The sequence below is a fragment of the Xanthomonas sp. NCPPB 1062 genome (assembly GCF_041481705.2).
Lineage (GTDB): Bacteria > Pseudomonadota > Gammaproteobacteria > Xanthomonadales > Xanthomonadaceae > Xanthomonas > Xanthomonas euvesicatoria.
Window position 1 is genome coordinate 1,827,969 of the sequence record NZ_CM192987.1, and the last position, 111,998, is coordinate 1,939,966.

At 65.4% G+C, this 111,998-nt stretch carries 104 protein-coding genes, 2 tRNA genes, 1 other RNA gene and 2 pseudogenes (1 of these 109 only partly in view); 63 read left to right on the plus strand and 46 right to left on the minus strand.

What is annotated here, in order from left to right; genetic code table 11:
* Window positions 1-87: 87 nt before the first annotated feature.
* From ACCQ16_RS08030 to hutI, 5 genes are all read right to left on the minus strand, one after another.
* Window positions 88-816: a hypothetical protein gene (locus ACCQ16_RS08030; RefSeq protein ID WP_008576266.1), complete on the minus strand. Its 729-nt coding sequence runs from the start codon at window positions 814-816 to the stop codon at window positions 88-90.
* A 269-nt stretch (window positions 817-1,085) separates the two neighbouring features.
* On the minus strand, window positions 1,086-2,753 hold the full coding sequence (gene hutU, locus ACCQ16_RS08035) for a urocanate hydratase (protein ID WP_014089866.1): 1,668 nt from the start codon (window positions 2,751-2,753) through the stop codon (window positions 1,086-1,088).
* A 16-nt stretch (window positions 2,754-2,769) separates the two neighbouring features.
* Window positions 2,770-3,627, minus strand: a complete 858-nt coding sequence (hutG, locus tag ACCQ16_RS08040) for an N-formylglutamate deformylase (RefSeq protein ID WP_136733805.1) — start codon at window positions 3,625-3,627, stop codon at window positions 2,770-2,772.
* 181 nt (window positions 3,628-3,808) lie between these two features.
* Window positions 3,809-5,350 carry a histidine ammonia-lyase gene (gene hutH, locus ACCQ16_RS08045; protein ID WP_218488411.1) on the minus strand — a complete coding sequence of 514 codons (1,542 nt, stop codon included), beginning with the start codon at window positions 5,348-5,350 and terminating at the stop codon, window positions 3,809-3,811.
* A gap of 13 nt (window positions 5,351-5,363) precedes the next feature.
* Window positions 5,364-6,569 (minus strand): imidazolonepropionase, encoded by a 1,206-nt coding sequence (gene hutI / locus ACCQ16_RS08050; protein ID WP_277572904.1) that lies wholly within the window; start codon window positions 6,567-6,569, stop codon window positions 5,364-5,366.
* A gap of 60 nt (window positions 6,570-6,629) precedes the next feature.
* Here hutI and ACCQ16_RS08055 point away from each other — a divergent pair, with 60 nt between their 5' ends.
* From ACCQ16_RS08055 to hutC, 3 genes are read left to right on the plus strand one after another with little or no spacing between them, the layout of a single operon-like run.
* A complete protein-coding gene (locus tag ACCQ16_RS08055) occupies window positions 6,630-8,000 on the plus strand; it encodes a formimidoylglutamate deiminase (RefSeq protein WP_136733804.1) in 1,371 nt (456 codons plus the stop codon).
* Between the two features lie 60 nt (window positions 8,001-8,060).
* Window positions 8,061-8,279, plus strand: coding sequence for a hypothetical protein (locus ACCQ16_RS08060; protein ID WP_041469564.1), 219 nt, complete (start codon window positions 8,061-8,063; stop codon window positions 8,277-8,279).
* A 28-nt stretch (window positions 8,280-8,307) separates the two neighbouring features.
* Window positions 8,308-9,045: a histidine utilization transcriptional repressor HutC gene (gene hutC, locus ACCQ16_RS08065; RefSeq protein ID WP_014089871.1), complete on the plus strand. Its 738-nt coding sequence runs from the start codon at window positions 8,308-8,310 to the stop codon at window positions 9,043-9,045.
* Between the two features lie 182 nt (window positions 9,046-9,227).
* On the opposite strand, the gene ACCQ16_RS08070 is transcribed toward hutC, so the two are convergent.
* From ACCQ16_RS08070 to ACCQ16_RS08080, 3 genes are all read right to left on the minus strand, one after another.
* Window positions 9,228-10,226, minus strand: coding sequence for a restriction endonuclease (locus ACCQ16_RS08070; protein WP_041469566.1), 999 nt, complete (start codon window positions 10,224-10,226; stop codon window positions 9,228-9,230).
* Between the two features lie 540 nt (window positions 10,227-10,766).
* Complete coding sequence (locus ACCQ16_RS08075) at window positions 10,767-11,327, minus strand: phasin family protein (protein WP_029819164.1); 561 nt, start codon at window positions 11,325-11,327, stop codon at window positions 10,767-10,769.
* 162 nt (window positions 11,328-11,489) lie between these two features.
* A complete protein-coding gene (locus tag ACCQ16_RS08080) occupies window positions 11,490-11,765 on the minus strand; it encodes a polyhydroxyalkanoic acid system family protein (RefSeq protein ID WP_008576246.1) in 276 nt (91 codons plus the stop codon).
* Between the two features lie 235 nt (window positions 11,766-12,000).
* Here ACCQ16_RS08080 and ACCQ16_RS08085 point away from each other — a divergent pair, with 235 nt between their 5' ends.
* Window positions 12,001-12,810 (plus strand): FHA domain-containing protein, encoded by an 810-nt coding sequence (locus ACCQ16_RS08085; protein WP_014089873.1) that lies wholly within the window; start codon window positions 12,001-12,003, stop codon window positions 12,808-12,810.
* On the opposite strand, the gene msrQ is transcribed toward ACCQ16_RS08085, so the two are convergent.
* A complete protein-coding gene (gene msrQ, locus ACCQ16_RS08090) occupies window positions 12,752-13,408 on the minus strand; it encodes a protein-methionine-sulfoxide reductase heme-binding subunit MsrQ (RefSeq protein WP_008576242.1) in 657 nt (218 codons plus the stop codon). The genes ACCQ16_RS08085 and msrQ overlap by 59 nt on opposite strands.
* 125 nt (window positions 13,409-13,533) lie before the next feature.
* Entirely contained in the window at window positions 13,534-14,502 is a 969-nt protein-coding gene (gene msrP, locus ACCQ16_RS08095) for a protein-methionine-sulfoxide reductase catalytic subunit MsrP (RefSeq protein ID WP_008576241.1), read from the minus strand.
* Between the two features lie 176 nt (window positions 14,503-14,678).
* Between msrP and serC the strand changes: the two genes are divergently transcribed.
* The 3 genes from serC to aroA all read left to right on the plus strand — a co-directional run bounded on the left by serC (window position 14,679) and on the right by aroA (window position 18,503).
* Window positions 14,679-15,764: a 3-phosphoserine/phosphohydroxythreonine transaminase gene (gene serC / locus ACCQ16_RS08100; protein ID WP_011347046.1), complete on the plus strand. Its 1,086-nt coding sequence runs from the start codon at window positions 14,679-14,681 to the stop codon at window positions 15,762-15,764.
* Between the two features lie 84 nt (window positions 15,765-15,848).
* Complete coding sequence (gene pheA, locus ACCQ16_RS08105; protein ID WP_011347047.1) at window positions 15,849-17,057, plus strand: prephenate dehydratase; 1,209 nt, start codon at window positions 15,849-15,851, stop codon at window positions 17,055-17,057.
* Window positions 17,058-17,180: 123 nt separating this feature from the next.
* Window positions 17,181-18,503, plus strand: a complete 1,323-nt coding sequence (gene aroA, locus ACCQ16_RS08110) for a 3-phosphoshikimate 1-carboxyvinyltransferase (RefSeq protein WP_011347048.1) — start codon at window positions 17,181-17,183, stop codon at window positions 18,501-18,503.
* A gap of 138 nt (window positions 18,504-18,641) precedes the next feature.
* Here aroA and ACCQ16_RS08115 read toward each other — a convergent pair whose 3' ends face one another.
* Window positions 18,642-19,109 (minus strand): energy transducer TonB, encoded by a 468-nt coding sequence (locus tag ACCQ16_RS08115; RefSeq protein WP_122273563.1) that lies wholly within the window; start codon window positions 19,107-19,109, stop codon window positions 18,642-18,644.
* A gap of 358 nt (window positions 19,110-19,467) precedes the next feature.
* On the minus strand, window positions 19,468-20,139 hold the full coding sequence (locus ACCQ16_RS08120; RefSeq protein WP_372380250.1) for an energy transducer TonB: 672 nt from the start codon (window positions 20,137-20,139) through the stop codon (window positions 19,468-19,470).
* Between the two features lie 111 nt (window positions 20,140-20,250).
* Here ACCQ16_RS08120 and serS point away from each other — a divergent pair, with 111 nt between their 5' ends.
* Window positions 20,251-21,531, plus strand: coding sequence for a serine--tRNA ligase (gene serS, locus ACCQ16_RS08125; RefSeq protein WP_209261498.1), 1,281 nt, complete (start codon window positions 20,251-20,253; stop codon window positions 21,529-21,531).
* A 321-nt stretch (window positions 21,532-21,852) separates the two neighbouring features.
* Here the strand turns inward: serS and ACCQ16_RS08130 are convergent, their stop codons facing one another.
* The gene (locus ACCQ16_RS08130; protein ID WP_011347050.1) at window positions 21,853-22,437 is read right to left on the minus strand and encodes an FMN-dependent NADH-azoreductase; all 585 of its coding nucleotides are present in this window, start codon (window positions 22,435-22,437) and stop codon (window positions 21,853-21,855) included.
* Window positions 22,438-22,537: 100 nt separating this feature from the next.
* Between ACCQ16_RS08130 and ACCQ16_RS08135 the strand changes: the two genes are divergently transcribed.
* The gene (locus ACCQ16_RS08135; RefSeq protein WP_136733801.1) at window positions 22,538-23,554 is read left to right on the plus strand and encodes a LysR family transcriptional regulator; all 1,017 of its coding nucleotides are present in this window, start codon (window positions 22,538-22,540) and stop codon (window positions 23,552-23,554) included.
* A gap of 368 nt (window positions 23,555-23,922) precedes the next feature.
* A tRNA-Ser gene (locus ACCQ16_RS08140) sits at window positions 23,923-24,012 on the plus strand.
* Window positions 24,013-24,292: 280 nt separating this feature from the next.
* Here the strand turns inward: ACCQ16_RS08140 and xopG are convergent.
* The gene (gene xopG, locus ACCQ16_RS08145; RefSeq protein ID WP_277572906.1) at window positions 24,293-24,934 is read right to left on the minus strand and encodes a XopG/HopH/AvrPtoH family type III secretion system effector; all 642 of its coding nucleotides are present in this window, start codon (window positions 24,932-24,934) and stop codon (window positions 24,293-24,295) included.
* 387 nt (window positions 24,935-25,321) lie between these two features.
* Between xopG and ACCQ16_RS08150 the strand changes: the two are divergent.
* Window positions 25,322-25,642, plus strand: a pseudogene (locus tag ACCQ16_RS08150) (JAB domain-containing protein); the annotation flags it as partial.
* Between the two features lie 245 nt (window positions 25,643-25,887).
* Here the strand turns inward: ACCQ16_RS08150 and ACCQ16_RS08155 are convergent.
* The 4 genes and pseudogenes from ACCQ16_RS08155 to ACCQ16_RS08170 all read right to left on the minus strand — a co-directional run.
* Window positions 25,888-27,999, minus strand: coding sequence for a methyl-accepting chemotaxis protein (locus ACCQ16_RS08155; RefSeq protein WP_277572907.1), 2,112 nt, complete (start codon window positions 27,997-27,999; stop codon window positions 25,888-25,890).
* Window positions 28,000-28,269: 270 nt separating this feature from the next.
* Window positions 28,270-29,460, minus strand: a complete 1,191-nt coding sequence (locus ACCQ16_RS08160) for an FAD-dependent monooxygenase (protein ID WP_277572908.1) — start codon at window positions 29,458-29,460, stop codon at window positions 28,270-28,272.
* Between the two features lie 35 nt (window positions 29,461-29,495).
* Window positions 29,496-29,960, minus strand: coding sequence for a MarR family winged helix-turn-helix transcriptional regulator (locus ACCQ16_RS08165; protein ID WP_065627621.1), 465 nt, complete (start codon window positions 29,958-29,960; stop codon window positions 29,496-29,498).
* A gap of 42 nt (window positions 29,961-30,002) precedes the next feature.
* Window positions 30,003-30,171: pseudogene (locus tag ACCQ16_RS08170) on the minus strand (MarR family transcriptional regulator); the annotation flags it as partial.
* A 261-nt stretch (window positions 30,172-30,432) separates the two neighbouring features.
* Here ACCQ16_RS08170 and ACCQ16_RS08175 point away from each other — a divergent pair.
* Window positions 30,433-33,288 carry a hybrid sensor histidine kinase/response regulator gene (locus ACCQ16_RS08175; RefSeq protein ID WP_277572909.1) on the plus strand — a complete coding sequence of 952 codons (2,856 nt, stop codon included), beginning with the start codon at window positions 30,433-30,435 and terminating at the stop codon, window positions 33,286-33,288.
* 114 nt (window positions 33,289-33,402) lie between these two features.
* Here the strand turns inward: ACCQ16_RS08175 and ACCQ16_RS08180 are convergent, their stop codons facing one another.
* Complete coding sequence (locus tag ACCQ16_RS08180) at window positions 33,403-33,747, minus strand: response regulator (protein WP_031422223.1); 345 nt, start codon at window positions 33,745-33,747, stop codon at window positions 33,403-33,405.
* Between the two features lie 297 nt (window positions 33,748-34,044).
* On the opposite strand from ACCQ16_RS08180, the gene ACCQ16_RS08185 reads away from it, so the two are divergent.
* Window positions 34,045-35,562: an ATPase domain-containing protein gene (locus ACCQ16_RS08185; RefSeq protein ID WP_277572910.1), complete on the plus strand. Its 1,518-nt coding sequence runs from the start codon at window positions 34,045-34,047 to the stop codon at window positions 35,560-35,562.
* Window positions 35,549-37,621 (plus strand): ATP-binding protein, encoded by a 2,073-nt coding sequence (locus ACCQ16_RS08190; RefSeq protein WP_277572911.1) that lies wholly within the window; start codon window positions 35,549-35,551, stop codon window positions 37,619-37,621. Before ACCQ16_RS08185 ends, ACCQ16_RS08190 begins: the two co-directional genes overlap by 14 nt.
* Before the next feature lie 357 nt (window positions 37,622-37,978).
* On the opposite strand, the gene ACCQ16_RS08195 is transcribed toward ACCQ16_RS08190, so the two are convergent.
* From ACCQ16_RS08195 to ACCQ16_RS08260, 14 genes are all read right to left on the minus strand, one after another.
* Window positions 37,979-38,686, minus strand: coding sequence for a tetratricopeptide repeat protein (locus ACCQ16_RS08195; protein WP_218539600.1), 708 nt, complete (start codon window positions 38,684-38,686; stop codon window positions 37,979-37,981).
* A complete protein-coding gene (locus ACCQ16_RS08200) occupies window positions 38,680-39,177 on the minus strand; it encodes a cytochrome c-type biogenesis protein (RefSeq protein WP_372380251.1) in 498 nt (165 codons plus the stop codon). Before ACCQ16_RS08200 ends, ACCQ16_RS08195 begins: the two co-directional genes overlap by 7 nt.
* A complete protein-coding gene (locus tag ACCQ16_RS08205) occupies window positions 39,174-39,716 on the minus strand; it encodes a DsbE family thiol:disulfide interchange protein (RefSeq protein ID WP_008574944.1) in 543 nt (180 codons plus the stop codon). Before ACCQ16_RS08205 ends, ACCQ16_RS08200 begins: the two co-directional genes overlap by 4 nt.
* Entirely contained in the window at window positions 39,713-41,701 is a 1,989-nt protein-coding gene (locus ACCQ16_RS08210) for a heme lyase CcmF/NrfE family subunit (protein WP_277572912.1), read from the minus strand. Before ACCQ16_RS08210 ends, ACCQ16_RS08205 begins: the two co-directional genes overlap by 4 nt.
* Before the next feature lie 63 nt (window positions 41,702-41,764).
* Window positions 41,765-42,235: a cytochrome c maturation protein CcmE gene (gene ccmE, locus ACCQ16_RS08215; RefSeq protein ID WP_277572913.1), complete on the minus strand. Its 471-nt coding sequence runs from the start codon at window positions 42,233-42,235 to the stop codon at window positions 41,765-41,767.
* On the minus strand, window positions 42,232-42,438 hold the full coding sequence (gene ccmD / locus ACCQ16_RS08220; RefSeq protein WP_008574947.1) for a heme exporter protein CcmD: 207 nt from the start codon (window positions 42,436-42,438) through the stop codon (window positions 42,232-42,234). The genes ccmE and ccmD overlap by 4 nt, the downstream gene beginning before the upstream one ends.
* Window positions 42,435-43,193, minus strand: coding sequence for a heme ABC transporter permease CcmC (gene ccmC, locus ACCQ16_RS08225; protein WP_372380253.1), 759 nt, complete (start codon window positions 43,191-43,193; stop codon window positions 42,435-42,437). The genes ccmD and ccmC overlap by 4 nt, the downstream gene beginning before the upstream one ends.
* Before the next feature lie 10 nt (window positions 43,194-43,203).
* The gene (locus ACCQ16_RS08230) at window positions 43,204-44,529 is read right to left on the minus strand and encodes a S8 family peptidase (RefSeq protein WP_277572914.1); all 1,326 of its coding nucleotides are present in this window, start codon (window positions 44,527-44,529) and stop codon (window positions 43,204-43,206) included.
* Window positions 44,526-45,182 (minus strand): zf-HC2 domain-containing protein, encoded by a 657-nt coding sequence (locus ACCQ16_RS08235; protein ID WP_008574950.1) that lies wholly within the window; start codon window positions 45,180-45,182, stop codon window positions 44,526-44,528. Before ACCQ16_RS08235 ends, ACCQ16_RS08230 begins: the two co-directional genes overlap by 4 nt.
* Complete coding sequence (locus tag ACCQ16_RS08240; protein ID WP_014089942.1) at window positions 45,179-45,772, minus strand: RNA polymerase sigma factor; 594 nt, start codon at window positions 45,770-45,772, stop codon at window positions 45,179-45,181. The genes ACCQ16_RS08235 and ACCQ16_RS08240 overlap by 4 nt, the downstream gene beginning before the upstream one ends.
* 51 nt (window positions 45,773-45,823) lie before the next feature.
* Window positions 45,824-46,546, minus strand: a complete 723-nt coding sequence (locus ACCQ16_RS08245) for a TorF family putative porin (RefSeq protein WP_031422236.1) — start codon at window positions 46,544-46,546, stop codon at window positions 45,824-45,826.
* Between the two features lie 416 nt (window positions 46,547-46,962).
* On the minus strand, window positions 46,963-47,355 hold the full coding sequence (locus tag ACCQ16_RS08250; protein ID WP_011347070.1) for a c-type cytochrome: 393 nt from the start codon (window positions 47,353-47,355) through the stop codon (window positions 46,963-46,965).
* 26 nt (window positions 47,356-47,381) lie between these two features.
* Window positions 47,382-48,725: a hypothetical protein gene (locus ACCQ16_RS08255; protein ID WP_031422239.1), complete on the minus strand. Its 1,344-nt coding sequence runs from the start codon at window positions 48,723-48,725 to the stop codon at window positions 47,382-47,384.
* 83 nt (window positions 48,726-48,808) lie between these two features.
* Window positions 48,809-49,429 (minus strand): cytochrome b, encoded by a 621-nt coding sequence (locus ACCQ16_RS08260; RefSeq protein ID WP_372380254.1) that lies wholly within the window; start codon window positions 49,427-49,429, stop codon window positions 48,809-48,811.
* 304 nt (window positions 49,430-49,733) lie between these two features.
* Here ACCQ16_RS08260 and ACCQ16_RS08265 point away from each other — a divergent pair, with 304 nt between their 5' ends.
* From ACCQ16_RS08265 to ACCQ16_RS08335, 15 genes are all read left to right on the plus strand, one after another.
* On the plus strand, window positions 49,734-50,171 hold the full coding sequence (locus ACCQ16_RS08265; RefSeq protein WP_008574961.1) for a sugar 3,4-ketoisomerase: 438 nt from the start codon (window positions 49,734-49,736) through the stop codon (window positions 50,169-50,171).
* The gene (locus tag ACCQ16_RS08270) at window positions 50,168-50,839 is read left to right on the plus strand and encodes an acetyltransferase (protein ID WP_029819188.1); all 672 of its coding nucleotides are present in this window, start codon (window positions 50,168-50,170) and stop codon (window positions 50,837-50,839) included. Before ACCQ16_RS08265 ends, ACCQ16_RS08270 begins: the two co-directional genes overlap by 4 nt.
* Before the next feature lie 3 nt (window positions 50,840-50,842).
* Window positions 50,843-51,796: a glycoside hydrolase family protein gene (locus ACCQ16_RS08275; protein ID WP_057681533.1), complete on the plus strand. Its 954-nt coding sequence runs from the start codon at window positions 50,843-50,845 to the stop codon at window positions 51,794-51,796.
* Window positions 51,797-51,803: 7 nt separating this feature from the next.
* Window positions 51,804-52,715 carry a GNAT family N-acetyltransferase gene (locus ACCQ16_RS08280; protein WP_057681532.1) on the plus strand — a complete coding sequence of 304 codons (912 nt, stop codon included), beginning with the start codon at window positions 51,804-51,806 and terminating at the stop codon, window positions 52,713-52,715.
* Window positions 52,703-53,827 carry a DegT/DnrJ/EryC1/StrS family aminotransferase gene (locus ACCQ16_RS08285; protein ID WP_372380255.1) on the plus strand — a complete coding sequence of 375 codons (1,125 nt, stop codon included), beginning with the start codon at window positions 52,703-52,705 and terminating at the stop codon, window positions 53,825-53,827. Before ACCQ16_RS08280 ends, ACCQ16_RS08285 begins: the two co-directional genes overlap by 13 nt.
* On the plus strand, window positions 53,824-55,077 hold the full coding sequence (locus ACCQ16_RS08290) for an O-antigen translocase (protein WP_277572916.1): 1,254 nt from the start codon (window positions 53,824-53,826) through the stop codon (window positions 55,075-55,077). Before ACCQ16_RS08285 ends, ACCQ16_RS08290 begins: the two co-directional genes overlap by 4 nt.
* Window positions 55,074-56,024: a glycosyltransferase gene (locus tag ACCQ16_RS08295; protein WP_277572917.1), complete on the plus strand. Its 951-nt coding sequence runs from the start codon at window positions 55,074-55,076 to the stop codon at window positions 56,022-56,024. Before ACCQ16_RS08290 ends, ACCQ16_RS08295 begins: the two co-directional genes overlap by 4 nt.
* Window positions 56,021-57,154, plus strand: a complete 1,134-nt coding sequence (locus ACCQ16_RS08300; protein WP_029819193.1) for a hypothetical protein — start codon at window positions 56,021-56,023, stop codon at window positions 57,152-57,154. Before ACCQ16_RS08295 ends, ACCQ16_RS08300 begins: the two co-directional genes overlap by 4 nt.
* Before the next feature lie 43 nt (window positions 57,155-57,197).
* Window positions 57,198-58,049 (plus strand): Wzz/FepE/Etk N-terminal domain-containing protein, encoded by an 852-nt coding sequence (locus ACCQ16_RS08305; RefSeq protein ID WP_122273038.1) that lies wholly within the window; start codon window positions 57,198-57,200, stop codon window positions 58,047-58,049.
* Window positions 58,050-58,332: 283 nt separating this feature from the next.
* Complete coding sequence (locus tag ACCQ16_RS08310) at window positions 58,333-59,175, plus strand: class I SAM-dependent methyltransferase (protein ID WP_011347079.1); 843 nt, start codon at window positions 58,333-58,335, stop codon at window positions 59,173-59,175.
* Between the two features lie 12 nt (window positions 59,176-59,187).
* Complete coding sequence (locus ACCQ16_RS08315) at window positions 59,188-60,423, plus strand: amidohydrolase family protein (protein WP_277572918.1); 1,236 nt, start codon at window positions 59,188-59,190, stop codon at window positions 60,421-60,423.
* Window positions 60,420-61,118 (plus strand): class I SAM-dependent methyltransferase, encoded by a 699-nt coding sequence (locus tag ACCQ16_RS08320; RefSeq protein ID WP_277572919.1) that lies wholly within the window; start codon window positions 60,420-60,422, stop codon window positions 61,116-61,118. Before ACCQ16_RS08315 ends, ACCQ16_RS08320 begins: the two co-directional genes overlap by 4 nt.
* A 124-nt stretch (window positions 61,119-61,242) precedes the next feature.
* Window positions 61,243-62,373 (plus strand): glycosyltransferase family 4 protein, encoded by a 1,131-nt coding sequence (locus tag ACCQ16_RS08325; RefSeq protein ID WP_065627630.1) that lies wholly within the window; start codon window positions 61,243-61,245, stop codon window positions 62,371-62,373.
* A complete protein-coding gene (locus ACCQ16_RS08330; RefSeq protein ID WP_008574982.1) occupies window positions 62,370-63,491 on the plus strand; it encodes a glycosyltransferase family 4 protein in 1,122 nt (373 codons plus the stop codon). Before ACCQ16_RS08325 ends, ACCQ16_RS08330 begins: the two co-directional genes overlap by 4 nt.
* 131 nt (window positions 63,492-63,622) lie before the next feature.
* A non-coding RNA gene (locus ACCQ16_RS08335) (sX9 sRNA) lies at window positions 63,623-63,699 on the plus strand.
* A 15-nt stretch (window positions 63,700-63,714) separates the two neighbouring features.
* Here the strand turns inward: ACCQ16_RS08335 and ACCQ16_RS08340 are convergent.
* Together ACCQ16_RS08340 and ACCQ16_RS08345 are read right to left on the minus strand one after the other, a co-directional pair.
* Window positions 63,715-64,929: a nucleotidyltransferase family protein gene (locus tag ACCQ16_RS08340; protein ID WP_031422259.1), complete on the minus strand. Its 1,215-nt coding sequence runs from the start codon at window positions 64,927-64,929 to the stop codon at window positions 63,715-63,717.
* A 55-nt stretch (window positions 64,930-64,984) separates the two neighbouring features.
* Window positions 64,985-66,538 carry a B12-binding domain-containing radical SAM protein gene (locus ACCQ16_RS08345; protein WP_031422260.1) on the minus strand — a complete coding sequence of 518 codons (1,554 nt, stop codon included), beginning with the start codon at window positions 66,536-66,538 and terminating at the stop codon, window positions 64,985-64,987.
* Window positions 66,539-66,669: 131 nt separating this feature from the next.
* On the opposite strand from ACCQ16_RS08345, the gene ACCQ16_RS08350 reads away from it, so the two are divergent.
* Together ACCQ16_RS08350 and ACCQ16_RS08355 are read left to right on the plus strand one after the other, a co-directional pair.
* Window positions 66,670-67,728 carry a phosphoenolpyruvate carboxykinase (ATP) gene (locus ACCQ16_RS08350; protein WP_029819201.1) on the plus strand — a complete coding sequence of 353 codons (1,059 nt, stop codon included), beginning with the start codon at window positions 66,670-66,672 and terminating at the stop codon, window positions 67,726-67,728.
* A gap of 93 nt (window positions 67,729-67,821) precedes the next feature.
* Window positions 67,822-69,543 (plus strand): ATP-binding cassette domain-containing protein, encoded by a 1,722-nt coding sequence (locus ACCQ16_RS08355; protein WP_372380349.1) that lies wholly within the window; start codon window positions 67,822-67,824, stop codon window positions 69,541-69,543.
* Between the two features lie 160 nt (window positions 69,544-69,703).
* Here the strand turns inward: ACCQ16_RS08355 and ACCQ16_RS08360 are convergent, their stop codons facing one another.
* A complete protein-coding gene (locus ACCQ16_RS08360) occupies window positions 69,704-71,119 on the minus strand; it encodes an MFS transporter (protein WP_014089966.1) in 1,416 nt (471 codons plus the stop codon).
* A 347-nt stretch (window positions 71,120-71,466) separates the two neighbouring features.
* On the opposite strand from ACCQ16_RS08360, the gene ACCQ16_RS08365 reads away from it, so the two are divergent.
* Together ACCQ16_RS08365 and ACCQ16_RS08370 are read left to right on the plus strand one after the other, a co-directional pair.
* The gene (locus ACCQ16_RS08365) at window positions 71,467-72,468 is read left to right on the plus strand and encodes an LLM class flavin-dependent oxidoreductase (RefSeq protein WP_008574989.1); all 1,002 of its coding nucleotides are present in this window, start codon (window positions 71,467-71,469) and stop codon (window positions 72,466-72,468) included.
* Window positions 72,469-72,528: 60 nt separating this feature from the next.
* Window positions 72,529-73,029, plus strand: coding sequence for a pyridoxamine 5'-phosphate oxidase family protein (locus tag ACCQ16_RS08370; protein WP_218532933.1), 501 nt, complete (start codon window positions 72,529-72,531; stop codon window positions 73,027-73,029).
* Between the two features lie 34 nt (window positions 73,030-73,063).
* Here the strand turns inward: ACCQ16_RS08370 and ACCQ16_RS08375 are convergent, their stop codons facing one another.
* Complete coding sequence (locus ACCQ16_RS08375; RefSeq protein ID WP_014089969.1) at window positions 73,064-73,732, minus strand: exopolysaccharide biosynthesis protein; 669 nt, start codon at window positions 73,730-73,732, stop codon at window positions 73,064-73,066.
* Window positions 73,716-75,056 (minus strand): hemolysin family protein, encoded by a 1,341-nt coding sequence (locus tag ACCQ16_RS08380; RefSeq protein WP_008571220.1) that lies wholly within the window; start codon window positions 75,054-75,056, stop codon window positions 73,716-73,718. Before ACCQ16_RS08380 ends, ACCQ16_RS08375 begins: the two co-directional genes overlap by 17 nt.
* Before the next feature lie 272 nt (window positions 75,057-75,328).
* Here ACCQ16_RS08380 and ACCQ16_RS08385 point away from each other — a divergent pair, with 272 nt between their 5' ends.
* The 3 genes from ACCQ16_RS08385 to ACCQ16_RS08395 all read left to right on the plus strand — a co-directional run bounded on the left by ACCQ16_RS08385 (window position 75,329) and on the right by ACCQ16_RS08395 (window position 77,960).
* The gene (locus ACCQ16_RS08385; RefSeq protein WP_008571222.1) at window positions 75,329-75,955 is read left to right on the plus strand and encodes a DUF47 domain-containing protein; all 627 of its coding nucleotides are present in this window, start codon (window positions 75,329-75,331) and stop codon (window positions 75,953-75,955) included.
* 9 nt (window positions 75,956-75,964) lie between these two features.
* Window positions 75,965-77,092 (plus strand): inorganic phosphate transporter, encoded by a 1,128-nt coding sequence (locus ACCQ16_RS08390; protein ID WP_008571223.1) that lies wholly within the window; start codon window positions 75,965-75,967, stop codon window positions 77,090-77,092.
* Between the two features lie 106 nt (window positions 77,093-77,198).
* Window positions 77,199-77,960 carry a YdcF family protein gene (locus ACCQ16_RS08395; RefSeq protein WP_008571224.1) on the plus strand — a complete coding sequence of 254 codons (762 nt, stop codon included), beginning with the start codon at window positions 77,199-77,201 and terminating at the stop codon, window positions 77,958-77,960.
* Between the two features lie 193 nt (window positions 77,961-78,153).
* Here ACCQ16_RS08395 and ACCQ16_RS08400 read toward each other — a convergent pair whose 3' ends face one another.
* Window positions 78,154-79,659: a S10 family peptidase gene (locus ACCQ16_RS08400; RefSeq protein WP_014089971.1), complete on the minus strand. Its 1,506-nt coding sequence runs from the start codon at window positions 79,657-79,659 to the stop codon at window positions 78,154-78,156.
* A gap of 381 nt (window positions 79,660-80,040) precedes the next feature.
* Window positions 80,041-81,930, minus strand: a complete 1,890-nt coding sequence (gene parE, locus ACCQ16_RS08405; RefSeq protein ID WP_003481816.1) for a DNA topoisomerase IV subunit B — start codon at window positions 81,928-81,930, stop codon at window positions 80,041-80,043.
* 164 nt (window positions 81,931-82,094) lie between these two features.
* Here parE and ACCQ16_RS08410 point away from each other — a divergent pair, with 164 nt between their 5' ends.
* The 9 genes from ACCQ16_RS08410 to truD all read left to right on the plus strand — a co-directional run bounded on the left by ACCQ16_RS08410 (window position 82,095) and on the right by truD (window position 90,032).
* Entirely contained in the window at window positions 82,095-82,337 is a 243-nt protein-coding gene (locus ACCQ16_RS08410; protein WP_008571226.1) for a hypothetical protein, read from the plus strand.
* 313 nt (window positions 82,338-82,650) lie between these two features.
* Window positions 82,651-84,315 carry a CTP synthase gene (gene pyrG, locus ACCQ16_RS08415; protein WP_008571227.1) on the plus strand — a complete coding sequence of 555 codons (1,665 nt, stop codon included), beginning with the start codon at window positions 82,651-82,653 and terminating at the stop codon, window positions 84,313-84,315.
* A gap of 223 nt (window positions 84,316-84,538) precedes the next feature.
* On the plus strand, window positions 84,539-85,369 hold the full coding sequence (gene kdsA, locus ACCQ16_RS08420; RefSeq protein ID WP_003481823.1) for a 3-deoxy-8-phosphooctulonate synthase: 831 nt from the start codon (window positions 84,539-84,541) through the stop codon (window positions 85,367-85,369).
* Window positions 85,370-85,485: 116 nt separating this feature from the next.
* Entirely contained in the window at window positions 85,486-85,728 is a 243-nt protein-coding gene (locus ACCQ16_RS08425) for a hypothetical protein (protein ID WP_041470058.1), read from the plus strand.
* Between the two features lie 124 nt (window positions 85,729-85,852).
* Entirely contained in the window at window positions 85,853-87,145 is a 1,293-nt protein-coding gene (gene eno / locus ACCQ16_RS08430) for a phosphopyruvate hydratase (protein WP_071118464.1), read from the plus strand.
* A gap of 3 nt (window positions 87,146-87,148) precedes the next feature.
* Complete coding sequence (gene ftsB, locus ACCQ16_RS08435) at window positions 87,149-87,514, plus strand: cell division protein FtsB (RefSeq protein WP_008577317.1); 366 nt, start codon at window positions 87,149-87,151, stop codon at window positions 87,512-87,514.
* Window positions 87,511-88,305 carry a 2-C-methyl-D-erythritol 4-phosphate cytidylyltransferase gene (gene ispD / locus ACCQ16_RS08440; RefSeq protein ID WP_011347101.1) on the plus strand — a complete coding sequence of 265 codons (795 nt, stop codon included), beginning with the start codon at window positions 87,511-87,513 and terminating at the stop codon, window positions 88,303-88,305. Before ftsB ends, ispD begins: the two co-directional genes overlap by 4 nt.
* 3 nt (window positions 88,306-88,308) lie before the next feature.
* On the plus strand, window positions 88,309-88,809 hold the full coding sequence (gene ispF / locus ACCQ16_RS08445) for a 2-C-methyl-D-erythritol 2,4-cyclodiphosphate synthase (RefSeq protein WP_277572920.1): 501 nt from the start codon (window positions 88,309-88,311) through the stop codon (window positions 88,807-88,809).
* Window positions 88,810-88,922: 113 nt separating this feature from the next.
* A complete protein-coding gene (gene truD / locus ACCQ16_RS08450; protein WP_277572921.1) occupies window positions 88,923-90,032 on the plus strand; it encodes a tRNA pseudouridine(13) synthase TruD in 1,110 nt (369 codons plus the stop codon).
* A 249-nt stretch (window positions 90,033-90,281) separates the two neighbouring features.
* Here the strand turns inward: truD and ACCQ16_RS08455 are convergent, their stop codons facing one another.
* Window positions 90,282-90,824, minus strand: a complete 543-nt coding sequence (locus ACCQ16_RS08455; RefSeq protein WP_011347103.1) for a Smr/MutS family protein — start codon at window positions 90,822-90,824, stop codon at window positions 90,282-90,284.
* 99 nt (window positions 90,825-90,923) lie between these two features.
* Between ACCQ16_RS08455 and surE the strand changes: the two genes are divergently transcribed.
* Genes surE through ACCQ16_RS08475 form a run of 4 tightly spaced genes read left to right on the plus strand, consistent with a single transcriptional unit; the run spans window position 90,924 to window position 93,786 of the window.
* Window positions 90,924-91,703, plus strand: a complete 780-nt coding sequence (gene surE / locus ACCQ16_RS08460; protein ID WP_011347104.1) for a 5'/3'-nucleotidase SurE — start codon at window positions 90,924-90,926, stop codon at window positions 91,701-91,703.
* A complete protein-coding gene (locus ACCQ16_RS08465) occupies window positions 91,700-92,377 on the plus strand; it encodes a protein-L-isoaspartate(D-aspartate) O-methyltransferase (protein WP_127167516.1) in 678 nt (225 codons plus the stop codon). The genes surE and ACCQ16_RS08465 overlap by 4 nt, the downstream gene beginning before the upstream one ends.
* Before the next feature lie 18 nt (window positions 92,378-92,395).
* Window positions 92,396-93,010, plus strand: coding sequence for a YqaA family protein (locus ACCQ16_RS08470; protein ID WP_003481846.1), 615 nt, complete (start codon window positions 92,396-92,398; stop codon window positions 93,008-93,010).
* Window positions 93,007-93,786, plus strand: a complete 780-nt coding sequence (locus ACCQ16_RS08475; protein ID WP_011347105.1) for a peptidoglycan DD-metalloendopeptidase family protein — start codon at window positions 93,007-93,009, stop codon at window positions 93,784-93,786. Before ACCQ16_RS08470 ends, ACCQ16_RS08475 begins: the two co-directional genes overlap by 4 nt.
* 190 nt (window positions 93,787-93,976) lie before the next feature.
* On the opposite strand, the gene ACCQ16_RS08480 is transcribed toward ACCQ16_RS08475, so the two are convergent.
* Entirely contained in the window at window positions 93,977-94,351 is a 375-nt protein-coding gene (locus ACCQ16_RS08480) for an Mth938-like domain-containing protein (RefSeq protein WP_218561116.1), read from the minus strand.
* Between the two features lie 15 nt (window positions 94,352-94,366).
* Complete coding sequence (gene yhbY, locus ACCQ16_RS08485) at window positions 94,367-94,672, minus strand: ribosome assembly RNA-binding protein YhbY (RefSeq protein WP_005915020.1); 306 nt, start codon at window positions 94,670-94,672, stop codon at window positions 94,367-94,369.
* A 65-nt stretch (window positions 94,673-94,737) separates the two neighbouring features.
* On the opposite strand from yhbY, the gene rlmE reads away from it, so the two are divergent.
* The 14 genes from rlmE to ACCQ16_RS08555 all read left to right on the plus strand — a co-directional run bounded on the left by rlmE (window position 94,738) and on the right by ACCQ16_RS08555 (window position 110,145).
* The gene (rlmE, locus tag ACCQ16_RS08490; RefSeq protein ID WP_005915021.1) at window positions 94,738-95,370 is read left to right on the plus strand and encodes a 23S rRNA (uridine(2552)-2'-O)-methyltransferase RlmE; all 633 of its coding nucleotides are present in this window, start codon (window positions 94,738-94,740) and stop codon (window positions 95,368-95,370) included.
* 60 nt (window positions 95,371-95,430) lie between these two features.
* Window positions 95,431-97,371, plus strand: a complete 1,941-nt coding sequence (ftsH, locus tag ACCQ16_RS08495; RefSeq protein WP_014089977.1) for an ATP-dependent zinc metalloprotease FtsH — start codon at window positions 95,431-95,433, stop codon at window positions 97,369-97,371.
* 126 nt (window positions 97,372-97,497) lie between these two features.
* The gene (gene folP / locus ACCQ16_RS08500; protein WP_277572922.1) at window positions 97,498-98,400 is read left to right on the plus strand and encodes a dihydropteroate synthase; all 903 of its coding nucleotides are present in this window, start codon (window positions 97,498-97,500) and stop codon (window positions 98,398-98,400) included.
* Window positions 98,400-99,383 (plus strand): tRNA (adenosine(37)-N6)-dimethylallyltransferase MiaA, encoded by a 984-nt coding sequence (miaA, locus tag ACCQ16_RS08505; RefSeq protein ID WP_029819215.1) that lies wholly within the window; start codon window positions 98,400-98,402, stop codon window positions 99,381-99,383. The genes folP and miaA overlap by 1 nt, the downstream gene beginning before the upstream one ends.
* Before the next feature lie 77 nt (window positions 99,384-99,460).
* The gene (hfq, locus tag ACCQ16_RS08510; protein ID WP_005915027.1) at window positions 99,461-99,739 is read left to right on the plus strand and encodes an RNA chaperone Hfq; all 279 of its coding nucleotides are present in this window, start codon (window positions 99,461-99,463) and stop codon (window positions 99,737-99,739) included.
* 11 nt (window positions 99,740-99,750) lie between these two features.
* Window positions 99,751-101,070 carry a ribosome rescue GTPase HflX gene (gene hflX / locus ACCQ16_RS08515; RefSeq protein ID WP_014089980.1) on the plus strand — a complete coding sequence of 440 codons (1,320 nt, stop codon included), beginning with the start codon at window positions 99,751-99,753 and terminating at the stop codon, window positions 101,068-101,070.
* 427 nt (window positions 101,071-101,497) lie between these two features.
* On the plus strand, window positions 101,498-101,992 hold the full coding sequence (locus ACCQ16_RS08520; protein WP_008574640.1) for a CinA family protein: 495 nt from the start codon (window positions 101,498-101,500) through the stop codon (window positions 101,990-101,992).
* Window positions 101,993-102,457: 465 nt separating this feature from the next.
* Window positions 102,458-104,134: a 2-polyprenylphenol 6-hydroxylase gene (gene ubiB / locus ACCQ16_RS08525; protein WP_008574639.1), complete on the plus strand. Its 1,677-nt coding sequence runs from the start codon at window positions 102,458-102,460 to the stop codon at window positions 104,132-104,134.
* Window positions 104,135-104,221: 87 nt separating this feature from the next.
* On the plus strand, window positions 104,222-104,863 hold the full coding sequence (gene lexA, locus ACCQ16_RS08530) for a transcriptional repressor LexA (RefSeq protein WP_011347110.1): 642 nt from the start codon (window positions 104,222-104,224) through the stop codon (window positions 104,861-104,863).
* 172 nt (window positions 104,864-105,035) lie between these two features.
* Window positions 105,036-106,070, plus strand: coding sequence for a recombinase RecA (gene recA, locus ACCQ16_RS08535; RefSeq protein WP_008574635.1), 1,035 nt, complete (start codon window positions 105,036-105,038; stop codon window positions 106,068-106,070).
* A 308-nt stretch (window positions 106,071-106,378) separates the two neighbouring features.
* Entirely contained in the window at window positions 106,379-106,867 is a 489-nt protein-coding gene (recX, locus tag ACCQ16_RS08540) for a recombination regulator RecX (protein WP_372380256.1), read from the plus strand.
* Window positions 106,868-106,968: 101 nt separating this feature from the next.
* Window positions 106,969-109,617 carry an alanine--tRNA ligase gene (alaS, locus tag ACCQ16_RS08545; RefSeq protein WP_008574630.1) on the plus strand — a complete coding sequence of 883 codons (2,649 nt, stop codon included), beginning with the start codon at window positions 106,969-106,971 and terminating at the stop codon, window positions 109,615-109,617.
* Window positions 109,618-109,756: 139 nt separating this feature from the next.
* A complete protein-coding gene (gene csrA / locus ACCQ16_RS08550) occupies window positions 109,757-109,969 on the plus strand; it encodes a carbon storage regulator CsrA (protein ID WP_003481884.1) in 213 nt (70 codons plus the stop codon).
* 83 nt (window positions 109,970-110,052) lie between these two features.
* Window positions 110,053-110,145 (plus strand) — tRNA-Ser (locus ACCQ16_RS08555).
* Window positions 110,146-110,189: 44 nt separating this feature from the next.
* On the opposite strand, the gene ACCQ16_RS08560 is transcribed toward ACCQ16_RS08555, so the two are convergent.
* From ACCQ16_RS08560 to ACCQ16_RS08570, 3 genes are all read right to left on the minus strand, one after another.
* Complete coding sequence (locus tag ACCQ16_RS08560; RefSeq protein WP_078562379.1) at window positions 110,190-110,414, minus strand: helix-turn-helix transcriptional regulator; 225 nt, start codon at window positions 110,412-110,414, stop codon at window positions 110,190-110,192.
* On the minus strand, window positions 110,407-110,763 hold the full coding sequence (locus ACCQ16_RS08565; RefSeq protein WP_372380257.1) for a hypothetical protein: 357 nt from the start codon (window positions 110,761-110,763) through the stop codon (window positions 110,407-110,409). The genes ACCQ16_RS08560 and ACCQ16_RS08565 overlap by 8 nt, the downstream gene beginning before the upstream one ends.
* A gap of 373 nt (window positions 110,764-111,136) precedes the next feature.
* Window positions 111,137-111,998: the 3' portion of a recombination-associated protein RdgC gene (locus ACCQ16_RS08570; protein WP_372380259.1), read on the minus strand. 47 nt of this gene lie beyond the right edge of the window; 862 of the gene's 909 nt are visible here — the last part of the coding sequence; its start codon lies off the right edge, out of view; the stop codon is at window positions 111,137-111,139.

The following is a 111,998-nucleotide window of genomic DNA, read 5'->3' on the forward strand; positions in this document are numbered from 1 at the left end:
CTAGTGCTTGCCCACATGATGCATCAGGCCGCACGCTTTCCCGATTCCCGATTCCCGATTCCCGATTCCCGATTCCCGATTCCTGAATCACCCAACGTTCGCCGCCACCTCGTCGTCCTGCACCGCATCGCGCACATCCTGCGCCAGCGTCGCCTTGACGATGATCGAGCGGATCGCATCAGTGGCCTCGGACAGCGGCACATCGTTGCTCAGGCGCTGGAAGGTGTCGCGGCTGTTGTAGCCGGAGCCATCCTTCAGGTAGTGCTCGTACATCGATAGCAGATCCTGGCAGGCGGTGATCAGCGCAGCGACATTGCCACGTACCAGCGCATGACCGATCTGATCGAAGCTGTGCAGACAATCGGCAAGCCAGTGCAGGTCGTAGCGCGCGGTGGCAGGCTCGGGTGCGTTGTGGCCGCGGCTGTAGGCGCTGTAGCGACGCAGGCTGCGCGCCACGCGCGCCACATGCGCGAACAGCGTGCCGATCTCGCTGGCGATATCCAGCCGCTGCACCAGCACCATGGGAATCACCTGGCCGGCAGCGGCTGCCTGCTGCTCGGAGGCGTTCTGCTCATGCTGTTCCAGCGATTGCTTGAGCACGGCATAGCTACGCTGCAGCGATTCCAGTTCCAGCGTGGTGGCCGCCGCTCGCGCCTTCAGTTGCGACAGCGCCGCCTGATAGCGGCCAAGGCTGTCCTGCGTACTGGCAAGCTCGCCGGATTCGGCACGCAGCTGGCGGCCACGCACGAATGCCAGCCCGGTCGCGATCAGCGCCCAGAGTGCGAATGCAGGCACCAGGTAGATCAGGATGCCCATGGGGATTCCTCGAAACGTTGCATATCTTGTCGGCCTGCAACGCGCAGACTTGAGGCTGATCCCCGGCGCATGCCCCGATCCGGGACATCGTGCCCAGACACGGCAACTGCATGGTGCCGGCGCACAGCATCTGATGTGGCCAATGGCAGCCGTAAGAGGCCCGACAGCAGGCCCTTGCGGGGGACCGCGGAAGGCATGAACAAGGCTGCGGGCGGGAGCGGCCCGGATGCTGCAGCGGTGCCCCCAAAGCGTGGCGCTGTTCGGCCGGGTCAGCGAAGAATGCCAGGCAAATCCAGCCCTTTTTCCTTCGCGCAATCGGTTGCAATGGCGTAACCGGCATCGGCGTGGCGCATCACCCCGGTGGCCGGGTCGTTCCAGAGCACGCGTTCGATGCGCTTGTCGGCGGCCTCGCTGCCGTCGCAGACGATGACCATGCCGGCGTGCTGCGAAAAGCCCATGCCGACGCCGCCGCCGTGATGCAGCGACACCCAGGTGGCGCCGCTGGCGGTGTTGAGCAGGGCATTGAGCAGCGGCCAGTCGGAGACCGCGTCCGAGCCGTCGGCCATCGCTTCGGTTTCGCGATTGGGCGAGGCCACGCTGCCCGAATCCAGATGGTCGCGGCCGATCACCACCGGCGCCTTCAGCTCGCCGCTGCGCACCATCGCGTTGAAGGCCAGGCCCAGCCGGTGGCGATCGCCCAGGCCCACCCAGCAGATGCGCGCGGGCAGGCCCTGGAAGGCGATCTTTTCGGCGGCCATGTCGAGCCAGCGATGCAGGTGCGCATCGTCGGGGATGAGCTCCTTGACCTTGGCGTCGGTCTTGGCGATGTCGTCCGGGTCGCCGCTGAGCGCAACCCAGCGGAACGGGCCAATGCCGCGACAGAACAGCGGGCGGATGTAGGCGGGCACGAAGCCGGGGAAATCGAATGCATTGTCGATGCCGGCTTCCAGCGCCATCTGGCGCAGGTTGTTGCCGTAATCCACGGTAGGCACGCCCAGTGCGTGGAAGGTGAGCATGGCGCGGATGTGGTTGGCCATCGACTCGCGCGCAGCGGCTTCCACTTCCTTGGGCGCGCTCACGCGTTTTGCGTCCCACTCTTCCACGCTCCAGCCCTGCGGCAGGTAGCCGTTGACCGGGTCGTGTGCAGAAGTCTGGTCGGTCAACAGATCCGGCTTGATCCCGCGCAGCAGCAGTTCGTCCAGCACGTCGGCGACATTGCCGAGCAGGCCGACCGACAGCGGTTTTTTCGCGGTGCACGACTCCTCGATCAGGCGCAGCGCCTCGTCCAGAGAGTCGGTCCACGTATCCAGATACCCGGTACGCAGGCGCATGTCGATGCTGGAGCGGCGGCACTCCACCGCCAGGCACGAGGCGCCGGCCATCACCGCCGCCAGCGGCTGCGCGCCGCCCATGCCGCCGAGACCGCCGGTAAACAGCCACTTGCCGGCCAGATTGCCGGCGTAGTGCTGGCGGCCCATTTCCACGAAGGTTTCGTAGGTGCCCTGCACGATGCCTTGCGCGCCGATGTAGATCCAGCTGCCGGCGGTCATCTGGCCGTACATGGCCAGGCCCTTTTGATCGAGTTCGTTGAAGTGGTCCCAGTTGGCCCAGCGCGGCACCAGGTTGGAGTTGGCGATCAGCACGCGCGGCGCATCGGCATGGGTGCGGAACACGCCCACCGGTTTGCCGGACTGCACCAGCAAGGTTTGGTCCTCGTCCAGCCGCGTGAGCGCAGCGACGATGGCATCGAAGGATTCCCAGTCGCGCGCGGCGCGGCCGATACCGCCGTAGACCACCAGTTCCTGCGGGCGCTCGGCCACGTCCGGGTCCAGGTTGTTCATCAACATGCGCAGCGGCGCTTCGGTGAGCCAGCTCTTGGCGGTGAGCGTGGTGCCGGTGGCAGCGCGGATGACGCGGGTTGCATCGTGACGGGTCATGCCGGTTTCCTTGCAATCAGCGGTTGGCCGCAGGCGGCGCGGTGTCGGAAGAGGGCGCATTGGCGAAGTGCAGGCAGGCCTGCAGCACGTGGCGCAGTACCGCGCGCAGCACCACGGCATGTACCGGCTGCCACGGCGTTGGCCAGTTTTCGGGAGTGAGGCTGTCGGGCTCGCGCATGTAGCCGCGACAGGCCAGTTCCATCTGCAAGGTGTGCACGCCATGCGCGGGCTGCGCGTAGTGGCGGGTGATCCAGCCGCCCTTGAAGCGGCCGTTGCGCACCGTGCTGGAGCCGCTGCTGCGGCACAGGCGCTCCACCGCATCGACCAGGCGCCGGTCGCAGCTGCGGTCCTCGTTGCTGCCGATATTGAATTGCGGCAATTCGCCATCGAACAGATGCGGGATGAAGGAGCGGATCGAATGTGCGTCGTAGACCACGATCTTCGCGTGCTGCGCGCGCAGGCGCGTAATTTCCCCGGCAAGCGCGGCGTGGTACGGGTCGAACCAGCGCGTGCGACGCAACGCGATCTGCGCCTGATCCGGTGCCGCACCATCGGCATACAGCGGCTGATCGTCGAAGGTGGTGAGCGGGCACAGACCGGTGGTGTTCTGGCCCGGATACAGCGAGGCCCCGCTCGGGTCGCGATTGACGTCGATGACCGAGCGCGAGATGGCAGTCCGCAGCGTGGTGGCGCCCAGCGCCTGTGCGAAGTCGTAAAGATGGTGTACCCACCAATCGGTATCGCGGCGCGCCAGCCACGGCGACACGAACTGGTCGGCCACGTCTTCCGGTAACTCGGTGCCGGTATGCGGAAAACTGACGATCAACGGCGCGTCGCCGCGGTGCAGTTCCAGCCAGTCGGGCAGGGCGTTCATCGCTGCGCTCCATGCACGCGTGCAGCGTGCGTGCGGCATGCGTTGCGCAGCTGGGCGTTGCGGATGCCTCGCGTGCGCGGCACGGCGTCATCGCAAGTGCGTATGCTTGGAGAGATCGCGAAAGACTGCAGTTGCGGCCGCGTCGAGGCAGGTATCGACGCGCTGCACAAGCGCTGCCCACTCATATGTCCTGCTCCACACCCGGCAACGGGATCGCCACTGCCTGCGCCAGCGCGCCCGAGCGCACCAATGCGCTGGCAGCCAGCATGTCCGGATGAAAGTAGCGGTCGTCCTGCAGTGTCGGCACCTGCGCGCGCAACAGGGCACGCGCCGCTTCCAGCGCAGTGCTGGAGCGCAGTGGCGCATGGAAATCGCAGCCCTGCACGGCGGCCAGCAGCTCGATGCCGATGACGTTGGCGGCGTTCTCGGCCATCGCCAGCAAGCGGCGCGCACCGTGCGCAGCCATCGACACGTGATCTTCCTGATTGGCCGAAGTCGGAATCGAGTCGACACTGGCCGGATACGCGCGCTGCTTGTTTTCCGACACCAGCGCGGCGGCGGTCACCTGCGGAATCATGAAGCCGGAGTTCAGGCCCGGGCGCGGGGTGAGAAAGGCGGGCAGGCCGGACAGTGCCGGGTCGACCAGCATCGCGGTGCGGCGTTCGCTGATCGAGCCGATTTCGCAGACCGCCATCGCCAGCATGTCCGCGGCGAAGGCGACCGGCTCGGCGTGGAAGTTGCCGCCAGACAGCGCTTCACCGGTGTCGCTGAAGACCAGTGGGTTATCGGACACGCCATTGGCTTCGATCTGCAGGGTGCGCGCGGCCTGACGCATCACATCCAGCGCCGCCCCCATCACCTGCGGCTGGCAGCGCAGGCAGTACGGGTCCTGCACGCGCACATCGCCCAGCCGATGCGATTCGCGAATGGCCGAATCGGCCATCAGGGCGCGCAATGCCGCCGCGGTGGCGATCTGCCCGGGCTGCCCGCGCAAGGCATGAATGCGCGCATCGAAGGGCGTATCCGAGCCCTTGGCCGCTTCCACCGACAACGCGCCGGTGACCAGCGCGGCCTGCAGGACGGTTTCGATCTCGAACAGACCGGCCAGGGCGCAGGCGGTGGAAAACTGGGTGCCGTTGAGCAGGGCCAACCCTTCCTTTGCGCCCAGCACGCGCGGCTGCAGCTGCGCATGTGCAAGCGCGTCGGCAGCAGGCAGTCGCTGCGCGCCGACGAAGGCTTCGCCAACGCCGATCATCACCGCGGCCAGATGCGACAGCGGTGCCAGGTCGCCGGAAGCGCCCACCGAGCCCTGGCACGGCACCACCGGGGTGATGCCGGCGCGCAGCATCGCTTCCAGCAACGCCAGCGTGCCCGGCTGCACGCCGGACGCGCCCTGGGCCAGGCTGGTGAGCTTGAGCGCCATCATCAGCCGCACCACCGGTACCGGCGTGGGCTCGCCCACACCTGCCGCGTGCGAGAGCACGATATTGCGTTGCAGGGTCTGCAGATCCTCGGGCTCGATACGCACGCTGGCCAGCTTGCCGAAGCCGGTGTTGACGCCATACACCGGCTCGCCACGCGCCACGATGGCCTCCACCGTTTGCGCGCTGCGCAGCACCGCGGCAGCGCATGCATCGTCCAACGCGACGTCGGCACCGCGATACAGCGCACGCCATTGCGCCAGCGTGACCCGGCCGGGTTGCAAGACAACAGAAACACTCATGACGACTCCGGATTCAGCACAGATGCCCGCGCCAGACGCGGGCATGAAGAGGATTGAAGCCCATGCGGTAGACCAGGTCGGCCGGCGCATCGATGTTCCAGATCGCCAGGTCGCAGTCCATGCCGGCGCGCAACTGGCCCAGGCGCTCGCTGCGGCCAAGCGCCCGCGCAGCCTCGCGGGTGAACCCGGCGATGCATTCGTCCACGGTCATGCGGAACAACGTCGCCGCCATGTTCATCGCCAGCAGCGGGCTGGTCAGCGGCGAGGTGCCCGGGTTGCAATCGGTGGCCAACGCCAGCGGCACGCCGGCCGTGCGCAGCGCGGCAATCGGTGGCAGTTGGGTATCGCGGGTGAAGTAGAACGCGCCTGGCAGCAGCACTGCCACGGTGCCGGCAGCGGCCATCGCCGCAATGCCCGCCTGGTCCAGGTACTCGATGTGATCGGCCGACAACGCGCCGTAGCGTGCGGCCAGTTCGGCGCCGTGCTGGTTGCTCAATTGTTCGGCGTGGATCTTGATGCGCAAACCATGCGCTTGCGCCGCAACGAAGACTTGTTCGGCCTGCGCCTGCGAGAACGCCAGATGCTCGCAGAACACGTCCACCGCCTCGGCAAGTCCTTGCGTGGCGATCGCCGGAATCATCTGCGTGCAGACCTGGTCGATGTAGTGCTGCGCCTGCCCGCCAGGCGGCACGGCATGCGCGCCCAGGAAGGTCGGCACCACTTCCACCTTGCGCAGCGCGGCGAGTTGGCGCGCCACGCGCAGCTGCTTGATTTCATCGTCCAGGGTGAGCCCGTAGCCGGATTTGATTTCCAGCGTGGTGACGCCTTCGCCAAGCATCGCATCCAGGCGCGGCAGGCTGGCGGCCAGCAACGCCGCATCGTCGGCGGCGCGGGTGGCGCGCACCGTCGCCACGATGCCGCCGCCGGCTGCGGCGATGTCGGCATAGCTGGCGCCGCGCAGGCGTTGCTCGAATTCATTGGCACGATTGCCGGCGTACACCAGGTGCGTGTGGCAATCGATCAGGCCGGGGCTGATCCAGCGGCGCCGGCAGTCGTGCGCACTGTCGGGCTGCAGCGCTGGGGCCTGTGCGGCCGCGCCGGCGTAGACGATATGGCCGTGCCGGCAGGCGACGATGCCATCGTCCACGATGCCCAGGCCGCCATCGGCCGCATCCAGGGTCATCAGTTGCGCGTTGTGCCACAGAACGTCGCAATGCATGGCGCAGGCTCGTGGTGTCTGATATGTATATACAATAAGTTCGGCGATCGAGGGTGTCCAGTGGCAGACCAACAGACGCAGGTGTTCTGGGCAGCCCGGGCATTGTTGCCCGACGGCTGGGCGAGCAAGGTGCGGGTCGCGGCAGAGCAGGGCCGCATCGTTTCGGTGGAGGCCAATGCGGCTGCTGCGATTACCGACACGCGCTGCGACGTGCTGTTGCCTGGCTTGGGGAATCTGCACAGCCATGCCTTCCAGCGCGGCATGGCGGGGTTGACCGAAGTCGGCGGGCGCAGCGGCGACAGCTTCTGGAGCTGGCGCGAGCTGATGTACCGCTTCGTCGACCGGCTCGACCCGGACAGCCTGCAGGCAATCGCCGAGCAGGCATATGTTGAAATGCTCGAAAGCGGCTTCACCCGGGTCGGCGAATTCCATTACCTGCATCACGCGGCCAGCGGTGCGCCGTATGCGCAGCCCGGCGAAATGTCCGAGCGCATTGCCGCCGCTGCCGCCAACACCGGCATCGGGCTCAGCCTGTTGCCGGTGTTCTATGCGCACTCGGATTTCGGTGGTGCCACCCCCAGCCCGGCGCAACGCCGTCTGATTCACGACATTGACGGCTTCGCGCGCTTGCTGGACGACTGCAGACACAGCCTGAAAGCGCTGCCGGACGCGGTACTCGGGCTGGCGCCGCACAGCCTGCGCGCGGTCACTCCGCAGCAACTGGCAGCGCTGGTGCCGCTTACCGATGGCCCCATCCACATCCATATCGCCGAGCAGCAGCGTGAAGTGGATGCCTGCCTGGCCTGGTCCAAGCAGCGCCCGGTGCAGTGGCTGCTGGCCAACGCGCCGGTGGATGCGCGCTGGTGCCTGGTACACGCCACGCACGTGGATGCACACGAACTGCAGGCAATTGTCGCCAGCGGCGCGGTCGTCGGTCTGTGCCCGATCACCGAGGCGAATCTGGGCGATGGCGTGTTCCCGATGCAGGCCTTCGCTGCTGCGGGCGGGCGTTTCGGCGTGGGCTCGGATTCGAATGTGCTGATCGATGCAGCCGAAGAACTGCGCCTGCTCGAATACGGCCAGCGCCTGACGCTGCAGGCACGCAATGTCGTGGCGCAGGGGCCGGTGTCGAGCGGACGCTGGCTCTACGATCAGGCCGGCATGGGTGCCGCGCAGGCGCTGGGCCTCGCGCAGACCGGCATCCTTGCCGGAGCAGCAGCCGATCTGATCGAACTGGACACCGCGCATCCGGCCCTGCTGGCGCGCAGCGACGACGCCTTGCTGGACAGCTGGCTGTTCGCCGCGCGTGGCACCGCGGTGCGCAACGTCTGGCGCGGCGGGCGCTGGGTGGTGCGCGAGGGGCAGCATGTCGACCGCGCCCGTATCGCCACACGGTTTGCCGCGGTGTTGCGCAGCCTGCTGGGCCAGTGACATTCCTCATCGCACGGTGGCGGGAGCGGTCAGGTGGCTGCCCAACGGCGCGCAGGAGTCGTGGTGTACGCTTTGCACCTGCCGATGACGGGCCCCGGCCGCAACCGCCAGTGGCTGCGCCTGCACCGCTCCAAGCGGATGCGCGCGCAGTGGAGCCACCGCAGACGCAGCTGCGTCGCCGGAGCAGGTGCACGCAGTGCGCTCGTCCATGCAGCGTGCATGGTGCATGCCGCAACCTGCAGCTGGCGCACGCTGCCGACCATGCGGCATGCCGATTGAATAGCCGCTCTTTTCGGAGACCCGCGCTTTGACCGCCACCACCACCATCGTGCCTGGCACCTTGCATCAGCGCATCCGCCAGGATCTGGAACAACGCATCCATAGCGGCGACTGGCCGCCCGGGCACCGCGTGCCGCCCGAGCACGAGTTGATGGCGCAGTACGGTTGCTCGCGCATGACGGTGAACAAGGTGCTCGGCTTGCTGGCCGATGCCGGCATGATCGAACGCCGCCGCCGTACTGGTTCGTTCGTGGCACGGCAGCACCCGCATCTGGAACAGGTGGCGCTCTCGATCCCGGACATCGAAGTGGAAATGACCACGCGCGGCCATGCGTACCGGTTCTCTTTGTTGTCGCGGCAGCTGCGCAACGTGCGGCAGCGCGTGCCGCAGGAACGTGTGCTGGGCAGCACCGGCAAGGTGCTGGAATTGCAGAGCGTGCACCTGGCCGACGGCCGCCCGTTTGCGCTGGAGCACCGCGTGATCGACATCAACACCGTGCCCGACGCATTGGACCAGCCGTTCACGGAGGTGGCGCCGGGCAGCTGGTTATTGCGCAACGTGCCATGGACGCGCGCCGAACACCGCATCAGCGCTGCCAGTGCCGACGCCGCGCAGGCCGAGCAGCTCCAGGCGGACGACGGCGCGGCCTGCCTGGTGATCGACCGCCACACCTGGCGCGGCGAGCTGCCGGTCACCTACGTGCGCCAGATGTTTCTAGGCGGTTCGTACGATCTGGTGGCACGGTTCGCGCCGGGACTGCGCTGAGATGATGTCGGCAGGCGACGGGCGCGGTACCGCAGCGCTCAAGTCGCCAGGGGCTCGCTGAACGGTACCGGCCGTGTTGCAGTCGCTGCACGCCGGGATGCAGGCGACTGCGTGTTCACGATCAGGTGCCCGGCTGGGCAGGCAGGCGACGCGGCACGACGACAGCAGCCAACGCCCCAGTATCAAATCGTGCTGCACTGACGCCAGCGCACCGGCTCGGCGGTGCCCGGGCGCGGGTTGAGCTGCACGCGCACCGTGCGCAGGTACGGGTAGCGTTGCAGCTCTCGGCAAATCAGCGGCCATGCCGCGCTGTCTTCCACCGTCCGATCCACTACCAGGGTTGCCTGGGTCAGCCAGATGCCACGCACCAGCCCCGGTGTCTGCGCCAACGCCTTGGAAACCTCGCGCTGATAGCCCTGGATGGTGGCTGCATCCGGTTCTGCGCCGGCTGCCGGCGCGGCCGGGGCCACTGCAGTAGGTGACGGGCCCGGCTGGGCGGTACTGGCGGAGGGCGTGGGCGGTGCGACCACGCGGGCCGGTGCGGGAATCGGTGCAGACGCCGCAGCGGGCGGTGTGGCCGGCGTCGGAGCCGGCGGGCGCAGCGCCAGCACCGCCATGACGGCCAGCGTCGCCAGCGCGGCGCCGGCGATGATGCTATGGCGGATCGCGCGGCGGCGCGCCGCACCAACCACGCCGGCTTCCACATCGCCAGGCAGATAGGGTTTGAGCAGCGGCCACAGACGCACACCGTCCAGCACTTCGATCGATTGTTTCTCCGCGGCGGCGATACCTTCGCGCTCCATGCGGCCTTCGGTCACCATCACGCCGCCGTTTGCACCAGCCAGCCGTGCCATCGCGCCCAGCTCGTTCACCGCCGCCACGCCGATGCGATAACCGCGCCCGTGCTTGCAGGCCACCAACCGAGTGCCATGCTCGGTCTGCATCATGAAGTCGGCGGTGGGCAGGCCATCCTGCGGCAGCTGGGTGGGCTGCCATCCGCGTTGATCCTGCAGGACGCGCAGCACCACGGCTGAAAAATCGCGCCAGTGCATGATGGCCAGCGCACGGACGCCTTCATGCACTTCATTGGCGCGTCGTCGTACCAGCCACAGGTAGGCAGACACCGCCAGCCAGAGCAGCAGTGCGGCCAAGGGCGCCAGAATCCAGGAAGGCATGAGCATCAAGCAATGGCGCGTATAACGAATCGTGCGTGTAGAAGAATCCTTCGCGAAAGATTCGTCAATGGATCGTGCGCGGTGATATCGCGAGCCGTGATCCAGATAGCGAAAGACCCGCCAGTCCGAAGCCGTGAGGGGAGGGGAGCAAACGGACTTCGTAACGCAGGACTGGCGGGTCGTTCCCGATTGTCCAAAAAATCATGTTGCTTTGCAACATCGGGCCGGAAGAGCTGCGTTTTGGCGCTAAGCCACTGATTCAAAAAGGCTGCGCAGAGCCAAATCGCACGTCAGCGACGCTGCATCCTCACGCCGGTCCATCGCCAACGCGCGGCTGCGGATTAGCCAATACACCACCCACGGTAAGTTGCACGCATCGGCGCGGGTAGCACCAGCCGATGAAACCGCTCGAGGTGGCTGGGGCGCCGCGCTTGGCCGGCGTGCAGAAAACGTGGTGCGCAGCTGCACCTCGGCGATGACTCCCTTCACCATCTCGGGCAACAGCCGCGCCGTCTCATGACAGCGCGGCTGCTTTCACTGTTGCGCTCATTCCGGGTCGAACGCACCGGGGTTGCTGGACGACGATGCCGCCCCGGCACCCGCGCCGCCGGCAGCGGTCGTCTCGCTGGCCGCCTGCGCCGCCTGGTTGGCGGTACGGTTGGCACGCTTGGTGGCCGCGGTATTTGCGCGGACCTGGGCCTTCAGCGATTCGACCTCGCGCCGCAGGTTTTCCAATTCTTCCTGCTCGGGAATGTTGAGCGTGCGCAGCACGCCCTTCACGCGTTCGTCGAAGGCCTTGCCCAGCTTGTCCCAGCCGCGCACCGCGGTATCGCGTGCCTGCTCGAACTGGGTTTCCACCTCTTCGCGCAATTCGTCGACGCTCTCGGCCGCCCTGCGCTGGCCGGTGCGCTCATAGGCGGCGCCCTCGCGCACCAGCGAATCGAACAATTTGCTGCCTTCGTTCTGCACGCGCCCGAGCGCGCCCAGGCCGGCAAGCCATACGGTCTGAGCCGATTCGCCAAGCCGGCGCGAAATCTGTTCCGCCTGCGCCTGGAAGCCCTGGGCCGCGTTACCGCGGTTACCGTTCTGATCGTATCCGGTCGTCATGCGATGCTCCTGTAGGTTGCCAACGTGACATTGCGTTCACCCTAGTGCCGACCCTGCATCGGGCAGGTGAAGCACTGCCCGATCAGGCGTGCCGAAAGCATCTACCCGCAAGCGCCCGAGCAGGTGACTTGACGCTGAAGCAGCGCAGCGCCAATCGCGCGATCAGGCCAGTTTTTCGGCCAGCAAGCGCCGGATTTCCGATTCCACCATCGGCTGCACCGCCGACAGCAAAAAGCCGAGTTCGGCGGTGACGTGCACTTGTTGCGGCAACAGCGCGATTGCTCCGTCCACGCCGGCACGTGCGATGCGCAAGGTGTCGCCTTCCCAATGCGAAGCGACGCCGTAGCGATCGGTCAGCTTGCGCGCCGCCTCGTCGATGGCCGCGCGGGCCTGGGCCGGCGTCAAGGAATGGTCGTGGCGGATATCGATGCTGGACATGGGTGCGATGGGTCATGCGAAAAGTGAGGGCGCATTGTGCGCATGCCAGGCCCCAGCTCCAAGTGCGGCCGTATGTGGCCTTGCTGTCCGTGTCGCAAACACAGGTCTGCAAGCTGCGCTGCCGCCTGCTCAGCCGACGGCAGCGCGATCCTGGCGCGCCCGCGCCAGCGATCCAGCACGGCTCCGATCACCACCGATGGCCGCGCATGGGGGCAAACCTGCTAGGCTGCGGCGGGTGCGCGACCTGCAAGTTCATTTCACCCACCGGCAGCAGCCGGATCATTCCCTCAAGCCCGGCGTCCACCGGATCGTCCGTCATGCCTCCGGCAGCGTGCGGGTGGTCGGCGATGCGCAGGGCGCGTTGCTGTTGGCGCAGTTCTGCCTGGACCAACGCGGCCTGTGGCTGCAGGTAGCCAGCGGCATTCGCGGTATCCACGTCAATGGGCGCCCGGTGCGTCGCATGGCGCTGCTACGGGCGGGCGATGCGATCTATGCCGATGGCGTGGAAATGCTGCTGCGCAGTGCCCCGTCCAGTGCGCCGGCCAACGATATCCACGACGACACGGCCAACCTCGGCGAGGTCTGCCTGTTGTTGCGCGGCATCGGCGGGCGCCATCATGGTCGCAGTTTCACCCTGGATCGCGCGCGTCTGGTCGGCAGCGATGCTGCCGCCGATATCGTCATCGACGACCCGGCATTTGCGGCGCAGCACGCCCGTCTGGAACGACACGGCGACCGTGTGCTGATCCGCGATCTGGGTTCGGAAGAGGGGAGCTGGATCAATGGCGTCCAGGTGCGCGACGGCTGGCTGCAGGCTGGCGACCAGGTCGTCTTCGATGCGCGCCACCGTTTCGTGGTGGAGGTGCCGCGGACGCACCACGGCACCACCTGGGATCTGCCCGATACCGAACCCCCGCCGCCGCCGCGTGCGGTTGCAGAGCCGACGCGCGCACCGGTGAAGGTGGCCCGCTGGCCCTGGTTGCTGCTCAGCGCGGTGTTGCTGGCGGCGGCGTTGAGCGCCTTGCTATGGTTCGGCGCGCGCTGAGTTTTTTCCAGACGCGCCAGCTCAGCAATACCGCAAGAATGCCGGCGTACAGGGCCGGCTCGCGGATATCGGATTTCACCAGCCACCAGAAATGCAGCACCGCCAGCAGGCCGATCGGGTAGATCAGCGTGTGCAGGCGGCCCCAGTTGCGCTTGAGCCGACGCATCCACCCCTGGGTGGAGGTGATCGCCAGCGGCATCAGCAACAACCACGCCGCAAACCCCACCGTGATGTACGGGCGTTTGAGGATCTCCTCGAAAATCTGCGTCCAGAAGCCGCGCAGGTCCAGCGTGAGGTAGGCCGCCAGATGCACGCTGGCGTAGAAGAACGCGTACAGGCCCAGCATGCGGCGGAAGCGGATCACCACGGCCTGCCCGGTGAGTTGGCGCAACGGCGTGATCGCCAGGGTGATCAGCAAGAAACGCAGCGCCCACAGCCCGGTGCGGTGTTCGATCTCGGCCACCGGGTCGGCGCCCAGCGCGTCGCTGCCGCCTTGCCACACCTGCCAGAATTGCCAGCCGAGCAGGGCGATCGGCGCCAGCGCCGCGGCATGCACCAGCGTCTTGGCAGCGATCACGGAAGTGGATGTCTTGGCCATGCGATCTCGAAGAAGGAAACGATGCTAAAGCGTAGGAGCGCACCCGGGCGCGACTGGCTTTGGTGGTCATGCCCGTCGCGCCCGGGTGCGCTCCTACGCCGGGTCGATGCCAGATTGTGTGTTGCCTAGAACCACTTCTTCAGATCCATGCCTGCATACAGCGAAGCGACCTGATCGGCATATCCGTTGAAGGGCTTTGTGGCGATGCGCTCGGCAAACAGCTTGCTGGCGGTGCCGGCGATGCGGCGTTCGGTCTTCTGGCTCCAGCGCGGGTGATCCACTGCCGGATTGACGTTGGAAAAGAAGCCGTATTCGGACGGCTGCAGATCGTGCCAGGCGGTCTCGGGCATCTTTTCGACGAAACGGATTTCCACGATCGATTTGATGCTCTTGAAGCCGTACTTCCACGGCACCACCAGGCGCAACGGCGCGCCGTTCTGCTGCGGCAGCGGCTTGCCGTACAGGCCGGTGGCCAGCAGGGTCAGCGGATGCATCGCCTCGTCGATGCGCAAGCCTTCGCGGTACGGCCAGTTGATCGAGCGGTAGCGTACGCCCGGCATCTGCTGCGGGTCGGCCAGGGTGGTGAATGCCACGTACTTGGCCTTGGAGGTCGGCGCGAAGCGCTTGAGTACCTCGCCCAGCGGCACGCCCGTCCACGGGATCACCATCGACCAGCCTTCCACGCAGCGCAGCCGGTAGATGCGTTCTTCCGGCGCGATGCCCTTGAGCAGCTCATCCAGCGACAGGCTGCCGGGCTTCTCGCATTCACCGCCTACCTTCACCGTCCAAGGCGACAGCTTCAGGGTCTTGGCCGCCTTGGACGGATCGGTCTTGTCGGTCCCGAACTCGTAGAAGTTGTTGTAGCTGGTGACGTCTTCCAGCCGGGTCAGTTCCTCGGCCGTGCGAAATCCGCTGCGCGCCTGCGCCGGCGTCACCACGGTCTTGGGAGGCGGGGGCGGGTCGGCTTCGGCACATCCGGCCACGCCCAGCGCGGGGGTCAACGCAAATAACTGCAGCAGCCGGCGGCGGTCGCGGTAAACGGCCTCATCGGTGATCTCGCTGGACGGCAAGTTGAAAGCATCGCGAAACGACATGGCAGGCTCCGGCAGTGGCTGCAGCGTGAGAGTAACGAACCAAGACAAAAGTTCGCCTGGGCACCTGTCTACGTTACGTCAGGCTCAGTCAAAAGGATGCAGCTGCAACTTTTTTGTCCGCTGCCAAGCCCGATGCGCTGCGGCATACTAGAAGGCTAGCTCGACCAAGGTGTGCCATGACACGCGCGTTCAATTTCAGTGCCGGCCCTGCGACATTGCCGGAATCGGTCCTGCGGCAGGCGCAGGCAGAGATGGTCGAGTGGAACGGCGTCGGCGCCTCGATCGTGGAAATCAGCCACCGCAGCGCCGATTTCATGGCGGTGGCGGCTGCCGCCGAAGCCGATCTGCGCAGTTTGTTGTCGATTCCCGACGACTATGCGGTGCTGTTCACCGCCGGTGGCGCCACCACCATCCAGGCGCTGCTGCCGCTGAATTTTGCCGCGCCCGGCCAGGCGGCCGACTACGTGATCACCGGGCATTGGGGCAAGACCGCGATCAAGCAGGCGGCCACGTCTGTGGATGCGCGCATCGCCGCCGACGCGCAGGCCGATGGCTTTGTCGACATTCCCCCGGCGGCCAGCTGGACCTTGTCGCCGCATTCGGCCTACGTGCACATCACCGCCAACGAAACCATCCATGGCGTCGAATTTCGCGACACGCCGGACGTGGGCACGTTGCCGTTGTTTGCCGACTTCAGTTCGTCGATCGCCTCCGAGCCGCTGGATATCTCGCGCTACGGCCTGATCTACGCCGGCGCACAGAAGAATCTTGGCCCGGTGGGCATTTCGGTGGTGATCGTGCGGCGCGATCTGCTGGAGCGCGCCGGGCAACCGCGTGCGGACATCTTCAATTACGCCTCGCATGCCGCGCGCGATTCGATGCTCAACACGCCGCCGACCTGGAACTGGTACGTGCTCGGGCTGACCGTCAAGTGGATGCTGGAACAGGGCGGAGTGCAGGAGTTCGCGCGCCGCAATGCCGAGAAGGCCGCGCTGGTGTATGGCGCCATCGATGGCTCTGGCGGCTTCTATCGCAACCTGATCAAACCGGCAGTGCGTTCGCGCATGAACATCCCGTTCTTTCTGCCGGACGAGCAGCTGGATGCGCTGTTCGTCAGCGAATCCAAGGCAGCCGGGCTGCTCGCGTTGAAGGGGCACAAGGCAGTCGGTGGCATTCGGGCGTCGCTGTACAACGCGATGCCGGTGGCCGGCGCGCAAGCGCTGGCCGCGTTCATGCACGACTTCCAGCAGCGTCACGGCTGAGTCTTCATCTACCCGCGGCGTCTGCCGCGCAGGCGCATGCGCTGACAGCGCACATGCGCCGCCATTTTTTAGGAATGCCCAGCGATGGCCCCCAAGTCCGACAAGTCCACGGCCGCCACAGGCGGCAAGAAAAAGCCGACCAAGACATCGGTGCGTGCTTCAGACAGCAAACCTGCAAACACGCCGGCTGAAAAGGCCGCGATCAAGACCGCCGCGCCGGTGCTGGCCGATGTGCGTGCCAAGATCGACGAGATCGACCGCAACATCCAGGCGCTGATTGCCGAGCGCGCCAACTTCGCGCATCAGGTCGGCAAGGCCAAGGGCAAGCTTGCGGCGGCGGTGGATTACTATCGCCCCGAGCGCGAGGCGCAGGTGCTTCGCATGGTGGTGGACCGCAACGAAGGCCCGCTCAGCGACGAAGTGCTGGTGCACGTCTACCGCGAAATCATGTCGGCGTGCCTGGCCCAGCAGGAGCCGCTGAAGATCGGTTACCTCGGCCCGGAAGGCACCTTCAGCCAGCAGGCGGTACTCAAGCATTTCGGCCGCTCGGCGGTGGGGTTGCCGATGGCGACCATCGAAGAAGTGTTCCAGGAAGTGGAAGCCGGCAACGCCGATTTCGGCGTGGTGCCGGTGGAAAATTCGGGGCAGGGCACCATCCAGGTCACCCTGGACATGTTCCTGACCTCCAACCTGAAAATCTGCGGCGAAGTCGAGCTGCGCGTGCATCAGTACCTGCTTTCGCGCAACGGCCGGCTGGAAGATATCGAACGCATCTACGCGCATTCGCAATCGTTCGCGCAGACTGCAGGTTGGTTGCGCTCGCATCTGCCCAAGGTGGAAAAGATCGCGGTGTCCAGCAACGCCGAAGGCGCACGCCGCGCACGCAATGCTGAAGATGCCGCGGCCATCGGCGGCGAAAGCGCAGCCCACGTGTATGGCTTGAAGAAGGTCATCATGAAGTCGATCGAGGACGACGACGACAACACCACGCGCTTTTTGGTGATCGGGCGGCAGATCTTTCCTTCGTCCGGGCACGACCGCACGTCGGTGCTGGTGTTCATCCACGACAAGCCAGGTGCGTTGTTCGACGTGCTGAGCCCGTTCGCACGCCACGGCATCAGCATGAATCGCATCGAATCGCGGCCCTCGCATCAGGCCAAGTGGGAATACGGCTTCTTCATCGATCTGATCGGTCATGTCGAAGACGATGCGATGAAGCAGGCGCTGGCCGAACTGAAAGCGCACTCGGCACAGATCAAGGTGCTGGGTTCGTATCCGGTGGCCATTCCCTGAGCATCGAAGCTCGATACGACAATCCATGCCGGAGCGCCGCGACCTTGTATCGACGGCAGCGCCACAACCTTCTTCAAAGCGCATCGTCAGCATTGGCGATGCCGCAGCCATCGGATCACATGCATGAGCAGCAGCACGCACCACTGGATTGCCCGTCGCGGCACCGCACTGCAGGGCAGCCTGGCCATTCCTGGCGATAAATCGGTTTCGCACCGCGCGGTCATGTTCGCCGCGCTCGCCGACGGCGTTTCGCAGATCGATGGGTTTCTCGAAGGCGAAGACACGCGTTCTACCGCTGCCATTTTCGCCAAGCTGGGCGTGCGCATCGAAACGCCGTCGGCGTCGCAGCGCATCGTGCACGGTGTGGGTGTGGATGGTCTGCAGCCGCCGACCGAGGCGCTGGATTGCGGCAATGCCGGCACCGGGATGCGTCTGCTGGCCGGCCTGTTGGCGGCGCAGCGCTTCGACAGCGTGCTGGTGGGAGACGAGTCGTTATCCAAGCGGCCGATGCGGCGCGTGACCGGCCCGCTGGCGCAGATGGGCGCGCGGATCGAAACGCAGGACGATGGCACGCCGCCACTGCACGTGCACGGTGGGCAGGCACTGCACGGCATCGATTTCGTCTCGCCGGTTGCCAGCGCGCAGGTCAAGTCAGCGGTGCTGCTGGCCGGTCTCTATGCGCAGGGCGAGACCTCGGTGACCGAGCCGCATCCCACCCGCGACTACACCGAGCGCATGCTGTCGGCATTCGGCGTGGAGATCGATTTTTCGCCTGGTAAGGCCCGTCTGCGCGGTGGGCAGCGTCTGCGCGCGACCGATATCGCGGTACCTGCGGATTTTTCGTCGGCTGCGTTCTTCATCGTCGCTGCCAGCATCGTTCCCGGCTCGGAGGTGGTGCTGCGCGCGGTCGGATTGAATCCACGCCGCACCGGGCTGCTGGCCGCGTTGCGCCTGATGGGCGCGGAGATTAGCGAAGAAAACCACGCTGAACACGGCGGCGAGCCAGTCGCCGATCTGCGCGTGCGTTACGCGCCATTGCGCGGTGCGCAGATCCCAGAAGCGCTGGTGCCGGACATGATCGACGAGTTCCCGGCCTTGTTCGTGGCCGCGGCTGCCGCAAGCGGGCAGACCGTGGTGACCGGCGCCGCCGAACTGCGGGTCAAGGAGTCCGATCGCCTGGCGGCGATGGCCACCGGCCTGCGCACGCTTGGCGTGCAGGTCGACGAAACACCGGATGGCGCCACCATCCACGGGGGCAGCATCGGCAGCGGCGTGATCGAAAGTCACGGCGACCATCGCATTGCCATGGCGTTCGCCATCGCCGGCCAGCTGTCCACCGGTCAGGTGCAGGTAAACGATGTGGCGAATGTGGCGACCTCGTTCCCGGGGTTCGACACGCTGGCGCAGGGCGCCGGATTCGGGCTGGAAACCGCCGGGCGTCGGTGACGCGTTTTACGTTGCCGGATGGCCTGGATCTCGCCGGGTCCGGAAAGACCATGCCTGTTTGCGAGTCAGGAGCCGGACGACGCGCCGCGACATCGCGAGCGTTGCCGTCCGTCAAGCGCCGCAGCGCTGAGCAAATCCTCAACGCTGCGCGGTGAACTCCACCGGCACCTGCACGCTGCTCACCACCGCATGGCCGTCGCGCGTGGCGGGCTCGAAGCGCCACCGACGCAAGCTCTCCATCACCGCTGCATCCAGCCGCGGGTCGTCACTTCCGCTCCGGTCGACGATGGTGACATCGCTCACCCGGCCCTGCACATCCAGCTGCAAACGTGCGGTGCGGCTGCCCTGGATGCCGGCACGCGCCACGGCGGCCGGGTAGCTCGGCATGGCATTGCCCGGCAGCGGCTTGGCTTCCACGCTGCTGACCGCTGGGCGAGCAGGCTGGTGCGCCACCATCGTCATCGCACGCGGGCCATCGGTCGTCGGCAGGATCTGCCGACTCGCTGCCGGCAGCGGCCGCGTATCGGTCGCCAGTGACTCGTCGCTGTGGCGTGCCCACCACCAGCTGGGTACCACGATGAGCAACGCCACCAGCGTTGCCCACATCCAGGGCGAAGCGCCGTCGCTCGCTGCATTCTGCTGCCGCTCCATCGAGCGCCTGCCGTGCTGCGGCAGCGACGACGGGTGAGCGGATGAAGGATTTGAAGTGACGGACATGGCCGACCTCCTGGCGCATCTGAGGATGACGAGACCAGTCTGGTTGGCGCTACCTGAGGGGCAGCTAAGGCGGACGGCGAATGAAGCGCTCGAGCTTGCTGAAAGTTCAGCTTAGTCAAGCTGACATTGCGGCCCGGTTAAAACTGCATGCTGTTTGTGGCTGCGTGGCGTCAGCCAAGGCCTGCCACCTCGCACCCGGACGCCGGCAAGGCAGTGACAAGCAACACGCGCGAAGGGTTAGCTGTACTTACTGCGCAGGCTTGAACTCGAACGGGATGTCCATGCTGCCGGCCACCGGCTGGCCATTGCGCTGCGCCGGGTGGAAGCGCCAGTGCCGCACCGCTTCCATGGCCGCACGGTCCAGGTCGCGCGAGGCGCTGCGCTGCACCAGGGTCACGCCACCGGGATTGCCGGCGGCATCCACGTCGACCCGCACCACCACATCGCCAGCATCGCCGCGACGCAGCGCAGCCGACGGATAGCGTGGCGGCGGCATTTGGCCCTGGATCGGTACCGGGCGATCGCCGCCGGCGACCGGTGCGTTGACCGGCGCGGCGCTGCCAGCGGCACCTGGCGCGCCGGGTGCCGCATTTTCCGGCAGCGGCGTCGGCGCGGGCGGGGCGGGGGGCGCGGTGTCCACCAGGGTGGGGGTTTCGGCCGGCGGTTTGGCCTGCGGCATGTCGCTTGCGCCGTCCTGGGCCGGCAACGGTGCCGGCAGCGGCGCAATGGTGTCGTCGGTCTGCGTGCCTGTGGTCGGCTGCGCTGGCGAGGCCTTGTAGAAGTCGTCCTTGCGGCCGGTGGCCCAGACCAACAAGAACAACAGCAGGCCGGCAGCGAAGGCGATGCCGGCGATTTTCAGCGTGTGGCGGGGCAGACGCAGAACGATGTGGCGATCGGACGCAGGACGGGGCGCGGGCATAGGGCTCACCTGAAGAATCGTCGCAATTCTGGCATAGCCGTAGTGAATCGATCGCAGCAGGTGCCGGAACAGGCGATAATCTCGCGCTATTCCACTGACGCACCTATTCCGATGCTAGATCCGGCCCTGCTTCGCCAACACCCCGCCGACCTTGCCGAGCGCCTGCGCAGCACGCGCAGTTTCGCCCTGGACACTGCGGAACTGGAGTCGCTGGAGAGCGAGCGCAAGCGTATCCAGGTGCGCACGCAGGAACTGCAGAGTCAGCGCAATTCCAAATCCAAGGCGATCGGGCAGGCCAAGGCCAAGGGCGAAGATGTGGCCGCGCTGATGGCCGAAGTGGCCGGGTTCGGCGATGAACTCAAGGCGTCCGAAGAGGCGCTGGATGCGATTCGCGCCAAGCTCGAGGGTATCGCGCTTGGCCTGCCCAACCTGCCGGCCGAGGATGTGCCGCTTGGCAAGGACGAAAGCGAGAACGTGGAGCAATCGCGTTGGGGCACGCCGCGTCAATTCGATTTCGCCGTCAAGGACCATGTGGAACTCGGCGCGCCCCACGGCTGGCTGGATGGCGAAACGGCAGCCAAATTGTCGGGCGCGCGGTTCACCGTGCTGCGTGGTCCGGTCGCGCGTCTGCACCGTGCCTTGGCGCAATTCATGCTGGACCTGCATGTGGGCGAGCACGGTTACGAAGAAACCAACGTGCCGCTGCTGGTCAATGCCGATTCGATGCGCGGCACCGGTCAGCTGCCGAAATTCGAAGACGATTTGTTCCAGACCGAAGTGGGCGAGTCGCGCCGTTACCTGATCCCCACCTCCGAAGTGCCGCTGACCAATATCGTGCGCGATGAGATCATCGACGCCGAGCGTCTGCCACTGCGCATGACCGCGCATTCGATGTGTTTCCGCGCCGAAGCCGGCAGTGGTGGCCGCGATACGCGCGGCATGATCCGCCAGCACCAATTCGAAAAGGTGGAGCTGGTGACCGCCTGCGCGCCGGAAGACAGTGATGCCGAGCATCAGCGCATGACGCGCTGCGCCGAAGTGGTGCTGGAACAACTCGGCCTGCCGTATCGCAAGGTGCTGCTGTGCACCGGCGACATGGGGTTTTCCGCGATCAAGACCTACGATCTTGAGGTATGGCTGCCTTCGCAGAACACCTATCGCGAAATTTCGTCCTGTTCCAATTGCGGCGATTTCCAGGCGCGGCGCATGCAGGCGCGCTGGCGCAACCCGGTCAGCGGCAAGCCGGAGTTGCTGCACACGCTCAACGGATCCGGCACTGCCGTGGGCCGCGCGATGATCGCGGTGATGGAAAATTACCAGAACGCCGATGGCTCGATCGATGTGCCGCAGGTGCTGCGTCCGTACATGGGCGGGCTCGAGCGGATCGGCTGAGTGCAGGTAACAGGAGGACGGCGCTCATCACGACGCGGCGCGGGCGGCGTTCGGTGCGCATATCGCTTCGTGCGCTGCGGTTGCCCGGTTAGATCGACACTTGTCAGACGCGTGCTCGCTACGCTTGGCAGCTTCCACACATGCGAGTGTCGAATGGAGTCTGCGATGTCTGGCGCACATGGTGCGAGGGCGTTTGAGCGCGAGCTTCTTTGCTATTGGAAATCGACACAAGAAAACGGGACCAGCGGTGGTCCCGTTTTTCGCTATGGCAACTCGCAGTCATGACGACCTTTCAACGCGTCAACCCGTCACGCCGCAGGCTTACGCGCTCACAGCAGCCTCTTCTTCCTCACCCAGCCCGGCCAGCGCCGAGGCCAGCGCATCGGCGCGATGCTGCGGCGAATACGCCACGCCCTCTGCGCGCACGAAGCTGATGTCGTCGATGCCCAGGAAGCCCAACACCTGGCGCAGATACGGCTCCTGAAAATCGTTCGTCGGATCGGCATACAGGCCACCACGCGCGCTGGCGATGATGACGCGCTTGCCGCCGGCCAGGCCTTCCGGACCATTGGCGGTGTACTGGAAGGTGCGCCCGGCAACTGCAATGCGATCGATCCAGGCCTTGAGCGTGGAGGGGATGGCGAAGTTGTACATCGGTGCGCCAATCACGATGACATCGGCCTGCAGGAACTGCTGCATCACCGCTTCGGCGGCCGCGGCCTCTGCCGGATCGGTCTGCGCCAGCGTCTGCGCGGTCAGATGCGGAATCGGGTCGCGGTCGAGGTCGCGATACGACACGTCCACCTCGGGATGGCGCCGGCGCTGCTGCTCCACGACGGCGGCGCTGAGCACGCGCGTGACGGAGTTGGCGCCCAGCGCGCTGGAATCGAGGTGAAGCAGTTTCATGACGATGACCTGTGGCAAGCGGCAGCGCCGCGGAGGTGTGCAGCCTAGGTCGTTGCTCTGTTGGAATAAAGGTGGTTAAATATCACGTATCGTTCTATCCATGGATGCCTGCGCCATGCACGACCTGAATGACCTGTATTACTTTGCGATGGTGGTGGATCACGGCGGCTTTGCCGCTGCCGAGCGTGCGCTTGGCATCCCCAAATCGCGCCTGAGCCGGCGCATCAGCCAGCTCGAGACCGACCTGGGTGTGCGCCTGTTGCAGCGCTCCACACGCCGTTTCGCGGTGACCGACGTCGGCACCAGCGTGCACCGGCACGCGCAAACCATGCTTGCCGAAGCCCAGGCCGCGCGCGAGGTGGTGGATCGTCTCAGCGCCGAGCCGCGCGGTCTTGTACGTGTGAGCGTTCCTGTTTCGCTCGCGCAGATCCAGTTGCCCAAGTTGTTGCCGGAATTTTTGGCCAAGTATCCCAAGGTGCGGCTGCAGCTCAATATCAGCAATCGCCGCGTCGATGTCATCAACGAGGGCTACGACATTGCGCTGCGCGTGCGCTCGCGCCTGGACGACGACGGCAGCCTGGTGATGCGCAGCTTCGGACAGGTGCAGGAACTGCTGGTTGCCAGCCCCAAATACCTGGATCGCGCCGGTCGCCCCAAGGACCCCAGCGAGCTGGCCAACCACACCACCATGAGCACCAGCGAAGACGAAGCGCATCAGCGCTGGGAGCTGCACGGCCCGAACGGCGAAATGCGCCGCGTCGATCTGCAGCCACGCCTGGCCGGCTTCGACTTCCCGCTGCTGCAATCGATGGCGCGCGACGGCTTCGGCATCACCATGCTGCCGGAAACCGTGTGCGCCGAAGCGGTGCGCAGCGGCGAGCTGGAAGTGGTGCTGCCGCACTGGTCGCTGCCGCAGGGCATCTGCCATGCCGTGTTCGCCTCGCGTCGCGGCCTGCTGCCGGCGGTGCGGGTGTTCATCGACTTCCTGGCCGAACACCTGCCGCAGGAAATCGAACGCTCGCGCCTGGATTGCGGCGGCAATTGCGCTGAGTTGGCTGAAAAGCTCAAGCGTGCCGCAGGCACGGCGCCGCGCCTGGTGGTGGCCGAGGCGGGCTGAGCGTCCGTGACAAAGCTGGCCAAGGCTGGGTTGGCGGTCGAGGCTGGCCGGCACGTACGTTGGCAGTTCGCTAGCTGCTGCGCAGCCAGTGCGCTGCAGATGTTCGGCAGGTTGCCTGTGTGCTCAGGCATCTTCGCCGACCATGCGGGGTAGTGGCCGAGTACCATCAAGGGAGCGGCACGCTGCGCCAGCTGACGGCGTTGGTGTCATTGAGCAAAACGCGCCCGGGCATGCGAGAATGCGCGCCCGGGAGCGATCCTGGGAGAACGGCCGCACAGATGTTCGTGCGGCCACAGACAGGGCCACCCGCGCAAGGCGGGTTGCCCGCGTGACATCCGGCGCCTTCGGCGGTCACGTGCAGCAGCATCGGAGAGATGGCCGAGCGGTTTAAGGCACCGGTCTTGAAAACCGGCGAAGGGTCAAACCTTCCGTGGGTTCGAATCCCACTCTCTCCGCCAGTTACTTCCAAGGCATTGATTTTTAGTTTAAGAATCTTTTTTTGGTTGGAAGGCAGGAGGAATGCGGAGGAATCACTCGCATGCCGGGCCTGTGCTCGACACGTGGAATCTGATCCTCCGATGCTCGGCTTGGCCATAAGCGGCGCTTTGCTCAGTGAATACGACACAGCATGTCGCTCCAAATGCGCAGATGAGTGTCTATGCCGAGCACTCGTGCAGCGGGTGATGCGTGGATCTGAGATGGTTTGGCGACCTAATCAAGCATTTGACCATTGCAGCCTCACATTCCGTGAGGCTTATACTTTTTGCGGATAGGCAGCCCATGCTCCTGCCTGATTGAGTTTTCGCTCGGTTGCCCGGTCTTTTGATATTCGTATTTTCCGACGCCGACGGCCCTGAGTTCCTCTTTCCCGGCTTCGGATTTTTCGTCGTAGCGATGTCCACCCTTGTAGGCTCTCGACGTGCCTGCCAATAGATGCTGAGCATGGATGAGCTCGTGCGCAAGAACGACAAACGACTCCTCGGGATTCGATCCAAGACGAAGAGGGGAGCCGTTTGCGTTCAGTTCGATATGACTCTGCGGGCTCCATTCTATGATGGCGTTGCATCCCTTTCCTTTTCTTGCTCGTTCCTTGGCGAGCGCTAAGTTATCGGCGAAAGTCCTCGGCTTATATTTTTCAGCCTCGCTCGCACTGAGGGCAGCTCTGGTATTGGGCTGCGCTTCAGCGCCTATCTCCGCTATGGTCACTTTTCGATTCTTGCGAGCGCTAATAGCACTCAGGCCTTGAAGCAGGGCGCTGCCCGAGGTGCCGGCCGCAATCTTTTCAAGCGCTGACTCAACCTGATTCTTGTATGGCTCTTCTCGAGCGCTTGTCTGAGTGGAAATATAGATTCCTGGAAAGTTTGTTTGACCGATTGGCATGTCGAGTATGTGTCGTTAAAGTTTTTATGGGACTGCCACTCGAATGGTAATTGTGAGAAGGCAAACACACTGCCGGTATGTGAAATCCTGTCATCAATGGCGAATGGATGATCCAATTCGGACTCCGTGAGTTAATTCGCGGCGGTCTACAGCTCACAAGCTTTGTAGGGCATGCATGGTGCGGTCTCCACCAGCGCTGGGTCGCTTGAAGGGAATCCTGGCTCCGCTGTCCCGACCGCGAGGCTAGCCTCCTTCTCGGCGCTCGCGCTCTGTTGCGGCCCTTCGCTGTTCGCCGCTTGCGCGGTGCTCGCTCCCGGGTGCGGTAGGGGTTGGCGCTCCGCCTACCGGTTTCCACGAGGCGCACAACGCGCTGGTGGAGAAGAATCGATGAAGCGCACCCAAGACCGCACGGCCCAAGACCAACTCCAGATGGACGAGGAGGGTATCTTGTTCGCAGCAGCCACCATCTTGGAGCAGCGCCTCCAAAGGTTGGGCAAAATCCACAGCCCCGACCAAGCCGGCAGCTACCTGGTCGCCCGCTGCGCACATTTGAGCCAAGAAGTTTTCGGGGTCGTCTTCCTGGACAACCGGCACCACAGCATTTCTATCGAGCACTTGTTCACCGGCATTTTCGACGGCTGCGAAGTCCATCCCCGAGTCATTGCCAAGCGCGCGCCGGAGCTCAACGCGGTCGCCCTCATCTTGTTCCGACGTGCCATCGCCGCCTGATCGCGGATCTGTTGCTGCACCGGCATTGGCAGGTGCTGCACATTCTTGGCGAGACCGCGGTGCAGCCGCATCAGTTGAATGCCGATGCGCGCCCGGTTGGGCGCGATCTGATCTATCCGCCGCGACAGGTTGGTCTGTTTTCTGCCGAGTAGGCGCTTGCGGTAGGTCGAGCCCCAGACGATCGCCGCGACCGTCGCTTGTGCGTCGAATGCTATCTCGCGGACTCACAGCACCGTTGCGTTGACCTTGAAGACTTCCACTGCGCGGGTGAGTTGCGCGGAGTGCTGTTCCAACGCATGCGCGGCGGTGCTGGCGGCTTCGACCAGGCGCACATTGTGTTGGGTGGTCTCGTCCATCTGCGCGATGGTGTGATTGACCTGTTCGATACCGCCGGCTTGTTCCTGCGAGGCGGCGGAAATATGGGCCATAATGTCGGTGACGTGCTGGACGCTGGTGACGATTTCGCCCATGGTGGTGCCGGCCTTGTGCACGAGTGTGGAGCCGTCGGCGACGCGTTGTACGGAATCGTCGATGAGCCGCTTGATTTCTTTTGCCGCATCCGAGGAGCGATGCGAGAGCGTGCGCACTTCCGATGCAACAACAGCGAAGCCGCGGCCCTGTTCGCCGGCGCGTGCGGCCTCTACCGCGGCATTGAGGGCCAGGATATTGGTCTGGAAGGCGATGCCGTCGATGACCGAGATGATGTCGGCGATGCGTCTGGACGAGGCTTCGATGCCGGACATCTGTTCGATCACCTGGCCGACCACGTCGCGGCCTTCCGAGGCGATGGCGGCGGCGCCGCGTGCGAGCTGGTTGGCGCGGGTGGCATGTTCGGCATTCTGCTTGACGGTGGAGGTCAGCTCTTCCATCGATGCAGCGGTTTCTTCGAGGCTGGCGGCCTGTTGTTCGCTGCGCTGCGCCAGCTGCTGATTGCCGCTGGCGATATCTTCTGCGGCGAAGCTGATGCTGTTGGAGGTTGTCTGGATGCGGGTGACGATGTCGGTGAGGCGGTGCACGGTGCTGTTGGCATCGTCACGCATGGAGGCGAACACGCCGTGGAAGTTGCCGGACATGCGCACGGTGAGGTCGCCATCGGCGATCGCGCGCAGCAGCCCGGAGAAGCTGGCCAGGTTGGTATCGGAGGTGGCCATCATGGTGTTGAGGTTTTCCACCATCAGGCGAAAATCGTGCTCGAACGTTTCCGCCTTGCCGCGGAGTGCAAAGTCGCCTGCGCAGGCGGCCTGGGTCAGTTCCTGGATCTGCGCGTTGATGGCCTGCAGGTTGCGCTTGACCTGCTGCATGGTGGCGGTGATGGCGGATTTTTCCCCCGGATATTGCTCGATGTCCTGGGTGAGATCGCCAATGGCGTAGCTGCCCATGACCTGGGTCATGCGCAATTGGGTCTGCACGTGGGCGTGCACCAGTGCGTTGGTGTCTTGCACCATGTCGCCATATTCGCCGGGAAAACCCTGTGGGTCGGTGCGGTAGCTGATTTCGCCGGCGTCGTGGCGCGCAGCCATGCTGCGTTGCGCCCAGATCACCTCCTGCAGGCGCCGCTGCATCTGCTGCATGGCGCGCAGCAGTTGCCCGGATTCGTCGTTGCTGGTTGCTGCGTCCTGGCTGCGCAGATCGCCGTCGTTGATGCGCTGGGCCAAGCGCAGCGACTGGCGCAGCGGCAGCACCACACTGCGCGTGAGCAGGAACGCGATGGCGGCGCCCAACAGCAGGGCGACGACGGTGGACATCACCATCAGCATCGCAAAGCCGCGCGCGGTGGCAACGGCCTGCCTGGCGGCTTGGCGGTTCTTGGCTTCCTGCAGGTCGATGAAGGCGTTGATGCTGGCCAGCCAGGCAATGAAGGCCGGGCGCGCTTGCTGCAGCAGGTGCTGTTCTGCCTGCGCCTTGTCGGCCGCATCGCGGAACGCGCGCACTTGCGCGATCAGCGGCAGGGTGCGCTGCTCGATGGATTTGATCTGCTGGAGAATGTCTTTCTCTTTTGCATCGGTCGAGCTGGCGATCATGTCGTCCAGCGGTTGCGCAGCGCGTGCGTAGTCGGCAGCGAGCTTGTCGATCGATTGTTCGGCGGCGTGGCGGTCTGCGGGGTCGTCCATGAGTACGACGTCGCGCAGAGCGATCGCGCGGTCGTGGACGCTGCCACGAAAATTGATCGCGTAGCGTTGCTTGACGCTGTTGACCTCATTGATGGCGGTGAGTTGCTGGTCGATGCTGCGAACGCGTTGGATGCCCACCACGGTCAAGATCACCATCAAGACGATGATCGCGAGAAAGCCCAGGGCCAGGCGCTGTCCAATGCGCAGATTCGGGAAGAAATGCATAGGGGTTCGATCGGTGTTCCGACTGGCGGAAGAGCGGGGGAGTCCCGGCAACGGCAGGGAGACGAATACGCACGCGACAGCGCAAGAGCCAGCGCAACGGCCGCCGCTCAAGTGGTGTCTCGACGTGTTCGTTAGCGACCTCTAGCAGTGGAACTGAAGACGTAGCGTCTGCCGGTTCAGGTGCTGGTGGGGCTGCCCAATGCGCCGGGACACTCGTCGTTCCTGCCTGCAACGCTGCCGCCGGCGGCTTACCGGCGCCTGCAACGGCGCTTAGGGATAACGCGAGAGATCCGGCGCCTTGATCGCCGGCGTCATCCACTTTGCAGCGAGGTTCTGCACGCTTGGCTGGCTGGCGAGTTTGAGTGCGCCATGCAGCAGGTGGATGCCGAGCCGGCTATGCGGGTTCATCAGGCGTGGGCCGATCTTCGGCACGCCCTGGGCCTGCTCGACCATCGGGCGCATGGCCGTGGCGTAGGCAGCGAAGGCCGCGTCCAGCGTGGCGGCCTGGGCGATTTCGTTGGCCAGCACATACGCGCCGGTCACTGCCAGGGTGGCGCCGATCCCGGCCAGTGGCGTCGCGCACCAGGCCGCATCGCCGGTAAGCACGGTGCGACCGCTATGCCAACGCTGCATGCGCACCTGGCGCAGGGCATCGAAGTAGAAGTCGTCGGTGCCATGCATGCCATCGAGCACGCGCGCCGCCTGCCAGCCGGCGTCGGCAAAGCGCTCGTGCAGGTAGGCCTTCTGGACGTCGATGCTCCAGTCTTGTTCGCCTTCGGGCGGTTTCTGCAGCGAGAGCATGGCGCGCGTGGTGCCGTGCCGGTCGGGTCGCAACGAGATGCTGCGCCCGCCGGTGGTGTGGTACCAGCGCCACAGCGGGTCGTCGTCGGCGCTGCGCGGGATGGTGAAGTAGGCGATGGTCAGATCCATCCAGCGCGGATCGTTTTCTCCCGGGAAGACCTGTTCGCGCGTCGAAGAGCCCACGCCTTCGGCGACGATCACCGCGTCGAAGCGTTCGCTGCAACCGCTTTCTAAGGTGACGGTAGCGGCATCGCTGCCGGCAGCGTCTTCGATGCTGGCGATGCGGTCGCCGAAGCGGTACGTCACATGGCCGCGCGCGGCATCGTAGAGCAGGCGGGCCAGATCGCCGCGCAAGATCTCCAGTTCGGCGGTCGGGCCATCGCCATCGATGTCTTCGGTCTTGAAGGTGGCGACGGCCTGGCCGTGCGCGTCGATCCAGGCGGTGCCTTTTTCGCCGGTTCCCTGGGCCAGCGCGGCCTGTTCCAGGCCCATGCGTTGCAGCACCTCACGGCCGACACCACGTACGTCGATGTTCTGGCCGCCATCGCGAAACCGGGTGGCGCGTTCCACCACGGTCACATCGAAGCCGCGATGGGCGAGTGTCCAGGCGGCAGTGTTGCCGGCGATGCTGGCGCCGGTGATGAGGATACGACGCGGCATTGCTGTCATCCTGGCAGGAAATATCAGGTGTGATATTACACGTCCTGGCCGTGACGCTCCATGTTCGCGATCAGCCGGTGCATCAACGCGACGGTCTGCTGCACCTCGTCAGCGGAAAAGCCTTCCAGCGCCACTGCGTTCATATCCAGCAGCGCACGCCCACCGAGTTCGGCCATCTTGCGCCCGCGCGCGGTGAGCGCCACCAGCGCGGCACGGCGATCCTGCGGGGTCGGGGTGCGCTTGATGAGCTTCAGTCCCTCCAGCTTGTCCAGCAGTGCCACCATGGCCGGCTGCTTCACGGCCGATGCGATGACCAGGTCACGCTGCAGCATCGGGCCTTTCCAGGACAGCAGCATGATCGGGCCGATCAGCGCCAGCGACACGCCGTGCGGCCGCAGCTCGGCGTCCACCAGGCGGTTGAAGACCCGCGCTGCATGGTTGGCCAGATACCCCGGCGCGACCGCAGCTTGCGGATGGATGAGTTCATTCTGATCAAGCATCTGTAAGACCGTGCGTTGCCCTGTGGCTATCGGGCAATGGTACGTCTCCTGCAGTGCGGCATGGCGCTCGTTGCCGCGTGCCACCGCGTGCACGCCCGGTGGCTGGCTGCCGGGGCGATATCGCGTTGCTGCGCGGCCCGAAGACGGCACGGCCCCATGTGCGCGGGCCGACGGCTGTACCGGCCGTGGCGCAGGCTGCGCGCTGCCGCAAACGCAGGAGCGCAAGCTGCCTGGTTCAGCCATCGCTTGCGGGCGTGGCTGGACGCCACCAGCCGTAGGCCAGATGATGGGCGCGAGCGCGCGGCTCGGTCTTGCCGACGCGTCATGCGCCTGCGGCGACCTGGTCTTTTCAACGGTTGGACATGATGTACGGATGGATGATGGAGAAGCGCGCAGCAGGCGACCTCGCGGTCGTGCGCGGTGCGTGCTGGAGCGGCGACCTGCGTGTGGACGCAATGCAGGTACGCCCTCTATGAATGCGGGATTTCCGCACGGCAACAGCGTCATGGCGCAGGCGGTGCGCAGCCACGACTGGGCGGCGAGCCCGCTGGGACCCGCCGCTCAGTGGCCATCGCCGTTGCGCAATGCGGTCGATCTGATGCTGGGTTCGCCCGAAAGCATGTATGTGGTGTGGGGCGATGCGCTGACCTTTTTCTACAACGACGCCTACACGCCGATTCTGGGGCCGCGCCAGGCGCAGGCGCTGGGCGCGCCGCTGCGCGTGTTGTGGGCCGATGCCTGGGAGGCGGTGCGCGAGCCGATCGAAGCGGCGTTCGCAGGGCAGGCATCGCGCTTTGAGGAAGTGCCGATCGGCATGAACCGCTACGGCGTGCCGGAGCAGACCTGGTGGACGTTCTCGTTCTCGCCGATCTATCTGGACGATGGCCGGGTGGGCGGCGCATTCTGCGTCACCAATGAAGTCACCGCGCGCAAGCTGGCGCAGGCGCGGCTGGCCGACGAACACGAGCGCCTGATCCGCTTGTTCGAGCAGGCGCCGATGTTCATGGCGTTCCTGAGCGGGCCGCAGCACCGGGTGGAGTTCGCCAACCCGTGTTATTCGCGCCTGATCGGCCACCGCGATGTGATCGGGCGGCCGTTGGCCGAGGCGCTGCCGGATGCGGTGGAACAGGGACATGTGCGTCGCCTGGACGAGGTGTACCGGTCCGGGCGCGCGTTTTCGGCCAATGCGCTGCCGTACAACGTGCAGGCGGTGCCCGGTGGTCCCACCGAGCGACGCTTGCTGGATCTGGTCTATCAGCCGATCGCAGGCGCCGATGGCACCATCTCCGGCATCTTCGTGCAGGGCCTGGATATCACCGACCGCATCAGCCTGGAGCGCGCGGTGCGCGAGGCCGAAGTGCGCAACCGGCAGATCCTGGACAGCGTGATGGACTACGCCATCATCGCCACCGATATGCACGGGCGGGTGACGTCGTGGAACGAGGGTGCGCGGCGCATTCTGGGCTGGAGCGAGGCCGAGATGCTCGGGCAAACGCTGCAGCGCACCTTTACGCCGGAAGACGTCGAGCAGCGGCAGATGCTGATCGAGGCCGCTGCCGCGCTGGAAAGCGGCAGCGGCATGGACGAGCGCTGGCACGTGCGCAAATCCGGCGAGCGGTTCTGGGCCAATGGCTCGCTGATGGTGTTGCGCGAAGAAACCGGCGAGGCGATCGGGTTCGTCAAGGTGTTGCGCGACCGCACCGCCGAGCGGCTGGCCAGCGAAGCGCTGCAAAAGAGCGAGCGGCGCCTGGACGCACTGGTACGCGCGTCATCGCAATCGATTTTTTCCGCCAGTGCCCACTGGCGCGAATTGCGCCAATTGGTCGGCGACGGTGTGCTGAGCGATGCGGTGTCGGCCACGCCCGACTGGCAGGCGATGGTGCACCCGGACGACCGCGCGCGATTGGCGCAAGCGCTTGCGCAGGCGACTGCCACCAAGTCTGGTGTGGATGTGGAATACCGGGTGCTCGGCGCGGATGGGCAGGTGGGCTGGACCTTGATGCGCGCGATTCCGTTGCTGGATGAGCGCGAACAGATCGCCGAATGGTTCGGCACCTCTGCCGACATCACCGACAAACGCGTGGCCGAAGAGCAGCTGCGGCAACTGACCGAGACGCTGGAAGAGCGCGTGCGCGAACGCAGCGCGGCGTTGTTGCTTGCCGAAGAGAAGCTGCGTCAGAGCCAGAAGATGGAAGCGGTGGGGCAGCTGACCGGCGGGCTGGCGCACGACTTCAACAATCTGCTCACTGCCATCAGTGTCGGCCTGGAGTTGCTGCAGACGCGCATCGAACAGGGCAAGTACGACCGGCTGGAGCGCTATGTGGAAATGGCGCAATCCAGCGCGGCGCGCGCCACTGCCTTGACCCAGCGGTTGCTGGCGTTTTCGCGCCGGCAGACGCTGGCGCCCACCGCGCTGGATGTGGAGGAGCTGGTGCGTGGCATGCACGACATCATTGCGCGCACGCTGGGGCCGTCGATCGCGCTGCAGCTGCGTCCGGCAGACCAAGCGTGGCAGGTGCTGGTGGACGCGCCGCAGCTGGAAAACGCGCTGCTCAATCTCTGCATCAACGCGCGCGATGCCATGCCCGATGGTGGGCAGCTCACCATCAGCCTGCACAACCGCGCGCTGGATGCCGCTGCCGCCCAGCAGCTGGAGCTGCCGCCTGGCGATTACGTGTGCCTGAGTGTGCAGGACACCGGTACCGGCATGACGGCCGAGGTCATGGCCAAGGTGTTCGAACCGTTTTTCACCACCAAGCCCATCGGCCAGGGCACCGGGTTGGGCCTGTCGATGATCTATGGGTTCACTCGACAGTCCGGCGGGCATGTGCGCATCGATTCGGAAGTGGGCGTGGGCACCACCATGGCCTTGTACCTGCCGCGCTTCACCGGCGTGCTGGCGCAAGACGACGTGGCACCTGCTGATGCGCCGCTGCAGCGCAATGCTGCGCACAGTCGCACCGTGTTGCTGGTGGAGGACGAAACCGCGATTCGTGTCTTGATCTCCGAAGTACTCACCGAAGCCGGCTACCGCGTGATCGAAACCGCCGAGGGCAGTGCGGCGGTGGAGCGCTTGCGCTCGCAAGAGCACATCGATGTGCTGGTGACCGACGTCGGCCTGACCGGCGGCCTCAATGGGCGACAGGTTGCCGACGCCGGGCGGCAATCGCGTCCTGCACTGCCGGTGCTGTTCGTCACCGGCTATGCGGCCAGCGCCGCGGTGGGCGCGGGCCAGCTCGACGATGGCATGGAAGTGTTGACCAAACCATTCCAGGCCATCGAGCTGGAGCGGCGGGTGGCGCAGTTGCTGGAGCGTCGCGCGCGCTAATCAGGTGCCGGTGCTGCTGCGAGCCGCTCGTTGCACCGGCATCGATCGCCTGAGACATGCGTATCGCAGCGAACGTGGCGCAAAGACGCAGCGGGCTTGCGCGGTTGGGCCTGCCTAGAGCGCCGTCTGTACGATGCCCAGCAGATCGCGCAAGGAAAATGGCTTGGTCAAAAGACGCATGCCGGTATCCAGAAAGTCGGCACGTTTGGCGATTTCGCCTGCGTAGCCAGTCATGAAGACGATGGGCATTGCGGGGTAGAGCATGCGCGCCTGATCGGCAAGGTCGCGCCCGTTCATGCCGGGCAGGCAGATGTCCGACAGCAGCAGATCGAACGGGCATGCCCTGGTCAGTTGCGTCAGCGCGTGTTCGGCGTCGGCAGACGCCACCACGTGGTAGCCCTCGTCGCCAAGAATGTCTGCAGCCATCTCGCGGATTGCATCGTCGTCTTCGACCAACAGGATGCGTGCGTTGGGTAATGCGTGAGCCACTGCGGTCCTCGAGCGATCGCAATGCTGCGATGCTTCGAGATGCACATTAGGCGCGCCTGCGTGACGGCGGCGTGCGATGCTGCAACACGATGCGTTCACCGCTGTTGCCAACGCCATGCGTCACCAGTCGGATGATCGAAAAACAGCGCAATTCTGCTGATCTGCGATACCTGCAGCAGCGATGCCGTGAATCGCGTCAAGCAAAGCAAGCTGATCAGTTCAGTCGCGCCCACCGGCCAATAACGCGCACGTGTTAAATTCAGCTCTATGAAGAACGTGACGCCGATGATCGCAAACCGCATCACCACTGGCAGCACCGGGCTCGACACTATCTTACGAGGTGGGCTGCCCGCCAACCGTTTGTACCTGCTTGAAGGCCAGCCTGGTGCGGGCAAAACGACCCTTGCACTGCAGTTCCTGCTGGATGCTGCGGCCAAGGGCGAGAGTTGCCTGTATGTGACCTTGTCGGAAACCATTGACGAGCTCACCGAAGTGGCTGCTTCGCACCATTGGTCGTTGGAGTCCCTGCATATTTTTGAACTGGCATCCGCCGAGGCGTTCCTGGGCGAACGGCGGCAGCAATCCATCCTGCATCCGTGGGAGATGGAGCTGGATGGCACCATCAAGCTCATCCAGGCCGAAGTGGATCGGGTCAAACCGACGCGGGTGGTGTTCGATTCGTTGTCCGAGTTGCGCCTGCTCGCGCAGGATTCGCTGCGCTATCGGCGCCAGGTGCTGGCGCTCAAGCAGTATTTCGCGCCGCGCAACATCACGGTGTTTCTGGTGGACGATCTGACCGGCGAGCACGGCGAGCGGGATGCGCATCTGCACAGCCTGTGCCATGGGGTGATTTCGCTGGAGCGCATGACGCTGGAGTTCGGTGCGGCGCGGCGCCGCATGCAGGTGCAGAAACTACGTGGTGTGGATTTCATCGCCGGCTATCACGATCTGGCCATCGTCACCGGCGGCATGCGCATCTATCCGCGTTTAATCGCCTCCGACCACCACCTGCCATTTGTCGGCGAACCGGTACCAAGCGGAGTGGAACGCATCGATGCATTGCTGCATGGCGGCCCGTTGCGCGGGACCAGCACGCTGCTGACCGGGCCAGCCGGCTCGGGCAAGACCAACCTGGCCCTGCAGTTCGTGGTTGCCGCGTGCGAGCGCGGCGAGCATTGCTGCGTGTTGGAGTTCGACGAGCGCACCGGCACCTTGTTGAAGCGTGCCGAAGGCCTGGGCATGGATCTGCGCAAATATATCGACGCCGGTCTGCTGGAGTTGCACCAGATGGATCCGGCCGACGTCACGCCAGGCGAATTCGCCTGGACGGTGCGTGGCAGCGTGGAAGAGCGCGCCTGCCGCATTCTGGTGATCGACAGCCTCAACGGGTATCTGGCGTCGATGCCGCAGGAAAAGCAGCTGATGTTGCAGATGCACGAGCTGTTGTCGTATCTCAACCAGAGCGGGGTGACCACGTTCCTGATCAACCCGCAGCAGGGGCTGGTCGGCAGCATGGCGACCAGTAGCACCCTCAATGTCTCCTACATGGCCGACACCGTTGTCCTGCTGCGCTTTTTCGAGGCGAAAGGACGCATCCGCAAGGCGTTGTCGGTGATCAAGAATCGCAGTGGCGCGCACGAAGATGCGATTCGCGAATTGCGCATCGGCAGCAGCGGTCTGCAACTGAGCGAGCCGCTGGAGAAATTCCACGGCGTGTTGACCGGTACGCCGCAGTTTGTCGGAGACGACGGCCCGTTGCTGGATCGTCCCCTTGACTATCTGTGACGCGGACGGCTCCATCGTTCACATCATCGCGCCGTTCGGCCGCGATGCGCAGAGCATTGCCGGCATCGTTGGCGAACGCGGGCTGACACGCCGGGTCCATGCCACGCTGGACGCGCTGGCAGGCGACCTGCACGATGGTTCCGGCGTGGTGGTACTGACCGAAGAAGCGATTCGCGGCGACCTGCACGCGCTGTCGCACATCCTGCAAGGCCAGCAGGCCTGGTCGGACATTCCGTTCGTGCTGTTGCGCACGCCACGTGGTGCGCACAACCGCCGGCAGGTGCGGCTGCCGGCCGACATGACCAACGTCATCGAGTTGGAGCGGCCGCTGAGCTCGGCTTCGTTGCTGAGCGCCATCTCCACTGCGTTGCGCGCACGGCAGAAGCAGTTCGTCATCCGCGACCAGCTGGCGCAGTTGGCCGAAAGCCGCGCCGCGCTGGCGCAGAGCGAGGCCGAACTGCGACGGGTCACCGATGCGCTGCCGGTGCTGATCGCCTTCATCGACAAGAACCTGATCTACCGCTTTGCCAATCGTTCGTACGAAGACTGGATTGGTGTGCCGCCTGCCGATGTGATCGGGAGGCCGCTGGTGGATGTGGTGGGGCCTGCGGTGGTCGAACAGCGCCGCGCCTGGATCGAGGCCGCATTGGCCGGGCAGACATTGACCATCGAGACCAGTTGGCCGCATGCCGATGGCCGGCGCCGCGATGCGGAAATCCGCTACATGCCGCGCTTTGATGCAGATGGCAAGGTGGATGGATTTCATGTGTTCGCCACCGATGTGACCACGCGTGCGCTGGCGCTGGAATCGATCCAGCAACAGGCCAACCTGCTGGAAGCCAAGGTGGCCGAACGGACCGCCGAGTTGCAGCAGCAGATGCTGGCGCGCGAATCCAGCGAAGCGGCACTGCGCCAGGCGCAGAAAATGGAAGCAGTGGGCCAGCTCACCGGCGGCATCGCACACGATTTTAACAACATGCTCACCGGCATCCTGTCTGCGCTGGATCTGGCGCGGCTGCGCATCGACCAGGGGCGTACCGAAGGGCTGGGTCGCTTTCTGGATGTGGCCTCTGCCTCGGCATTGCGTGCAGCTGCGCTCACCCAGCGCCTGCTGGCATTCTCGCGGCGTCAGTCGCTACAGGCGCGGGATCTGCAGTTGAACGATCTGGTGGTGTCGCTGCAGGAGTTGCTGGCGCGCACGTTGGGCGAATCGGTGCGCCTGGAGATCGATCTCTGTGCGGAACTGCCGCAGGCGTACGTTGACGAGAATCAGCTGGAAAGCGCACTGATCAACCTGGCCATCAACGCGCGCGATGCCATGCCCGACGGTGGGCAGCTGCGTATCGCAACCCGGCAGCTGCAGGTGGAAGATCAGCCGCTGGAACTCGGGCGTGGCATCGCCTTGGCGCCGGGGAATTACGTGGTGGTGTCGGTTGCAGACACCGGAACCGGCATGCCCGCCGACGTGCTTGAACGCGTGTTCGAGCCGTTCTACACCACCAAGCCGATCGGCCAGGGCACCGGCCTGGGCATGTCGATGATCTACGGCTTCATGCAGCAGTCCAACGGGCAGGTGTGGGTGGAGTCGCAGCCGGGCGCGGGCACCACGGTCAGCCTGTATCTGCCCGCCGGGGTTGCGACGCAAACTGCAGTGCCGCAGACGCAGAGCGATGCGGTGCTGGCAGGGCAGGGCCAGCATGTGCTGGTGGTGGAAGACGACGAGCAGGTGCGGCTGCTGGTCACCGAACTGCTCAGCGAGCTGGGTTACCAGGCCGACGTGGTGGCCGACGCGGACGCGGCACTGCCGATTCTTGCCTCGCCACGGCGGATCGACCTGCTGGTCACCGATGTCGGCCTGCCGGGCCTCAACGGACGCCAGTTGGCCGAGATCGCGCGGCAGTCGCGGCGCGATCTGCCGGTGATCTTCATGACCGGCTACGCAGAAACGGCACGCGACCGTGGCGAATTTCTCGGCGAAGGCATGAGCATGATCGCCAAGCCATTCACGCTGGGCGAGTTCAGTGGAAAGCTGCACGATGTGCTGGGGCCTTCTGCCTGAGTGCAGCTAACGCGATGTAGCGAGCCGGTTGAACGTGGATGATGCAGTGGAGCGGCGTGTACGCGTGCTCGCTTTCGCTCTTGCGTGGCGATCTGTCTGCCTCGCGATTGCCGGCCTTTTCGGTAGATGCGCTCCAGCTGGCACGCTGGCGCGCGAGGCTGCAATGCGGTGACGGCGATTTGCCGCAACTGCACGGCACGATACGTCGCGCTTGATTGCGCGATGCGCTGAGGCGGAGTGTTTGCGCCAGGTGCCGCGTCTCGCGCGTGAACCGGCTGCTTGGCATTGCGCACGCGCTGTGCAATTGCGCTGCAGTGCAGCCATCGCAATCAAGCCGCATCGCGCAGGATGCGTTGCTCAGCGCGTCCCACGCGCGGATTGCCGCGCGCTGGCCATCGATTCGGCCACCGCGATCTTGTCTGCCACCGCCTTCTGCATCGGCGATCCGGTTTCCAGCAAACCGTGCAGATGCCGCCAGTGCGCAGTGGCGGCGGCGAAGTCCTGCTGCTGAAAATCGCTGATGCCTAGCAACCAGAGTCCACGCTGGTTGTCCGGCTCGCGTGCGATCACCTGCTGCAGGCGTGTGCGCGATGCGGCGTCGATGGCGAAATCGGCGTGCGTGGCCATATCCGCCGCCACCCAGCCCACAATGGCGGCGCTGATGTCGGGAGCTATCTTGAGCACTTGTGCATACGCCTCGCGCGCCTCGGCGGGTCGGTCGTTCTGCTCGAATGTCTTGGCCTGCTGCATGAAGCGATCCAGCGCCTGCGCCTGCGCATCGGCAGGGGTGCTTGCCGCTTGCGCCTGCCCTGCATCCGCAGAGGGTGGCAGCGAGGCGACTTGCGCTGGCTGCGCTGCATACACCTGCGTGACGATCGCCTCCGGCGCGCCCACCAGCCGGTACAACCCGGCCGTGGCCAGCGGCAGGCCCAGTCCCAGCAGAATTGCCAAGCGGTAACGCGCACGACCGCTGCCGGTGGGGCGGCGCAGCAGCGGTACCAGCAACAGCAGCAAGGCCAGCGCCACCAGCACGGCGCTTGCGATATAAAAACCCGCCATCACCATTGGTCCTCCACTTGCGGCGCCACCGGCGTGCCGGCGCGCGCACGGGTGCGCACGGTGTGGATGACCACGCCGGCACCTGCCAGCAACATCAGCGCCGGCCCGAACCACAGCAGCCAGGTGCCGCGTGTGACCGGCGGGTCGTACAGCACGAAATCCGAATAGCGATCGACCATGTACTGCTTGATCTGCGCATCGCTCTTGCCGGCCTGCAGTTGCGCGAACACCTGATGCCGCAAATCGCGCGCCAGGCTCGCGTTGGAATCGGCCAGGTTTTCGTTCTGACATACCAGGCAGCGCAGTTGCGCGGTCAAGCGCTGGTAGCGCGCCTCCTCGCTGCGGTTCTTGAACGGCAGCGGATCCACGGCCTGCGCTGCCAACGAGGGCGCCAGCAGCATGCCAAGCAGCAACACCAGCAACAAACGCACACGGCGGCCTTGCGCGCGCCAATGCCAGCGCCAATACCAGCGTCGTGTGTGACGCGCCGCCATCACGGCGTGCCCTTGGGCAGCGCGGCGATGGCAGGAAGCAACTCGTCGTTGATGGCATCCGGGGTCAGCACGCCGATGTGCTTGTAGCGGATCACGCCCTGCGCATCGATCAGGAACGTCTCCGGTGCGCCGTAGACACCGAAGTCGATGGCGGTCTGGCCGGCTTCATCGGCGATCACCACTGCATACGGGTTGCCGAGTCGCGCGAGCCAGGCGATGGCGTCGGCAGGCACGTCCTTGTAGTTGTAGCCGATCAGCGGCACGCCAAGCCGGCTGGCCTGGGCCATCAACACCGGGTGTTCGTGCACGCATTCGGCGCACCAGCTGCCGAACACATTCAACACGTAGGGTTTGCCCAGCAACTGGTCACGACCGACGCGTTGCGCGGGGTGGTCCAGCCGCGGCAACGAGAACGCCGGCGCCGGTTTGCCGATCAACGGCGACGGTACGTCGCGCGGATTGTGCTGCATGGTCCGCAGGATGCCGACGCCGAACAGCGCCGCCAGCAATACGAAGCCCAGCAAGGGCAGCAGACGATTCACGGGTGCGATTCCTGTGCGATGACGAGCGTTGGTTGCGCCGGAGAAGCGGCCAAGGGGTGTGCAGTCACCGGCGCACGAAAGCGACGTGCGCAGGCGCTGACGAAGCCGCCGAGCATCATCAGCAGGCCGCCGGCCCAGATCCAGCGAATGAAGGGCTTGTAGTACAGGCGCAGCGTCCAGTCGTTTTCGATGTGCTCATCGTCCAAGGGCTCGCCCAGCGCCACATACAGGTCGCGGGTGATGCCGGGATCGATGGCCGATTCGGTCTGGATCCGCTCGCTGCTGTACAGGCGTTTTTGCGGATGCAGTTGCGCGACCACCTGGCCGTCGCGGCTGACCTGCACGCTGCCTTGTTCGGCCTTCCAGTTCGGCCCATCCACCAACTGCACGCCATCGAAGCGGAAGCTGTAGCCGGCGATCTGCGCGCTCTGGCCGGGCGACAGCCGTACATCGCGTTCCACCGACAGGCTTTCGGAGACCAGCACGCCGGCAACGAACACCGCCACGCCCGCATGCGCGATCAGCATGCCGGCCATTTCCGCCGGGAAGCGCCGCCCGCGCGGCATGTCGCGCCAGCGTTTGACCACGTACAGCGCGGTGCCCGCAGCCACCCATGCGGCCACACCCATGCCGGCGATCGCCTTGGCCTGGCCATCGGCAAACACACTGCCGACCAGGGCGCAGGCGATCGCGGCGATGCCTGCGCGTGTGCCGAGTGCTTTCAACGGTGCGGCTTCGGCCTTGCCCCAGCGCAGGTAGGGGCCGAACGGCAGCAACAGCACCACCGGCAACATCAACAACGGAAACAGCAGGCCGAAGTAGGGCGGCCCGACCGAGACCTTGCCCAGCGCAAACGCGTCGGCGATCAGCGGGAACAAGGTGCCCAGCAACACCATGGCCGCGGCCACGGTGAGCAGCAGGTTGCCGATGAGAATGCCGGTTTCGCGCGAGGCGGCGGCAAAGGGTTTGCCGCTGGCGATCTTGGGCGCGCGCAGTGCATACAACAACAACGAGCCGCCGACGACGGCAACCAGAAAAATGAGGATGTACAGGCCACGGCGCGGATCGGCCGCAAACGCGTGCACCGAGGTCAGCACGCCCGAGCGCACCAGGAAGGTGCCCAGCAACGAGAGCGAAAACGCCAGGATCGACAGCAGGATGGTCCACGCGCGCAGGCTGCCGCGTTTTTCGGTGACCGCCTGGGAGTGGATCAACGCAGTGCCGACCAGCCAGGGCATGAAACTTGCGTTTTCCACCGGGTCCCAGAACCACCAGCCGCCCCAGCCCAGTTCCGCATAGGCCCACCAGCTGCCGGCGACGATGCCGGCGGTGAGGCAGGCCCAGGCCACATTGGTCCACGGCCGTGCCCAGCGCACCCAGGCCTGTTCCAGTTCGCCGCCGAGCAATGCCGCCACTGCGAATGCGAAGGCCACCGAAAACCCGACATAGCCGGTGTACAGCACCGGCGGGTGGAAGGTCATGCCGGGGTCCTGCAACACCGGATTGAGTTCGTTGCCATCCAGCGGAATCGGCGACAGCCGCCCGAACGGATTGGAGGTCAGCAGGATGAAGGCCAGAAAGCCCACCGAAATCAGCCCCAAGATCGCCAGCACGCGGGCGGCGAAGTGCTGCGGCAGGTGCCGGCTGAAGGCGGCAAGCAGCACCGTCCAGGTGCCGAGGATGGCGATCCACAACAGCAACGAGCCTTCGTGCGCGCCCCACACCGCCGCAACGCGGTAGTACCAGGGCAGGGCAATGTTGGCGTTGGCGGCGACGTAGCCCACCGAAAAATCCAGCGACAACAACGACCAGGCGAGCAGGCCGAACGCCATCCACACGAACACCGCCTGGCCCACCGCCGCAGGCCGCGCGACACCCATCAACGCGGTGTTGCCGCGCCACGCACCGATCAAGGGCAGTACACCCTGGGCGAGCGATAACAGCAGTGCCAGGATCAGTGCGATCTGGCCAAGTTCAGGCGTCATGGGCGGATCGCAAGGCGAAACGGAAGGGAAGTCATGAGGTGCGTGGCAGCGACCGAAAGCGCATCAACGCGGCGCGGTCAGCGGCGTGGCGGTGGCGGGGAGTGGTTTTCCGGCATGGCCTTCGGCCATGGCGTCCTTCAGCTCTTTCGGCATGTAGGTCTCGTCGTGCTTGGCCAGCACTTCGTTGGCGACGAAGTGCCCGCCCTGCATGCGCCCGTTGGCGATGACCGACTGGTTGTCGCGAAACAGATCCGGAAGAATGCCGGTGTACTCCACCTGGGTGGCCGCGTTTTTATCGATGACGGTGAAGCTGACTTTCAGCGAATCACCGGCACGCTGGATCGAACCGGCCTTGACCATGCCACCGAGCCGGAATTGCTGGTAACCGGCGGCTTCCCCCGCGCTGACCTGGCTTGGCGTGAACAGGTAGCTCATGTTCCGCTGCAAAGCGAACACGATGAGCGTGACGGCCAACGCGGCGGCGGTGAGTACACCGATCACCCACCACAGACGTTGTCTACGCGTGGCGTTCATGGCGCGTCGCGCTCCAGTGCCGGTGCCGGTTGATCGCGTGCACGACGCGGCACCTGCCGCTGCAACTGGCCGCGCAGTTCACGCGGCAAGCGGCGGCGACGCAGCCAGGGCGCTGCAAGATCGGCCAGCAGCACCAGCACGAATACTGCATAAGCGGTCCACACGTATTGGCCGTAGCCGCCCATCGCCAGAAAGGCGCTCATGCGCTGCGCTCCGTCAACACGATGCGGCGGACCCAGTCCTTGCCGCTTTCAAGCGCCAGCAAGTCCACCCGCACGCGGCCGAACAGGCTCGCAACGTAATAGCACTTGGTTGCCAGCATCATGGTCAGCAGCGGCCACAGCATGTCTGCGCTCATCTTGGAGGGGCCGAGCAGGCGCACGGTGGAACCCTGGTGCAGCGTGTTCCACCACACCACCGAGTAATGCACGATGGGCAGATTCACCAGACCCACCAGTGCGAGCAAGCCGGCCGCGCGCATCGCCTGGCGGCGGTCTTCCACGGCGTAATACAGGCCCAGCACGCCCAGGTACAAAAACAGCAGCAGCAACTCGGAGGTGAGCCGCGCATCCCAGGTCCACCAGGTGCCCCACATCGGCTTGCCCCACAGCGCGCCGGTGCACAGGGTGATGAAGGTGAAGGCTGCGCCGATCGGCGCCGAGGCCATGGCGACCACTTCGGCCAGCTTGATGCGCCACACCAGCGCAATGAACGCCGAAACGCCCATTGCCGCGTAGATGAAAAGACTCATCCAGGCGCTGGGCACATGGATGAAGATGATGCGGTAGGCATCGTGCTGCTGGTAATCCGGCGGTGCCAGTACCAGGCCGCCGTAGACTGCGACCGCGCCGAGCAGCGCGGCCAGCCCCAGCGCCCACAGGCGCACGCTGCCGGCGACACGATAGAACGTCGGTGGCGAGCTGAGTCGATGCAGCCACAAGGGAATCCACTTGGCCATGCCGGTGCCGTCAGTTGGAGTGTTTGGCGTGAGGCGCCAGCGCCTGCACTGCGGCGCCGGCGTTGACCTGCAACTGCCCGTCGGAAACCTTGCTGGTGCGCTGCATGAGTTCGCGCAACGCCCTGGCATCCATCGACGGTTGCAGCGACAACAGCAGCGCGGCCATGCCGCTGACATGTGCGGTGGCCATCGACGAGCCGGAAGTGAAGTCGTAGCGGCCGTTCGGTTGCGTGGTCAGGATGTCCTTGCCGGGCGCACTAAGCACGCTGGGCATGGCCGGTGTTGCGCTGCTGCTGCGCACGACCAGCACGCCGGGTACGTCATTGGGAAAGCCATCCAGGCGCCCGTTCGGTGGCATTGCCGCCACCACGATGCGGCCCTGTTGCACCAGCTGCTGCAGCAGCTTACTCAGCAGCGGATCGGCGGGGCCACCCAGGCTCAGGTTGATCACGCGCGCTGAGCTGTTGTCGATCGCCGCCAGCGCCTTGGCCAGGGTGAAGGTATTGCACCGTGCGGTGGCGCCGACCGTGGGCGCGTACCAGCACGCCTTGTAGATACTCAGCATGGCCTTGGGTGCCATGCCGACGATGCCCTGGTGATTGTTGCTGCCGGCGGCAATGATGCCGGCCACTTCGGTACCGTGCGGATCGGTGCTGGTCTTCACCGGTGTGTCGTCGACCAGATCGTGCACGTCGCGGATGCGCGCCTTCAGATCGGGGTGGTTGGTGTCCACGCCGGTATCGACGACCGCGATCACCACGCCGCGGCCCTCGGTCACGGTCTGTGCGCTGGCGGCATCGGTGTCGATGAAGCCGCGTTGCATGTCCACGTACGGGTCGTTGTAGCTGGACAGCGCGGTCGTGTTTTCCGACGCATCGGCGGAGAACACCGAAAAATCCTGCACCGGCTGCACCAGCTCCACGCCTTCGTCGTCGGCCAGCGCACTGACCAGTTCATCGCGCGAGACGCCCGACGGCGGTTGCAGCACAGCGCAATACAGGCCCAGCGAGGTGATCGGCCAGGCCGAGACTTCGCGCAATTTGTAGCGCTGCTTGATGCTGTCCATGCGCGCGGCAGCCTTCTGGCCGGCGCCGTAATAGCTGGATGCGTAGCCGATCAGGCTGGAGCCGGCGCGGGCCGGCGGTGCGGCGAGCGGGTTGGCTACCGCCAGCAGGATGTCGCGGCTGCTGTCGGGCATCTGCGCATCGGCCGGCGGCATGGCAGGATCGGCCCCCTCGGCGGCCGGCTCCTGCATCGCTGCGGCAGCATGTGCGTTGGCGTGCGCCCCCAGGCCGGCGAGCGCGGCGATCAGACCGATGGCGAACAGACGATTCATGGGGCCGAGACGATCTCCGCCAGCCGGATGCCCGGGGTGGCGCGTAGTTGCTGCACGGTCTGCTGCGGTTGGACCGGGGGCTGCGGTGCGGCAGGCACCACGGTGTAGGCGCCCATGTCGTTGGGGCCGCCGACCACCTGCAACTGCTGCGCATGCAGCAGCCGGTCCCAGTCGGCCACGGTCATCTTTGCATCCGGCACCACGCGGATGGCGCCCTGCGGCACCGGCAGGGCCGCCACGCTGCTGAGCGTGCGGTAGTCGTGCGATGGCGCGGGCGAGGCCAGCTTGACACCCATCACGCCCAGCCCGATGGCCTGGACCAGCGCCGCGGCGGCCAGGGCGCGTACCGTCCAACTGCCGGAGCGGCGTGCGGCCGGCACGCGCGCAGGTGCGCTGTGCTGCTCCGGTGCATCCAGGCGGCCGAGCAGGCGTTGCAGACCGGCGTTCGGGTCCAGTTGCACTGTCGACGGCAGCGCCAAGGCCTGGCGCAGGCGGTTCTGCTGGGCGAATTCGGCGCTACATGAGGCGCACTTGGCCACGTGCGCGATCAGCCAGGTGTTTTCTTCCTCGGTGGCACTGTCCAGCAGCACCGCCGGCATCAATTCCCAGGCGTGCGAGCATTCCTTGCCAGGCGCGATGAAAAACGTCTTCATTGCATGGTCTCCGTGTAAGGGGCGCTGCCGGCCAGGCCGGGCAGCACATTGCGTAATTTGACCCGGGCGTGGAACAGCCGGGCTTTGATGGTGCCAACCGGGCACTGCATGATGTCGGCCACTTCCTCGAGCTTGTGGCCGACGCCGTAGACCAGTTCGACCACCAGGCGCTGGTCCGGCGACAACCGCTCCATGCCCTTGTCCAGCCAGTCGCGCAGTTCGCGGTCGTCGTTGTCGTCGGCGCTGGGGGCGTGGTCTTCTACCAGGGCGGTGTCGTCGATGGCTTCGCCGTCATGCTGGCGCAGGCATTTGAGTCCGCAGCGGTAGGCGATGCCCATGATCCAGGTGGAGACCTGCGAGTCGCCGCGGAAGTCGCCGGCCTTTTGCCAGGCGATCCAGAAGCAATCGTTGATGGCCTCTTCGATGATGTCCGGGCGGCGGGTCAGCCGCGACAGGAAGCGGCACAGCCGTCCGTGATAGCTGTGGTACATGCTGGCCAGCGCGTCGCGATCGCCCCCGGCCATGCGGCGCAACAGCATGCGGTCGGTGGCATCGCCCAGGGTGTCGGTGTCATTCATCGGTGCAGGCATGGCGGGTAACCCACGTCAGTGCGCGCAGGCAGGCAAAAGGTTGCGTGTTGATCAGAAGGTTCTGGCGACCGTGCCCAGCCACGGCATGTCGCCGGGGCCGCCCTGCATGCGCGGGGTATTGCCGCTGGTCAGGATACGCTCGGCTTTCAGTGTCCATCCGGCGCGGTTCCACTTCAGGCCCACCTGGCCGTACTGATAGCGGCCCGAGCGCGCTGCACCGTAGGCCATGGCCGGAAAGCGCGACGAACCGGCACCGAGCGACAGGCTGACATCGTTGCGCAGCGGGACGTTGGCGGTGATGTCGAACGCCACGTTCCACGGCGACCGGTCGGCCCGTGGGAAATTGAAGGTGGACAGCGAAAACGTCAGCAGGTCGCGGTAGGACCAGGCCAGGCTGGCTTCCTGGCGGTCGAAGGTGCGCGTGGCGCGGTCGGTCGGGTAGCCGTAGTAGAGCAGGCTGGCCTGCATCTGCCAGCGATCGTCCAGCATCCAGGCGCGCCCGACCTGGGCGGTGACCGCGACCGGATCACTCCAGGCGGGGGACTGCAGCGCCACCGAGGTGGAAACCGACCAGCCGGGGGCGGGCAGCCAGTAGCCTGCGGCCTGCACGGTGACCTTGTTGGGCGCGATCGAGATACCACGGTCGATCAGGCTGGAGGTCAGCGCCACTGCACCGCCGAAGTCCTTGGCCAGGGCGCTGCCGCAGGAGCCGGCTGCCAGCGCGAGCAGCAGCCACTGCACCAGCGTGCGGTGACTGTGTGGTGGGCGGCGCACCCGCGGTTGGCCTGGTTGCTGGGCGGATAAGGCCGGTTGTGCTTCGCACCGTGGGTGGCGTGCGGCACTGTCCAGCAGTGCGCCCACGCAGAAGACCGCGCGTGCGCAGTGGCGTCGCGGTCGAGAGGGGAGCGGCTTGGAAGCTGGAACGGTCGGCAATGGCGTGGGCGGGTGTCAAACAGGGACGCGATGGTGCCCCAGGGCGGCGAACGAGACCACCGCGGCGGCGGCGATTGCGTCCGTATACGCGAAGGCACCGCGTCGGGCAACGCGAATCCATCCGGGCCGGCCGGTCGCGGCCGCCTGCAACGCCTGGCTGTGCAGGCGGCCGACGGACAGGCTGCCACGGCTGGGCGATTGGCGCGCCATGCGTCCGCCCCCTCGGGCGAGGACGCGCCATGCCGCAGTGGCCGCGCCTACTTCAAAGTGTTGAGATAGGCGATCAGTGCGTCGAGCTCCTTCGGGTCGTCCAGGCCGTCGTACTTCATCTTGGTGCCCGGCAGCGCCTTGGACGAGGATTGCGACAGATAGGTCTTGAGCTGGGCCGGAGTCCAGGTCCACTTGCTGTTCTTGAGCGCATCGGAATAACCGCCGAAGTCTGCGACGGTACCGGCAGGGCGGCCTGCCACGCCGAACAGCGACGGACCTTTCTTGTTCTTGCCCGGTTTGACGCTGTGGCATTCACCGCATTCGGTGAGGAAGACGCCGGCGCCGTCGGCAGCGTAGGCCGAGGGCATGGTCAGTGCGCCCGCCAGCATCAGGCCGGCCAACGGGGCGCACAACACGGAGAGTTTGCGTGGTGGGTTCATGTGGATCCGTACAGGTGCGGGAGGGATCAGAAGGCCAGATTGACCGACAGGGTGAAGCTGTCGAGATCGCGCGGATTGGTGATCGGCGGGCCACGGAAGACGTTGGAGGTGCTGCCGTTGAACTTGTCGAAACGGAACCAGCCGGCGGACACGCGCAGGTTGGCCATCGAGGTGTAGGTGCCGTCCTTGCCGAACGGGGTCCAGTACAGCAGGATCAGATTGCTGGTGGTGTCCGGGATACCCACCGGCGAATAGCGCGCCGCATCGAACGAGCCGCTGTTGATCATGTGCGCGGCCAGCACGCCGTAGGTCTGCTTGAAGGCGTAGTTCATGCTGAGGGTCTGATCGCGCACGCTGCCCCGGTCCAGCGCCGGCATGGTGGGGTCGGTCGACATCAGCGGGCTGCCGTATTTGCGACGCTCGTAGATGTTGACGTAGGCCAGCGACAGCACGTGCTCGCGGGTGCCGAGGAACTGGTAGGTCAGGTCGTAGCCCAAATCGGTGAGGTCGTCGCTGGGCCCGGTGCGCAGCGGCTGGCGGCGGGTCGTGAGCGCAGTCAGGCCCACCGAGAAGAACTGGCGCTTCATGTCCTTCATGTAGGCAAGACGCGCATAGCTGGTGTCGCTGAGCTTGCCCGGGTCGCCGTTGACCGGCCAGCCGAGGCGGTCCTGCGCAGACGGCGACAGCGCGCTGTAGCTACCCACTTCGCCGTACCAATTGCGGTCATACAGGCCGTAGACGCTGGCACCGATGACGCGGTTGGACAGCGCCGAGGAGCTGAGCATGGTGGAGGCGCCGCCATTGGAGGCAGGGGTAAGCGTGGAGGCGTTCGGCAACACGTGCACCGGGTCGGAAATGCCCGGGTTGTTGTTGACGCTGACACCGATCATGGTGTCCTTGCCCGCCATCTGGAACGGCTTGCTGACAAAGCGCAGATCGACATCGTCCAGGCGCGTATCGAAGGTCGCATTGCCGCTGTTGTTGGAGCGGATCTTCGAGTAGCCGCCGATGTTGTCGTTGAGGCGGCCGCCCAGATACAGATCGGCTTCGCGCAGGCGCGAGGTGCTGTCGCCGCGGCTGGGGTTGTTGCGCGACCAGGTGAGCTGGCCGGACACCGGGATCTTGGTGCCCTCGCCATCGGTATCGGTAAAACCGCCGAGCTTGAAGCGCATGCCGTAGGGCGTGAGCGAGGGACCATAGGAGCCGACATGGCAATCGGCGCAGGACGAGCCGGTCTGGCGCGCGAACGAGGGAATCGCCTGCGCCTGCGTACTGGCCAGTAGCAACAAGGGGCCGGACACGCACAACAAGGACGTCAGGGAGGCGGTACGCGCGGCAGTGCGACGCGGAGCGGGCTGGGGCATGGGCATGGAAAGTCCTTGTTCGACGGTGCGGGAGGCAGCGGTGCGGGAACGGGCGAGGAAACGAATGACAGACGGCGGGGTGCGGCGGCTCATGCGCGCTTGCCCGGCAACACGCGGCGCAACAGGCAGTCGCGCAACACCAGGTGATGCCAGAGCGCGGCGCCGATATGCAGCAGCACCAGCGCCAGCAGCGCCCAGGCTGCGTTCAAGTGCCAGGTGCCCAGGGTGTCGCCGAGGTCGCCGTCCGGCGCGACCAACGCGGGCAAGGGGATGCCGAAGAAATACACCTGCTTGCCGTAGGCGCTGCTCAGCGACCAGCCCAGCAATGGCAGCGCGAGCATCAGGCCGTACATCGCCACATGCGTGGCACCGGCGGCCAGGCGCATCGGCAGGGATGCGGGTGGACCGGGCGGCAATCTGCGCAACCGCAGGCGCAACCCGATGCGCAACGCAAACAGCACCAGGACCAGCAAGCCAAAGTGGCGGTGGCCTTCCAGCAGCCACTGACGCAGTGCGCGGCCATCCAGCTCGGCACGCAGCAGGATCAGCGTGGCCGCCATGGCCAGGCACAGCACGGTGAGCCAGTGCAGCACGCGCATCGCTTTGGGCAAGGGCAGCACGCGCGCAGCTGCGGGCGCCTGTTCTGGCAGGGGCGCGGTGTCTGTGCCGTTGACGGGAGCGCTGGCGGGCGCAGGGGGGGAGGAACGCATCTGATCTGTCTTCCGGTGGTGGTCGTTGGTTCCGGCTGCGCGCTGCGCGGCCAGGCCTGGCTCCCCACGCCGGCCGAACGGCGGCCAGGTGAACGTGCACCGATGGGTGCGGCGATGTCGGAAAAAGGTTGCGTCGCCGTGGCACCTGGTTCGCACGTGCTGCACACCGAAGCGCTGCGATGCGGTCGGCTGCGCTTGCGCGCACAGCGCTTCGCATGGCCCCGAGCGCGCGCAACCTTTCGCGCAACCCGACGCACTCAGGCATGTCGCACTACGTGCAGTCAGCGGTTACGCCTCTCCGATCATGGCTATCGAACGCATCCAGTTGCATACCCACGGTGACGATCGCGGGCTGCTCATTTCATTGGAGCAGCAGCGCAATGTTCCGTTCGAGATCCGCCGTGTGTATTACCTGTTCGGCACGCGCCACGACGTGCACCGCGGCCAGCATGCGCACCGCCAGCTCAATCAATTCGCCGTGGCCTTGCACGGCTCGGTGACGATTCTGCTCGACGAAGGCAACGGCAATGGTCCTAGCGAAGTGGTGCTGGACGACCCGTCGCAAGGCCTGCTGCTCGGCCGCATGGTGTGGCGCGACCTGTACCGCTTCAGTGCCGACTGCGTGCTGATGGTGCTGGCCGACCAGTTTTACGACCCTGGCGATTACATCCTGGATTACGACCAGTTCGTGAGCGAAGTGCGCACTGGCGCCGCGCTGCAAGCCTGCAGGCTGGAAGCATGAGCGTACCGAGGCAACTGGTGATTGTCGGCGCAGGCGAGTTCGCGCAGATCGCGTGCGAGTACTTCCAGCACGACAGCCACTACAAAGTGGTCGCTTTCAGTGTGGAGCGCGATTTTCTGCTGCAGACCACCGTGGCCGGCTTGCCGGTGGTGGCGTACGAAGAACTGGAACAACGCTATCCGCCGCACGACTATGCGGTGTTCGTGGCGATTCCGGCAACGCAACTCAATCGCCTGCGCACCCGTTTTTTTCAGGATGTGGTGCGGCGCGGCTATCGCTGTGCGACGTACGTGAGCTCACGCGCGTTCGTCTGGCAGAACGCGCAGATCGGCGCCAACTGCTTCATCTTCGAGGGCAACGTCGTCCAGCCGTTCACCCGCATCGGCGACAACTGCGTGTTGTGGAGCGGCAACCATATCGGCCACCGCACGGTGGTGCAGGATCATGTGTTCATCGCCTCGCATGCGGTGATTTCCGGCTATTGCGAGATCGGGCAGGGCAGCTTCATCGGGGTCAACGCCACGCTCAGCGACAAGGTGCGGATTGCCGCGGACAACGTCATCGGTGCCGGCGCGCTGGTGACGCGACATACCGAAGCCGAGCGTGTGTACGTGGGTTCGCCGGCACGCGCGGTGGCGGGCAGATCCAGCTTCGATGTGGAGCTCTGAACGGTGTTCGCCTGGAACAAGCGCGGACTGGTGTTCGACGTCGCACGCCACGGGGTGGGCGGCTGGATGCACCATGCCGCACTGACGCCAACACCGCATCGCCTGTCTGCTCAGGTGCTGCGGGTGTACGCCGGCTTTCGCGATGCGCAGGGCGTGAGCCGGATCGGCTACGTGGATGTGCGCGCCGATGCGCCAACGCAGATCGTCGGCGTCAGCAAGCAGCCGGTGCTCGACATCGGCCGTGACGGTTGTTTCGACGACAACGGCATGATCCTGGGCGATGTGGTGGCCGGGCCGGACGGGCTGTACCTGTTCTATGTCGGCTTCCAGCGCGTGGCCAAGGCCAAGTTCCTCGCCTTCACCGGTCTGGCGGTCTCCTGCGACGGGGGCGAGAGCTTCCAGCGTCGGCAGGAAACGCCGCTGCTCGATCGCGCCCCCGGTCGCAGCACGATTGCCGCGGTGCATTCGGCACGCTACGAAGAGGGCCGCTGGCGATTGTGGTACGCGGTGGGCGATGACTGGGAAACGATCGGCGGCCAGCCATATCCGCGTTACCACATCCGCTACGCCCAGACCGACGACCTGCGTTGCATCCCCGCCGACGATGCTGTGTGCCTGCGTCCACGCGGCGACGAATACCGTATCGGGCGTCCGCGCGTGTACCGGCTCGGCGAGCGCTATCTGATGTATTTCACCCGTGGCGACCTTCAGGGCGGCTACTTTCCCGGCATCGCCTTCAGTGGCGATGGGGTGCACTGGGAACGCGACGACCGCCAGTTGGGGCTTGCATTGTCCGATGACGGCTGGGATGCGCAAACGCTGTGCTACCCCGCCTTGATTCAGCACGGCCAGCGCCTGTTGATGTTCTACAACGGCAACGCGATGGGGCAGGCAGGCTTCGGCCTGGCAGAGGCGGCGTTGCCGGTTGCGTTACAGGGCGGTCATGTTTTCGGTTAGGTCTTACATGCCGGGCGATGCGTCCGCGTGGGATGCCCTGGTGGCGTCATCGCGCAATGGCAATCTGCTGCATCGGCGTGACTATATGGACTATCACGCCGAGCGCTTTGTGGATGCGTCCCTGCTGGTCCAACGTAGGGACACGGTGGTGGCGGTGCTCCCGGCCAATGTGCGGGGCAGTTGCGTCAGCAGCCACGCCGGGCTCACCTATGCCGGGCTGCTGTCGTCGATGGCGCTACGTGCCGGCGCCACCTTGCAGGTGTTCGAGCAGATTGCCGCGCACTACCGCGCGCTTGGCGTGCGCGAGGTCATCTACAAGCCGGTGCCGCATATCTTCCATGCGTACCCGGCCGAGGAAGAGCTCTACGCACTGCATCGGCTTGGCGCGCAGCTGTGCCGGCGCGACTTGTCGTCGGTGATTGCACTACGCGAGCGGCCTGCATTAAGCACCGAGCGGCGGCGTTCCATTGCCAAGGCGCGCAAGGCCGGCGTGCAGATCCAGCGCGGGACCCAGCTCGATGGATTCCATGCGCTGCTGACCCAGGTGCTGCAGCGGCATGGCGTGGCACCGACGCACCGGCTGGATGAGCTTCAACTGCTGCAACGCCGGTTCGCGCAGCAGATCGTGTTGCATGAAGCGCGCGCTGATGGACAACTGGTCGCAGCCGCATTGGTCTTCGACTTCGGCCGCTGCGTGCATACCCAATACCTGGCGGTCTCCGAACAGGGGCGCCAGCTGGATGCGTTGAGCCTGCTGCTGGCCGACCTGATTACCGATGTCTATGCGCAGCGCGAATATTTCAGTTTCGGTATCTCCACCGAACAGGGCGGGCAGGTGCTCAACGAAGGCCTGGTGGAACAAAAGGAACGCTTCGGCGCGCGCGCCGTGGTGCAGGATGTCTATCGATGGTTGATGTAATGGATGTGCCTTTCCTGGATTTGCGTGCAGTCAATGCGCGCTATGCGGATGAACTCAAACTCGCAGCGGCACGCGTGATCGATGCCGGCTGGTATGTGCTCGGTCAAGAGCTGGCCGCGTTCGAAGCCGAATTCGCCAGTTATTGCGGCACCACGCATGCAGTCGGCGTGGGCAATGGGCTGGATGCGTTGGCGTTGATCCTGCGCGGCTATCGTGAGCTGGGGGTCTTGCGCGAAGGCGACGAAATCATCGTGCCGGCCAACACCTTCATCGCGACATTCCTGGCGATCAGCCAGAACCATCTGGTGCTGGTGCCGGTCGAGCCGGACCCGGTCACTTTCAACATCGACCCGGCAAGGGTGGAGAAGGCGATCGGGCCACGCACGCGCGCCATCATGGCAGTGCACCTGTATGGGCAATTGGCCCAGATGCAGGCTCTACAGATCCTGGCCCATCGCTACGGCCTGCTGCTGATCGAGGATGCCGCGCAAGCGCACGGGGCACGCGCACAGGGACGTCGCGCCGGTGCCTTCGGCGATGCGGCGGCCTTCAGTTTCTTCCCGACCAAGAACCTGGGTGCACTGGGCGATGGCGGCGCAGTCACGACGTCGGATGCACGTCTGGCCGAGTGCATTCGCGCGCTGCGCAACTATGGCTCGGAAGTGAAGTATCACCATCTCTGCCAGGGGGTGAACTCGCGTCTGGATGAAATGCAGGCTGCTTTCCTGCGCGTCAAGCTGGGCTATCTGGAGGACGAAATCGCGCTGCGGCGTGCAGTGGCACAGCGGTATCTGCGCGGCATCTGCAACCCGCTGATCGTGCTGCCTGCGCCGGTGGCAGAGCAGCAGCACGTCTGGCATCTGTTCGTGGTACGCAGCCCGCAGCGCGATGCCTTGCAGGCACATCTGTTGCGGCAGGTCATCCACACGCAGATTCATTATCCGGTGCCGCCGCATCGGCAGCCGGCATACGCCACCCTGGGCGAGGCGTGCCTGCCGCTGAGCGAACAGCTGCATCGGGAAGTACTGAGCCTGCCCATGGGGCCGGCGCTGGACGATGCAGCGGTTGCGCACGTGATCGCGGCCTGTCAATCGTTCGGCAGCAACACATGAATCTCGTGCGCAGCAGCGCCTACACCGGCGTTGCGACGCTGGCCAAGCTGCTGGCGGCATTGGTGGTGGTCAAGCTGGTCGCCGTCTACGCCGGGCCGCAGGGCGTGGGCCGGCTTGGCCAGTTCCTCAACCTGATGTCGGTGCTGGCGGTATTGGCCGGTGGCGGCATCAGTGCCGGCATCGTCAAGCATGTAGCGCAGTACCGCGACGATGCGCCCACGTTGGCGCGCTTGCTGAGTGCGGCGCTCTTGTACGCATTCTGCGCGGCCTGCGTGATCGCGCTGCTGGCGATGGTGTTCAGTGGAGCCATTGCCGAGCGCCTGCTGGGCGATGCGAGCTACCGTCCGCTGATCTGCGTGTTGGCAATCGCGCAGCTGGGAATCGCATTGCTCAACTACATACTGGCGCTGATCAACGGCTTCATGGACGTGCGGCGGCTCGCCTTCGTGCAAGTGACAGGCGCCGTGCTGAGCGTTGCCTTGGTGACGTGGCTTTCCAGCCAAGTGCAACTATACGGGGCGCTGCTGGCGCTGGTCCTGGGTCAGGTACTGTGGCTGCTGGCTGCTGTTCCGGCACTGCGGCGTAGCCCCTATTTTCAGCCTGCCATGTGGCGGATGCGCTTCGATGCGGAGATGACCCGTCGGCTGGCGGCATTTTCGCTGATGACGCTCACCTCGACACTGGTGCCGCAGCTGGCGACCATCCTGGTGCGCGATCATCTGGCGCTGCAATTCGGCTGGGGGCAAGTGGGCTACTGGCAGGCGGTGAGCCGGGTCTCCGATGCCTATCTGCTGTTCTTCACCACCGCCATCAACGTGTACTACCTGCCCAAATTGGCCTCGCTGCAAGGCGCTGCGGGGCTGGGCAGCGAGCTGCGCAGTGCATATCGCTATGTCATGCCGGCGGTGATCGTGGCGGCGCTGGGCGTGTATGTATGCCGCGATTGGGCGACCCGGCTGCTGTTTGATCCCCAATTCGCCGCGGCGGCGCCCTTGTACGGCCCGCAGCTGCTGGGCGATGTGATCAAGATCGCGGCGTTCGTGCTGTCGTATGTGATGCTGGCCAAGGCGATGACGCGGCTGTTCGTGATTTCCGAATGCGTGTTTGCAGCGAGCTATCTGGCGCTGGTGTACGTGTTCACCGCGCAGTTCGGGCTGATCGGCGCGATGTACGCCTTTGCAGCAAACTACGTGCTGTATCTGTTGTTCAACATCGTGGTGGTGCGGCGCTACCTGGAGCGGGCGGCATGAACGATCAGGCACCTGTATCGGCACGTGCACGCTGGCCGTTGGTGTCGGTGCTGATTCCGGCGTTCAACCATGAGCATTTCGTACAGCGCTGCCTGGACAGCGTCCTGGAAGATCCGTATCCATGCAAGGAAATCGTGATCATCGACGATGGCTCCAGCGATGCCACCGGCGAAAAGATCAGCCAATGGATCAGCGATCATGGGCATCGGCTACCGGTGCACTTCGTGCAACGCGAGAATCGGGGAGTTGCCACCACGCTCAATGAACTGGCCTTGCGTGCGCGGGGAGAGTATCTGCGGCTTGGCGCAAGCGACGATTATCTGTTGCCCGGCGGGCTGGACGCGCAGGTGCGCTATCTGCGCGGACATCCGCAAAAACTTGCGGTGATCGGCGATGCCTGCGTGGTCGACGCGCATGGGCGACTGTTGCATGGCAGCGCCATGCGCGATCTGCATAAGGTCGACAAGGGCTTGTATCGCTGCGAATCCGGCATCCGGCATGCGGTGATACGGCGGTGGGCAGTCAGTGGCGCGGTGACGCTGCTGCGGCGCAGCGCCTTCGACGCGCGCAGCGGGTGGGACGAGTTGCTCCGAATCGAAGACTGGGATTTTTTCCTGCGCCTGGTTGCAGCCGATGCGCTGGGTTTCATCGATCTGCCGGTATGCGCCTACCGCTTGCATGGCAGCAACCTCAGCAAGACCGCAAACGTGCCGGCACGCATCGCCAACCTGCGCGAGTCGCGGCAAGTGGCGTTGCGCTGCGCACCGTTATTCGAAGAGCCCGATTGCACACTGCTGCATGCGCAGGCGCGCTACATCGCTGCCAAGGTGGAATTCCTGCGGCGCCGGCCGCACCGGGTGGCTGTGCATCTGGTGGCCTACGCATGGTTGTCGCTGTCTGCCAGATGGCGTCCGAAACGTACTGCGCGTGCGGTGGAGCTTGCATGAGCACGCTGTTGCGCCGCCCGGCGACGTATCTGGCCGTGCCGATGCTGCTCAGCTGCGCGCTGACGTGGCTGACCTATGCGCTACCCGATGGCTACCTGGAAGGCATCGTGCTGCTGGCGCTCGCGGCAGCGGCCACCTTCTCGCTCGATACGGTGCTACGCACGCAGGTGCCGTCGGTCGAGCGCTTTCGCCACTACCGTTACGCCGGTACCCGCGATGCATTCCTGGCGATGGTACTGGCCGCGGCGGTGACGGTGTTCTGCATCGCCGACCTGGTGCTGTTTCCGATTCCGTTGTTCAGCGATCCAGCGTCGTACGCCACCTTGAGCCCGTTGCGTGCGCACGTGCGGCACATCTCCAATATGTGCTGGATCCTGCCGCCGATCGCCCTGCTGTGCGTACGCCATCGTGGGCTGCGTGCGGCGATGGTGACGTTGGGATTCGTGTTTCCGATCGTGGTGATCGATCGCAACCGCATCTTCGCTGGCCTGTTTTCGTTCGTGCTGGTGATGCTGCTGCGGCGCGATCCGGCGCGTCGGCTGCCGTGGAAGACCATTGGCCTGCTCGTGCTGGCCGGCGGTGGCGTGTTTTCGATCCTTGGCGCGTTGCGCTCCGGTTCCCTGGCCACCGTGGCGTTGCCGTTCAGCGCGTTCTACCGTGCCATGCCGCAGGGCGTGCAATGGTTGCTGCTCTACATCAGCGCAGGGCCGTATAACTTCGGTGCGATGCTGGCAAAGGGCTACGTCAACGCCAGTTTCCTGATCAATCAACTGGTGCCGTTCAGTGGTTCGATTGCCACCGCCGGGACCAGCATTCCGCTGGATGCACCCAACATCAATGTGGGTACCGAGTTCTTTCCGTTCTTGATGGCGTGGGGCGCTGCCGGTGCCTTGCTTGCAATGTTGGCCCTGTACGCCGGGCTGGTCTGGAGCGTGCGCCGCCTCAATGGCTCGCTGTCGATCTTCCATGTGCTGATCTTCCTGCGTATGGCCTACGCCTGCCTGATGTCGCCCTTCGCGCCACAGGCGTTCACATGGACCAACTTCGGCTTTATCGCGCTGTGCCTGGTGCTGCATGCCTGCACGGTGCTGCTGCCCAACCGCCTGTCCGCACATCCGTCTGCCGCGTGAGCGGGCAGCACGTCATTATTCGCCCCGTTGCAGAGCCACGCCCATGAATCAACACGACGAAATCTATCTGATCGACCTGTGGCGCATCCTGCGCCGGGAATGGCGCTGGGCAGTGGTAGCGCTGGTGGTGGTGCTGGGCCTGACCTTCGCCTTCACCCGCCTGGCCAAACCGCAATGGGAGGCAACCGCGTGGATCCAGGTTGGCGAAATCGGCCCGACTCCTGCTGGCCGCGACCCCAAGGTCGAACCGTTTCAGCGCGTGATCGATCGCATGAAAACGCGGCTGTTTCAGGATGCGGTGTTGCGTCAGGCGCAGGTGCCGCTCGATAGCCGCGCCGCGCAGCTGTATCGCGGCAGCCTGAAGCCGGACCCCGACCCTTACGCCAATCTGATCGGTGTGACCATCCGGGCTGAATCGGCGCAGCAGGCGCGCACGCTGGCCACGGCCACCGTGACGCAACTGCAGATACTGCACGGTGACACCAATGCAGCTGCGCTCGATCTTGCGCGCGCCCGCCTGCAGGGCTTGAGCGAGGATCTGCGCGCGGCCACCAGCCATCGCGAGCAGCTGCAGCGGCAATTGCAGGCCGGGCAGGGAGGGGCTTCCGCCACGCCGACACAGGTGCTGGCGGGCGTGTTGCTCACCGACAGCAACACCACGATTCGCGCCTTGAAGACCGAGCGCGACGACCTCGTCGCCCGGCTCACCGCGCGCTACACCTACCAGACCTCGCTGGCGTGGCCGCTGTACGTGCCCGACCGCCAGGCGTATCCAAATGCGATCACCGTCTGGGCGGCCGGCCTGCTGGCCGGCGCAGGGCTGGGCGTGCTGGCCGCGGTGCTGCGCAATGCGGTGCGTCGTCGTGCGCGGACTCCTGCACACGCTGGTGTGTGACGCTGCAGTGGTGCCTCGGCGCAATCTGGGGAATGCGTTCTCGCATGCAGCAGGCGCCGGGTGATACGCGAGCGAAAGCGAGACCGTGCATCGCGTGCGGCGCGTTTGGCCAATGCATGCATCTTGGGTGTGATTGCCTGTGCCAGCTCGGCCACCATCCAGTGCGCTGCAACCAAACCGGCAACATCGCGCACTCACGGGTCTATCAAGCGATGCCGCATCGGTGGCGTTGCGACCGGAGAGTGTGTGGTGAAAACAATAGGACGGGTGTGGGAGGCTGCGCATGTCGTCACTCAGTGAGCATGCGGCGCGGGGCGGCACGGTCGCGCCGGAGCAACTGCTGGAAACGCAACGTGCTTTCGACAGCGTTGCTCCCGACTACGATGGTCCCCGCGGCAACAACGCGCTGATCCAGCGCATGCGCACCACGCTGTGGGACACCGTAGCGAGCGAGTTGCCGGTGGGGTCGCGGCTGGTCGATCTGGGCTGCGGTACCGGCCTGGATGCTGGCGAATTCGCGCGCCGCGGATATTCCGTGCTGGCCACCGACTGGTCGCCGGCCATGGTCGAGCGCACCCGCCATCGCGCTGCCACGCACGGCCTGCAAGAACGCCTCACCACCGCGCATGTCGGCATCCAGCAACTCGATCGGCTGGAAGGCAGCTTCGATGGCATGTACTCCAACTTCGGCCCGCTCAATTGCGCGCCCGATCTGCCGGCCGTTGCCGCACAGTGCGCGCGCCTGCTGCGCCCGGACGGCTGCTTGGTGTTTTCGGTGATCGGGCGGATCTGCCCGTGGGAAATTGGCCATTACGCCTTGCGTGGGCGCCTCAGGCGCGCGGCGGTGCGTGCCGCCAAAGGCGCAATTGCGGTTGGCATGAATGGGCACACCATCTGGACCTGGTACCACCTGCCGCGCGAGTTCTACCGTGCATTCGAAACGCACTTCGCCCTGGACAGCTACCGCGCCTTGAGCCTGTTCCTGCCGCCGCCGTATCTGGTGGAGTTTTGCGAACGCAATCCACGCCTGTCCGAGCGCCTGGGGCGCTGCGACGACCGGTGGGGCGGGCTGCCGCTGCTGCGCGACATGGGCGATCACTTTCTGATCGTGATGCGCAAGCGCTGAGTGGAGCAGTCGATGGCCATGGCCGATGTCTGCCTGCAAGGCGCACGTGCGATCACCCAGGCCGGTCCGTCGCGTGCCGCAGTGACGATCCGCGCGGGGCGCTTCGGCGGCACGCTCGGCACCGGCACCGTGCGCATGGATCTGCAAGGGCATGTGCTGGCGCCGGGCCTGATCAATGCGCACGAACATCTGCAGGTCAACTGCGTACCGCCGCTGCCGCAGGTCGCGCCGTTTCGCAACAGCTACGCGTGGATCCAGGCATTTCAGGCGCATTTCCAGCATCCGGACGTGGCTGCCGCACTGCGTGTGCCCAAGGCAGTGCGGTTGCGCCATGGCGGTTTGAAGAACCTGTTGGCCGGCGTCACGTGCGTGGCCCAGCACGACCCATGGCACGCCACGCTGGACGAAGCGAATTTCCCGGTGAGCCTGCTGCGCGACTTCGGCTGGAGCTACGCATTGGGGTGGACAGGCTACGGCCCGCCCGTACAAAGCAGCTTTGCCGCGACCCTGCCAGCGCATCCCTGGATGATCCATCTGGCCGAAGGCACCGATGCGGTGGCGCGTGCCGAGCTCGATGAACTCGACCGGCTCGGCTGCCTGGCCGCCAACACGGTGTTGATCCACGGCGTAGGCATGGGTGAGCAGGATATCGAGCGCGTGATCGCGCGTGGCGCAGCCGTGGTGTGGTGTCCGTCCAGCAATCAGGCGCTGCTCGGCCGCACGCTCGATCCGTGGCGCTTGTGCATGGCCGGCCGGCTGGCGCTGGGCAACGATTCGCGCATCAGCGGCGCGCGCGACCTGCTGGAAGAACTGCAGGTCGCCAGCCGGAGCGGACTGGCACCGGACCAACTGCTTGGCATGGTCACCAGTGATTGTGCGCGTATCCTGCGCATGGCAACGCGTGGGCGGATCGCGCCTGGAGCCGCTGCAGATGTGTTGATCGTGCGCGACCGCGGCGGCGAACCTGCCAGCAGCATCATCGGTTGCACGCGCAGCGACTTGCGTGCGGTGATTCGCGATGGCAAGCCGCGCATCGCCGATCCGGATTTTGCGCCGTGGTTCGGCGCGGCCGGCATCCGGACCGTGCCGGTGTTGCTGGACGGACGGCCCAAATTGCTCGATGCCACGCTGGCCGACCCGGCGGTGCTGGCGCTCGAACCCGGTCTTCAGCGTTTAACGCAGGAGCAGCCGGCGCAGGCCGCCGCGCAGGTTACCCATGCGCCGGTTGCCAATGGAGCGCTTTCGTGAGCGCAGTGCCGGTGCTCGAGCCCGCTGCTGCCTACGCACTGTGGGCGCAGGCGTATCCACCGCACGCGCACAACCCGGTGATGCTGGCCGAAGAGCGCGCCATGCTCGCACTGCTGCCATCCAGCCTGCAGGGCCAGCACGTGCTGGACGCCGGCTGTGGCAGCGGCCGCTACATGCTGCACGCACTGCACCGTGGGGCCCGGCAAGTGACCGGTGTCGACCTGTCGCCGCAGATGCTGCACCGTGCCGGTACCGAGCTCGCACAGGACTGGCCGGCCGCACGCATCGTTCTGCAACAAGGCAGCCTGGATCATCTGCCGTTGCCCGATACGGTGGCCGACCTGAGCGTGTGCGGTCTGGTGCTGGGGCACCTGCAACAGCTATGGCCGGCGCTGGAAGAACTGCATCGCGTCACCCGCGTCGGCGGCATCGTGCTGTGCAGCGACGTCCACCCGATCGGCCACGCGCTGGGCTGGCGGCGCGACTTCAAGGCCGATGGGCAGCACTACGCGGTCCGCCACACCCCGCATCTCTATAGCCACTGGCATTCGGCATGCACCGCAGTCGGGTTCGCGATCGAAGCCGTGTCCGAGCCGATACTGGATCCCGCGGATATCCCGGCCGGGGCACGTTTCGACCAGATGGCGCTGCAGGTGCCGGTTGCGCTGGTGCTACGGCTGCGACGGGTCGCGTGAGCAAGATCTTGCACACCGCAGTGGCTGTCTGCGCGTGGGTTACTGCCCGTCAGCGGCACGCTGCGGTCGCAGCGGCAAGCAGCAGCGACGTTGCGTCGATCGCCATCCAGGCGCTGCCGGCCCTATGAGCCTGCACGTCGCACAGCTGAATCTGGTTCCCACGCCCGATGGCCTGAACGTGGAGCAGGTGTTCGCGCAATGGCCGACGTTGGCAGATATCGCCGAAGCTGTCGCCAGTGCTGGCGTGCAGGTGTCGGTGATCCAGGCCTCCGCCTTGAACACCAGGTTGCGCCACCAGGGCGTGGATTACCGCTTCGTCGATCTGCACCAGCGTGGCAGCGCAGTCCGCGCCGGTACGCTAGCCGCATTGCTGCACGAGATCGATGCCGATGTGCTGCATGTACATGGTCTGGAATTCGCCGGCGACGCGCGGCGTCTGGCGCGCCTGCTGCCGCAGCTGCCGATTCTGCTGCAGGATCATGCCAACCGGCCACCACGCTGGTGGGCCAGGCGCCTGTGGCGCGCACGCTACGCGGCCGCAGCCGGCATCGCGTTCACCTCGCTGGAGCTGGCGCGGCCGTTCGTGCGTGCGCGCCTGTTTCGCCGCAGCACGCAGCTGTATGCCATCCCCGAATCCAGCAGCCGCTTCACCCCGGGCGACCGATTGCAGGCACGCGAGCAGACGCGGGTGCACGGTGACCCTTGTGTGGTGTGGATCGGCCATTTCAGTCCAGCCAAGGACCCGCTCTGTGTGCTCGATGCAGTGGCCCTGGCTGCGCGTGCGTTGCCCGGTCTGCGGTTGTGGTGCGTGTTCGACCAGGCGCCACTGATGGCGCAGGTGCAGCAGCGCCTGCGCGCCGACCCACAGCTGGCCAGATGCGTCCACTTGCTCGGCAAGGTCGAGCACGCACACGTGCAGGAGCTGCTGCGTGCGGCGGATTTGTTTGTTTCTGCCAGCCATGCAGAAAGTTGCGGTTATGCCGCACTGGAAGCCTATGCCTGCGGTTGCCTGCCGCTGCTGACGGCCATTGCGTCGTTTCGTGCGCTCAGCGATGACGGCGCAATGGGCGAGTTGTGGCCGGTCGGCGATGCATCGGCATTGTCGGAACTGTTGCTGCGCGTCAGTCGGCAACGCCCCTCGCGCGCACAGGTGCGTGCCCATTTCGACGCGCGCCTGTCGTTTGCCGCAGTGGGCCGGCGCTGGGCGCAGGCTTATACGCACTTGCGCGCGACCACGCCGGAGCGCACCGCATGAAGCTGGCCTTGGTGGTGCCAGGTGGTGTGGATCGGAGCGGGGAAGTCCGCGTGATCCCGGTGTTCCTGACCTTGATCGAGTGGCTGGCACGCAACCATGACGTGCACGTGTTCGTGCTGCATCAAGAGCCGCAGCCGGGCATCTGGCGCCTGCGCGGTGCCACGGTGCACAACATCGGCGCGCGTCGGACGCGGCTGCGCGCAATTGCCGCCATCTGCGACGAGCACCGGCGCGAACCGTTCGCTGTGATTCAGGCGATTTTTTCCGGCTATTGCAGCTTGATCGCGGTCACTGCCGCCAAGCTGCTACGCCGTCCCAGCATGGTGCATATCGCCGGCGGCGAGTTGGTGGCCTTGCATCGCATCGATTACGGCGGCCGCCGCAGATGGCGAGGGCGTCTGCGCGAGGCGGTGATCCTGCGGCTTGCCGACCAGGTAACGGCTGCCAGCGCGCCCATCATCGCTTCGCTGCAGGCACTGGGCATTGCTGCGCAACGCGTACCGCTGGGCGTGGATCTGCGCGCCTGGCCGCCGGCAGCGCCGCGCGCCCGTACCGGGCCGACCGCGCGCCTGCTGCATGTGGCAAGCCTCAATCCGGTCAAGGATCAGGCCACCTTGTTGCAGGCAATGGCCGCACTCAAGCGCGCCGGCGTTGCCTTCACCCTGGACATAGTGGGCGTCGACACATTGGGCGGTGCCATGCAGCGCCTGGTGCAGCAGCTCGGCTTGCAGCAACAGGTGCGTTTTCTCGGCTTCAAGACCCAGCGCGAGTTGCGCCCGATCATGCTGTCGGCCGATCTGCTGGTGCTGTCCTCGCTGCACGAAGCCGGGCCGCTGGTGCTGCTGGAAGCTGCCGTTGCAGGGGTTCCTACGGTGGGAACTGCGGTGGGGCATCTGGTCGAGTGGGCCCCTGTGTGCGCATTGGCGGTGCCGCCGGGCGACTGGGCCGGAATGGCAGAGGCCATCCGCCAGGTGCTCGGCGATGACGAACTGCGCTTGCGCCTTGCCTGGGCGGCGCAGTGCCGCGCCGTCCGCGAAGATGCTGCATTGACCACGCGCCTGTTCGAGCAGTTGTATCGCCAGCTGTGCGAGCAGCGGCCGCTGCCTGAAGTGCGTTGATGTGCGCGGCAAGGCAGGGCGCTATCGTCGGTGATCTCGTGCGCTCGTGCCTTGAGCGAGGAAAACTCCTTAGCAGCTGACAAAACGACTGTGCAGCCGCCACGCGGGTGCCACCGGTGCTCGGAATCGGCATGTGCCACGCGTACGCTGCGGTTCTGAGCGCGCCTTCCGCGCCCACCTGACCGCTGCTCGCTACGTTTTTGTTGCCGCGCTTAGCGCAGCCTCACGCCGGCTGCAGATAGCCATCCAGCGCCGCACGCACCACGTACAACATGTCCGTGCGCGGCACCGGTCTGGTCAGGCGCGTCACCAGGCGGCGCGCCTGGGTTTGGCGCACCCACGGCTGATCCTGCAGCCATAACTGGGTCTGCAGCATGTCCGCGCGCTCCTTGCGGCTTTCTGCCGAAGGCACCACACGGCTGTGCAGATACTGCCGCGCTTCGCCCAACGAGCGCGACCATTCGATGCCAGGCAGCGCCGATAGCCACAGGTTCGAGCACGATGCGGCAGTGAGCGTTTGCCGGGCTGCTCGCATGCGCAGCAGCGCAGGACAGTCAGCATGCAGGCGCGCCATCACCGCGGCCGGCACCACGGCGCGGTAATAGCGCTGCAGCAACAGCAGTGGCGGCAACGCCCACCACGGTGGCATGGCGCTGTCTTCCCACAACTGCTCCCAATCGCGCGGGCCCATGCGCGTTGCCAGCAAGGCAAGATCATGCAGATGCATCAGGCGAATGGTGCGGTGGCAGATGCCGCCTGCAGCATGCAGCAGCAAGTGACACATCAATGCGCCGATCGATGGATAGGGATTCAAGCCCGGTTGCGGCCGCTCCGGCCGGATTCGGGCAGTGATCTCCACGCTGCTCACCGGCAAACGTTCCTGGATGCGCGTGTGCAGCTCGATATTGATCGGCGCATCGCGGTGTTCGCCCAGCCCGGCCACTGCCTCGCCGTGCTGCGGCTTGAATACCTGGTGCTTCCACTGCTCGAAGGAAGCGACGTAGCCCAGTTCGCACAACAACGCCGCCGCTGCAGGCGCGTCGTCGGGTTCCACCAGCAGATCGATATCGGCCATCGGGCGGTCGCCAGGCAGATACACACCCAGTCGATGCAAGGCGGTTCCTTTCAATCCCACCAGCGCGACGCCCACGCTGCGGGCAGCGGCATCGATACGAGTCAGCAGCAGCGCGATGCGCCGATGGCGGTCTTCGACATGGCTGCGCTGTTCGCTCAGGAAGGCATTCCATTCGGCGTCCTGCCACAACGAGCGGCGCTGCAACAGCGGCGAAACGCCGTGCGCGGCCGCTGCCGCTGCCGCCAGCTGCCACTGCAGCCGGTCCCATTGCGGCAGTGCATCGCCTGGCTGGGCCAGCTCCAGAGCCAGCCGTTCGGTCGCCGTGTGCAGGCGGTGCTTGATGGTGCGAAGGGAAGGCTGCATGCGCGTGGTCCGGTCAGGCAAGGTGTCGATAGAAAAGTGTGGAAACGATCGCGCGCTAGCCCACCAGGACGGTGCTCAGGTGGCGTGGCTGACGCGCAGCACTGGGGGGCATCGGCTCGCTGCGGTGCCGGGCCTCACTGGCGATCAAGGCAGACCAGCGTGCTTCCAGTTGCTCCGACGCCTGCGCGAACGCATCGGCCGTGATCGTGGCACGCGCCTGTTGCAGATCGACCTGCCTGTGCAGCAGATCGCGGACGCTGCGATAGAACTCGGAGTCGTACGCGCCACGGAACATCATCGCCAGGTCGTCGCTATCCTGCCAGTGCGTCTTGCTGCCCAGCTGATTCTTTACTTCTTCGTAGAACTTGGTGCCGGGCAGGGGATACGACACGCTGACTCCGATGATGTCCGGATTGGCCTGCGTCACCAATGCGCGCGTGGCCAGGATGTCGTCGAGTTCCTCGCCCAGATAGCCCAGCTGGATGAAGAAGCCCACGCGGATGCCCTGCGTGCCCAGGCGCTCACGTGCGGCGATGACCTCGCCGACCTGGGTGCCCTTGGTCATCTTGTCGAGAATGCGCTGGCTGCCGCTTTCCGCACCGAGCCAGGCCTCCACGCAGCCGGCGCGCGCCAGCGCTGCGGCCATGCGTTCGCTGGCAAGGTCGGCACGGGTCTGGATGGTGAAGGGAACCGCGCCGTCGGCATCGCTCAATTGCTGCGCAAAGGTCTCCACCCAATCGATATGGAAGCCGAAGATGTCGTCGGCCATCCAGATATGGTCCGGCCGAAAGGTGCGTTTGAGGTGGATCATCTCTGCGGCCACCTCTTCGGCGCCGCGCCGCTTGTAGTGATTGCCCCAGATCGGCTTGGCGCACCAGTTGCAACGGAACGGGCAACCGCGCGAGGCGGCCATGTTCAAGCTGAAATGGCCATGCCGTTGTTGCCAGAAGCGCCGGTAGCGCGGCATATCCACCAGGTCCCATGCCGGCAGGCCGCTCAGCCGTGCGTCCGGTGGTTGCGCGCCGGGATGCACGCGCACTGCCGCAGGCTGGCTGGTGGCGATCTGCGCAACTCCCTCCAGCCAGTGGTCGGTGGTGATATCCGGCTTCGCTTCGATGCGCTCCAGCAACGAGATCAACGGGGCGATGCCTTCGCCGATCAACACCGCATGCGCGCCTGCGGCCAGGAACGCATCCGGGTTGTCGGACGCATCCGAGCCGGCCACCAGCACGCGGCAGCCGGCGGCACGGGCCTGCGCGATCATGCGGCAGGCGGCCTCGCGCATCCGGCTCAGGCACATCTTGGTGAGGAAGTTGAAGTTGTCTTCGTAGAAAACAACCAGATCCGGCTGCGCAGCGCGCAGTGCGGCGGTGTAGTCCTCCACATCGTTGGCCAGCATTGCATCGAACAGGCTCACTGCATGCCCACGCTCGCGCAGCAGCGCTGCGATCTGCAACGTCGCCAATGGCGGATACGGCTTGCCGCGCTCCCATTGCTTGGGGTCGTAACGCAGGAAATACGAATGACTGACCTGGATCTTTACCATCGGCACAAGGCTCTCGTTCTCTCGCCAGGCGGGCGCAGCAGCGGCGTGCGCAGACACCGGCATTCGGCTCGGCAGTAGGTGCGGATGCAGGCCGCTTTGGTTGCGTCGCGTTGCATGCGGGCAAGGCTGCGGCGAGGCAACCTTTCTGTAGGAAAGCGGCACCCATCGGCTGATTCAGTGCATCGGATGAAGGCATGCCGCAGTCGGCTGCATGGGCGCAACACACGCCGCTGAACGATGGCTCAGCCGCCATCGCAGCAGGGGCCGCAGTAGCGGCAGATCCGTTCGGCGAGCATCGCCCGCGGCGCTTGGGCGTGCGCCGGCAGATTCTCGGCGCGCTGTTTCATTTCCACAGCGATAGCCAAGCACTGCTGGCGCTGGTCGATGCCGCCTACGCGGGTTTGCCCGCGCATCGGCTGCCGGGCGCTCCGGAATTTCATGTCACATTGGACCTGCTGCCGCGTGCGCCGGGACGCACCGATGCCGAGCCGCCGCCTGTGCGCACGCACGCCAGCGGCGGCCTGCTGTGCGGCGTCGTGGATGCGTGCAATTACCTGATGCTCTCGGTGCCACAGCGCCGCGCGATGCTGGTGGTGTCCGAGGACATGCTTGCCCGCGCGTATCACGTGCGTTACGAACTGATCGAATTCGCCGTATTCCTGCTGGCTGCGCGTGGCATTGGGCTGGTGCCGCTGCATGGCGCTTGTGTAGGTCGACGCGGACGCAGCGTGTTGCTGCTTGGCGCCAGCGGTGCGGGTAAATCGACCTTGGCCTTGCACAGCCTGTTGCATGGCCTGGACTTTGTCGCCGAAGACGGTGTCTTTGTGGCGCCCGATAGCCTGCTCACCACCGGTGTGGCCAATTTCCTGCATCTGCGTGCCGAAGCGCTGGGTCTGGTCGACGCGCCCACGCGCGCATGGATCAGCGCATCGCCGGTGATCCGGCGTCGCAGCGGCGTGGAAAAATTCGAGGTCGATCTTCGCCATCGCCACGCGCATCTCGCGCCCAAGCCGATGCGGTTGCATGCGGTCGTGATGGTGTCCAGGTCGCCGGCCATCGCATCGGCACAGCGCCTGGTCGCGGTGCCTGGCGAGCAAGTCGCCGCCTGCCTGGCCCATGATCAACCGTACGCCGCCGGTCAGCCCGGCTGGCAGCGCTTCGTCGAACAGGTGCGGCGCATCGGCATGTTCACCTTGCACCGTGGCACGCATCCGCAGGCATCGGTGGATGCGCTGCTGCAGCTGTTGCAATGAGTGGCCGTATGCAAGCCTCCTGGAACGCCACCGGTCCGCAGACCCGCATCGCGCACTGGCGCCTGCATGTTGCGCACGAATGAGCCGCTGGCGATGACCGCCATCCGGCGCATGCGCGTTGCATTGCAACAGTTCGCGAGCACGCTGGTGCCTGCAGACATGCCGATGATTGCGCTTTACGTCGCGTTGTCGCTGGCTGCCGCGTTGGCCGGCAGCGTGGTGGCGGTGTGCCTGCTGCCGCTGGTGCAGCCAGGCCACAGCGTGCAACTGGCGGGCTATCGCCTGGCCTTGCCGGGCGGGCTGGCGATGCAGGCGTGCCTGTTCATTGCGGTGAGCCTGCTGTTTGCCGTGTTGCGCTGGCAGAGCGCGCGACTGGCCGCGCAGTTGACCAGCCGCTATGCCATCGTTCTGCGCGCACGCGTGCATGCGGCACTGATCGATGCGCCGTTGCCGGCCCTGTCCGGGGCCAGCTCAGCAGAAATCGCCAACGTGCTCACGTACAACATCGAGATCGCCACGCAAGGCTTCGGCGCCGTGCTGCAGCTGCTGGTCGCGGCCATCACTGCGCTGGTGAGCGTGTGCATCGCGGTGCTGATTGCACCTGTGCTGTTGATCACCACCCCACTGCTGGCGGTGCTGGCAGGGTTGGGTCTGCGCTTCTCCAGCAGTCGCGCACAGGCACGCATCAGCCGCGCGTATGTGGCCGACATGACGCAACTGTTCTGGCTCAGCGAAGATTTTCCGCGTCGCTTGCGCCACGTACGCTCGTTTCAGCGCGAAGGCCTCGAAACCCGCCATTACGAGCGCATTTCGGCGCGACTGGGGCACGGGTATGCGCAACAGCAAGCACTGGTTGCCGGCAGCCGCCTGCTGCTGGAACTTGCCGCGGTGGTCGCCATCGCCGGCATCCTGATGCTGGCCAATCGCTGGCAGGGGGGCGAGCGTGCTGCGCTGATCACCGTCAGTCTATTGCTCGGCCGTCTGCTGCCGTACCTGGTCACCACGCGGCAGAGCCTTCAGCAGTTGCGTTCGGCGTGGCCGGCGCTGCAGCTGTGGCGCCGCTATGTCGACCTGGGCGCTGCGCGGGTACACGTTCCGGAGCAAATGGCCGAACCACTCACGGCTGCGCTGCATATCGAACACATCGGGCTGGCGCCGCCACTGCCCCAATGCGCGATCGAATCGATATTGCTGGTACCAGGTCAGATGACCCTGGTGGTCGGTGCCTCCGGCGTGGGCAAGAGCAGTCTGATGGATGTGCTCTCCGGGCAGACGCCGCCGGCGCAGTTCGTGGCGCACATGGGCGGACGACGGCTGACATTCTCGGCATATCGACATCTGGTGCGACACAGCGCCTACATCGGCCAGGGCGTGCGGCCGTGGCAGCGCACGGTGCGCGACTGCCTGCAGTGGGTGCTGCCCGCAGCGTCCGACGCACGCATGTGGGAGGTGCTGGCCGATGTGGGCCTATGTTCGCGGCTGCAGCGCGATGCGCAAGGTCTGGACACGCCGATCAATGCACAGGACGGGCGCCTCTCGGGCGGCGAATCGCAACGCCTGTTGCTGGCGCAGGTGCTGCTGCGTCGGCCGACCCTGGCCGTGTTGGACGAAGCAACCAGCGCGCTGGACGCCGATGCCGAACATCAGGTGCTGAGCACCTTGCGCGCGCGTTTGCCGGATACCGTGCTGGTGGTGGTTTCGCATCGCACCAGCTTGGCCGCCGTGGCCGATCGCACGGTGAACTTGGATGGTGCGCCTGTTCGGCGGGTGCATATCAGTTCGCCGGAAATTGCCACGCCGTACGATGTGCGCTAGGCCGGTCACACGCTGGCGGGTCGGTGGCTCTGCAAGTCGCTGACAGTACATAGCGCGCAATCATCGGGCTCGAGTCGAAGACACGCAGGCACCGGATGGGTCGGTCACGCGGCGCACCGGCTGCGCACGCCAGGTGCGCCTGGTCACTGGGCCAGCCGTTTTATCCCGCAATCTCTTCCAGCGCCCGATTGCGCGTGCGCGGCCCGAACGCGGCAATCACGCTCGCCACGATCGACATGCTGAGCGCGATGAAGGCCAGCACCCCGTGGCTGCCAACCTGCGTCAGCAACCAGCCGATCAGCACGCTGCTCACCGCCGTGGAGAGGCGACTGAAGGAATAGCAGAAGCCCACTGCACGTGCACGCAAGCCGGTCGGGAACAGCTCCGCCTGATAGCCGTGATAGGCAAAGCTCATCCAGGCGTTGCAGAACGCGACCATCGCCCCGCACAGCACCATGCCGACTGCCTGATGCTGCAACGCGAACAGCCCACCGAACAGAACAGCGCCCAGCGCCGATGCGGTGATCTGCCATTTGTTTTCCCAGCGCTGTGCAAAACGCAGCAACAGCAATGGCGCCAGCGGGTAGGCCAACGAGATCGCAAACGAGTACGCCAGGCTTTTGGTCACCCCGGCCCCGGTGCCCTGCGCCGAGATCAGCGCAGGCAACCAGTTGCCGAAACCGAAGAAGCCGATCGCCTGAAACACATGGAAGACCACCAACATCCCGATGCGCCCGCGATACGGCGCACGCCACAGCAGTGCGCTGGGCATTACACCGGCCGGCGCGGGTGTGGCCGCCTGCGGCGCGGGCAGTGGCGCACCCACATCGCGCGTGCAGCGCGCTTCCAGTTCGGTCACCACTGCATCGGCTTCTGCGTGCCGGCCGTGTGCGGCCAGCCAGCGCGCCGATTCCGGCAAGCGGCTGCGCAGCCACCAGATCGCCAGCGCAAACGCACCGCTGAGCAACACCACCCAACGCCAGCCGCTCACGCCCAGCGGCGCAGACGGTACCAACATCCACGCGGTCAGCGCGACCGTCGGAACCGCCAGAAATTGCACGAAAAAGGCAAATGCGAACGCCGCGCTGCGCATGTGCCGCGGTACCAGTTCGGACAGATACGTATCGATGGTGACCAGTTCGATTCCCAACCCGATGCCGACCACACAGCGCAGCACGATCACACCGCTGGCAGTGCTCTGCAGACCCATCGCCACGGTCGCAGCGGTGTACCAGATCAAGGCGAAGGTAAACACCGGGCGACGCCCGAACCGGTCGGCAAACGGGCTCAATAGCGCGGCACCGACAAACAACCCAAGGAAGGTGGCCGCCGCGAATGCCGCTTGGTCGGACATGCCGAACGCGCCATCGGCGCCGCTGGCAAAAATGCCGTCGCCAATCAGCCCGGGGCTGATGTAGGCGGTCTGGAACAGGTCATACAACTCGAAGAACCCGCCCAGCGCCAGCAACCCCACCAGCCGCCACAGCGTGGCGCTGGCGGGCAACCGGTCGATCCGGGCGGCGATCTGCGCGGAAGGCGAGGGCTGTTCGGGGGGCGCTAAAACACTCGGAGACATGGGCAGGCAGGCGCAGGTAGGGCGGTCTCATCATAGCCAGCGTCCAGATGGCGCAGCGGGCACACTTCGTCGCACGGTCAATGCGTTCGTCTGTGGCAAGAGGGCACTGGGCATCCAAGGTGCGCGCAGCCGACCAGGCAACAGCACTCTTCCTCACAATCGCGCCCGCACCGCCCTTGTCAGCAGCAAGCTCAACAACGCCGCTGTCGCGAGTGGAACCAAGCACGTGCACCTCATGCGTTGTCCGACTGCTGGAATGCTGTAATCCCTCACGGCACCAACAGGCCGCTGGCAATGCCGCCGGGCCAGCCCCATCTCTGGCATATCACTCTTTTCGGAGTCATTCGATGACCCCCATTTCCGTGCTCGATCTGGCGCCGGTCTGCGAAGGCAGCGACACCACCCACGCTTTCGCGAACATGCTCGATCTGGCCCAGCACGCCGAGCGTTGGGGCTATCAGCGCTACTGGCTGGCCGAACACCACAACATGCCAGGCATCGCCAGCGCCGCCACTGCCGTGCTGATCGGTCACGTCGCCGGCGGCACCAAGACCATCCGCGTGGGTGCCGGCGGCATCATGTTGCCCAACCACGCGCCGCTGCAGGTGGCCGAACAATTCGGCACGCTGGCCTCGTTGTATCCGCAGCGTATCGACCTGGGCCTGGGCCGTGCGCCGGGCACCGATCAGCCCACCGCACGCGCCTTGCGCCGCTATTTCGACAGCGCCGATCACTTTCCGCAGGACGTGGCCGAACTGATGCGCTATTTCGCGCCGGCGGTGCCGGGGCAGCTGGTGCAGGCCGTGCCCGGCGCCGGGCTGGAGGTGCCGGTGTGGCTGCTGGGGTCGAGTCTGTTCAGCGCACGCCTTGCCGCCGCGATGGGGTTGTCGTTCGCGTTCGCCTCGCATTTCGCCCCCGACGCGATGGACGACGCGGTGGCGATCTATCGCCGCGAATTCCGCCCGTCCGCACAGCTGGCCAAGCCACACGTGATGCTGGCCCTGAATGTGGTGGCGGCCGAGACGCAGGCGCAGGCACGCCGTCTGTTCACCACTCAGCAGCAGAGCTTCGTCAATCTGCGCCGCGGCAAGCCGGGCAAGATCCCGCCGCCCATCGACGATATCGACAGCTTCTGGCAGCCGCATGAACGTGCCGGGGTGGAGCGTGCACTGGCCTGCACGGTACTCGGCGATGCCGAGCAGATTGCGCGCGGCGTGGCAGAGTTCATCGAGCGTCACACGCCCGACGAGCTGTTGTTCACCGCCAACATCTACGACCACGCCGCGCGTCTGCGTTCCTTCGAAATTGCCGCGGCCGCGTGCCGCGAGCTGGACGTGACCTTGGCGTGATTCACGTCGCTTTGCGCGGCGATCGGCTGTGATGCGTGCACATCCATTGGGAAGACCAGCATGCAATTTCAGCAACGCAGCGAGAGCATCAAACAGTTGGCCGAATTGATCCGCGGGGTGGACATCGCGATGTTCACCACCGTCTCGGCCGACGGCAAACTGGTGAGCCGCCCGCTGGGCACGCAGGAAGTCGAGTTCGATGGCGACCTGTGGTTCGCCACCGCCGCCGACAGCCCGAAAGTGGCGGAAATCGCCGCTGATCCGCGCGTCAACGTGGCCTATGCGTCGGCCTCGAAGAACACGTATGTCTCGGTAGCCGGCACCGCACGCGTGGTCCACGACCGCGCCAAGATCGAAGAGCTGTGGTCGCCGGCAATGAAGGTGTTCTTCCCCGGCGGCAAGGACGACCCGAACCTGCGCTTGATCCATGTGCGCGCCGAATCGGCCGAATACTGGGACGGCCCCAGCGGGCTGCTCGGCAAGGCGCTGTATTTCGTGATGACGGCGGTCACCGACGATACCGGCAGCCTGTCGGACAACCGCGTGGTCGATCTGAAATAACTGCGTCGCAAGCGACGCGCCGGACGCGCTGCGCTCAGCGCCAGGCGTCCGGCCACCAATCGCGAATCAGATCCACCAGCTGGTCGGAGGTGACCCCGAACACGGCCACCGAGATCAGCGCAGCTGCCCAGCCCACCAGCATCAGCGCACCGTCGCGCTCGAGCAGGGCCAGCGCGAACAGCAGCAGGATCAGGCCGAAGATGTAGTTGGTGAAGGGGATCGGCAGCGTCAGCAGGATGCCGACCAGCACCAGGAGCAAGCCGGTGAGGAGCTGCGCCGGCATCCGGTCCAGCATGCCATGCAACCGCGGTTTGAGCAGGCGATCCAGGCGTTGCAGCGTCGGTCCCAGTTTGGCCACGAAGCGCTGGCTGGTCCGACGGCGCGGCCCGCGTTCGCCGATGAAGCGCGGTACCCACGGCTTGCGCAGGCAGCACATCATCTGCAGCCCGATCAGGATGGTCAACGGTCCACTGATGCCACCGGCAACGCCGGGAATCGGAATGAACGAGGGCAGGATCGCAAGAAACAGAAACACGCCGAAGGCGCTTTGCTGCAGGTCGGCCAAGATCTCTCGAACGCGCAACACCTGGTCCGGATCACCTTCGCTGAAGGCTGCCAGCAGGCTGCGGATGCCTTCGTTGCGGTAGCGCATCTGCTCGCTGGCATCATCGTGCGGCGCACCGCCGTCACCCGACGATGTCATCGCTGTCCTCGTCGCCCACCCGGCTCAGCAGCAACTTGTCCACGCGCGCACCGTCCAGGTCGACGATCTCGATGCGCCAGCCGGCCCAATCGAAGAACTCGCCGGCCTGCGGAATGCGCCCGAAATAGTAAATGCACAAGCCCGCAAGCGTGTGGTAATCGCCCTCGTCGGCGTCGGGCAGTTCGGCACCGAGTACTTCGCGCAATTCTTCCACCGGCAGCGAACCGTCGATCAACAGCGAGCCGTCCGCGCGCGTGACCACCAGCGCGTCCTCGTCGGTATTTTCCACCGCCTGCAGGCGGCCGACCACTGCGCCCATCAGGTCGCTGATGGTCACCAATCCGCGGATTTCGCCGTATTCGTCCACCACCAGCGCCATCGACTGCTGTTCTTCGCGAAAGATTTCCAGCAGCTTCATCGCGTGCGTGGATTCGGACACGAACAAGGTGTCGCGCAGCGCCTGGAACAGGTGCGCGCCGTGGCCGTCCATGCGCGTGACCAGCGATTTGACTTCCAGCACCCCAGCAATGTCCTGGTCGCTGCCGCGGTACACCGGGTAGCGCGAAAATTCGTGCTCGCGCATGACCTGCAGATTGCGTTCCGGCTCGGCGTTGGCGTCCAGCCAGGCGATGCGGTTGCGCGGGGTCATCAGGCTGTCGGCGGTACGATCGCCCAGCCGCATCACGCGATTCATCATGTCGCGCTCGTGCGCGTCGATCACCCCGGCCTCGTGGCTTTCGGCCACCAGCATGCGGATCTCTTCTTCGGTCACCGAGGCCGACTCGTCCTTGCCCATGCCCAGCATGCGCAGGACCAGGCGGGTGGAGCGCGCCAGCACCCACACCCCGGGCGCGGCGATCTTGGCCAGCCAGGCCATCGGCACCGCGACAACGCCTGCGATGTCTTCGGAATTGCGCAGCGCCAGCCGCTTGGGCACCAGCTCGCCGAAGATCAGCGTCAGGAACGTGATCAGCGCCACCGCCAGGGTGCTGCCGATCACCACCGAATACGGGCGCGGCTTGCCGACCAGTTCGAACGTGCCCGCCAAGGCCGGGAACACACCCTGCAGCCAGCTGGCGATGGCTTCGCCGATCGCCTCGCCGCCGAACACGCCGGTCAGGATGCCGATCAGGGTGATGCCGATCTGAACCGTGGACAGGAAGTTTTCGGGGCTTTCGGCCAGGGCCAGGGCCCGCGCGGCGCGCTTGCTGGAGCCGGCCATCTGCTTCAGGCGGCTCTTGCGCGAGGTCATCAACGACATCTCCGACATGGCGAAGAAGCCGTTCAGCACGATCAGGGCGATGACGATCAAAAACTCAACCACGGGCGTCTTCCCCGGTTAGTGAAGGGGAGGGCGGGGGAGCACTGGGGCTACCGGCGGGCGCACAGGCCGGGCGGCAACACGGGGGGATAGGGTCGTCTTCCATAGGGTGCGCCCGAAGGCGCGGGGGCATGGTAGCAAACCACAGGGTGGTTCGAGCCGGGAAATGTCGATGTGAAGGCCGCTCCCGGCGCGAGATACCCAGAGAGGTCATGGAACGGTCATAATTCGCGTCTGGCGCCGTCTCTCCCTCGACGGCAGGAAGTTGTCCACCCATGTTCTCGTTGCAGACCATCTTCGGTTCCGGCAAGCAGTTCTATGCGCTTCTGAACGAAGCGGCGCAGGCCGCCTACGACAGCACCAGGGCGTTGCACGCCATGATGCGCGAGTCCGACCGCCAACCGGCGCTGGACGCCTTCAAGCTGGCCCGCCTGCGCGAACGCGCCGCCTCCGACAAGATCGGCCAGGCGCTGGTGGATAGCTTCATGACCCCGATCGAACGCGAAGACATCGAGGCGTTGGGCTCGGCGTTGTACAAGATTCCCAAGCAGGTCGAGAAATTCGCCGACCGCTACTCGCTGGCGACCAAGCACCTGGAACACATCGACTTCGCTCCGCGCGCCGCGATGCTGGAGCAGGCCGCCGCGGTGGTGGTGGAGATGGTGGCCGACCTGCCGCACATGAACATCGACCGCATGACCGCGCTCAACGACAAGCTGCGCATGCTCGAAAACGAAGCCGACCGGCTGATGCTGGAGCTGTATCGCGACATCTATTCCGGCCGGCTGGACACGTTGCAGATGTTCCTGCTCAAGGAGTTCTTCGAGATTCTGGAAAAGGCCATCGACCGCTGCCGCGAGGCCGGTGTGGTGGTCTACCAGATCGTGCTGAAGAACAGCTGAGGTCGCCGCGTGCTTACCTTAGTTCTGGTGGTGATCCTGGCCGCGTTGGTGTTCGAGTTCATCAACGGCTTCCACGACACCGCCAACTCCATCGCCACCGTGGTCGCCACCAAGGTGCTCTCGCCCGGTTGGGCGGTGATGCTGGCCGCCGGCATGAACCTGATCGGCGCGCTGACCGGCACCGCCGTGGCGCTGACGATTGCTTCCGGCCTGCTCAACACCAACGTGGTCGACGTCACTCCGCAGGTGATCCTGTGCGCCCTGCTGGGCGGCATCATCTGGAACCTGATCACCTGGTGGAAGGGCCTGCCGTCGTCGTCTTCGCATGCCTTGATCGGTGGCTTGTGCGGCGCCGGCCTGGCCGCGGCGCACAACAACTGGGACGCGCTGATCTGGTCGGAAAACATCGGCAACTGGGCCAAGAACAAGGGCCTGTTGTGGAAGGTGTTCGTCCCGATGATCACCTCGCCGATCGCCGGTTTCGTGCTCGGCATCGTGGTGATGGTGCTGCTGTGGGCGATCATCGCCGGCATGTCCAAACTCGGCGGCCCGATCGGGCGGCTGGCGCGCCCGCGCTGGGTCAATGCGTTCTTCGGCAAGGCGCAGATCGCCTCGGCCGCGTACATGGGCTACGCGCACGGCCACAACGACGCGCAGAAGACCATGGGCATCATCGCCATGACCCTGATCGGCGCGCAGTCGGCCGGTGCGCTGGACGATTTGCCGAGCTGGTTGTCGTTCCTGCATCCGGGCACCGGCCTTGCCGCCGGCGCCGGTATCCCGATGTGGATCGTGCTGACCTGCGCGGTGGTGATGGCCGCAGGGACGGCGTCGGGCGGCTGGAAGATCATCAAGACGCTCGGCCACAAGATGGTCAAGCTGCATCCTATCCACGGCTTTGCCGCAGAAACCAGCTCGGCGACGGTGCTCACCGTGGCGGCGCATTTCGGCATGCCGGTATCCACCACGCACAGCATTTCCACCGCCATCATGGGGGTGGGTTTTGCCAAGAACCCGCGTTCGCTGCGGCTGGGGGTGATCGAGCGCATCGTCTGGGCCTGGATTCTCACCATCCCGGCCGCTGGCGGCGTGGCGTATCTGATCCTGACGCTGTTCGAGCTGTTCGGCTGGACCTGAGCGATGCCGCGGTGCGCTCACGCACCGTCGGCAGACTGCGCCGCCGTTGCCGTATCGACCTGTTTGCGGTAGGTTGCCCGCATGCCATGAGTGAGACCCTTTCCCGATGATGCTTGCCCTGGTGTGCGTGTTGTTCGGGTTTGCCTGGTTGATCGACCGCCGCGGATTGCGGCGGTTCTCCCGCGTGCTGGGCCTGGCCAGCTTACTGCTGGTGTTCGCGGTGGGCTGCGGTCCGTTGCCCTCCTGGATGCTGCAACACCTGCAACGCACCGGGGTCAACGATTTCAACGCGTGGGGCGCGCGCAACGTCATCGTGCTGCTGGGTGCCGGCACCGTGCGCCCGGAAGGCCGCGATGCGGTGGCCGAAGCCAATCTGTTCGCCTACGGCCGCATCGTCGAATCGGCACGGCTGTACTGGCAATGCCGGCACAGCGGGGGCGATTGCAAGATCGAGATCAGCGGCGGCGATGCACGCGGCCTGGGCCTGTCCGAAGCGGTGGTCTACCAGCGTGTCTTGCTGGGCCTGGGCATTCCGCGGGCAGATCTGATCATGGAGCCGTCGAGCATGAACACCTGGCAGAACGCGCAGTTCAGCCAGCCCTTGCTGCGCGCCTACCGGCCCGATCGCATTGCGCTGGTGTCCTCGGCCACGCATCTGCGTCGCGCCGAATTGTATTTTCGCCATTTCGGCATCGATGCCACACCGGTGCGCGCCGATTGGCTGACCGCCACCTGGTCGATCCTGCCGCAGAGCTACAACTTCACGCTGGCCGATGTGGCCCTGCACGAATACCTGGGCATTGCGCGCTATCAGGTCTACCAGTGGTTGGGGTGGAACGTGAAGGCTAGCGAGCCTGGTGCGTTGTGATTGGGGAGCCGGGATTTGGGATTGGGGATTGGTAACAGCTGGTGCGCTGCTAGATCTGCTTGGCTGATGTACTTGCGACGGTGCTTGCCAGTTCCAGATTGACGATGGCAACGCAGATGCGCGGCACTCGGAAACGATGGTGCTGCCCGACGGCTTGGTCGCCGGCCGCGTGTGCGGCCGGCGCTGGCTGCGCTCAGCGCGTTTCGTACATCGCCTTGACGTCGTCACGGAACGCGGCCTGGCTGTCGGGGCGGTTGTAGAACATGTGGCCGCCGGGATATTCGCGTACCTGCACGCGTTTGCTGTCGCTGCCCATGGCCGGCATCTGGTCCACCGTCAGGACCGAACCCATGAACGGGCAGGAGAGGTCGTTCCAGCCGTGCGCGATCAACACGCGCAGCTTCGGATCGATCGCCACCGACTGACGCAGCTGGGTCACTGCGCCTTTGCGAAGCTCGTCGTTCCAGTCCCAGAGCTTGTTCACGTCGTAGTTGAGCGCGCGATACTGCGCATCGATCTTCCAGCCGACCACGCGGGTGACGAAGTCCACCATTGCGGTGGTGGTGGGCGCAATGATGCTGTCCAGCAGCGGGTCGTTGGCGCGTTGTTCGGCATCGTTGGGAAACGGGTCGAAGGCGGTCACGTTGGAATCGTAACGGCTGCCCAATTCGCCCTTGTCACGAAACACTTCGCGCAGATAGGCCTGGGTTTCCAGGCGTCCACCGGAGCGCCGCACATATGCCGGGTCCAGCCCGGTCATGCGGGTGACCTGCTGCAGCATCGCTTCGGTGGCCTGCGGGTCGGTGCGTCCTTTCATCAGCGCCACCGCGTAATCGCCGCGGGTGTAGTCGATCACCTGGCGCATCGCGCTGTCGCTGAGCTGGCCCTGGCGCTCCAGGTGCGCAGCGGCGATCGAGGGAAGCGTCAGCATCCATGCCAGGGGCGACACATCGCCGTTGTCGTCCAGGGTCGGGTTGAGATACGGCGACACCAGCACCACGCCGTTCATCGCCACGCCTAGCTGCGTCTGCAGGTAATGGGTAATGCGCGGGCCGCGGAAGCCGCCATAGCTTTCGCCGACCAGATACTTGCGCGCCTGCAGGCGGCGGTTCTTGAGCAGCCAGTCGTAGATCACCCGCGAGAGATATTCCACATCCGCCTGCGGATTGTAGAACTGCTTCTTGGCATCGTCGTCGCCGATCAGCGCGCGGCTGAAGCCGGTGCCCACCGGGTCGATGAAGACCAGGTCGGTGAAGTCCAGCCACGTGCCCGGGTTGTCGCGCAGTGTGGCCGGTGCCGACGCACTGTCGCCCTCGGCGCCGAAACCGACGATCTTCGGCCCGATCGCGCCCATGTTGAGATACACCGATGCGGCGCCCGGCCCACCGTTCAAGGCGAAGGTCACCGGGCGGTCCTTGCCATCGACGGTATAGGCGGTGAATACCACTTCCCCCGTGGTCTTGCCTTGCGCATCGCGCACCGGCAACGTGCCGACCGTGGCGGTATAGCTCAGGTTGCGGCCAGCCACGCGTGTGCTCTGGCGCACGCTGGCGTCGGCCGGCAATGGCGCCTGTTTGGCGGCAGCGGCAGCGGCATCGGGTTTGGCATCGCTTTTATCGGTTTTGTCTGGCGCTTCGGCCAGCGCTGTCCCGCTGAACAGCACGCAGGCCAGCAGGCCGGCACGGAGAAAGAAGGGCATGGGCATCGACGTGGTTGCAGGGAAGCGCCGATGCTAGGCTGCTGCAGAGTCCGGTGGATGTGCAGGAAGGCATGGATGTCGCGCGGACCGAGGTGGTACGCAAAGGCAGGTGTGTGCGGCCCGCCGAAATGAGCGCCTATGCAAGGCGCTTCCTTCTCCCGTCGAGACATTGTCCCGCCTGATGCGGACGGTGCTCCGAAGGGGAATGAGGGTGCGGGCGAAGCCTCGTGCTACTCACTTCGCAAGTGCATACGCCCGCACCCAAACGCCGCGCTGCGCCCCGCCCGCGCTTGCGGCGCGGGCGCTCAAAGTCGCGCGCCGCTAGCACGCGCAGGCCGTGCCTTCTCGCCTCCACGGGAGAGGGGCTATCGGTTTCAGCACTCAGACTTCAAGCGAGGCCAGATCGCCCTTGGTCTCCAGCCACTGCTTGCGGTCGCTTGCGCGTTTTTTGGCCAGCAGCATGTCCATCAACGAACGCGTCTGCTCGCCGTCGTCGATGGTCAGCTGCACCAGTCGACGCGTGTCCGGGTGGATGGTGGATTCGCGCAGCTGCTGCGGATTCATTTCGCCCAGGCCCTTGAAGCGGGTGACGCTGATCTGGCCCTTCATCTTTTCGCGCGCGATCTTGTCCAGCAGCGTGGTCTTTTCTTCTTCGTCCAGCGCATAGAACACCTGCTTGCCCACATCGACACGGAACAAGGGCGGCATCGCCACGAACACGTGGCCGGCGGCCACTAGCGCGGGGAAATGCTGCAGGAACAGCGCCGTCAGCAGCGTGGCGATATGCAGGCCATCGGAGTCGGCGTCGGCCAGGATCACCACCTTGCCGTAGCGCAGCCCGGTGATGTCGTCCTTGCCCGGGTCGCAACCGATCGCGATCGCCAGGTTATGCACTTCCTCGGAGGCCAATACGCTGCCGGAAGCCACTTCCCAGGTGTTGAGGATCTTGCCGCGCAACGGCAGGATGGCCTGGAAATCCTTGTCGCGCGCCTGCTTGGCCGAGCCGCCGGCCGAATCGCCTTCGACCAGGAACAGTTCGGTACGCGACAGATCCTGGCTGATGCAATCGGCCAGCTTGCCGGGCAGGGCAGGGCCCTGGGTGACCTTCTTGCGGACGATCTGCTTTTCGGTCTTCAACCGTGCGCTGGCGCGATCGATGGCGATCTGCGCGATCTTCTCGCCGATCTCCACGTTCTGGTTGAGATACAGGCTGAAGGCATCGTGCGCAGCACCTTCGATGAAGCCGGCAGCCTGGCGCGAGGACAGGCGTTCCTTGGTCTGACCGGAAAACTGCGGATCGGTCATCTTCAGGCTGAGCACGAAGGTCACCCGGTCCCAGACATCTTCCGGTGCCAGCTTGACGCCGCGCGGCAGCAGATTGCGGAAATCGCAGAACTCGCGCAGCGCATCGGTCAGGCCCGAACGCAGGCCATTGACGTGGGTGCCATGCTGCGCGGTGGGGATCAGGTTGACGTAGCTTTCCTGCACCAGCTCGCCTTCCGGCACCCAGGCCGCGGCCCAGTCGACGATTTCGGTGTCTTTTTTCAGGCTACCGACGAACAGGTCGGCCGGCAGCAGCTCGTGCTCGGCCATCTCACCCTTCAGGTAATCGCGCAGGCCGTTTTCGAAATACCAGCTGTCCTGCTCGCCGGTTGCCTCGTCGTGCAATTTGACGGTCAGGCCGGGGCACAGCACCGCCTTGGCGCGCAGCAGGTGCCGCAACGCACGCACATTGAATTTGGGCGTATCGAAATACTTGGGGTCGGCCCAGAAACGCAGCCGCGTGCCGGTATTTTTCTTGCCGACGGTACCCACCACTTCCAGCTTGGACGCGGCGTTGCCATCGCGAAACTCCATGCGGTGCTCGCTGCCTTCGCGCTTGATGAACAGTTCGACCTTGGTCGACAGCGCGTTGACCACGCTTACGCCTACACCGTGCAAGCCACCGGAGAAGGTGTAGTTGCGGTTGCTGAACTTGCCGCCGGCATGCAGCCGGGTCAGGATCAGCTCCACGCCCGGAATCTTCTCTTCCGGATGGATGTCCACCGGCATGCCGCGGCCGTCGTCGGACACTTCGCAGCTACCGTCCTTGTACAGCGTGACTTCGACCTGCTTGGCGTGGCCGGCCAGCGCCTCGTCGACAGAGTTGTCGATCACTTCCTGCGCCAGATGGTTCGGGCGCGCGGTGTCGGTATACATGCCGGGGCGGCGTTTGACCGGGTCCAGGCCCGACAGCACTTCAATATCGGCGGCGTTATAACGGGTGTTCATGCATCTCGTTGGCACGTGAAACGACGCGCAAGTGTGGGGGCTGAGCCGATTTTTTGCACGCGACCGGCGTTCAGTGGGGGGCCGGGCAGCATTGGCTACCCTGGCGTTGGTTTCGCAATCAAACGTCCCCACCTGAGGATGTCACCGAAGCCAAAGAGGACGCCATGAAGTTCAAGCACATCCTGATGCTCACCCTCGGTGCGGCCGCAGTCGCAGCGCTTCCCGCCATGGCCCAGGCCGCTCCGCAGCAGACCGGACAGGGCGCCGCGGCTCAAAAGGCCGATGACGCGAAGGCCAAGACCGAAGCCGAACGCAAAGCCGAACGCCGCGCTGCCGCCGCTGCGCAGAAGCCCAAGGCCGACAGCGCCCCGCGCGAGGAAGAGGAAGAAGAAAAGCCTGCACGCTGATCGCGCGGCCTAGCGGCCAGGTGCTACCGACGCCCCGGCATTGCCGGGGCGTTCGCTTTTGGGGTAGCTGTGTAAGACCACGCAGCATTCGCCCTGTTGGCGTAGCCGGTGCATGGGGCTGGCATGTAACGCGCATGCATGCCGGCCCCCGCAGAAAGCCCGCAATCGCCTGGCAGTGCCCGTCATGTCTGCCAGCCGCTAAGGCCTGCGCGACATGCACTGTTTCAACGTGTGATGACCTCGTCGTCACGCAACCCTTGGGCATTCGCCCGTCACCCGCTAAACTATGGCTTTCCGGGAGGCTTCAAGCCCCATGACCCCCCTGATTTTCGTTACCGGCGGCGTAGTGTCCTCGCTAGGCAAGGGCATTGCCGCCGCTTCGCTTGCGTCCATTCTTGAAGCGCGTGGCCTGAAGGTCACGATGATGAAGCTGGACCCGTACATCAACGTGGACCCGGGCACGATGAGCCCGTTCCAGCATGGCGAGGTCTACGTCACCGACGACGGTGCCGAAACCGACCTGGATCTGGGTCACTACGAGCGTTATGTACGCACGCGCCTGTCGCGCAAGAATTCGGTGACCACCGGCCGCATCTACGAGAACGTGATCCGCAAGGAGCGTCGTGGCGATTATCTGGGCGCCACCGTGCAGGTGATTCCGCATATTACCGACGAGATCCGCCGCTGCATCGACGAGGCCACCGCCGGGTTCGATGTCGCGTTGATCGAAATCGGCGGTACCGTCGGCGACATCGAATCGCTGCCGTTCCTGGAAGCGATTCGCCAGGTGCGCACCGAGCGCGGCGCCGAAAAGGCCATGTTCATGCATCTCACGCTGGTGCCGTACATCGCGGCGGCCGGTGAGCTGAAGACCAAGCCGACCCAGCATTCGGTCAAGGAACTGCGCTCGATCGGCATCCAGCCGGACGTGCTGCTGTGCCGGTCCGAGCAGGCAGTGCCGGATTCGGAGCGCCGCAAGATCGCGCTGTTCACCAACGTCTCCGAGCGTGCGGTGATCAGCTGCCCGGATATCGACGTGCTGTACGGCATGCCGCTGGAATTGCTGCGCCAAGGCCTGGACGAACTGGTCATCGAGCAGTTCAAGCTGCGCGACAAGGTCGCCGCGGCCGACCTGTCCGAATGGGCGGCGGTGGTGGATGCGGTCAAGCATCCGCTGGACGAGGTCAACATCGCCGTGGTCGGCAAGTACGTCGATCACCAGGACGCCTACAAGTCGGTGGCAGAAGCGCTGCGTCACGGTGGCCTGCGTCAGCGCACCAAGGTCAACCTGAAGTGGCTGGAAGCGCAGGATCTGGAGGGCAGCGACATGTCTGCCTTGCAGGACATCGACGGCATCCTGGTGCCGGGCGGTTTCGGCGACCGCGGTTTCGAAGGCAAGGTGCAGACCTCCAAGTTCGCGCGTGAGCACAAGGTGCCGTATTTCGGTATCTGCTACGGCATGCAGGCGGCCGTGGTGGACTATGCCCGCCACGTCGCCGACCTGGATGCAGCCAACAGCACCGAGAACGATCGCCAGTCGCCGCACCCGGTGATCGGCCTGATCACCGAATGGCGCACCGCCACCGGTGAAGTCGAAAAGCGCGACGAAAAATCCGACCTGGGCGGCACCATGCGTCTGGGCCTGCAGGAGCAGCGCCTGAAGCCCGGTACGCTGGCGCGCGAGGTCTATGGCAAGGATGTGGTGGCCGAGCGGCACCGTCACCGTTACGAGTTCAACAACCGCTATCGCACGCAGTTGGAAGACGCCGGCCTGGTGATCTCCGGCAAGTCGATGGACGACACCCTGGTGGAAGTGGTGGAGTTGCCGCGCGACACGCACCCGTGGTTTTTGGCCTGCCAGGCGCATCCGGAATTCCTGTCCACCCCGCGCGACGGCCATCCGCTGTTCATCGGCTTCGTGCGTGCGGCGCGCGAGAAGAAGGCTGGCGGCAAGTTGCTCAAAGAAGCGCGTGCGTGAGTTCCTTCTCCCATCGGGACCTCGGTCCCCTTCATGGGGAGAAGGTGGCCCTTAGGGGCGGATGAGAGGGGCGCCGCGACGCACTGGAAGATGGCAGCTGTGATGAACGCGTCGCCCCGCGCCAGCCATGGCAAACCATCTGGCCTTACAAGCGCTTGCAACCCGTACCCTCACCCCAACCCCTCTCCCGACGGGAGAGGGGCTTAATTACTTAGGTGACCTGATGAAACTGTGTGACTTCGAAGTCGGCCTCGACCAGCCGCTGTTCCTGATTGCCGGCCCCTGCGTGATCGAATCGATGCAGCTGCAGCTCGACGTGGCCGGCAAGCTCAAGGAGATCACCGGCAAGCTCGGCGTCAACTTCATCTTCAAGTCGAGTTTCGACAAGGCCAATCGCACCTCCGGCACCAGCTTCCGTGGCCCGGGCCTGGAAGAGGGTTTGAAGGTGCTGGATGCGGTGAAGAAGCAGATCGGCGTGCCGGTGCTCACCGACGTGCACGAATACACCCCGATGAACGAGGTCGCGGCCGTCGTCGACGTGCTGCAGACCCCGGCATTTTTGGTGCGCCAGACCGACTTCATCAAGAACGTCTGCGCCGCCGGCAAGCCGGTCAACATCAAGAAGGGCCAGTTCCTGGCGCCATGGGACATGAAGCCGGTGGTGGACAAGGCCAAATCCACCGGCAACGAGCAGATCATGGTCTGCGAGCGTGGCGCCTCGTTCGGCTACAACAACCTGGTCAGCGACATGCGCTCGCTGAGCGTAATGCGCGACACCGGCTGTCCGGTGGTGTTCGACGCCACCCATTCGGTGCAGTTGCCGGGCGGGCAGGGCAGCAGCTCCGGTGGTCAGCGCGAGTTCGTGCCGGTGCTGGCGCGCGCGGCGGTGGCGGTCGGGATTTCCGGCCTGTTCGCCGAAACCCACCCGGATCCGTCCAAGGCGCTGTCCGATGGTCCCAATGCGTGGCCGCTGGATCGCATGGAAGAACTGCTCGAAACCCTGATGGAGCTGGACACCGTCACCAAGAAGCACGGGTTTGCGCGCTTTGCGTGAGTTCTGATCAGCGCGCGGCCGCTGCAGCGCGCCGCCGGGAGCGGCGGTGGCGCCAGTGGCCCTGGGGCTGGTGGGCACTGGCCGCGTCGATCGCGGCGTGGGCATGCATGGCGGTCATGGCCGTTCTGTTTACCGCCAGCATCGGCATGCCGGGCGATGGCGACCATGCCATGCAAGCCACGCAGCTGCCGATGCGCATCACGCTGATCATGGCCACCATGGCCGTTGTCAGTAGCCTGGCCACGGGCTCGGCTGCATTGCGGCTGAGTCGCCAGCCTGGTGCGGCGATCGCCGCGCTGATCCTGCTGTTGGTCTTGCTGCTGCTGTCTGGTTTGTCGCTGTTGGGCTTGATGGCGTAGCGGTCCGCCCGCGACGTGCTGTGTGTAGCGGCGACATGCGATTTGGCAATGGACCGGTGTGCAGCGATAATCCGGCAGCTTGTTTCCGGTGTACTTCCCCCCTTACTGGTAACCGAACGGACCTATGACCACTATCGCCAAGATCCTCGCCCGCGAAATCCTCGACTCCCGCGGCAATCCCACGCTGGAGGCCGAAGTCACGCTGGACGACGGTTCGTTCGGCCGCGCGGCCGTGCCGTCGGGTGCCTCGACCGGTACCAAGGAAGCGGTGGAGCTGCGTGATGGCGACAAGACCCGCTACCTGGGCAAGGGCGTGCGCCACGCGGTGGACAACGTCAACGGGACCATCGCCGAGACGCTAAAGAACTTCGATGCGGCCGACCAGCAGGGCCTGGACCGTCGCCTGATCGATCTGGACGGCACCGAGAACAAGGGCCGCCTGGGCGCCAACGCGCTGCTGGGTGTTTCGCTGGCCGCCGCGCATGCCGTAGCCGCCTCGCGCAAGCAGCCGTTGTGGCAGTACCTGTCCACCATCACCGAATCCGACGTGGCGCTGCCGGTGCCGATGATGAACATCATCAACGGCGGCGCGCATGCCGACAACAACGTCGATTTCCAGGAGTTCATGGTGCTGCCGGTCGGTTGCAGCTCGTTCTCCGAAGCGCTGCGCGCCGGTACGGAAATCTTCCATTCGCTCAAGTCGGTGCTCAAGGGCCATGGCCTGAGCACGGCGGTGGGCGACGAAGGCGGCTTTGCGCCGGACTTCCGCAGCAACGTCGAAGCGCTGGACACCATCCTCGAAGCGATCGGCAAGGCCGGCTACACCGCGGGCGAAGACATCCTGCTGGGCCTGGACGTGGCCTCCAGCGAGTTCTACGACAACGGCAAGTACAACCTGGTCGGCGAGAACAAGCGCCTGACCAGCGAGCAGTTCGTCGACTTCCTGGCCGACTGGGTGGCGCAGTACCCGATCATCAGCATCGAAGATGGCCTGGCCGAGGACGACTGGGCCGGTTGGAAGCTGCTGACCGAGCGCGTCGGCAAGAAGGTGCAGTTGGTGGGCGACGATCTGTTCGTCACCAACCCGAAGATCTTCAAGCAGGGCATCGATTCGGGCACCGCCAACGCGATCCTGATCAAGGTCAACCAGATCGGCACGCTGACCGAAACGCTGGAAGCCATCGCGATGGCGCACGCGGCCAACTACGCCTCGATCGTGTCGCACCGTTCCGGCGAAACAGAAGACACCACCATCGCCGACATTGCCGTGGCCACCACCGCCACCCAGATCAAGACCGGCTCGCTGTGCCGCAGCGACCGCGTGGCCAAGTACAACCAGTTGCTGCGCATCGAGCAGGCGCTGGGCTCCGGCGCGCGCTACGCCGGTCGCGACGCGTTCGTGTCGCTCAAGCGATAAGCCGTGCGCAACTGGCGCTGGCTACTGCTGGTGCTGGCGGTACTGCTGGCTTGGCTGCAGTACCGCTTCTGGTTCGGGCCTGGGAATTCCGGCGAGGTGATGATGCTGGAAGCCCAGGTCGCGCATCAGACACAGGACAACGAAGGTCTGCGCCAACGCAACCAGGCGTTGGCAGCAGAGGTGAAGGATTTGAAGGACGGCGAGGCGGCAATCGAGGAACGCGCGCGCAGCGAGCTGGGCATGATCAAGCCGGGCGAGACGTTCTATCGCGTGGTCGAGGATGCGCCGCTGCCGGCACCTGCATCGCCTGAGGCTCCGGCCCCCCCACAGCAAGCGCCTGAGCCGATCGATCCGGTGGATCACCCATGACCGGGTCCATCTGGGCAATCGTGCCGGCCGCCGGGCGCGGCACCCGTTTTGGCGGGCCGCTTCCCAAACAGTATTTGCCGGCCGGCGGTCAGCCACTGATGGCGTATACGTTAGCTGCGCTGGCGGCGCATCCGGCGCTGGCCGGCATCATGGTGGCAATCGCCCCCGGCGATGCCGATTGGCCCGGCTGGACCGCGGTGCAGTCCACGCCCGTGCTGACCTGCCTGGGGGGTGCGAGTCGCGCAGCCTCGGTGCTGGCTGGCTTGCTGGCCTTGCCCGAGAGCGTACGTGCCGACGATTTCGTGCTGGTCCACGATGCCGCGCGGCCGAATCTGGCCCTGGCCGATCTGGACCGCCTGCTGGAAATCGGCCGTGGCGACCCGGTCGGCGCCATCCTGGCTGCACCGGTGCGCGATACGCTCAAGCGTGCCGGCGACGATGGAGGTATCGACGGCACCGAACCGCGCGAACGCCTGTGGCGCGCACTCACCCCGCAGCTGTTTCGTCGCCATCAACTGATCCGTGGACTCACCGAGGCCGCGGCGGCCGGTGTCGAGGTCACCGATGAAGCGATGGCGATGGAGCGGATGGGGCTGCGCCCCTTGCTGGTGGAAGGCGCCGAAGACAACTTCAAGGTGACGACCCCTGCGGATCTGGCGCGCTTCGAATTTGAACTGGTCAACCGGGGGCTCGGAGCCCGGGACCCGGAAAGCGCACATCCCCAGTCGTCCGTTCTGGCTTCTGCTTTCTCCGGCCCGGGGTCCCGGGTTTCCGGGCCCGAAGAGATCTAATCCATGTCCTTCAAATTCCGAATCGGCCAAGGCTACGACGTGCATGCGTTCGGCCCTGGCGACCACGTGATGCTTGGCGGTGTGCGCGTGGCGCACAGCCACGGCGTGCTCGCCCATAGCGATGGCGATGTGGTGTTGCACGCCCTGTGCGATGCGATGCTGGGCGCGCTGGCGCTGGGCGATATAGGCCAGCATTTCCCGCCTTCCGATGCGCGTTGGAAAGACGCCGACAGCGCACAGTTCCTGCAGCATTGCGATGGCTTGCTGCGCGAGCGCGGATGGCGCGTCGGCAATGCCGACATCACCGTGATCTGCGAGCGCCCCAAGGTCGGCCCGCATGCGGTGGCCATGCGCGAGCGCATTGCCGGCCTGCTGGCGATCGAACTTGATGCGGTCAGCGTCAAGGCCACCACCAGCGAACAGTTGGGTTTCACCGGCCGCGGCGAAGGGATCGCTGCACAGGCCGCGGTGTTGCTGGGCAGGTCCGCTGTGCCTCAACAATAGCGACACAGGCAGCGCTTGGGGCCGGAGCCGGCGCCGATGCTGCCCGACGCAATCACCGCGCCGAACCATTCGGCGCACAGCGCGCCACGTCCGGCGCGAAGGCGAACCACACCATGAGCGAGACCTCTTTGCCGCCGCGCGCGCATGGCGCTGCCGTGCTCAGCGCGGCGATGCGCAGCACCCCGGACGATTTCCAGGTCGACGAGCTGCCGGCATTCGAGCCCTCCGGCGAAGGCGAGCATCTGCTGCTCACCGTGCGCAAGCGTGGCCAGAACACCGCGTATATCGCCAAACAGCTTGCGCACTGGGCCGGCATCGCCGAGATGGGCGTCAGCTATGCGGGTCTGAAAGATCGCCATGCAGTGACCACCCAGCGCTTCAGCGTGCATCTGCCCAAGCGCATCGCGCCGGATATCGCCGCGCTGGATGATGCGCAGATGCAGGTGGTCCAGAGCGCCTGGCACAACCGCAAGCTGCAACGCGGTGCGCTGCACGGGAACCGCTTCGTGCTGACGCTGCGCCAGGTGCAGGGCGAGCGCGAGGCGATCGAGCAACGGCTGCAGGCGATTGCTGCGCGTGGCATTCCCAATTGGTTCGGCGAACAACGCTTCGGTCGCGATGGCGCAAATGTGGCGGCTGCGCTGGCGATGTTCGGTCATGTGCAAGCTGAGGACGGAACGTTGCTGCCGGCGCCCACATCCAGGCGGCGGCTGCGCAACGATCAGCGCTCGATGTTGCTGTCGGCAGCGCGTTCGGTCCTGTTCAATCGCGTGCTTGGCGCACGCGTGGCGCAGGGCAGTTGGGATAGCGCACTGCAGGGCGAGGCGTGGATGCTGGACGGCTCGCGCAGCGTCTTCGGCCCGGAGCCGTGGAGCGAGGCCCTGGCAGAGCGATTGGCACGTTTCGATATCCATCCCAGCGGGCCGTTGTGGGGCATTGGCGCGTTGCGCTCGACCGATCAAGCGGCAGCGCTGGAGCAGGGCGCGTTGTCCGATCCGCAATCCGAAGCATTGCGCCAAGGCCTGGAAGCAGCGGGGCTGAAGCAGGAGCGCCGCGCGCTGCGCTTGCGCCCGCAGGGTCTGGACTATCGATGGCTGGAGGCACAGACCCTGCAATTGGAGTTCGCGCTGCCGCCTGGCTGTTATGCCACCGCGGTGCTGTGGGAACTGGGAGATGTCACCGACGCCGGTCGCTTCAACGTCGGCATGCGCGCCGACGCATGATCGCGCACAAACGCCGGCCGATCGCGCGGGGCAGCATGGACGGTCCAATCATGCGATGCGCGCAAAAGCGGCCTCGGCGGTCGCTGAGGCGATAGTGGCCGGTCGCGGCGCCACGAGCGATGGCCAGCTGCACAAGGCGCGCAACAGGAATCGGCTCGTGCCCGACGAGCATGCGCGACAGACCTTCCAGACAACACGTCGCCATGCGCAATGGCTGCCGTTTAGCATCACTCGCGCGTAATCATCGGCCTATCGCCGCCGCGCCAGCAACACCAGCAGCGCCCCGGTACCGCCCTGCGTCGGCGGCGCCGAATGAAACGCCAGCACATCGTTGCGTTGACGCAGCAGCCGGTCCATGAGGTTCTTCAGCACGGGCGCACCGGTGTCCGATTGCAGTCCCTTGCCGTGGATGATGCGCACGCAACCATGTTCGTGCGCGTGTGCGTCCAGCAGGAACTGGCGCAGCAACGATTCGGCCTGCGCTGCGGTGGCGCCGTGCAGATCCAGTTCGTCCTGCACCGAGAATTGCCCGCGCTTGAGCCGTTGAAACAAGCGGGTGGGAAGATTCTCGCGCCGATAGCTGGCGGTATCGCCCGCTTCCAACGGCGCGCTGTCGCGCAGCAGGCGCGCAAATTCGGTATGCGCTTGGGCGTCGTCGCGCTCGGCCATGCGCGCGCGCGGCTTGGGGCGTGGCTTGGCGTTGGCCGGTGGGGCGACTTCACGAATCGGCTTGACCGCGCCGATCGCTGCGCGGAACAACGCGCCGTCGTCTTCGTCTTCAGGATGCGACATCTGCACAGCGTACCCGGTCCAAGCGCAGACGCACGCGAAGATCAAGCGCGAAGGCGCGGGACGCATCCGGTATCATGGCCCGGTTTTCCGAGGAGTCCCATGCGCGTACTGGTTAGCAACGACGACGGTGTCGACGCCCCCGGCATCCAGATTTTGGCCGAGGCGCTGCGCCATGCCGGTCATGAAGTGATGGTGGTCGCGCCCGACCGCGATCGCTCCGGCGCCAGCAATTCGCTGACGCTGGACGTGCCGATCCGCACCCGCCGCGTCGATGCGCAGACCTGCGCAGTGGCCGGCACGCCGACCGACTGCGTGCATCTGGCACTCACCGGCATGCTCGATTACGACCCGGACATCGTGGTCTCCGGGATCAATAATTCGGCCAATCTGGGCGACGACGTGATCTATTCGGGCACCGTGTCGGCCGCCATGGAAGGCCGCTTCCTCGGCTTGCCGGCGGTGGCGGTGTCGTTGGTCACGCACAATCACCAGGCGCATCACTACGACACCGCCGCGCGCGCAGCGGTGGAAATCGTGGCGCGGCTGAAGGCCGACCCGTTGCCCGCCGACACCATCCTCAACGTCAACGTGCCGGATCTGGCATGGTCGGATGTGCTCGGTTTCGAAGTCACCCGGCTCGGCAACCGCCACCGGTCCGAGCCGTGCGTGCCGCAGCGCGATCCGCGCGGCCGCACCGTGTACTGGATCGGCCCGGCCGGTCCCGAGCAGGACGCTGGCGCCGGTACCGATTTCCACGCTGTGCGTACCGGGCATATCTCGATCACGCCGATCCACGTCGATCTCACCCGCTACCAGGCACTGGACACCGTTGCCGGCTGGGTGGGTGGGCTGACCGCAGCGCTGGACGGCCCGGCATGACGCCGAGGCTGCGCCTGCAACCGGAGTCGGTCGGGATCGGCATGACCTCGCAACGCGTGCGCGACCGCCTGGTCGAGCGCTTGCGCGAGGCGGGCATCCAGGACGAGGCCACGCTCAACGCGATGCGCACCGTGCCGCGGCATCTGTTCATCGATGAAGCGCTGGCCTCGCGCGCCTACGAAGACACTGCGCTGCCGATCGGCCATGGCCAGACCATCTCCCAGCCCTGGGTGGTGGCGCGCATGACCGAAGCGGTGCTGCAGGTGACCCCGACCAAGGTGCTCGAAGTGGGCACCGGCTCCGGCTACCAAGGCGCGATCCTGGCGGCGCTGGGGCTGGAGGTCTACACCGTCGAGCGCATCGGCGACCTGCTGCGGCAGGCGCGCAAGCGCTTCCGGCACCTGGGCATGAATGTGCGCAGCAAGCACGACGACGGCCGCATCGGCTGGCCCGAACACGGGCCGTACGACGCCATCGTGGTGACCGCTGCCGCACCGGCGTTGGTCGATGCATTGGTCGACCAGCTGGCGGTCGGCGGGCGCCTGGTCGCGCCGGTCGGAGGGCCTTCCTCGCAATCGTTGGTGCAACTCACCCGCGGGGCCGATGGCGCCATCGAACAACAGGTTCTGGCGCCGGTCACGTTCGTCCCGCTGTTGTCGGGCATGCTGGATTGAATCCATGAGAGTTCTTCGATGAAGATTTTTGGGCCGTTGTACGACGTGGCCATCCGTTGGTCGCGCCATCGCCGCGCACCCGCGCTGCTGACCGGTCTCAGCTTCGTTGAGGGCTTCATTTTCCCGGTACCGCCGGAAGTGATGTTGGCACCGATGTCGCTGGCCGAGCCCAAGCGCTCGCTCTGGTTTGCGACCTTGAGCCTGATCGGCTCGATCTGCGGCGCCCTGGTCGGTTATCTGCTTGGCCATTTCGCCTTCGCCGCGCTGCAGCCGCTGATCGAATGGCTGGGCTGGAGCGCGAAGATCCAGCAGCAGATCGAAACCCTGCGCACGCTGGTGGCCGATTCGCCGTGGAAGGCGTTCTGGGCGCTGGTCCTGGTCGGGTTCACCCCGATCCCGCTGAAGATCTTTACCTGGGCCTCGGGCGTGGTCGGCGTGCCGATCCTGCCATTCATCGCCAGCATGTTGGTCGGGCGCGGCAAGCGCGTGTATCTGGTGGCCGGCGCGATCCGCCTGGGCGGTGCGCGGGCCGAAGCGGCGCTGCATCGCTGGATCGAGCCGCTGGGCTGGGTTGCAATGGCGGTGCTGGCGGTCGGTGCGGGCTGGTTGGTGTGGAAGACAACGAACGGATGAGCAAGACGCAGATGAATTCGGCACGCAAGACAGCAGTCATGCTCGCAATGGCCATCGGACTGACCGCCTGCAGCAGCGCAACGGTGGTGCGTTCGCCCGGAGCGAGCGGTGGCGGGTCGTCGTCGCGCCCCAGCGCCGCGCCGCGTCCTTCGGTGCCGCGTCCGGGTGCCACGGTCACCGTGCAGCGCGGCGACACCCTGTACGCGATCTCGCGCCGGACCAATATCACCGCCGCGGATCTGGCCGCCTGGAATGGCCTGTCTTCCCCAAACACCATCTATCCCGGCCAGACGCTCAAGTTGTATCCGCCCGGTACCAGCAAGCCGGGTGGCAGCGCGCCGGTGGCTGGCGGCACCGTGGCCCCGCCGCGCCCCGTCGCGCCGATCGCCGCACCGGTCAGTAGCGGATTTTCGTGGCGTTGGCCGGCCGATGGCGTCGTGGTGGGCACCTTCGTCACTGGCGAAACCACCAAGCAGGGCGTGGACATCGCCGGCACCAGCGGTCAGGCCGTGCGTGCCGCCGCCGATGGCGTGGTGGTGTATTCCGGCGCCGGCCTGGTCGGCTACGGCGAGCTGATCATCATCAAGCACAACGACCAGTGGCTATCCGCGTACGGTCACAACCGCAAGCGCCTGCTCAACGAGGGCCAGAGCGTCAAGGCGGGGCAGCAAATTGCCGAAATGGGCCGCAGCGGCGCCTCCCGCGACATGTTGCACTTCGAGATCCGCTACAACGGCAAGCCGGTCGATCCGCTGCTGTATTTGCCGAAGAAATGAGATTGGGGAGTTGGGATTCGGGATTCGCAACGGCCCTGGGCTGTTCGTATCCGGACAGAGAGTGGGTTCTTCGGACTCACCACTTGGACCAATTGACGCTCTAGCCTGGTTTGGCGATTGAAGGCGCAGCTTGCGGAAGCCCGCTCTTACGAATCCCCAATCCCGATTCCCGAATCCCGTCCCAAGACAATCAGCCCGGCAACACCATCGCCAAGGCCACCCGCCGGCCTTCGCTGGCCAGCACGTTGTAGGTGCGTGCGGCGGCGGCATTGGTCATCGCCTCCAGGCCGATGCCGCGGGTCAGGCAGGCCGCCAGCACGTCGGTCTTGGGGAATAACTGGCGTTCGCCGGTGCCGAGCAGGATCACGGCCGGGTTGAGCGCCAGCACCGCCTCCATGTGACCGGCCTGCAGTTGCTCCAGCGTCTGGACCGGCCAGTGCTCTACCAGCTCATCCGGCATCAGGATGAAGCTCTGCTGCAGGATCTGCTCGTTCACCTTGGCATGGCGGCCGTCGGCCGCGCGCAGCGCGTAGGCGTAATCGGGGTGTTCCTGACTTAAAGGCATGACGAACTCGCTGGCTCAGCCGCGCGGCAGCACGATCTGGCGCTTTTCCTTGCTGGGGCGGTACAGGATGGCGACGTGGCCGATGCGCTGTACCAACGCACTGCCGGTTTGTTCGATCAGCTCGGCAATCAGCGCATCACGTGTCTCGCGATCCTCCGATGCCACCTTCACCTTGACCAGTTCGTGGCGCTCGAGCACTTCCTCGAGTTCAGCCAGAAATGCCGGCGTGACCCCTTTGCCGCCGGTCTGCAGCAAGGCTTTGAGGTCGTGGGCCTGGCCGCGCAGGAAACGGTTCTGGGCGGAGGTGAGAACAATGGACATGCAGGATCGAAGGGAAGCAAAGGGTGTTCAGGGTATCATGGCGACCCGTTCGGACCCCTTTGCCAATGCCTTCCCGCAGTAAAAGCAGCCAGCGCTGGCTCAAGGAACACTTCGCCGACCCTTACGTGAAGAAGGCCCAGGCCGAGGGCATGCGCTCGCGCGCGGCCTACAAGCTGGAAGAGTTGCTGCAGCGCGACCGCCTGCTCAAGCCGGGCATGGTGGTGGTCGATCTGGGCGCGGCCCCGGGCGGGTGGTCGCAACAGGTGCGCAAATCCATGGGCGACAGCGGCCGGGTGGTGGCGCTGGATATCCTGGACATGCCGGCCCTGGCGGGCGTGGAGTTCCTTCACGGCGACTTCAGGGAGCAGGCCGTCCTATCCCAATTCGAAGCGATGCTGGGCGATGTGCCGGTGGACCTTGTGCTGTCGGATATGGCCCCCAATAAGAGTGGCATGGATGCGGTCGACCAACCGCGGATGATGCACCTGGCGGAACTGGCCATGGAATTTGCCGACACCCACCTCAAGCCGGGCGGGGCATTTCTGATCAAGCTGTTCCAGGGTGTCGGGTCCGACGACTACATTCGCGAGCTTCGCCGCCGCTATGAGAAGGTGACGATTCGCAAGCCGGCGGCCTCGCGCAAGCGCTCCCCGGAAGTTTATGCGCTCGGTCAGGGCAAGCGTGTCCAGATCAAGTAAGCTGCCAATGACCATCGTATTTCAAGCATCGAAGAGTAGAGGGCACCGGAGCCAATGAGGATGAACGACTTGACCAAGAATCTGCTGCTGTGGGTGGTCGTCGCAGTTGTGCTGATGGTTGTCTTCCAGAGCTTCTCGCCGCGGATGGCGGGCGGCGTCGGTGCCGACTCGATCACCTACACCCAGTTCCTGAAGGAAGTGGACTCCGGGCGTGTCAAATCGGTGGATTACACCGATGAAACCAACCTGGCCGTCAACGCGATCCGCTTCAAGCGCACCGACGGCAGCGAAGCCACCGTCTACGGCCCGCGCGACGACAAGCTGGTCGACGTGCTGTACAGCAAGAACATCGAAATGACCCGCCAGAAGCCCTCGACCGGGCCTGGTTTCTGGTCGTTGGTACTCAATTTCCTCCCGGTCATCCTGATCATCGGCTTCTGGCTGTTCATCATGCGCCAGATGCAGGGCGGTGGCGGCGGTGCCAAGGGGGCGATGAGCTTCGGCAAGTCGCGCGCCAAGCTGCAGGGCGAAGACCAGATCAAGATCACCTTTGCCGACGTTGCCGGTTGCGACGAGGCCAAGGAAGAAGTCGGCGAACTGGTGGACTTCCTGCGCGACCCGACCAAGTTCACCAAGCTGGGCGGCAAGATTCCGCGCGGCGTGCTGATGGTCGGCCCGCCGGGTACCGGTAAGACCCTGCTCGCCAAGGCGATCGCCGGCGAGGCCAAGGTGCCGTTCTTCAGCATCTCCGGTTCGGACTTCGTGGAAATGTTCGTCGGCGTGGGTGCCAGCCGCGTGCGCGACATGTTCGAGCAGGCCAAGAAGCACGCGCCGTGCATCATCTTCATCGACGAAATCGATGCGGTGGGCCGTCATCGCGGTGCCGGTCTCGGCGGCGGGCATGATGAGCGCGAGCAGACCCTGAACCAGTTGCTGGTCGAAATGGACGGTTTCGAAGGGGGCGAAGGCGTGATCGTGATCGCGGCGACCAACCGGCCGGACGTGTTGGATCCGGCGCTGCTGCGTCCTGGCCGTTTCGACCGCCAGGTCGTGGTCGGCCTGCCGGACGTCAAGGGCCGCGAACAGATCCTGCGCGTGCACATGCGCAAGCTGCCGCTGGCCGAGGATGTCGTGCCGATGGTCATCGCCCGCGGTACCCCGGGTTTCTCTGGCGCCGACTTGGCCAACCTGTGCAACGAAGCAGCGTTGTTCGCGGCGCGTGGCAGCGAGAAGGAAGTCCGCATGGACCACTTCGACCGTGCCCGCGACAAGATTCTGATGGGTGCCGAGCGCCGCTCGATGGCCATGAGCGAGGACGAGAAGACCCTCACCGCGTATCACGAGGCAGGCCACGCCATCGTCGGCCGCCTGGTGCCGGAGCACGACCCGGTCTACAAGGTCACCATCATTCCGCGCGGCCGCGCCCTCGGCGTGACGATGTATCTGCCGGAAGGCGACCGCTACTCGATGAACCGCGTGGCGATCGAATCGCAGCTGTGCTCGCTGTACGGTGGTCGCGTTGCCGAAGAGCTGATCTTCGGTGGCGACAAGGTCACTACCGGTGCGTCCAACGACATCGAGCGGGCCACCAAGATGGCGCGCAACATGGTGACCAAGTGGGGGCTGTCCGACGAGCTTGGCCCGGTGGCCTATGGCGAGGAAGAGGATGAGGTGTTCCTGGGCCGTTCGGTGACCCAGCACAAGAACGTCTCCGACGAAACCGCGCGCAAGATCGACGAAGTCGTGCGCTCGATCCTGGACAAGGCCTACAGCAAGACCAAGACCATCCTCACCGAGAATCTGGACAAGCTGCACGCGATGTCGCAGTTGTTGCTGCAGTACGAGACCATCGACGTGCCTCAGATCGACGCCATCATGGAAGGCCGCGAGCCGCCGCCGCCGGCGGGTTGGGGCAAGTCCGACAAGGACGGTGGCAACAACAACGACAAGGGTAGCCCGCGTCCATTGCCGCCCATCGCCGGACCCGCCGAGCAACTCTAAGCCGGCCATGCACTGATCTGCGAGGCATCCATCAAGGCCGGGGAGCAATTCCCGGCCTTGATGCGTTATCGGGCCGCATCGATGCCCACGTATGGGCGACCATCACCAACCCAGGAGACACTGCCGATGTTCGATACCACCCTGACACTGGATTGCGCCGGCCGCAGCCTGCGACTGGATGCACCGCAGGTGATGGGTATCGTCAATGTCACACCCGATTCGTTCTCCGACGGCGGCCAGCATGCGACCTGCGAAGCGGCGATCGCGCATGGGCTGGCGTTGGTGGAGCAGGGCGCTGCGGTGCTGGATGTCGGTGGTGAATCCACCCGCCCGGGCGCTGCGGCGGTCTCGGTTGAAGAAGAATTGCAGCGGGTCGTTCCGGTGATCGAGGCGCTGGCCCAGCGCACCAGCGTGCCGATCAGCGTGGATACGTTCAAACCGGAGGTCATGCGCGCGGCGGTCGCGGCCGGCGCCGGCATGGTCAACGACGTCTATGCCCTGCGTTCGCCCGGTGCGCTGGAAGCGGCGTCGGACCTGCGCGTGCCTGTGGTCTTGATGCATGCGCGCAGCGCGCCGCACGCCATGCAGGATGCGCCGCACTACGACGATATCGTGGGTGAAGTGCACCGGTTTCTGGCCGAGCGCATCTTCGCTGCCGAGATGGCCGGCATCGACAAGCGCCGGCTGGTCCTGGACCCGGGCTTTGGCTTCGATAAGGCCACCCCGCACAACCTCACCCTGCTTGCGCAGCTGCAGCGGCTGCAGGAATTCGGTTTGCCGGTGCTGGCCGGGCTGTCGCGCAAACGCAGCATCGGCGAACTGACCGGGCGCCAGATCGCCGCCGAACGTGTGCACGGCTCGGTGGCCGCGCATCTGATCGCCGCACAACATGGCGCGCTGCTGCTGCGCGTGCACGATGTGGCGGCAACCGTGGATGCGTTGAAGGTGTGGAAGGCGATGGCGGCGATTCCGGTACCGCGTGTCAGCGCGCCCGCTGCGCCCACGATCCGTTGGCCGGACGAGGACTGATGCCTGTCGACCAACGCCCGCTGGCGATCGCCGTGATGGGCCCCACCGCCAGCGGCAAGACGGCGCTGGCGCTGGAAGCTGCGGAGCGCTGGAACGGGGAAATCGTCAGCGTCGATTCGGCGCTGGTGTATCGCGGCCTGGAGATCGGTGCGGCCAAGCCGGACGGGCCAATGCGCGCGGCGGTGCCGCATCATCTGCTCGACCTGCGCGATCCCTGGCAGGTGTATTCGGCAGCGGAGTTCGCCACCGATGCACGCCAGGCGATCGCGCAAATCGTGGCGCGCGGCAAATTGCCGATTCTGGCCGGCGGCACCGGGCTGTATTTTCGTGCACTGCTGGAAGGTTTGTCGCACCTGCCCGAGGCCGACCAAACGGTGCGTGCATCCATCGCGGCCGAAGCTCAGCATATCGGTTGGGCCGGCTTGCACGCACAACTGGCACGTGTGGACCCGGTTGCGGCAGCGCGCATTCATGCGACCGACCCGCAGCGGATCCAGCGGGCGCTGGAGGTCTACCGCATCAGCGGGCGGCCGATCAGCGCGTGGCAGGCGCTACCGCCAGGGCCGCGCCTGCCGGTACGCGTGTTGAAGGTGGTCTTGGCCCCACGCGAGCGCGCGGTGCTGCATGCACGGATCGCACACCGGCTGGATGCGATGTTGGCGCAGGATTTTCTGGGGGAAGTGCAGCGTCTGCGGGCGCTGCCGCAGATGCAGGCGGTGGCAGCGCCGCTGGATTTGCCGGCCGTGCGCGCGGTGGGCTACCGCCAGGCCTGGCAGTACCTGGATGGGGCTGGCGGCCTGGCCGAGTTCCGCGACAAGGCGATCCAGGCGACCCGGCAACTGGCCAAGCGGCAGCTCACCTGGCTGCGCGGCGAGCTGGACGCGCGCTGGTTCGACCCGGAGCGTGACCGCCATCAATTGGAGGACGCAATTGTCGGCTTCCTCGCTGATCGTCCCGCTGTACGGCAGGCTTCAGGCGTGTAACATCCCGTTTCCGGGACCGGCTGGGGATAGCAGGTGTCGACCGGAACAATAAGAACAATAATGAAGAGGATTTTTCGATGGCTAAGGGGCAATCTTTACAGGACCCATTCCTCAATGCGCTGCGGCGCGAGCGGGTGCCCGTGTCGGTGTATCTGGTCAATGGCATCAAGCTGCAGGGCACGATCGAGTCGTTCGACCAATTCGTGGTCCTGCTGCGCAATACCGTGAGTCAGATGGTGTACAAGCACGCCATTTCCACGGTGGTGCCGGCGCGCAATGTGCGCGTGGGGCCCGGTGGTGGGTATGTGCAATCCAATGAAGGCAATCAGGCGGAAGATGACGACGTCGAGCAGTAACGGAGCAGTGCGTGTTTGATCGGTCCCGCAAGGGTGAACACGCGTTATTGATACAGACCCACTCCGGCGGGCCTGCCGAAGACGATGTGATGGAGGAGTTCGCCGACCTTGCAAAGTCGGCGGGCGCCACGGTGGCCGCCACGCTCACCGCGCGCATCGATAAGCCCAGCCCGTCGACCTTGATCGGTAGCGGCAAGCTGGAAGAGGTCAAGGCCGCAGCCGAGGCCACCGGTGCCGATCTGGTGCTGGTCAACCACACTTTGTCGCCCGGCCAGGAGCGCAACCTGGAGCGGTATCTGGAGCGGCGTGTGATCGACCGCACCGGGTTGATCCTGGACATCTTCGCGCAACGTGCGCGTAGCCACGAAGGCAAGCTGCAGGTGGAGCTGGCGCAGTTGCGTCACATGGCCACGCGGCTGGTACGTGGCTGGACGCACTTGGAGCGTCAGCGCGGTGGCTCCATCGGCCTGCGCGGCCCCGGCGAAACCCAGCTGGAAACCGACCGCCGCCTGCTGCAAAAACGCGTCGAACAGTTGCAGCAGCGGCTGGAAAAGGTCGAGGTGCAGCGCACCCAGATGCGTCGTGCGCGGATGCGCAGCGAATTGCCACGGATTGCACTGGTCGGCTACACCAATGCCGGCAAGTCGACATTGTTCAATGTGTTGACCGGTGCAGAGGCCTACGTGGCAGATCAATTGTTCGCCACGCTCGACCCCACCGTGCGACGCATTGCGTTGCCGGGTGGAAGTGCGATTCTTGCCGACACGGTCGGCTTCGTGCGCGATCTTCCGCACGAGCTGGTCGCCGCATTCCGCTCCACGCTGTCGGAGGCGCGCGATGCCGATCTGTTGCTGCACGTCGTCGATGCAGCAGACCCGTTGCGCGAAGAACGCATCCTGCAGGTCGATGAAGTGTTGCAGGCCGTCGGTGCCGGCGATCTGCCGCAGCTGCTGGTATTCAACAAGATCGACAAGATCGAGGGCGCCGAAGTGCGCCACGACGCGCAGGACGGCATTCCTGACCCGGCACGCCGCGAGCGTGTCTGGGTGTCGGCGCGCGACGGACGCGGGCTGGAAGAATTGCAGCATGCGCTCGGCCAGCGGCTGGATCTGCGCCACCTGACCGGCCAGCTACGGTTACCACCGTCTGCCGGTCGCCTGCGTTCCAGGCTGCATCAGCTGGAAGTGGTGCGCAGTGAGCAATCCGACGAAGAGGGTTGGTTGCTCGAGGTCGATCTGCCGATGGTCGAGGCCGAGCGGTTGGCCGCCGGGCAGGACGGTGCGCCGCTGCGCGCGATGCTGCCGGATCGTCGCGAAGACTGGGAAGCGTGATAGACGCGGCACGGTCGGTCGCACACGACCGTGCTGCTGCTTCAAGGCGAATGGGGCAGGGTGGAGCGCGTCGCTGTGCGGCAGTTGCCAGGCCTCGTCCCGGCCAGCCGGAACTCACAGAAAATCAATATGAGCAGTGGGTGCTGCGCAAGAGTGCAGTGGTGCGCTCATGTGGCGCATCACACCTGTGATCAGGAATGACGCCCTGGGTGCGGTGATTCGGTGCTTGGAGGCGGCGCTGCACGTTGACCACGTGCGGCCGGCACAGCGGCGCACATGCAAGCCCGTCCAGACCCGTCGTACCGCATATTGGCCGCACATCGCCACTGAACCCTGGCCACCTCGCGCCCAGCCGGAATCGGCGCCAGCGGCAGACAGGCGCGACGAATTGGGCTAAAACGTCCGCTGCCCCCTCCTTGCCGTGCCCATGTCTTTTTCCGCCGATTCCGAACTGCAGCAGCTGGCCGAAGCCCTCGGGCAGCAATTGCTTGCCGCGCGCGAGCGCCTGGTCACTGCCGAGAGTTGTACGGGTGGCTGGATCGCCAAGGCGGTGACCGATGTCGCCGGCTCCTCGCACTGGTTCGATTGCGGCATGGCCGCCTATAGCTACGAGGCCAAGCAGGCGCTACTCGGTGTCCGCCCACAGACCTTGGAAGTGCACGGGGCGGTCAGTCGCGAAACGGTGATCGAAATGGTCTCTGGCGCCCTGGTGAATTCCGGCGCAAGCATCGCGGTGGCGGTGACCGGCATCGCCGGGCCTGGCGGCGGCAGTGAGGACAAGCCGGTCGGCACGGTCTGGATCGGCTGGAAACGCCGTGGCGGTTATGCCACCGCACAACTGTTCCAGTTCAATGGCGACCGCGATGCTGTGCGTCGTCAGACCGTCGTCGCAGCATTGCGCGGGTTGAGCGCGCTGCTTTAGCGGTCGTCGGGTCCGCTGATGGCGTTCGGCAGCAGATCCGCGGCGCCCCATTTCCGGCGCAATCTCGCACAGCCTGGAAACCCAAGGCCGTAACCGAGCGCCGTCCCAAGAGCTGGCTTGGCCTCGTTGTCGACACGCCGCTGCAGCACGCTGAGCGGACGCGTTACTTGGCACATGCGGCAACGAGGCTGCGAAGCGACAATGGCGCAACCCGGGTGCAGGCAGCTCATCAGCGAACGCTGCCTGTTGCGCATGTACCGCGCGCCTTGCAACCTGCGCTGAGCTTGGACGAGGCGAGAGCGCGACAGCGGAGGGCAGATCGGCTACAAACAAGGTCCGCTCACCGCCCCGCGTGCCAATGCATTCGTTTCTTGCTCCTGTCCCATCGATCGCCGCGTTGCAGGCTGCTATCTACTGCAGTGTCACGCATTGCCTGAGCGCAACGCGCTCGCAGGCGGTGCGCTGATGTGGGAAGCACTCGGCACGGTACGTGATCTTGGGCGGCTGCAGGAAATCGCCTCGGTCCTGATCCGCTACGGCTTCGGCGATGTGGTGCGTCGTATCGGCATGGCCGATGTGCTTGAGCGCGCCGGCAGGCTGTTGCATTGGCAGAACGCCGAGGGCCGGTTGCGCATGTCCGCAGCGATGCGCGTGCGGCGTGCACTGGAAGAGCTCGGACCCACCTTCGTCAAACTGGGCCAGGTGCTGGCCACGCGTGTGGATCTGCTGCCACCGGAGTGGATCGAAGAATTGAGCGAGCTGCAGAACGCGGTGCCGGCGCTGCCGTTCGAGCAGATTCGCCCACAGCTGGTCGCTGCGTTGGGCATGGAGCCGGAAACCGTCTTCGCGCGCCTGGACGAACAGCCGCTGGCAGCCGCCTCGCTGGCACAGACCCATCGCGCGTGGTTGGTCGATGGCACGCCGGTGGTATTGAAGATTCGTCGTCCCGATATCGGTGACACCATCGACGCGGATCTGCGCCTGCTCGCCCGGCTTGCTGAAATCGTCGAAACCCGCGCACCGGATCTCAAGCGCTACCGTCCTTCCGAGGTGGTGCAGCAATTTACCGTTTCGCTGCGACGCGAGCTGGACTTCGCTGCGGAGGGGCGCAACGCCGAACGCATCGCCGCCAACTTCGCGCACGATACGCAGGTGGTGGTGCCGGCGGTGTACTGGGAGTGGACCTGCGAGTCGCTCAACGTGCAGGAATTCATCGATGGAATTCCGGGGCGCGATCTGCTCGCCGTCGATGCGGCCGGCCTGGATCGCAGGGCGCTCGCACGTGCCGGTGCCGGCATCGTGCTCAAGATGGTGTTGCAGGATGGCTGCTTCCACGCCGACCCGCATCCGGGGAACATTTTTTACCTGCGCGATGGGCGCATCGCGGTCATCGATTTCGGCATGGTCGGGCGCGTCTCCGAGCAGCGTCGGTTTCAGGTCGCACAGCTGCTGCACGGCATGGTCAGCTACGACGCCGAAGCAGTGATCGACGTCTTGCTGGAATGGGCGGGCACCAGCCTGGAGATCGACGAGGCGCGTTTGCAGCAAGACATCGGCGCATTCGTCGACGAGTATCGCGGCGTGCCGCTGAAAGAATTGCGTATTGGCGCAATGCTTGGCGACGTCACCTCCATCCTGCGCGATCACGGGCTGACGCTGCCATCGGATCTGGCGCTGATGATCAAGGCCTTTCTCACCCTGGAAGGCATGGGGCGCCAGCTCGATCCGGATTTCGACATGGCAACCGAGGCACGCCCATATCTGGAACGCGTGGTGTTGCAGCGCTATGCGCCGCGCGCCATCGTGCGGCGCGGCCGGCGGACCGTGACTGGCGCGATCGACCTGATCGGCGATCTGCCGCGCGACCTCAAGCGCCTGTTGCAAGCCGCACGCCGCGGCAAGCTGCAGCTTCAGATCGAAACACGCGCATTGCGCGAGTTCGGCGAGCAGGTCGACCGCGCGGCCAATCGCCTCACGATGGGGATCGTGACTGCCGCGTTGGTGATCGGCTCCTCGATCGTCATGAACAGCGTCGGCGGGAGCGCCAGCCGCTGGTTGCTCGCGCTGGGTGTGGGCGGTTTCATCGGCGCGGCGCTGTGCGGTATCTGGATCCTGTTTTCGATCTGGCGAAGCCGGCGCTAGCGCGCGACGCGTGGGCATCGTGGTGGCGTACAGGCAGGGCGCGGCGAACACTTGCGCGGGCGCTCGTTAGTAGTAATACTACTAACCATGGACCTGACCGATACCCAGCAAGCAATCCTGGCCTTGATCGCCGAGCGCATCGATGCCGATGGTGTTCCGCCGTCGCAGACCGAGATCTCGCGCGCGTTCGGCTTCAAGGGCGTCCGCGCGGCGCAATATCACCTGGAAGCGCTGGAGCATGCGGGGGCGATCCGCCGCGTTCCAGGCCAGGCGCGCGGGATACGGCTGGCCGGGCAGGGTGCGCAGACACGCACGGCTCCGGTGAGCGAGGCGGCCCGCGACGATGTGCTGCGCCTGCCGGTGCTGGGCCGCGTTGCGGCGGGTTTGCCGATCGGTGCCGATATCGGCTCGGACGACTTCGTTGTACTGGATCGTGTGTTTTTCTCGCCCTCGCCGGATTATCTGCTCAAGGTGCAAGGCGATTCGATGCGCGACGAAGGCATCTTCAATGGCGATCTGATCGGCGTGCACCGTACCCGCGACGCGCGCTCGGGGCAGATCGTGGTGGCGCGGATCGATGAGGAAATCACGGTAAAGCTGCTGAAGATCGGCAAGGACCGCATCCGGCTGTTGCCGCGCAATCCGGACTACGCGCCCATTGAGGTGCTACCGGATCAGGATTTCGCGATTGAAGGACTGTATTGCGGACTGTTGAGGCCTAACCGCTGAGGTCTGCGCCGATGGCCGTGCCGGCGTTTCTCCGAGCTGGCACCGCAGGATTTCCCGCTGCCGCGGGACCTTCCGCCTCCCTAATCTGAGTGTGTCGCCTGCAGTCTCAGCCTGTGCGATACACCGCCGCTACATTAGCCCCATACCGAAATCACTGACGAGGATCACCCAGATGGACGAGAACAAGAAGCGCGCCCTTTCCGCCGCACTGAGCCAGATCGAAAAGCAATTCGGCAAGGGTTCGGTCATGCGCATGGGCGACCGCGTCATCGAGGCAGTCGAAGTCATCCCGACCGGCTCGCTGATGCTGGATATCGCCCTGGGGATCGGCGGCCTGCCGAAGGGCCGCGTGGTCGAAATCTACGGCCCGGAATCCTCCGGCAAGACCACCTTGACCCTGCAAGCCATCGCCCAGTGCCAGAAGAACGGCGGCACCGCTGCCTTCATCGACGCCGAGCACGCGCTGGACCCGATTTATGCGGCCAAGCTGGGCGTCAACGTCGACGACCTGCTGCTGTCGCAGCCCGATACCGGTGAGCAGGCACTGGAAATTGCCGACATGCTGGTGCGCTCGGGTTCGGTTGATATCGTGGTGGTCGACTCGGTTGCCGCACTGACGCCAAAGGCGGAAATCGAAGGCGAGATGGGCGACCAGTTGCCTGGTTTGCAGGCTCGCCTGATGAGCCAGGCGCTGCGCAAGCTCACCGGCAATATCAAGCGCTCCAACACGCTGGTGGTCTTCATCAATCAGCTGCGCATGAAGATCGGCGTCATGATGCCGGGCCAGAGCCCGGAAGTGACCACCGGCGGCAACGCGCTGAAGTTCTACGCCTCGGTGCGTCTGGATATCCGCCGTATCGGTGCGATCAAGAAGGGCGACGAGATCATCGGCAACCAGACCAAGATCAAGGTGGTCAAGAACAAGCTGGCGCCTCCGTTCAAGCAGGTCGTGACCGAAATCCTGTATGGCGAAGGTATCAGCCGCGAGGGTGAATTGATCGACATGGGCGTGGAAGCCAAGCTGGTCGACAAGGCCGGCGCCTGGTACAGCTACGGCGATGAGCGCATCGGGCAGGGCAAGGACAACGCGCGGACCTACCTGCGCGACAACCCGCAGGTTGCGACCCGGCTGGAAGCCGAGTTGCGTGAGAAGTTCCAGCCTGCCGAAGCACCGCGCGAGGCCGGCGACGACGAAGACAAGGAATAAGTTGCAGCCGCACAACATCACCAGTCGCCGGAGTCGGTTTGCCGGGAATCGGTGACGGTGATGCTGATGCTGATGCTGTTGGTGAGCGGTGGGCGGAACCTCGCACGGTACGCCACCGCTCCATTGCCGCCCACGTCCGCCCGGCGCTGGGGCAGCAGGTTCGAGCGTGTTGAAGTTTTTCTATCGCGAGGACGGCGGAGTCAGTGCCGTCGCTTCTCGCGGTAGATCTATCGAAGGCCAGGAGGGCAGGCGCCATGGACGGCGCATTGATGTCGTAACTGATCTTGGCCATTCGGGACACCTCAACGATGGACGAGCAAGAGCCCGCACCAAACCGGGGGCGCCGGTTCAAGGAACAGACGCCGGTCCAGCGCGCACTCGGCCTATTGGTGCGGCGCGAACATTCGCGCAAGGAATTGAACCGCAAGCTGCTGGCCCGCGGGATCGAGCCAGATGCGGCGCAGGCGGCCGTCGATCGGCTCACGGACGAGGGGTGGCAGGACGACACCCGCTTCGCTGCTGCAGTGGTGCGCAATCGCGCCGGTTCTGGTTATGGCCCGCTGCATATTCGTGCCGAGCTCGGGACCCATGGCCTGGATAGCGAGGCCATCAGTGCCGCCTTGGCGACCTTCGAAGGGGATTGGGCCGAAAACGCGCGCGACCTGATCCGCCGTCGGTTCGGCGAACAAGGCCCAACCGACCTTCCGCAGCGGCGCAAGGCCGCCGATCTGCTGGCCCGGCGGGGTTTCGACGGCAACAGCATTCGCGCCGCCACGCGCTTCGACCTTGAGGACTGAGGGCGTCAGGCCTGCTACCCTTCGTGGTTTCAGGTTGTTCCGCTCATCTGCGCCCACATGTCATTGGGTGACCGGGACTGCCGCCCGCCCAATGCCAGCACATGAACGCACCCGCCAAATTCAGCACTTCCCAGATTCGTAGTGACTTCCTCGCGTTCTTCGAGGGGAAGGGCCACACCATCGTGCCATCCGCGCCGCTGGTGCCGGGCAACGACCCCACCTTGCTGTTTACCAACTCCGGCATGGTCCAGTTCAAGGACGTCTTCCTTGGCGCGGAGAAGCGCAGCTACGTCCGTGCCGCAGACGTGCAGCGCTGCCTGCGTGCCGGTGGCAAGCACAACGATCTGGACTCGGTTGGCTACACCGCACGCCACCACACCTTCTTCGAAATGCTCGGCAACTGGTCGTTCGGCGACTATTTCAAGAAGGACGCCATCGCCTGGGCATGGGAACTGTTGACCCAGGTCTGGAAGCTGCCGGCCGACCGCCTGCTGGTCACCGTCTATCACACCGACGAAGAAGCCTTTGCGTTGTGGCGCGACATGATCGGCATCCCGGAAAGCCGCATCGTACGCATTGGCGACAACAAGGGTGCCCCCTACGCGTCGGACAATTTCTGGCAGATGGCCGATACCGGCCCCTGCGGCCCGTGTACCGAAATCTTCTTCGACCACGGCGATCACATCGCCGGTGGTCCACCGGGGTCCCCGGATGAAGACGGCGACCGCTTCATCGAGATCTGGAACCTGGTCTTCATGCAGTTCGATCGCCAGCCCGACGGCACCCTGGTGCCGCTGCCGGCGCCGTGCGTGGACACGGGCATGGGCTTGGAGCGTCTGGCTGCGATCCTGCAGCACGTCCATACCAACTATGAAATCGACCTGTTCCAGGCGTTGATCGGCAAGGCCAGTGCGCTGACCGGCATCACCGATCTGGAGAATAAGTCGCTGCGGGTGATCGCTGATCACATCCGCGCCTGTTCTTTCCTCATCGTCGATGGCGTGTTGCCCTCCAACGAAGGCCGCGGCTATGTGCTGCGCCGGATCATCCGGCGTGCGCTGCGCCATGGTTGGATGTTGGGCGTGCGCCAGCCGTTCTTCAGCAAGATGGTGCCCACGCTGGTGGAGCTGATGGGCGAAGCCTATCCCGAACTGGTGGTGGCGCAGGACACTGTGGCGCGCGCGCTGTTGGCCGAAGAAGAGCGCTTTGCCGAGACGCTGGACGCCGGCATGAAGATCTTCGACGAGGTCGCATCGCGCTCGCAGGACATCATCCCGGGCGCCGACGCGTTTCGGCTGTACGACACTTACGGCTTCCCGGTCGACCTGACTGCCGACATCGCGCGCGAGCGCGGCATGCGCGTGGACATGGAGGGCTTCGAGTTCGCGATGGAGCGCCAGCGCGAGACGGCGCGCGCGGCTGGCAAGTTCGGCGGTGGCGTCGCATTGCCGGCGGACCTGGTCGCCAGCATGTCGCCGACCGTGTTCCTGGGCTACGAAGCGTACGATGCCGATGCCCTCAAGGTCGTGGCACTGCTCAAGCAGGGCCGTCCGGTCGAACGTGCGGAAGCGGGCGATGAGGTGATCGTGTTCACCGACCGCACGCCGTTCTATGCCGAGTCGGGCGGCCAGGTCGGCGACAGCGGCCAGCTGAGCGGCCCCGGCGTGTCGATCAACGTTACCGATACGCAGAAGTTCGCAGGCCAGTTCCACGGGCATGTGGGGCGCATCAGCGAAGGCGCGCTCGCGCTTGGCGATGTGCTTGCCGGCGGGATCGACACGCAACGTCGCGGCAAGACCATCCTCAACCACTCGGCCACCCATCTACTTCACGCCGCCCTGCGCGAAGTCCTGGGAACGCATGTGCAACAGAAGGGTTCGCTGGTCGCGCCTGATCGTCTGCGCTTTGACTTCTCGCACTTCCAGCCGATCACTGCCGACGAGCTCGCTGTGATCGAGCGCAAGGTCAACGCCGAAGTGCGCGCCAACCATGGCGTGGAAGTGCACAACATGGCCATGCAGGAGGCGCTGGATTTCGGCGCGATGGCGCTGTTCGGCGAGAAGTACGGAGAAAACGTCCGCGTGCTCAAGATGGGCGGCTATTCCACTGAGCTGTGTGGCGGTACCCACGTCACCCGCACCGGCGACATCGGCTTGTTCAAGATCACCTCCGAAGGCGGCGTGTCGTCGGGCGTGCGTCGTATCGAAGCGGTGACCGGGCAGGGCGCGCTGGACTATGTGGCTGACGAGGAACGTCGCCTGCTGGAAGCGGCCAATCTGCTCGGCGGCAACACCAGCGAGGTGGTGGACAAGGTGCGCGCACTGACCGAGCGCCAGAAGCGGCTGGAGCGCGAGCTGGAATCGCTCAAGGCCAAGTTGGCGTCGGGTGCGACTGCCGATTTGGGCGCTAGCGCGATCGATGTTGTCGGAGTCAAGGTTGTCGCGGTGCGTCTGGAGGGCTTCGATGCCAAGGCGCTGCGCGATGCGATGGATCGCCTGAAGCAGCAGCTCGGCGATTCGGTCATCGTGCTGGCTGGCGCTTCGGGCGGCAAGGTGGCGCTCGTCGCCGGTGTGAACGGCAGCCCAACTGGCAAGGTGAAGGCAGGGGAACTCCTCGGTCACATCGCCAGTCAGATCGGCGGCAAGGGCGGCGGCCGTCCGGATCTCGCCCAGGGTGGTGGCGAGGACGGGCCCGCCCTTGCGACCGCACTCGACGGTGTGCCCCTCTGGGTCAAGCAACACTTGGGCTGAACACTTGTCCTGCTATGCCTTGCTGGCTAGCAGGATGTCCCGCTACCATTTCTGGTCTATTCCCTTTACGTAGGGCGCGTCTCAGTCAGGAGGCCGTCGATGCTGGTGGGAAATCCACCGGTTCCAGGAGATTTGCAAAATGTTGATCCTCACTCGCCGGGTAGGCGAAACCTTGATGATCGGCGACTCGGTCACCGTGACCGTTCTCGGCGTCAAGGGCAATCAGGTGCGTATCGGTATCACCGCACCTAAGGATGTGGCTGTGCATCGCGAAGAAATCTATCAGCGCATCCAGCGTGGGGATGAGCCGGTCGCTTCCGGCGCACATCACGGTGACGATTCTTCGAATTGATCGTTGTCAAGGGTTTACGTTAGCCCCTCTTACCCGGTATTCTTCGCGGCCTGCCACGGACATCGCGGCAGGCAGCAAAAACTGGAGCGATGCCCGAGCGGCTGAAGGGGCTCCCCTGCTAAGGGAGTATAGGGTCAAAAGCTCTATCGAGGGTTCGAATCCCTCTCGCTCCGCCAATGTCAAGGAGAAAGCCCCCGTAAAAAGGGGCTTTTTTCGTTTTCTAGGCTGCATGCCCCATGTTCTGCCCCACACTTGCGGAAGCGGTCTGCTGGATGATCCATCCGTCCAGCTCTGTCGAAAGCCAGAGCGAACGGGAGCAGACCTTGTGCGGCTTGGGGAATTTCCCGGCCTGCATCTGCCGGTAGATCGTCGCCGGGCTCAGCCCGACCTTTGCGCGCACGTCCTTGATGGGCAGGAGCCGCAGCTCGGTCTCGGTGTCAGGCATCGGGTGTCTCCTTCAGCAGGTACTTCGTGTCGATGTTCCAGCCGGCCTCGCGCGCGCCGAGCAGTAGCAGCTCGGCCGCGTCGAACTCGTCCAAACCCAAGAAAGCGATCGCCGCTTCAATGTGGCCAGGCGCAATGGCGCAGGCGCTGCAGAACCGGTCGTAGACGTTCTGTCTGCAGCACTGCCACGGTTCCGCAAGGTCCTGCATGCGCTTGCCCTCTTCGCGAAGGTGACGCTTCAACAGCTGCCGCACGGTGGCTTTGCCGACCGGCACGCGGATGGGCCGGCCGCCAACGGCAAGCCCGTTGTTGCGGGCCTGGCGGGGCAGGGAGCGGGAGCCGTCAGCCATGCGCACCTACCTGTGGCGCACTCGGTGCCCGCATGCGGATCCACTCACCGAAACGAAGACTGGAATCGGAGTCGAGCCAGGCTCGGTAGCGCTGCTGGGAACGAGTTAGTTTTGGGGCTGGTGCCGGGCGTGCCGCCGACCGTCCGGCCTCGGTTACCACGAATAGGTCGCATCCTCCCGTCAGCTCGTTACCGCTCCGCTGCGTCATGAGGCCACGCGCCACCAACTCCTTGCAGAGCGGATAGTCTGTGCTTCCCTGGCCGGTCACGAAGTGATTGCGATACGCGGCGCGCCGGCCATCATCACCGACTCCTAAGGCGTGTCGAAGGATGTGCAGTAGCTCGGAAGACAGCTCAACCTCGGTAGACATGGCTCAGGCCTCCACCTTCGACAGGCGCAGCGCCTGCTCGAGCACAAGGAACAGGCGGCGCATCTCGGCCGACTGCAGCGCGAAGCGCGCATCCAGCTCCGCACGCGCACCGTCGCCCTCGACGTCGTCGAGCTGGTCCAGCGCGCCGTCCAGGAACTTGAGCTTCCGGATCACCAGGTCATCGCCCAGAACGAACGACAGGTTGTCGTCCAGCACCAGCGCCAGCTTGGTCACCTGCTTGCCGGCTTCCAGGTGCTTCTCGATCTCGTCGCCGCGCAGTTCCTGGTGCTGGCACTTCACGATGGCGCCGCCCTCGATCGGGTCGCGCAGCTCGGCCTCCTCGCCGATGCTCAGCGATTCCGGCAGCGGCTCGCCGGCGATCCATCCGGTGAGCACGGCGCGCGGTGCCACCTCGGCGTTGAGTGGCAGGGCCGGGAAGCTGCCGAGCATGCCGCGGATCTCCGACACGACGCTTTCGCCGACCTTGCGGCTGGATGTGTCGACGATGGCCATGCCGTGCGCCAGGTCGAGGATCACATCGGTGCGCGAGCTCTTGACGAAGGCGCGCGGCAGCAGTTCATGGATCAGGTCGTCCTTCAGGCGCTTGCGCGCCTTGCCGCCCGGCCGGCGGCCTTCGCGCTTCTCGATCTCCGCGCACTTCTGCTCGAGCGCGTCATTGATGACGGCGCCGGGCAGCATCTTGTCCTGGCCGCCGACGGCCAGCCAGAGGAAGTCGCCCAGTCGGTGGCTGAGCTGCTCGGTCTCCGCGCGGCCGAACGGGGAGACGAAGCCGCGGGACGCCATCTCGAGCGGACCGATCGGCTTGAGCGCGCACTGGGGCAGCAGCTCCTCGACGGCGGACAGG

Bases quoted from the DNA above. Each gene is read 5' to 3' on its own strand.
- ACCQ16_RS08370 (WP_218532933.1), top strand. From the start codon at position 72,529: ATGCAATTTCAGCAACGCAGCGAGAGCATCAAACAGTTGGCCGAATTG.
- ACCQ16_RS08465 (WP_127167516.1), top strand. From the start codon at position 91,700: ATGACGCCGAGGCTGCGCCTGCAACCGGAGTCGGTCGGGATCGGCATG.
- ACCQ16_RS08115 (WP_122273563.1), bottom strand. From the start codon at position 19,109: ATGTGGGCAACGCTGGTGGCGTTGCTCATCGTGGTACCCAGCTGGTGG.
- csrA (WP_003481884.1), top strand. From the start codon at position 109,757: ATGTTGATCCTCACTCGCCGGGTAGGCGAAACCTTGATGATCGGCGAC.
- serS (WP_209261498.1), top strand. From the start codon at position 20,251: ATGCTAGATCCGGCCCTGCTTCGCCAACACCCCGCCGACCTTGCCGAG.
- truD (WP_277572921.1), top strand. From the start codon at position 88,923: ATGAGCGAGACCTCTTTGCCGCCGCGCGCGCATGGCGCTGCCGTGCTC.
- ACCQ16_RS08355 (WP_372380349.1), top strand. From the start codon at position 67,822: ATGACCGCCATCCGGCGCATGCGCGTTGCATTGCAACAGTTCGCGAGC.
- ubiB (WP_008574639.1), top strand. From the start codon at position 102,458: ATGTGGGAAGCACTCGGCACGGTACGTGATCTTGGGCGGCTGCAGGAA.
- ACCQ16_RS08395 (WP_008571224.1), top strand. From the start codon at position 77,199: ATGATGCTTGCCCTGGTGTGCGTGTTGTTCGGGTTTGCCTGGTTGATC.
- aroA (WP_011347048.1), top strand. From the start codon at position 17,181: ATGAGCAGCAGCACGCACCACTGGATTGCCCGTCGCGGCACCGCACTG.
- ACCQ16_RS08135 (WP_136733801.1), top strand. From the start codon at position 22,538: ATGGATGCCTGCGCCATGCACGACCTGAATGACCTGTATTACTTTGCG.
- ACCQ16_RS08295 (WP_277572917.1), top strand. From the start codon at position 55,074: ATGAACGATCAGGCACCTGTATCGGCACGTGCACGCTGGCCGTTGGTG.
- ACCQ16_RS08365 (WP_008574989.1), top strand. From the start codon at position 71,467: ATGACCCCCATTTCCGTGCTCGATCTGGCGCCGGTCTGCGAAGGCAGC.
- ACCQ16_RS08470 (WP_003481846.1), top strand. From the start codon at position 92,396: ATGAAGATTTTTGGGCCGTTGTACGACGTGGCCATCCGTTGGTCGCGC.
- ACCQ16_RS08265 (WP_008574961.1), top strand. From the start codon at position 49,734: ATGGCTATCGAACGCATCCAGTTGCATACCCACGGTGACGATCGCGGG.
- ACCQ16_RS08300 (WP_029819193.1), top strand. From the start codon at position 56,021: ATGAGCACGCTGTTGCGCCGCCCGGCGACGTATCTGGCCGTGCCGATG.
- surE (WP_011347104.1), top strand. From the start codon at position 90,924: ATGCGCGTACTGGTTAGCAACGACGACGGTGTCGACGCCCCCGGCATC.
- ACCQ16_RS08250 (WP_011347070.1), bottom strand. From the start codon at position 47,355: ATGAACCCACCACGCAAACTCTCCGTGTTGTGCGCCCCGTTGGCCGGC.
- ACCQ16_RS08330 (WP_008574982.1), top strand. From the start codon at position 62,370: ATGAAGCTGGCCTTGGTGGTGCCAGGTGGTGTGGATCGGAGCGGGGAA.
- ftsH (WP_014089977.1), top strand. From the start codon at position 95,431: ATGAACGACTTGACCAAGAATCTGCTGCTGTGGGTGGTCGTCGCAGTT.
- parE (WP_003481816.1), bottom strand. From the start codon at position 81,930: ATGAACACCCGTTATAACGCCGCCGATATTGAAGTGCTGTCGGGCCTG.
- ACCQ16_RS08280 (WP_057681532.1), top strand. From the start codon at position 51,804: ATGCCGGGCGATGCGTCCGCGTGGGATGCCCTGGTGGCGTCATCGCGC.
- ACCQ16_RS08325 (WP_065627630.1), top strand. From the start codon at position 61,243: ATGAGCCTGCACGTCGCACAGCTGAATCTGGTTCCCACGCCCGATGGC.
- ACCQ16_RS08375 (WP_014089969.1), bottom strand. From the start codon at position 73,732: ATGACATCGTCGGGTGACGGCGGTGCGCCGCACGATGATGCCAGCGAG.
- ACCQ16_RS08310 (WP_011347079.1), top strand. From the start codon at position 58,333: ATGTCGTCACTCAGTGAGCATGCGGCGCGGGGCGGCACGGTCGCGCCG.
- ACCQ16_RS08475 (WP_011347105.1), top strand. From the start codon at position 93,007: ATGAGCAAGACGCAGATGAATTCGGCACGCAAGACAGCAGTCATGCTC.
- ACCQ16_RS08315 (WP_277572918.1), top strand. From the start codon at position 59,188: ATGGCCATGGCCGATGTCTGCCTGCAAGGCGCACGTGCGATCACCCAG.
- ACCQ16_RS08400 (WP_014089971.1), bottom strand. From the start codon at position 79,659: ATGCCCTTCTTTCTCCGTGCCGGCCTGCTGGCCTGCGTGCTGTTCAGC.
- ACCQ16_RS08120 (WP_372380250.1), bottom strand. From the start codon at position 20,139: ATGCCCGCGCCCCGTCCTGCGTCCGATCGCCACATCGTTCTGCGTCTG.
- ACCQ16_RS08260 (WP_372380254.1), bottom strand. From the start codon at position 49,429: ATGCGTTCCTCCCCCCCTGCGCCCGCCAGCGCTCCCGTCAACGGCACA.
- alaS (WP_008574630.1), top strand. From the start codon at position 106,969: ATGAACGCACCCGCCAAATTCAGCACTTCCCAGATTCGTAGTGACTTC.
- miaA (WP_029819215.1), top strand. From the start codon at position 98,400: ATGCCTGTCGACCAACGCCCGCTGGCGATCGCCGTGATGGGCCCCACC.
- serC (WP_011347046.1), top strand. From the start codon at position 14,679: ATGACACGCGCGTTCAATTTCAGTGCCGGCCCTGCGACATTGCCGGAA.
- hutG (WP_136733805.1), bottom strand. From the start codon at position 3,627: ATGAACGCCCTGCCCGACTGGCTGGAACTGCACCGCGGCGACGCGCCG.
- ACCQ16_RS08290 (WP_277572916.1), top strand. From the start codon at position 53,824: ATGAATCTCGTGCGCAGCAGCGCCTACACCGGCGTTGCGACGCTGGCC.
- ACCQ16_RS08305 (WP_122273038.1), top strand. From the start codon at position 57,198: ATGAATCAACACGACGAAATCTATCTGATCGACCTGTGGCGCATCCTG.
- recA (WP_008574635.1), top strand. From the start codon at position 105,036: ATGGACGAGAACAAGAAGCGCGCCCTTTCCGCCGCACTGAGCCAGATC.
- ACCQ16_RS08480 (WP_218561116.1), bottom strand. From the start codon at position 94,351: ATGCCTTTAAGTCAGGAACACCCCGATTACGCCTACGCGCTGCGCGCG.
- ACCQ16_RS08340 (WP_031422259.1), bottom strand. From the start codon at position 64,929: ATGCAGCCTTCCCTTCGCACCATCAAGCACCGCCTGCACACGGCGACC.
- msrQ (WP_008576242.1), bottom strand. From the start codon at position 13,408: ATGGCCAAGACATCCACTTCCGTGATCGCTGCCAAGACGCTGGTGCAT.
- ACCQ16_RS08165 (WP_065627621.1), bottom strand. From the start codon at position 29,960: ATGCTTGATCAGAATGAACTCATCCATCCGCAAGCTGCGGTCGCGCCG.
- ACCQ16_RS08350 (WP_029819201.1), top strand. From the start codon at position 66,670: ATGCCGCAGTCGGCTGCATGGGCGCAACACACGCCGCTGAACGATGGC.
- rlmE (WP_005915021.1), top strand. From the start codon at position 94,738: ATGCCTTCCCGCAGTAAAAGCAGCCAGCGCTGGCTCAAGGAACACTTC.
- recX (WP_372380256.1), top strand. From the start codon at position 106,379: ATGGACGAGCAAGAGCCCGCACCAAACCGGGGGCGCCGGTTCAAGGAA.
- pheA (WP_011347047.1), top strand. From the start codon at position 15,849: ATGGCCCCCAAGTCCGACAAGTCCACGGCCGCCACAGGCGGCAAGAAA.
- ACCQ16_RS08520 (WP_008574640.1), top strand. From the start codon at position 101,498: ATGTCTTTTTCCGCCGATTCCGAACTGCAGCAGCTGGCCGAAGCCCTC.
- ACCQ16_RS08210 (WP_277572912.1), bottom strand. From the start codon at position 41,701: ATGACGCCTGAACTTGGCCAGATCGCACTGATCCTGGCACTGCTGTTA.
- hutH (WP_218488411.1), bottom strand. From the start codon at position 5,350: ATGAGTGTTTCTGTTGTCTTGCAACCCGGCCGGGTCACGCTGGCGCAA.
- ACCQ16_RS08255 (WP_031422239.1), bottom strand. From the start codon at position 48,725: ATGCCCATGCCCCAGCCCGCTCCGCGTCGCACTGCCGCGCGTACCGCC.
- ACCQ16_RS08195 (WP_218539600.1), bottom strand. From the start codon at position 38,686: ATGGTGATGGCGGGTTTTTATATCGCAAGCGCCGTGCTGGTGGCGCTG.
- xopG (WP_277572906.1), bottom strand. From the start codon at position 24,934: ATGCCAATCGGTCAAACAAACTTTCCAGGAATCTATATTTCCACTCAG.
- hfq (WP_005915027.1), top strand. From the start codon at position 99,461: ATGGCTAAGGGGCAATCTTTACAGGACCCATTCCTCAATGCGCTGCGG.
- msrP (WP_008576241.1), bottom strand. From the start codon at position 14,502: ATGTCGTTTCGCGATGCTTTCAACTTGCCGTCCAGCGAGATCACCGAT.
- ACCQ16_RS08155 (WP_277572907.1), bottom strand. From the start codon at position 27,999: ATGCATTTCTTCCCGAATCTGCGCATTGGACAGCGCCTGGCCCTGGGC.
- ACCQ16_RS08075 (WP_029819164.1), bottom strand. From the start codon at position 11,327: ATGACGACCGGATACGATCAGAACGGTAACCGCGGTAACGCGGCCCAG.
- ACCQ16_RS08285 (WP_372380255.1), top strand. From the start codon at position 52,703: ATGGTTGATGTAATGGATGTGCCTTTCCTGGATTTGCGTGCAGTCAAT.
- ACCQ16_RS08185 (WP_277572910.1), top strand. From the start codon at position 34,045: ATGAAGAACGTGACGCCGATGATCGCAAACCGCATCACCACTGGCAGC.
- ACCQ16_RS08070 (WP_041469566.1), bottom strand. From the start codon at position 10,226: ATGCTCATGCCTTCCTGGATTCTGGCGCCCTTGGCCGCACTGCTGCTC.
- ccmD (WP_008574947.1), bottom strand. From the start codon at position 42,438: ATGAGCGCCTTTCTGGCGATGGGCGGCTACGGCCAATACGTGTGGACC.
- ACCQ16_RS08270 (WP_029819188.1), top strand. From the start codon at position 50,168: ATGAGCGTACCGAGGCAACTGGTGATTGTCGGCGCAGGCGAGTTCGCG.
- ACCQ16_RS08235 (WP_008574950.1), bottom strand. From the start codon at position 45,182: ATGAAGACGTTTTTCATCGCGCCTGGCAAGGAATGCTCGCACGCCTGG.
- ACCQ16_RS08030 (WP_008576266.1), bottom strand. From the start codon at position 816: ATGGGCATCCTGATCTACCTGGTGCCTGCATTCGCACTCTGGGCGCTG.
- ispF (WP_277572920.1), top strand. From the start codon at position 88,309: ATGTCCTTCAAATTCCGAATCGGCCAAGGCTACGACGTGCATGCGTTC.
- yhbY (WP_005915020.1), bottom strand. From the start codon at position 94,672: ATGTCCATTGTTCTCACCTCCGCCCAGAACCGTTTCCTGCGCGGCCAG.
- ccmE (WP_277572913.1), bottom strand. From the start codon at position 42,235: ATGAACGCCACGCGTAGACAACGTCTGTGGTGGGTGATCGGTGTACTC.
- ACCQ16_RS08130 (WP_011347050.1), bottom strand. From the start codon at position 22,437: ATGAAACTGCTTCACCTCGATTCCAGCGCGCTGGGCGCCAACTCCGTC.
- ACCQ16_RS08160 (WP_277572908.1), bottom strand. From the start codon at position 29,460: ATGCCGCGTCGTATCCTCATCACCGGCGCCAGCATCGCCGGCAACACT.
- ACCQ16_RS08080 (WP_008576246.1), bottom strand. From the start codon at position 11,765: ATGTCCAGCATCGATATCCGCCACGACCATTCCTTGACGCCGGCCCAG.
- ACCQ16_RS08230 (WP_277572914.1), bottom strand. From the start codon at position 44,529: ATGAATCGTCTGTTCGCCATCGGTCTGATCGCCGCGCTCGCCGGCCTG.
- pyrG (WP_008571227.1), top strand. From the start codon at position 82,651: ATGACCCCCCTGATTTTCGTTACCGGCGGCGTAGTGTCCTCGCTAGGC.
- ispD (WP_011347101.1), top strand. From the start codon at position 87,511: ATGACCGGGTCCATCTGGGCAATCGTGCCGGCCGCCGGGCGCGGCACC.
- ACCQ16_RS08560 (WP_078562379.1), bottom strand. From the start codon at position 110,414: ATGCCTGACACCGAGACCGAGCTGCGGCTCCTGCCCATCAAGGACGTG.
- ACCQ16_RS08175 (WP_277572909.1), top strand. From the start codon at position 30,433: ATGAATGCGGGATTTCCGCACGGCAACAGCGTCATGGCGCAGGCGGTG.
- folP (WP_277572922.1), top strand. From the start codon at position 97,498: ATGTTCGATACCACCCTGACACTGGATTGCGCCGGCCGCAGCCTGCGA.
- ACCQ16_RS08455 (WP_011347103.1), bottom strand. From the start codon at position 90,824: ATGTCGCATCCTGAAGACGAAGACGACGGCGCGTTGTTCCGCGCAGCG.
- ACCQ16_RS08240 (WP_014089942.1), bottom strand. From the start codon at position 45,772: ATGCCTGCACCGATGAATGACACCGACACCCTGGGCGATGCCACCGAC.
- ACCQ16_RS08565 (WP_372380257.1), bottom strand. From the start codon at position 110,763: ATGGCTGACGGCTCCCGCTCCCTGCCCCGCCAGGCCCGCAACAACGGG.
- eno (WP_071118464.1), top strand. From the start codon at position 85,853: ATGACCACTATCGCCAAGATCCTCGCCCGCGAAATCCTCGACTCCCGC.
- ACCQ16_RS08345 (WP_031422260.1), bottom strand. From the start codon at position 66,538: ATGCCGGTGTCTGCGCACGCCGCTGCTGCGCCCGCCTGGCGAGAGAAC.
- ACCQ16_RS08385 (WP_008571222.1), top strand. From the start codon at position 75,329: ATGTTCTCGTTGCAGACCATCTTCGGTTCCGGCAAGCAGTTCTATGCG.
- hutU (WP_014089866.1), bottom strand. From the start codon at position 2,753: ATGACCCGTCACGATGCAACCCGCGTCATCCGCGCTGCCACCGGCACC.
- ACCQ16_RS08360 (WP_014089966.1), bottom strand. From the start codon at position 71,119: ATGTCTCCGAGTGTTTTAGCGCCCCCCGAACAGCCCTCGCCTTCCGCG.
- hutI (WP_277572904.1), bottom strand. From the start codon at position 6,569: ATGCATTGCGACGTTCTGTGGCACAACGCGCAACTGATGACCCTGGAT.
- ACCQ16_RS08425 (WP_041470058.1), top strand. From the start codon at position 85,486: ATGGCCGTTCTGTTTACCGCCAGCATCGGCATGCCGGGCGATGGCGAC.
- ccmC (WP_372380253.1), bottom strand. From the start codon at position 43,193: ATGGCCAAGTGGATTCCCTTGTGGCTGCATCGACTCAGCTCGCCACCG.
- lexA (WP_011347110.1), top strand. From the start codon at position 104,222: ATGGACCTGACCGATACCCAGCAAGCAATCCTGGCCTTGATCGCCGAG.
- kdsA (WP_003481823.1), top strand. From the start codon at position 84,539: ATGAAACTGTGTGACTTCGAAGTCGGCCTCGACCAGCCGCTGTTCCTG.
- ACCQ16_RS08410 (WP_008571226.1), top strand. From the start codon at position 82,095: ATGAAGTTCAAGCACATCCTGATGCTCACCCTCGGTGCGGCCGCAGTC.